Source organism: Faecalibacterium tardum (assembly GCF_040096515.1).
Taxonomy (GTDB): domain Bacteria; phylum Bacillota; class Clostridia; order Oscillospirales; family Ruminococcaceae; genus Faecalibacterium; species Faecalibacterium tardum.
Window position 1 is genome coordinate 55,701 of record NZ_JBBMEO010000001.1, and the last position, 115,343, is coordinate 171,043.

Here is a 115,343-nt window from a genome sequence, read left to right on the forward strand (position 1 = left end):
GTGAGCAATCTGCGCACATGGAGCAAAAATAATGCGTCCCCGCGCCTTACCGTCCCGGCCACTGTGGTGGCCAAGCGGATGAACGTTTCCCGCCATCACACCGCCAATGCAGGGGACATGACCGGCGCCCACGGCTACACCAGTACGAGCGCTACCACCTATTATGTGACCTTTCAGGTGGAAAGCGGCGACCGCATGGAGCTGCGGCTGAGCGGCACGGAATACGGCCAGCTGGCAGAAGGCGACACCGGAAGGCTGAGCTTTCAGGGCACGCGTTATCTGGGGTTTGAACGGAAAGACGGGTGACTGATATGCAGCAAAAGCATTCAAGCGTGCCGGAGATCGTGGGCAGAAGCCTGTTTTATACATTGACGAACTATCTGCTTATCAGCATGGAGCTGTCCTTCCGTGCGCAGTGGCTCTCGGTCTTGTTCTCGGCGGCGCTTGTATGGTGCAACGTGGAGTATTGGAACGCCATTTACAGGCTGACCGGCAAAAAGCTTGCCGCATGGGTCTTGTGGGGCGTCTGCATTGCTGTAAGCACAGGCATTGCGTATTTTGCGGGGTATATCCAAGGAATGCTTGTTCCGCTTGCAATATAATAAACACGTTGCTGCGCTGCATTTTTGAAGAAATTGCAGAAGCTGTGACAAAAGTATTATTCTTTTATGAATTTTAGCACTCTACGCTTGACATTGCTAATGACTGGTGCTATAACAGAGGCGTGCTCAGGAGGAAGGGCAAAAGGAGAGCCGCAAGGCTCCCCGGAAAGCCTTTCCGAATGGACGCTTCAAAGTTTTTGCCCCGACCCGAACGCCGGGATTGGAGGTATGTTTTATGTTTATGCCGACTGTTTTTCATGAGAACCTGTTCGATGATCTCTTTGATCCGTTCTGGAACGAGGGTGCACTGGAGCGTGCGATGAACCGCGAAGCCCGCGACACCTTTGGTAAGCGCGGTGCAAACATGATGAAGACCGATGTCAAGCAGACGGACAACGGCTACGAAGTGGACGTTGATCTGCCGGGCTGCAAGAAGGAAGACGTTCAGATGGATCTGAACGACGGCTACCTGACCATTCAGGCAGTGCGCAGCCACAGCAATGACGAAAAGGACAACAAGGGCCGCTATGTGCGGCGCGAGACCTTCTCCGGCAGCTGCGCCCGCAGCTTCTATGTGGGCGATGTGAAGAAGGAGGACATCCACGCAAAGTTTGAGGATGGCGTCCTGCACATCGAGCTGCCCGCTCCTCAGCAGACGAAGGCTCTGCCTGAGAACCCGAATCTGATCGAGATCGAGTAAATGCCGACCGTGTGCGCCAAGGCATAACGTATATAGGATGCCCCCGGAGAGCTGCAACAAGCCCTCCGGGGGCATTTTTTGTGTACAGGCTTTCGATGACGGAGAGGGGAGAAAGTACCTGTTTTTGCCAGAAAACTTTATTTTTCCACCGTTTCGTGGTATCCTTATAAGGCGCACGCAATACAGGCCTGCGGCTGCACTGGCAGCGGCTGCGGACTGCGTGCGGAAAAAAAGAACGTATAGAAGAGAAAAGGGGGATAAAAGTCATGGGCGAATTTGCCTTTCAGACTTTACGGGAAAGTATCACCTCTGCCATCAGGAGCAAGATCCTTACCGGGGAGCTGCAGCCGGGCGTAAAGCTGGCCGAGCAGAAACTGGCCGAGGAGTTCGGCTCCAGCCGAGCACCCATCCGAGAGGCGCTGCGGCAGCTGGAACAGGAGGGTATGGTCGAGTATTCGCGCAATGTGGGCTGCTCGGTGCGCCGGGTAAAGCCGGAGGACGCCTACGAGATCTACCTGCTGCGGGCAAATCTGGAAATGACGGCGCTGCGCTATTTTGACTGCAAATTCCCGGAGGAGGATCTGCGCACCCTGCGCGGCATCTTAGAGGAGATGCGCAGCGTCCGGCCGGGGGATCTTTCGCAGATCGTGGAGAATGACAACCGCTTCCACGCGGTCATCGTGCAGCGGGCAGGGCTGCCCAGACTGCTGAAATTCTGGGACGACCTGAACTACGGCAACCTGCTTGTTGGGGCGAACAGCGGCTCTAACCACGAGACGCTGGCGCAGCGGCAGAACGGCATCCACACCAAGCTGTACGAGGCGCTGGCAAGCGGCGACACCGAGACTGCCTGCCGCGCTGTCTACGCCCACTACATGGAGCCTATGGAGCGGATGCGCAGCGCGAACAGCGCTGGACAGGCAGCAGACGAAGCAGCAAAATAAGGGGAATTTGGCTGAACGTCTAAATTTTGACCAATCATTTTATGGAAATTGCAGATTGTCTACAATCTGCAATTATGCTATACTATCAAAGCGATTGGTCGAGTACTGCTGTATTTTTGGTAAAAATTGCGAAATGTATGCGGAACATCGGCCTTCTTACAGGAACTTCCGCCCTGTGTGGAAAAGAAAGAGAGGAATTGTCCGCATGTCTAACAAAGAAAAAGCCACAAAGATCTCGTGGCTTACCCTTGCCTTCATGGCCTTTTCTACGGTCTGGGGCTTCGGCAACATTACCAACGGCTTTGTGTACTTTAACGGTCCGCAGGTCATCTTCAGCTGGATCTTCATGTTTGTCCTGTACTTCATCCCCTATGCGCTGATGGTGGGTGAGCTGGGCTCTGCGTTTAAGAACGAGGGCGGCGGCGTCAGCTCCTGGCTGCACCAGACCACCAACGCCAAACTGGCCTACTACGCCGGTTGGACCTACTGGGCCTGCCACATCACCTACATTGCCAGCAAGGGCAGCGGCTTTTTGAAAGCGCTGAGCTGGGCAGTTTTCCGCAACGCGGAGACCTACGATTCCTTCCCCACCCGCTACATCCAGCTGGCTACCTTCTGCATCCTGCTGCTGGGCTGCTACATTGCAAGTCTGGGTCTGAACCCCCTGAAAAAGCTGCTGACTGCCGCAGGCACCTGCACCTTCGTCATGTCCCTGCTGTACATCGTGATGATGTTTGCTGCCCCGGCCATCAACCCCACGGCAGAGTACGTCCACGCAAACCTGAGCTTCAGCAGCCTCATCCCCAACTTCAACGTCACCTACTTTACTTCTCTGTCCATTCTGGTGTTCGCTGTGGGCGGCTGCGAGAAGATCTCCCCCTACGTCAATAAGGTCGAGAACCCCAGCAAGGGCTTCCCCCGCGGCATGATCACGCTGGCCGTCATGGTGGTCACCTGCGCCATTCTGGGCACGCTGGCCATGAGCCGTATGTTCGACCCCGCCGTCATCAACGCCAGCGCAGAGAGCTTCAACGCCTATGTCGCCAACAGTTCCTACTGGGCTTTTCAGAAGCTGGGTCAGTACTACCATGTGGGCGATCTGTTCATGATCATCTACGCGCTGTGCAACGTCATCAGCCAGCTCGCCGTGCTGATCTTGAGCATCGACGCACCGCTGCGTATGCTGCTGGACAACGAGCACACCAAGCAGTTCATCCCGCAGGCTCTGCACAAGGTCAACGCCCATGGTGTGCACAGCAACGGCATCAAAATGGTGGCTGTGCTCTCCGGCTCCATCATTCTGGCACAGTCCTTCGTGCCCGGTGCTGCTGCCGTTCTGCGCCAGCTGACCAAGCTGAACTCTGTGTGCATGCCCATGCGCTATCTGTGGGTGTTTGCCGCCTACATCGCCCTGCGCAACGCCTACGATACCATCCCTGCCGAGTACCGCTTTGTCAAAAATCAGGCCGTGGCCAAGTTCTTCGGTGGCTGGTGCTTTGCCGTTACCGCCGTGTGCTGCGTGCTGGGTATGTACGATAAGGACCCCTTCACCTTTGCACTGAACGTTATCACCCCCGTGGTGCTGACCGTGCTGGGATTCATTCTGCCCGCCCTTGCAAAGCGCGAGCAGACCGCTGCCAAAAAGTAACCTGAATATGCTTAAAAGGGGCCGGTCAGCACTGACCGGCTCTTTTCAGATATACCCAAGGAGGTTTATTTTTATGATCGCATCCGAAGTCCGTGAAATGCTGTCCTTCATCGACGGCAACCCCACCGCATACCACACCACCGCCGCTGTGCGGGATATCCTGTTGAAAGCAGGCTTTGCCGAGCTGCTGGAAAGCCGCAAGTGGGCGCTGGAACCCGGCAAGGACTACTTTGTCTGCCGCAACGGTTCCAGCATCATCGCCTTCCGCATGGGCGACCAGCTGGAAAATTACAGCTTCAACGTTGCCGCCGCCCATACGGATTCTCCCTGCTTCCGCATCAAGGAGAACGCCGAGATCCACATGGGGCAGAACTACACCAAGCTGAACACCGAGGGCTACGGCGGCATGATCTGCGCCACATGGATGGATCGTCCGCTGTCTGTGGCGGGCCGTGTGCTGGTGCAGGAGAACGGCGCTATCGTATCCCGTCTGGTGGCACTGGACCGCGACCTGCTGATGATCCCCAGCGTAGCCATCCACATGAACCGCGAGGTCAACGATAAGGCTTCCTTCAACAAGCAGGTGGATATGCTGCCCGTGCTGGGCGGTGCCTGCGAGGAGGGCGCGCTGAAAAAGCTGATCGCAGAGGAGCTGCAGGTGTCTGAGGAGCAGATCCTTGGCAGCGACCTGTTCCTCTATGTGCGGGAAAAGGCCACCGTCTGGGGCTGCAACGAGGAGTTCATCTCCTGCGGCCGCCTAGACGATCAGCAGTGCGTCTACGGCATCCTGAAAGGTCTGCTGACCGCAAAGAACGCCCGCTCCATCGGCGTGGCAGCCTTCTTTGATAACGAGGAAGTGGGCTCCGGCACCAAGCAGGGCGCAGCTTCCACCTTCCTGTACGATGTGCTGCACCGCATTGCCCAGAGTCTTGGCGGCAGCGACGAGGACTTCCACCGTGCGGTGGCCTCCAGCTTTATGGTCAGCGCCGACAACGCCCACGCCGTGCACCCCAACCACCCGGAGCACACCGATGTGAACAACTGCACCTACATGAACAAGGGCGTGGTCATCAAGACCCACGCAGGTCAGAAGTACACCAGCGATGGCATGAGCGTTGCCGCCGCCCGGGAGCTGGCTGCCCGCGCCGGTGTGCCGCTGCAATACTTTGCAAACCGCTCCGATAAGGTGGGCGGCAGCACGCTGGGCAATCTGGCGATGGCACAGGTGTCCATGAACTGTGTGGACATCGGCCTGCCGCAGCTGGCGATGCACTCCTGCTACGAGACCGCCGGCGCAGAGGATACCCTCTCGCTCATCAAACTGATGCAGGAGCTGTACAGCAGCCACTTTGAAGAGACTGCATTCGGCACCCTTTCCATCAGCAAGTAAACGGATAAAAGCCTAAAAAGGACTGCTGTGCGCTGCTATGCACGGCAGCCCTTTTTGCGTAAAAGCTGATTTTCCGTGGCCGGTTAAGCCCGGATATAGAAATCCGACAGTAGCTGTGGTAAAATAAGGCATCCGGGAGCGCCGGGCGCTCCACTGCAATATCAAAAATGGAGGTTTTCTATGAAAAAGACCTATCGCTCGCTCTTTTGCCTGCTTGCGGTGCTGCTGCTCAGCGTCAGCGCACTGCCCTCTGCTTCGGCGCTGTTTTCCAAGAAGCTCTACTATTATGGCACGGTAGAGGGCGTCAGCCGCACAGTAGAGGGCAAGGTGGAGTCCATTGTGGTTTCTGCGGAAGAGCAGGAGAGCTATGAGATGATCATCACCGACAGCACCGTCTGGCAGGACCATGACGAAAAAACCACCTCCGACCCCGCTACCCTTGCGGTAGGCGAGCAGATCTGCGTGGTGCACGACCCGGCTGTGATGATGTCGCTGCCGCCGCAGTCGGTGGCGTATACCGTCATCCGCAACTTCCCTGCAGGCACGGATCTGGAACAGGAAGCCCGGGATGCCGCCTGCCCGGTGAAAAAGTTCTTCGCCGACACCCGCAAGGCCATTTCGGACTGGTTCTACCAGACCATGCCCATCTGAGCGTAACATTCCCTCTATAACGCAAAAAACTGCTGCCCCGTACCGGATGCCAAAGCGTCCGGGCAAAGGGACAGCAGTTTTTTATGCAAGGTTATGCGTTGCTTTGCGGCAAAAGCGCTGTATACCGCTATTTATTTTCGGGGGGGGTAACGCGGAAGCGCTTCACCACCTGCTCCAGTGCGCTGATGTCCACAGGCTTGGACAGGTGTTCGTCCATGCCGGCCTCCTTGCTCTTTTGCATATCCTCAAGGAAGGCGTTGGCGGTCATGGCAAGGATGGGGATGGTGCGTCCCAGCGGGTTTTCGCCGCTGCGGATGCGGCGGGTGGCTTCCAAGCCGTCCATCACCGGCATCTGTATATCCATCAGGATCATGTCATAATCGCCGGGCTTTACGCTGGCAAAGGCATCCACGATCTCCTGACCGTTGGGGCAGATGGTGCAGCTTGCGCCTTTTGTTTCCAGCAGCATTTGCAGAATCTCGGCGTTGATGGCGTTATCCTCGGCACAGAGAAACTTCATGCCGGACAGGGGAGAAGTGGCCTCTTCTTCCTCCGGGAGCGCCTGCGCCTTTTGCACCGTGTCCGCTTCGGTGTCAATGGGAAATTCCAGCACCACCTCAAAGCGAGTGCCCTTGCCGGTGGCGCTCTCTACGCTGATGGAGCCGCCCATCAGGTCTATGACGCTTTTGGTAATCGCCATACCCAGACCCGTGCCCTGCACCTTGTTGGTGCCGGAGCGCTCCTCACGGGTAAAGGGGTCGAAAAGGGTCTTTTGGTAGTCCGCGCTCATGCCGATGCCGTCATCCTGCACCACAAAGCGGTACCGGGCGTAGTGCTCGTTCCGGGGCAGCTCTTCCACCTCCAAACGGATGTGTCCGCCGGTGGGCGTATACTTGACCGCGTTGGAGAGGATGTTCATCAGCACCTGATTCAAACGGTTGGGGTCGGCCAGCACGTTTTCGTGCTGCAGATTGGTGCTTACCGTAAAGCTCTGGCGGCGCTGACCTGCCTGCTGCCGGATGATGCTGTCCAACTGACTGATCTGCTGGGGCAGATTCATCTTTTCCACATTCAGGGTGGTCTTGCCGCTCTCGATGCGGCTCATATCCAGAATATTGTTGATGATGCCCAGCAGCAGCTGACCGGAGCTTTCCAGCTTGCCCAGATGCTCGGCAAGCTTTTCCGGCTCGTGCAGCTCGTTTTTCATCAGGGTGGTAATGCCGATAATGGCGTTCATGGGGGTGCGGATATCGTGGCTCATGTTGGAAAGGAAGTCCGTTTTGGCTTTGCTGGCACGCTCGGCGGACTGTAACGCCTCGGCGGCAGCATCCTGCGCCCGCCGCATCTCGTCGTTGGCCTGCGTCAGCTGGATGTTATACTGCTCCAGACGGAGGTTCGTCTTTTTTTCAGCCTGCAGTTCCCGCTGCTGCTTTTCCCGCAAAAGGAACCAGCCAGCAATGACTGCCATGATCGAAAACACCGTTGCAAAGCCTACAATAACGACCATGACGATATTGACCAGTTTCTGCGTATTCACGGCCACATATTCTGCCGGAACAAGGAACGCCAGCGTCCACTGGGCGTTTTCCATCTGCTTCAGGGCGTAGTAATACTCAGTCCCGTCCAGTACGGCGTTGGAATAACAGGAGCCTGTGCGGGCAAGCCGCTCCTTTGCTGCTGCAAAGGAAGAACCGTGCAGATAGGACATCTGGGAGAGCACGGTGTATACGTTATGCCCCTTCAGCAGCTCGGTATCATTGGCGTTGAACAGCTTGAAACCGTTGTTGTCCAGCACATAGACGCTGTTGTTATTTTCGTAGGCGTCGCAGTGGAAATAATCGTTCAGCTGGGTCATGCACTGGGAGATGCCAAAATAGCGCAGGGTGATCTCGCCGGTCTCGCTTTGCAGTGTGATGGGGGTGGGGAGCTGTTTCAGGAACACCATCCGGGAGTCGTCCTCGGTCAGCGCGTTGGAAACATAGCTGACCCGCTGCGGCGCGCTTTCCAGATAGTTCATTTCCCGCAGCAGACCCGTGCGGCCATACGCGGTATAATAATGTCCGGCAGCATCCACGGCGATCAGTTCGATCTGTCTTTCATGGTAATTGGAAAGCTCCGACAGCTTTTTCAGATAGCGGTAGAGATCGGTATCGGTCTCCAGCGGAGTGTAGTACAAATAATTGCATTGTACATTCACCTCGTCCCAGTGGGTGTCGATCACATCCTCCAGACTGTGGAACATCTGGTGGGTGACCTCTTCCATCTGGCTCAGCCGCTCATGGTAGACAAGGTTCTGGATGTAGGTCTGGCTCATGACAAAAAGGGTCAGGATCAACACGATGATGACAAAGCCGAAGCCTACAAACAGCTTTTTATAGATTTTGTTGTTCACATCCAGTATCTCCTGTCCGTTTTATTCAACTCCATGCGGTGTCTGCCCGGCTGATGGTGGTGTAAGCACCAAAGAAGGTTTTTGCGGCATCCATGCCCACCACGCCGCTGTCTGTCACCGTTGCTTCGGCAGCCAGCTGGTCGCTCACACCGCAGATGGCAACCTGATAGGTCTTGCCCGCCTCCGGCTGCACCGGGCTTACCAGCACATAGGGATAGCCCTTGCCGTTGCCGTAGGCATCGTAACCAGAAGCCAGCAGGTCATTGATCTGCTGGCCGGTCAGGGCAACAGTCTGGATGGTGCGGTTCCAGCCGGTGGGCAGGATCACCGAAAGGTCGTAATCCGTAATGCCCTTGGCGTACAGCTTGGCGGCTACGCCGTAGTGGTTCTGCTCACTGGGGTTGCCGGGGATCCATGTGCTCAGCGAGACCAGCGCAAGGTCGCTGCCGGTAGCCTGTGCAAAGCAGCGCCCCACCAGCATGGCGCAGTCCTCCTGCGAAAGCTCCTCGGTGACGGTGGTGATGGTATCCGGGGTGTTGTTCACCACGCTATCCTGATCCTCGTCCAGCTGACGGATCACATCTTCCATGGTAGCATTGCCCTTGATAAAGTCCAGCATTTTAAGGCCGGTGGTCACGATGGTGTTTTCCCAGCCGGAATAGATAAAGGGCGCGGTGTTGCCCGCGTTCAGGGCGTTGGCAATATCGGCGTAGTAGGTGTCATCTGCCTTTGCGTCCTTGAAGGGCAGCAGGCTGTTTTTCCGCGAGCTTTCGGCAAGCAGGGCACTGGTGCCCGCAACGGTGGAAAGCACGCGCATCACCTTGAGCGCATCCTCCAGCTTCTGGGGGTTCTGCTCCAGCTTTTTGTTCAGACCGTAGAAGCGGTTCACCTTCAGCACAAAAACATTCTGGGTGCCGTCCTGCGAGAGATAGGGCATCAGGCCGAATTTATCGGCGTTGTCGTCTGCTTCCACGATGCCATTGGTGCCGCCCATCAAAAACAGGGTGTTGCCCTCGGCCATCCTCTGCCGGGTCACGTTGTCGTCAAGAGGATCGCCGGAGTCGTTCAGCATCCCGATGTCCTTCCACTTTTTGACATACGCCATTGCCTGCATCATGCCGGGAGTGTTGCTGACGTTTGCCTTGCCGGAAAGATAATCCTTCTGCCACAGTCTGCCATCCAGCGTGCCGAGGAAATCGGCGTCTGCAATGTTGCACAGGTACTGGAAGCCGTAGCCCGGATACTGGATCTGCGGCAGGCAGAGATCGACCCCGGCTTCCTTGGCCTTTGCAGCCAGTTCTTCCAGCTCAGCGAAAGAATTGGGCAGCTCCCAGCCGTATTTTTTCAGCAAGGTCTTGTTGTAGGTGATGCCGTAGCAGTTGTAAACCGAGGGCAGCAGATAGATGGCACCGTTGTCGAACACGTCCTGCAAGCGGGATTCTACATAGTTGTCGGTAAAATCATAGCCGGAAAGGTCCAGCAGCTTGTTGGACACAAGGTCGGTCATGGGATTATAGACCGAAAGAGTGCAAATATCCGGCAGGTCGCCCGCCGCAAACATATTCTGCAAGCAGGTGGTGGTGTTATCGCCGCTGTACGGCACGATCTCAACATTTACTTCCGGGTAGACCTTATGTACCTGCTCAATAAAGGCTTCTACCTCCATATAGGGTGCCATAAAGGTGACGGCTTCGTGCGCATCGTCTTTTTTATCTGTTTCAGCCTTACCGCTGCCGCAGGCGGTCAGCGCTGCCGTGGCAGCTGCAACGCCGCAAGCCTGCAAAAAGGAGCGGCGGGAAATTTTCTTCATCATACAAATACCTTCCTCACATTTCGGAGGGCAGTGCTGCACAGAACCAATGGGGTGCAGTGCTGCCGTAGCTATTTTTACACACCCCACAGGATCCCCCACGCTCGCGGCCTGTCCGCACTGGGCATACGCCGATTTTCCCATAAAATGACAGTCTTATTGTACCATCGTAACAAAAGCGTTTCAAGTTGTTTTTTGAAGGATTTTGCATGGAAAAGGGCGAACAACCGCGTGCTTTGCAGCCGCACGGCATAAAAATACCCCTGATACTGGGGAAAGGGTATCAGGGGAAAGTGGTATTTCCGGGCACGCTGCTTTATTGCAACGGCTCTTTTGCGCGCAGACGCCGACAGGCGTCCTCTTTTACAAGCTCGATGACCACCGCCGTCAGGGGGATGAAGAAAATAATGCCGATGATGCCGAAAAGCTTCCCGCCGATCATGGCGGCAACAAGGGTGTACAGCGGCGAAAGCCCCACGGATTTGCCCACCACACGGGGATAGATGAACTGGTTTTCAACAAACTGCACGGCAAGGTACACGATCAGGCAGCGCACCGCCAGCACAGGGTCTACCAACAGCACAAGGAACACGCTGACCACGCAGGAGATCAGCGCACCCACATAGGGGATGATGGCGCAGATGGCGGTAAGCACCCCGACCAGACTGCCGTAGGGGATCTTGAAAACGGAAAACGCAAGAGCCATCAAAACGCCAAGGATCACCGCCTCGCTGCATTGTCCCGTTAAAAAGTTTGCGAAGGACTGCCGGAACAAGCGGCAGAATTTCAGCACCCCGGCGGCATGGGAGGGCTTCAGGTAGGCGCACACCAGCGTGCGGGCGTGGTGGCTGAGGCTCTCCGTCCCAAGGGACATATAGACGGAGATGATCAGTGCAAACGAGGCGGTGACTACGATGTTCACCGTGGCAGAGACTGCCCCTACCGCATTGACCAGCACTGTATCGATGCTTGCAGTGACCTTGTGCAGCAGCTGCTCCCAGTTGATACCCTCCAGCCAGCTCATCAGCCAGCTCATGTCGGCATCCTGTGCGTTGAGATAGGCGGTCCAGCGGGGGATATTGGCCTCGATCTGCACATACAGGCTGTGGAAGGATTGCACCAGCTCCGGAATCAGCAAAGTCAGCGCCAGCACCAGCACCAGCACAACGCCCAGCAGGGTGATGAAAAAGCTGAGAAGATGGATTACTTTCGCCGAGGGCTGCTTTTTGGCCTTGCCGAACAGGCGGTTCAGCCGCTTTTCCAGCCCGGTCATGGGTACGTTGATAAAAAGCGCCAGAATGCCGCCCGCCAGAATGGGCAGTACCAGATCTATCAGCTTTGCGGCAAAGACCAGAACGTCAGAAAGCCGCAGCAGTGCTACAAAAAGCGTTACCCCTACCACGGTAACGAGCAGAGATTGTTTTGTTTTTGGTTCCATAAAAAATCCTTTCCCGGAAGGTTGTGGCAGCAGGCAGCAAAAAAACCGTCTGCGGGCTCTTTTTGGTATTGTAATCGGAAGAAAAGGGCTTGTCAAGACGAGGGGAAAGGGAAACGGAACTTTATAAAAGCAGTTTGCGAGAATGTAGGCGGAAGCTTTTCAGCAAGGAAAAAGCGTGGTATACTTGGCCAGAGCAAATTTAAAGAAATTGAGAGAAACACAGCTTGAAAGGAAATAGATCATGTCGAAAGATGAATATCTGATCACAGATGCGCCGCTGAAAGCGCTGACGGTTTTTGCAATGCCAATGATCCTGGGCAGCTTTTTTCAGCAGGTCTATAACATGGCGGATTCCATCATAGTCGGTCAGTTTGTCGGCTCCTCGGCACTGGCGGCTGTCGGTGCCTGTGCTGCGCTGACCAATGTTTTTATCTGTGTGGCGCTGGGGGCCGGTGTGGGTGCCGGTGTGCTGGTAAGCCGCTATTTTGGCGCTAAAAACTATGGCAAAATGAAAACCATTGTGTCAACGTCCCTGCTCAGCTTTCTGGTTTTGAGCGTTGTCCTTGGCGTTTTTGGCTTTAGCTTTTCCCGTGCTATGATGAGCGGCTTACAGACCCCCGCCGACATTCTGGAGGACGCGGTGCTGTATCTGCGGGTCTATTTTGTGGGCTTCCCGTTTTTGTTCATGTACAACATTCTTTCCACCATGTTTACCTCCATTGGGGAGTCCAGGATCCCGCTGGGTCTGCTGATCTTTTCCTCCATCCTGAATATTTTTATGGATCTCTGGATGGTTGCGGGGCTTGGCTTGGGCGTATTTGGCGCAGCCCTTGCTACGTTGATCGCACAGGGCATTTCTGCGGTGTTTTCGTTTTTGATCTTCCTGCACCGGATGCGGCAGTATAAAAGCCCCTTTAAAAGGTTCGACCGGCAGGAGCTGGCTTCCATGCTCCGCATTGCGGTGCCGTCGGTCTTGCAGCAGTCCACCGTGTCCATCGGCATGATGATCGTGCAGGCGGTGGTAAACCCCTTCGGCACACAGGCGCTTGCCGGATATGCAGCAACGATGCGGGTAGAAAATGTTTTCTCGCTGATTTTTGTCTCCATCGGCAATGCGGTCTCGCCCTATATCTCCCAGAATCTTGGTGCAAAGAAGATCGACCGCCTCAAAAAAGGCTACCACGCTGCGCTGGTGCTGGACCTGTGCTTTGCAGTCATTGCCTTTGCGGTCATTGAAACCCTGCACACCCAGATCTCCTCGCTGTTTCTGGGCAAGGACGGAACGGCGCTGGCCTATCAGGTGTCCGGTGATTATATGCGGTGGCTGGGTTACTTCTTCATCTTCATGGGCATCAAGATGGCGACTGATGGCGTCCTGCGCGGGCTTGGCATCATGCGCCCGTTCCTCATTGCAAATATGGTAAACCTTGCCATTCGCCTGTCCGTTGCCCTGCTCTGTGCACCGCGCTTCGGCATTGCCTTTGTCTGGCTTGCCGTCCCGGCAGGGTGGCTTGCAAACTTTCTGGTCTCCTATGCGGCGCTCAGAAGATCGTGGCCGACGGAGAATGCAGCGGCACCTCAATGATTTTGTGCAGCGCGGCAGCCTTTTTTCTGCGCCCGCCCCGGCTTGTTACAGCGGTTTACTTTTGGCAGCGGAAATGCTATGATATCCATAGAAAAAGGCAAGGAGGAGCTACAATGGGCATTGCAGGGAACGAATGGGGTTTTCAGGTGGGCACGCTGCCCAAAGGTGCACGAGATAAGATCAGCGATGTGCCGGGGGTGACGGTAGGGCACTGCACCTTGGCAGACGGCGTGGTGCAGACGGGCGTAACGGCGCTGCTGCCGCACCAAGGGGACGTGTTCCACGAAAAGGTGCTTGCGGCCAGCTATGTCATCAACGGCTTTGGCAAGACCACCGGCCTTGTGCAGATCGACGAGCTGGGCACGCTGGAAACGCCCATCCTGTTTACCAACACCCTCAGCGTGGGCACGGCACAGACCGCGCTGGTAAAGTATATGCTGGAGAAAAACCCCGACATCTGCGAGACCACCGGCAGCGTGAACCCGGTGGTCTGCGAGTGCAACGACTGCGGCCTGAACGATATCCGGGGGCTTCATGTGACCGAGCAGCACGTTTTTGCCGCGCTGGCAGACTGCAAGGCAGATTTTGCCGAGGGTGCCGTAGGTGCCGGGCGGGGAATGCGCTGCCACGGGCTGAAAGGCGGCATCGGTTCCGCCTCCCGGGTGGTGGAACTGGACGGAAAACCCTACACCATGGGCGCACTGGTACTCTCCAACCATGCGCTGTTCGATGACCTCATCGTGGCGGGCACGCCTATCCACACCCTGCTGAATAACAGCATCCCGCCCCACGAGGATAAAGGCTCCATCATCACGGTGCTGGCTACGGATATCCCCCTGAGCGAGCGGCAGCTGCGGCGGCTGTGCCGCCGGGCGCTGGTGGGGCTTTCCCGTACCGGCTCTTACTGCGGCAACGGCAGCGGCGAGATCGTCATCGCCTTCACCACCGCCAACCGGGTGCCGCACTATTCAGAGAAAGCCCTGCTGCCCATGACCCTGCTCCACGATGATGCCATCAACCCTTTGTTCCGGGCGGTGGCAGAGTGCGTGGAGGAAAGTGTTCTCAGCAGCCTGCTCCATGCCGAGACGGTTACCGGCAACCACGGCCAAACCTTCCGCAGCCTGACGGAACTTTTAAAAAATCGCGCCTGAAGCGCTGCAATATAGAAAAAAGCCCCGCATCGGACAGGCGCTTTGTGTCTTTGACCAGAACGGTCAGAGCACGGCGGTGTCCGGTGCGGGGCTTTTTCTTGCTCAATAGCGGCGGTGGATCTTTTTGGTGGGCTTGTGGCGGTTCCAGTTGGCGCACAGCAGCCACAGCCCGTAGATCAGGGCGGCGATCAGGCTGAGCACCAGAACCACCTTCAGGTACAGGCTGGTGAAAAACTCCTTTACCTTATCCACTCCGAACAGCAGCGGGTTGCGGGCTACGTCCTGCCCGGCGATCAGATCCACCACGCCGATGGTCTCACCCGCCAGCTTCAGCTCCACCGTGCCTACCACGTCGCCCTGCTGGATGGGGGCGCAGACGTAGTCCGGCAGATGGAAGTATTTCTGGGTGACGGTGCCGTCGCTGGTGGAGGGCAGCAGGGTCATCATGCTGTCGTTGGGGTACAGCTGCAAGGTGTCGGTGTCGGAGGAATACTTGACCGGGATCTCCGCAATGGTCAGGTCGGTGTCCAGCGCAGCCTGAATGGAAAAGCTGTCAAACACCCAGTCCATCAGTTTGACCGTCTCGAACAGGGCGGGGCGGCGGTTGGCATAGCCAAGGGTATCGCAGCTGTCAGGGCTGTCCATCACACAGAAGATATAGGTGGCACCGTCCTTGTTGCCCCACGAAACATAACTCTGGGTGCCGGTATCGTCTTTAAAGGCGGTCACGCTACACATGCCGCCCTGCATGGCGCTGCGGTAATAGCCGCCGCCGCTGGCTTTGCTCAGCGCGGCGTTCTGGCTGACCAGCACCGAGGAGGAACGGTGCTTCTCCTTGGCGGGCATGGTAAAGCTGGGGGCACCGGACACCTCCACAAAGGCGTCAAAGCTCATCAGGTAGCGCAGAATCAGGTACATATCCACCGCGCAGGTGGTGTTGCCGCTGTCGATGCCGCAGGCGTCCGTCCAGCTGCTGGCGGTGGTGCCGATGCGCTGGGACAGGGTGTTCATCTGCGCCACCCAGCCGTCCAGATCGCCGCCGGCAAGGGTGTACGCCACACCCATGGCTGCCTCGTTGGCGTTGCGGGTAAGCATGGCGTACATGGCTTCCCGGTAGGTGAAAGTCTCGTTGGAGCGCATATCTGCGTTATTGGTGTTATAAACATAGTCCGAGATGGCAAAGGGCATCTGGAAGGTGCTGTCCAGCTGGTCGGCGTAGTTGGTCAGCAGTACGGCAAGGGTCATATATTTGGTCAGACCGCCGGCAGACACCTGCTTTGTGCTGTCCTTATCATAGACGATGATGTTGGTATCCGTGTTCACGATATAGGCGCTTGCAGCCTGCACCTGATACACCGGGCTGGGGTCGAACATGGCCCCGGCGGGCAGCACAAGGCAGCTGAGCAGAAATACAAATGAAAGAACCAGTGCAAAAATACGTTTCATGTGGACAATTCCTTTAAAAAGCGATAAAATATACGAGATACGGCTGCGCGGTACAGCGCGCCGGAAGATCAAATTTGCAGCAAGTGTGCTGTGTTCTATAATAATAACAGGTTTGCCGGGGCGTTACAAGAGCCTTGCGGTGTTTTACACCGTTCTTTCGCCCCGGCAGGGAGGGCAGGAATGGTATATCTTACAGGGGATACCCACGGCGATATCCAGCGCTTCAAGCAGGGCAAACTGCGCTGGCTGGGCAAAAAGGACACTGTGGTGGTGCTGGGAGATTTCGGCTTTGTGTGGGACGGAAGCGCCGCAGAGCGCAAGCGGCTGGACTGGCTGCGCAAGCGCCCCTACACGATTCTGTTTCTGGACGGCAGTCACGAAAATTACGACCTGCTGGCGCAGTACCCGGAGACGGAGCTGTTCGGCGGCAGGGTGCAGAGCCTTGGCGGCAATGTGTACCATGTGTGCCGGGGCAGTGTGCTGGAGCTGGAGGGCAAGACCTATCTCTGCTTCGGCGGCGCGGAAAGTCAGGATAAGGACGACCGGGAGCCGGGCGTGAACTGGTGGAAGCAGGAGATGCCCAGTGACGAGGAGTACGACACCTGCCGCCGCAACTTAGAGAAAGTAGACTACAAGGTAGATTATGTGCTGACCCACGATGCACCAAGCAGATTTTTGGATTTTACCGCCCTTGCTCTTGGCGAGAGCAACCGTCTGCACCTGTTTCTGGACGAGATCTTGCTCAAGTTGACCTACGAAAAATGGTTTTTCGGCTGCTATCACAAGGATGTGCAGCTTTCCACCAAGAGCCGGTGTGTGTTCTGCGATGTCATCCCTATGGGTGAGCGGCGCACCGGGCTGTTCCGCTGACGGGAGGGAATATGGAAGTTACAGTAAAACTTGCCACCCGGGAGGGTGCGGCGCACATCAGCGGCATTCTGGCAGGCTTTATCCTGCTGGCAAGGCGCGGGGAACTGACTTTGCGGGTACAGGACGAACGGCAGGGCAGTCCCATTGCCCGGGAGGCGCTGCTGGAAACGGAAATTGACGGCCGCACGGTGGTGTTTGACCTGATGGACGGCTACTTTTACAACGACCCGGCGGCGGTGCTGGCACTGTTCCGCCGGGCGGATGTGGTGTTCAAGCGCAGCTTTTCGGCGGAGAAGAACCGGCAGTTCCCGGGCGATATTTCTGCAAAGCTGCGGCCATTGGGGCTGAACTATTACGTTACCTGTCCGGGTTCGCCGCTGGAAGCGGAGCGCAGCGCAAAGAGCCGCCTGAAGCAGTGGGCGCTTTCCACCCGCTGCTACCCGCAGGACTTTGAAGCCCGGCTGACCCGGGTGCGCAAAAAGCCACGCATCCTCTTCCTGACCCGTCTGTGGGACCCGGAGGAACCGGCGGTGCAGCAATACCCGGAGTTACAGGCAGAGTGGCGGCAGGTGAATGCAGACCGCATCGAGCTGCTGCACCGGCTGCAAAGTGCCTTCCCGGCGCAGTTCACCGGCGGCGTGTCCGACAACGCCTGTGCCCGGCGGCTGTGCCCGGAACTGATCCTGCCGGACAAGCTGACCGGCAAGCGCGCCTACCTGCACCGGATGCAGCACACGGAAATTTGTGTAGCTTCTACCGGACTGCACGGCTCTACCGGCTGGAAGCTGGGTGAGTATGTGGCGGCGGGGCGCGCGATCGTTACCGAGCCGCTGCGGTATACCCTGCCGGGCGGCTTTGAAGAAGGCAAAAACTATAAAACGTATACCTCCCCGGCAGAATGTGAGGAGCAGCTGCGGCAGCTGCTGGCAGACCCGGCGGCGATACTGGCTATGGCACAGCACAATGCGGCGTATTATCAAACGTGGCTGCGGCCGGAGCAGCAGGTGCGGCAGGCTTTGCGGCAGCTGGAAACAGGGGAAATGTAAGGGGGAAAATGGGGTATGGAAGAGCAGAAACGGCATAGCGGCTTTGAGACGATGCGCATTCTCAGTATGGTGATGATCGTGCTGATGCACAGCATCGGGCACGGCGGGCTGGGCAGTGCGGCACCGCAGGGGTCGGTGGCATTCTGGATCTACTGGCTGTTGTTTATTCTGGCGCGTGTGTCCACCAACTGTTTTGTAATGCTTTCCGGCTATTATCTGTCGGAGCGCAAGGGGTCTGTCCGCGCCGGGCGGCTGTTCCGCATTGGGGCACAGGTGTGGTTTTACTCCATGCTCACCTTCTGCGTTGCGGTCAGGGCGGGGGCAGTCCCGCTTTCGGCGGTCAAGCTGCTTCGGGCGCTGCTGCCCCTTACCTCCAACGGCTACTGGTTCGCCTCGGCTTATTTTCTGATGTACCTCTCGGTGCCGGTGCTGAACGCGGTGGTGCAAAGCCTTGACCGGCGGCAGTACAAAACGCTGCTGCTGGTGGCGCTGCTGCTGCAAAGCGTGTGGGGCACGCTGTTCTACTGGGCAACGGATGTGACCTTTGTAAATAACGGGTACAGCTTTATCTGGTTCTATATCCTGTATTTTATGGCAGCCTATTTCCGCAAATACCGGGTGACCGTGCCAAGCGGGCTGTGTTTGCTGGCATATCTGGCAGCTTCGGCGGCGGGGTTGTTCAACCGGATGCTGGCGCTGCGGGTGGAAAGCACTTTGCACCTGAACGGTTTTGTGAATACCATTAATGGCTATCAGGCACTGGATACGGTCATCGCCTCGGCAGCAATGTTTTTGCTGTTCCAGAATATCCGCATCCGCTCGGACTACTGGCGGCGCTGGGTCTTTCGGCTGGCACCGCTGTCCTTCGGGGTGTATCTGCTGCACGACAGCGATTTTACCCGGGCGCTGCTGTGGCAGCTGGTAGACCTGCCACGGTTCGGCGGGGCGCTGCTGCCCTCGCTGGCTTACCTGACCGGTGCGGTGCTGCTGGTTGCCGCTGCGGGCTACGCGGTGGATGCCGTGTATCAGCGGCTCTACCGCCTGCTGCACCTGCCCGCACTGGAAACAAAGCTGGACGCCATGACAGCCCGCATCCTGCAAAATATTGTTGGGAGCAAAGAAGTGTAAAGAAAAGCGCTATCGCACGATTTTTTGTGCGACAGCGCTTTTTTAGTTCATCGGCCCGGCCTTGTCGAACATCTGCTGCACCTGCGCGGCCAGCAAAGCGTGGGCAGGGCTTTCCAGCAGCGGGTCGGCGGCAAGCAATGCGGCGGCCTCGCTCTGGGCGGCGTGCAGGGTACGGGTGTCATTCATCAGGTCGGCAATCTGCAAGGTGGGCAGACCGTGCTGACGGCTGCCGAAAAAGTCGCCGGGGCCGCGGGTCTCCAGATCGTACTGCGCCACGGCAAAGCCGTCGGTGGTGGAGCACAGGAATTTCAGCCGCTTCTGCACGGCCTCGCTGGTGTTGTCGCTGACAAGGAAGCACCAGCTCTCGGCAGCGCCGCGCCCTACCCGGCCGCGCAGCTGGTGCAGGGCGCTCAGACCGTAGCGCTCGGCGTTTTCAATCACCATCACGCTGGCGTTGGGCACGTCCACACCCACCTCGATGACGGTGGTGGACACCAGTGCGTCCAACCGCCCGGCCTTGAAATCCTCCATGACGGCGGCCTTTTCCTTGGGTTTCAGCTTGCCGTGCATCAGCCCCACCCGGCGGTCGGGCAGCAGCGTCTTGGCAATGTCCTCGTAGTAGGTCTTGACGGCGTTCAGCCCGCCGTCCGGCACATCCTCGATGGCGGGGCAGACCAGATACACCTGCCGCCCCTTGTCGATCTCGCTGTCCAGAAAGCGATACAGGTCTCGCCGCCGCTTGCCGGTGATGCACCGGGTCTTGACCGGGGTGCGCCCGGGGGGCAGCTCGTCCAGAATGGAGATGTCCAAGTCGCCGTAGATCAGCAGCCCCAGCGTGCGGGGGATAGGGGTGGCACTCATGACCAGCAGGTGCGGGTTCACGGCTTTTTCTGCCAGTGCGCCGCGCTGGCGCACCCCAAAGCGGTGCTGCTCGTCAATGACCGCCAGACCCAGCCGGGCAAACTCCACCCCTTCGCTCATCAGGGCGTGGGTGCCCACCACAAGGTCGGCTTCATCCTTGCGGATGGCAGCCAGCGTGGTGCGGCGGGCGGCGGCCTTCATGCCGCCGGTCAGCAGGGCCACCCGCATCCCGAAGGGGGCAAGCAGCCGGTTGAGCCCCTCGGCGTGCTGCGCGGCCAGAATTTCGGTAGGGGCCAGCAGCGCGGCCTGATACCCCGCCCGGATGCACGCCCAGATGGCGGCAGCAGCTACCAGCGTTTTGCCACTGCCTACATCGCCCTGCAACAGGCGGTTCATGGCGGTATCGCCCGCCATATCGTTTAAAATCTCCTCCACCGCGCGGCGCTGCGCCCCGGTGGGGGCAAAGGGCAGGCTCTGCCAGAAAGGGGCTGGGTCGGCGCGGCGCATGGGAGCGCCGGTGGCTGCAGCGCCCCGGCTGCGCATCCGCCCGAGGCCCAATTGCAGCACCAGCAATTCTTCGTAGATGAGCCGCCGCCGCGCCGCTGCGGCCTGCTCCTCGGTGGCAGGGCAGTGGATGGCACGCACCGCTTCGGCCTTGGGCAGCAGACGGTATTTTTGCAGCATTTCCGGCGGCAGCGGGTCGGGCAGCAGCTCCGCATGGGGCAAAAGCTGTCGGATGCAGCGGGAGATGACGCTGCTGGACAGTCCCTCGGTCTGGGGGTAAACGGCCTCAAAGGGCGAGGCTTGTATCTGTTCGGCGGTGCGCACCTGTGGGTTGACCATCTGGCGGCGCAGCATCCCGCCGGTCACGATGCCCTGAAAATAGTATTCCTGTCCCAGCTGCAATTTTTGGGTGGCGTAGGGGTTATTGAACCATGTGATCTCCAGACTGGCTACATCGTCCCCGGCGGTGATGCGCTCCATCCGCCGCCCACCCGGCAAAATGCGCCCGCCGGGCTTTGCGAATACCTCGGCCTTTACCACACATTCGGTGTCGGCGGGAGCTTCCGCAATGGAGTAGGGCTTGGAAAAGTCGATGTACCGCCGGGGGTAATGGCACAGCAGGTCTGCCAGCGTCACGATGCCCAGTTTTTCGAACCGCTCTGCGGTCTTGGGCCCCACCCCTTTCAGGTAGCGCACCGGGGTGTCCGGCGTTAAGGTAGTGCGGTTTTCGGTGGGCATGGCGTTTCAACTCCCTTCCAAGCGTAGTATAGCCATTGTAACACGGACGGGGAACAGATGCAAATATTTTGCCCTTGCGCGGCAGCTGTGGTATACTGACATTACAAAAAGGAAGGAGAGATACTGTGGAGATACGCAACGCGACTATGGACGATTTACAGGCCATTGCCGCCGTGGAGGCGGCCTGTTTTCCGGCAGCGGAGGCTGCCACAGCAGAAGAATTTGCCGGGCGGCTGGCACACTATGCCGATCATTTCTGGCTGCTGTTTGAGCAGGGGGAGCTGGTGGCCTTTGTGGACGGCTTTTGCACCGATATGCCCGACCTGACCGATGAGATGTACGCAGATGCCGCCCTGCATGATGAAAATGGCGCATGGCAGATGATCTTTGGGGTGAACACCCTCCCGCGCTGCCGCCGCCGGGGCTATGCCGGGCTGCTGCTGCAAAGAGCCATCGCAGATGCCCACACACAGGGACGCAAGGGGCTGGTGTTGACCTGCAAGGAGAAACTTTTGCACTATTACGCAAAGTTCGGCTTTGTGAACGAGGGCGTTTCCGCTTCCACCCACGGCGGGGTGGTGTGGTACCAGATGCGGCTGGACAGCTTTTGCGGGAACACCCTGCCATCAGCTTCCGAAAATTGACAAACAATTCTTGACGCCTCGGAGAAGGCGTCCTGCATCATCGGCGTTGTGCTGAGTGTGGACGGCTTGGCAAGGGGCTAACTATCTACTGACATAGAATAACAAAAAAGTCTGAACTGAGGCATCCGCCACCGGTTCAGACTTTTTTATACCATAAAACCACAGGCTGCTGCGGACAGCAGCGTGCAGTTTAAGGCAATACCGCATAATTCTAGGTGCCGCAGCCGCCGGAGTGGTGCTTAAGCCGTAAGGCGGGAATTGTGCGGTGTTGCCTTGAGTTACTGTCAGCACTCGTCGTACTGCTTTTGCAGATAGTGCAGGCATTGGACGGCGTTTTCCGGGGTGGTGTTCTCCAAGGTGGCGAACACATAGGGCTTCTGCTCCTTGGCAAACCGCAGAATGGTTCGGTAGTCGCCCATGCCGCCCTGTCCGGCACCGGTGGCAGCCAGCTGCCCGCCGGCGTCCTGCCGCAAAAAGTCCTTGAAGTGGATCATGGCAACATCCTTGCCCAGCAGCTCGATGGCCTCGGCGAACACTTCCTCCCGGCGGTCCACGTTTTCCATGTTCAAAAGGTTCACTGGGTCCAGCAAAATCTGCAGATTGGGGCTGCCGATCTCGTCCAGCACGGTGCGGGCGCGGCGGGCGTCATACACGATATGCTTGACCACCGGCTCAATGGCAATGGTCACACCGTATTGCTCGGCGCAGCGCACCACCGGCTTGAAGTTTTTGATAAAGGTGGCAAGGGCGGCATCGCTGCGGCACTCCGGGCAGAACTTGTACTCTGCGTTGGGTGCACCGGTCTCGGTGCCCACCATGCCGCAGCCCAGCAGGCTGGCAAAGCGGATATGCGCGTAGTACTTTTCCTGAATGGCGTGCAGAGCATCCGCATCCGGGTGCGCCAGATTCAGATAGTTGCCCAGCACCGCAATGTCCAGCTCATTTTTGGCAAACAGGCGGCGCAGATAGGCCGCGTAGCCGGGGGTGAGGGCAGAGGGGGTGTTGGGCACCTCCTTCAGGGATTTGCTCAGTGCCAGATGTACGCAGGAAAAGCCCTTCTGACGCACCAGCGGCAGCACCTGCTCAATGGGTAGCTTTTCCGCGTCGTGCAGACGCAGACCGAATTGGATCATGCTTGGTTCCTCCTTTGGTTTGGGTGCGTTTTTACCATTATACACCAAAACTGTCTGTGGGGGAACACTTTAAACTTTTTTAGAAGCTGCTTTAAAGCGCGAAATACTGTCCAAAGTGATGTCCGTATAGCAAAAGCCGCCTAGATTTCTACGAATCTAAGCGGCTTTTCTTGGAGCTGGTGACAGGAGTTGAACCTGCAACCCACTGATTACAAAATAGTCTTATTACGAGTTCGACCGTTTTTGAATGTTCTGTTTTATATAGAATCAACGTGCTTTTTGTGCTTGCTCGTTCACCTTCGTATCAGTGCTTTTTCGGTCAATAAGGCACAAATAAGGCACTTTCTGGCGATTGTGCCTTACGGTGTCCACTGTGGACACGATAGCGGCTCAGATCCGCAGACAGAAAAGAAAGCAGCCCACAGGCTTAGCAGGGTTTCCCTTGCTTCCTGTGGGCTGTATTGCGTCTTTTGACGTGTTATGCGTGGCTCTTTTCCCGGATACGGTCAAACACACCGGTCAGCGCATCTGCTGCCGCTGCATCTGCCGAACGGATGAAACCAGCGTAAATGTCCGTGGTGGTGCTGGTCTTTGCATGACCCAGACGGCCTGAAACTGTAGTAACAGGCACATGGGCGGCTATCAACAAGCTAGCGTTGGTGTGACGCAGACTGTGGAAGTGTACCGCCGGGAGGTCATGAGCGGCCAGAAACCGCCCGAACCATGTTGTCACATCGTCTGGATCCATCGGTGCGCCGTTCCACTTGGTAAAAAGCAGGTCATTTTCTACGCGCTTTCCCTCAATCTCCACCCGGCGCACCCACTCAGAGCCGATTTTGAACCGTTCTGCCTTTTGGTGCTGGCGGTATTCCTGCAGGAGCTGCATACAGTCCGGCCCGACTTTCACACACCGCCGAGAGCGCTTTGTTTTGGGCGGATTGAACACCGTACCTTTGCCCGGAATGTGCTGCAAGGTGCGTTCAATTGAAATCGTTCCCGCATCCATGTCGATATCAGACCACCGCAGGGCGCATATCTCGCCCCGGCGGGTACCTGTGAGCAAAGCAAGCTGTGTGATAACGCTGTACTGTGTGGGTGCGTCTTGCAGGGCTTCCAGCAGGCGCACAACGTCTTTTTCTTCCAGCGCCTGCACGTCCACTTCCTGTGCTTTTGGGGCTTCTGCACGCTTGCACGGATTCTCTGCCACAAGTCCCCACTGCACGGCCTTGGTGAACACGCTGGACAGCATCCGGTGATAGTGCTGCACCGTGTTTCCGTTGAGCCTGCCGCCTGCCTTGCTATGCTCTGTAAACGCCTTGGAAAGGGGCAGCCCGGCGGCGCTGGCTACCTTTTCAGCGGTTGACCGGCTGACGTTCCCGCCCCTGTACAGTGTCGCCATTGTCCGCTCTGAAACGCCCGCTGCCGCCGCGATCTGGCCGCGTTTGCCCTTTGGCAGCTGATCCAGCAAGGCAGGAACAGCGGTATAGGTGCTATCTTCCCGCACACCCTGCTCTTCGAGGTTGGAATAAAAGGCCATCAGGTGCGAGGGCTTGACCTGGCACACCTTAAGTTGCCCCAGCCCGGCAGAGATACGCGGCACAAGCCGCCGATAGTCGTACACGGTCTTGGGCTTGAGTTTCTTTTCGGCGTACTCGGTGAACCAGCGCTCTATCAGGTCGTCCACCTTCATGGACGCATCCAGCGAAATGCCGCTGCGCACTTCTTGTTCAAAGGCATCCGCCTGCCGCTGCAATTCCTTTTCCAGCTTCTTCCCGGTCAAGCCCGGCGGGGGTGTATAGGTGCGGTTGACCAACACTTGACGGCCTAGTCGGTCGTAACCATTGGAGACCCGGATGCAGAAGGAGCAAGTGCCGTCCTTCTTTGTGCGCTTTGTTATTTTTGCCATTTGTCACCCCTCCTTGTGGGCATGGTCTTTGCGCGTGTGTCCATGGCAGCCATTTTTATTTTTGGGTCAGGTCTTTCTTGTACTCCGGTAAAAATGTCAATTCGTGCACCCGCTTTGCAGCTTCTTCGCGTCCCTTTTCGTTCAATGCAGCAAAGTCTTTCAGTATTTGTTCGCTGTGTATCTGGCTTTGCATAGTGTTCAGGGAATCTGCCGCCTGTTCCTCAATAAGTCCACGTTCTGCGGCTTCATCGGGACTGATTTTTTCAAAACCACCCGGGTGTTCCTTTATAAAATCGTTGTAAGTGCTGATATAAGCCTCAGCTGCTTTTTCGTTGTTCGGATACAGCATTGTCCATGGAACTTCAAGTGCGGCTGCGATTCTGTTTAGTGTTTCAAATTTCGGCGTGATCCGTCCAGATTCATACTTTCTTATTGCCGAATCTGCCATACCAGCTTTTTCGGCTAACTGCTTTTGTGTCATCTTTCTTTCAAGACGGCAAAAATATATGCGCTCCCCAATTGTCATTGAAAACACCTCCAGCCTTACTATAACAAGAATTTGGCCAATTGTCCAGACCAAAAAATATCTATTGACAGACCAAATAATATCTGCTACACTTCAACAAGTAGACCAATACTGGTCTGAATCGAGGTGATTAGCGTGAAAATATCAAAGGCAAAGCTGAATGTCGCACTTGCTCGTAAGCAGTGGAATCAGCGCGATTTGCGGGACAATGCGGTTGTATCCGCGCAGACCATCCTAAATCTGAACAAAGGCAAGACTGTCATGCCTGCTACGGTAGGAAAGATTGCCGCTGCTCTGGGAGTAGATGTGACTGAAATTATTGAGGACGAACGCTGAAAAAGTGATGAATCGGATTCGTTACTAGAATGAATCGATTTCATCTGTAATTTTGACGCGCAAATTCAGCAGCAAAAATCCATAAATCAGGTGAGTATCCCTTCCAAAATCCCTGAAATGCACGACACTGGAGGACACCAGATTCCACTGGATGACCTTAGGTGCACTCAACTGGATTTTGACGCAAGGGATTCTATTCCAACATTGTTTCATCACATCGAATTTTCTTGAAATTTTGGCGGTATTGCAATATTTTTTTTGATTTGTGCTTTACTGCTGATACACCACAAAAACAACATTTGAGTTCACCAAGGAGGTGCATAGAATGGGAGATTCAGTCCGATACCCGGTCATGAAAAGCGTAAAGGATGCAGCCGCCATCTACAACTTGTCACCGGCCTACATTCGCCGCCTTTGCCGAACCGGTAAAGTGCGTTTTGTCAATGCAGGACACCGCTGGCTGGTCAACATGGATAGCCTTTGCAAATACTTCGAGGCGGGAGACCCCGGCTCTGTGGGGCAAGATGAAGTCGTGGGCGGCATCCGCCGGGTTGCGAGGTGACAGACGTGAAGGGAAAAAGCCCTGAAACTATTGTTCTTCGCTTCGTATGGCTTGAAAGCCTGACACAGGACTACACCAACGCGGAAATCGGGCAGATTATCCGGGACTTGTATCATTATGCCAGCCAAGGCACGGAGCCCCAGCAATATGCTGACCGTGGAATGCGTGGTCTGTGGCGTTCAATGAAAGATGGGGTGGATAAAGACTTTTCAAAATACCGTGAGAAGTCCCAAAAGAACTCTGAAGCAGCTAAAGCGCGCTGGGAAAAACAAACGCAAAAAGATGATGTATCTGACGTGCAGACCGATGCAAACGCATTGCATGAAATGCGGACGCATGCAGCTGCATCTGAATGTATGCATTCGCACCCTACAGATACAAATACAAGTTCATATACAGCTACAGTTACACCGGAAGCCCCAGCCGCAGCCGCCGATTCTCGTACAGATTCCGGCCTTGCCGAAATCGTGCAGCACTTTGAGCGGGTGATAGGCATCTTCCCGCGTTCAGCGCTGGACAAGCTACAACGCTACTGCGATTCTATTCCCGCCGAGGTAATCTGCAAAGCCTTTGACGAGGCTGCCGAAAGTGGTCACCGGTCATGGAAGTACGCCAACGGCATCTTGAAAAGCTGGCAGGCTGACGGGGTTTGCACTCTGGGAGATGTAGAAGTCCGCCGGGAAGCCCGGAAGAAGCCGGAACAGCAGCCGGAACGGTTGGAGGTGTTGACTTGAACATCCACAAAGTACTGCTCGGCGCGCTGCTGATCAAGCCCGATCTTGCCGCCTACGCGCTGCCCGATCTGGAGATAGAACACTTCCCGGCAGACCTTCAGCCGGTGTTTGCGGCTCTGTCCGGTCTTTGGAACACAAAAGGTGAACTGGATGCGGTGGCAGCTTGTGCCCGATACCCGGAGCAAAAAGCCGCTATTTTGGAATGCGTGCAGGAGTGCGAGAGTGAGTGTGTCCGTTTGACCCGCGACCGCGTGGAAGAATGGACGCGGCTTGTTCTGGAACAGTCCGCCCTGACACGATTTCAGGAACTGTCCATTCAGGCAGCAAGCAGCCTAACCACCTTTGCAGACCTACCCGGCCTGTACAGCAAAATGGGCGAAGCCCTGACCCTTGACCGGGAAGAAGATGATTTTAAGCCAATCGGGGAGCTTGTAAACAATTATGTCTGCAAGTTGAGTGAAAAGCCGAAGTACATCCCCAGCGGCATCCCGGTGCTGGACAAGCATCTGCATCTTTCCCCGGGTAACCTGTTCATCATCGGCGGCCGACCGTCCGCCGGCAAAACCGCCCTGTCCCTGCAAATGGCCTGTGAGCAAGCCCGGCGGGGCTTCCGGGTGTGCTATTTCAGCCTTGAAACCGACCCGGATACCTTGACCGCCCGCATCATTGCGAACCGTTTGGCCGTTCCGCTGGCAGATGTAAAAAATAAGAGCGTTCCGCAGTCTGACCTTGACGGCCTCGCAGAACTGCACAAGCTGCCGCTGTTCATCCGCTCTGCATCTGGCCGGGGTGTTGGATGGGTAAAGGCACAGGCTCAGAGGATGAAAGCGCAGGTTATTTTTATCGACTATCTGCAACTGCTGGCAGACGGTAAGGCAAAAGACCGCTATCAAGCTATCACGGGAATCTCCATCGCCCTGCATGAGCTGGCACAGACCACCGGCATCCTTGTGGTTGCGCTGGCGCAGCTGAACCGCAACGCGGCGCACGCATCCCCCAGCACCGCCGACCTGAAGGAATCCGGCCAGCTGGAACAGGATGGAGACGCTATTCTGCTCTTGTCTGCTGACAAGGAACAGTATCAAGCCATCCTCGCAAAAAACAAAGAGGGCCGTGTGGGTGAAATCCCCTTGACCTTCGACAAGACCCGCCAACGCTTTCTCACTGTCACCAGCGAACTGGAAAGGAGATGAACACATGAAGCACAACCCAAACCGCCCGCGCCGCCGGGAGCCGTACCACTACGATGCAACCGGCGCAGTGTACACCGCCTGTATTGAGGCGGCCTTACAGCGTGGGCAGAGCATTCCGGTACACGTCCTTAGGATGATCTATCACATGCTGCTGCCGTATATGCACAGTTGAATCACCGACCATACCCCGGCGGTGTTGAAACAAATTTGACCGCATCCGTAGGGTGCAGAAAGGACAATTGTGAAAACCAAAACCAATCTTGTGGCCACCGAAATTGGCGCAGAGCTGACCGGCTAAGTTTGAGGGGTAACTGCATGAGAAAATTCAAGTCAAAACCCCGCGCCCCGGCTTATGTGCAGGAGGTCTACCAGCGTATCGAGACCGAAATGTGCACAGCCCGCAACGCCGTTGTGGCTCTGGATCTGCGTATTGCGCCTATTGTTGCAAAGCTGCCGCCGGAAGATCAGACAGAGATAGAAGCGGCGCTTATGGCGTACAATCAGACGGTCTGCACCGCGATCAGCAAGGCGGGTGGACTGCTGGCGGCGCTGGATCCGCGTGATGTGGAAACGCTGCCAAAGGTCTGGGAACCCCTTGACGACCCGCAAACCCCCAAAAGCACCATCGCAGCACGCACTAAATTCTGACAAAATGCCCCCTCTCGACACGCCGCCGGGAGAGGGCGTTTTTTATGGGGTCATCGTCAAAACTTTTCGGCAGAATGCGTTTTTCTCGTGGAAAAAAGAGCGGAAATATGGTATAATAGAACCGTAAAGTTGTCATATTTTTATAAACTTACAATATAAAATTTTAGAACAGAAAGGAGGCTTTGCCTTGAATCTTTTTGCACTTTCGGTTGAACTTGGAATGGACACATCCTCGTTTGAGCAGGGTGTTGACCGTGCAAGAGCCAAAACATCAGCTTTGGCCGGTGAACTCAACCCGCGATTTTCCGGTATTGGCAAAACCCTGACAGGCGCATTCACCAAGTCGCAGCTGCTGGCAACGTCCATCATAGGACTTGCAAAAAAATTTTCTTCCCTCGGTGAAGGCATCGTGAATCAGGGTGTTGCTTTCAACCAGCAGATGGAAAAGTACACCACTGGCTTCACTAACATGCTTGGCAGCGCAGAAAAGGCACAGGCCGTTTTGAACCAGATCAAACAGGATGCAGCACGCACCCCGCTGAACGTGGATTCGTTGGTTCAGGCAAACCAGCTGCTTATCAGCGCAGGCGTGAGCGCTGGCGAGGCTCGCAGCACGATTCTGGCGTTAGGCGATGCAGTTTCTGCTACTGGCGGCGGCAGTGAGGTACTGTCCCGCATGGCTGCAAACCTGCAGCAGATCAAAAACGTGGGCAAGGCGGCTTCGATAGATATCAAGCAGTTTGCAATGGCAGGCATTGATATTTACGGCGTTCTGGCCGATTACACAGGCAAGAGCACCGCAGAAGTCCAAGGCATGACCATTACATACGACCTCTTGACAGCCGCTTTGAAAAAAGCGTCTGAAGAGGGCGGGCGCTATTACAACGCCATGGAAACCCAGAGCCAAACCCTGAGCGGACGAATTGAAACGCTGAAGGATAATTGGTCGCAGCTGCTCGGAACGCTCACAAAGGGACTGACGGAGACAGAGGGCAATCTTGTAACCGCAGCCGCCGGGTGGGTGCAGCGGCTTCAGGAAGGCTTTGAAACGGCAGGCGCGAACGGTCTGATGCAGGCCGGAGGCCATATTGTGGACGAGGTTGCTTCTGGGATTTCTGCCGGTATTCCTACTCTTGCTGCACGGGCAGAGGATGCTGTGCAGAATTTTGCACTGTATCTGCAAGACAACACAGGCCAGATCGCGGACACCGGGGGGAAACTACTGGTCAGTCTGGCGAGCGGGATCCTTGATATGGCACCCGCCATCGTAAACTCTGCGGAGCAAATATTTTCGGCATTCGTGGTGGAACTCTGGAACCACGCGGACGAAATATTTACAACCGGCGCTGATCTGGTGGGCAAGCTGGTCAAAGGATTTTTAAGCCTGACAGGCAACGTGATCGAAGCCGCCGGGAATATTACCGCGGCAATCGTTACAAAAATCTTCACCACAGACTGGGTGCAAGTCGGCAAAGACGTTGTTTCGTCCGTTGGGCAAGGCATTCTCGATGGTATTTCGGCCTTGTCCACCCCACTTGACCGGCTGTCCTACAAGCTGAACCATGCCCTAGGAAAAACCGGCTATGCAGAGTACAGCACATTCGAGGCGTGGGCGGCAGCCAATGGCAAAACGGGCGAAACAAGATACCAGCAAGGCAGCCAGAAGGACGCTGATTATTGGAAGCGGTACGGAGACAAGCTTGCCCAGCAATATGGGCTGAACGAGACAGGTACTGATACCGGGAGCGGAGAAACGGACGCAACGCCCGGCGGGTCCTCCCGCAAGAGCACCGGCACAAAATCCAAGACCGAAACCGTCATAGCGTCCGTAACGCACACCGCAACCACCACCGCACAGAACGCGCTGGGCTCTGTGACAACGAGCGTTGAGACCCTGAACGAGAAGGTCAAGGACGCAGCGGGCAAAATCAAAGACCGCGTGACCGAGACCACCACAGAGACTGGTAAAGAGATGGTCAACGGCGTTGCTACCACCTATACGCTTGTGACCAAGAAAGTTACGGACGCGAACGGCAAGATAAGCACCACGACCAAAAAGGTCTACGCCGATATGTCCAAGACCCTGCTTGGCAACTTGACCACCATTGCAGAAAAGACCTTCAACGGCATCACCACCACAACGCAGCAGGCTGTGGAGACCTACGCGGACGGAAGCCAGCACATCAAGACAACCGCCACCGAGACCGGCGAACGGATTGTGGACGGCGTGCGGCAGACCTACACAAAGGTCATCAGCTATATTGACGGCGTACAGGATAAGGTAACAGAAACCGCACAGAACATCGATAAGAGCATCAAGGCAACCCAAAAGCGCATTGATGCAAACCTGAGCAAGGCACAGCAGCAGCTTAACAGCGGCATTTTTAAGATCGGCAAAAACCTGTATACCGACCTGAAAAATCAGGATCGGGCAGCGCTTGGGCTGGATATCGTCAATGTGATGTGGGGCGAGGTATCACAGGAGCAGCGCGAGGTACTGTCCGACTGGGCAAACAAGGCGCTGGAAGCCATCAACGAAGCTTATTCCGGCGGCGGTTTGAGCGAGGCGTTTAACGCTTTTAAGCAGATCATGTCCAACGGAATCAAAGCAGATGCAGACGGCGTTACAACGGACGTTAAGGGCTTGAGCAATGTATTTCAAGAGCTTGGCATCAATGTTTCCGACGTTGGCAGCAATATCATGGGCGTGCTGAACACCATTGGCTCCGGCATGGGCAGCTTTGCCCTCAACGCGGGCACGGATATTGCAAACCTTGCCGGGAGCATGGGCAGTCTGGGCACGATCGCAGAGGGCGCAGGCGGGCTGATTGCAAAGGTTGGCAGTCTGATCATCTCGAACCCGGAAGTTGCCGCGATCATCGCCATTGTGGCGGGCGTGGTGGCGCTGGGCGCTGCGCTCTTCTCCAAATTTGGCAAGAGCAGCAGCGGCGGGCAGGCTGTGAGCCACTACGAAAGCCCCTTTGCCGGGCATGACGTGTACGACAGCCTGACCGAGTTCTCCACCCGGGCAGCCATGCAGCACCGCTACATGGAAAAGACCACCGGCACGGATGCACAGCTTGGCATTTTGCAGCAGATCCGTGATATGCTGGACGAGCATCTGCCGGATATCGGCACCGGGCAGCTTGTCATGGACGGCGAGAAGGTGGCCGATATGCTCACACCGCGCCTTGCGACCAACATGGATGCCAGCATGGGCGTGTACACCCTGCGGGCAGAAAGGGGTGTCTGATACAGCCCCAAGCGGCGGTGAAGCCGTGAAAAAATGGGCGTTTTCGCAGTCTGGGTTTTGCTCAAAATTGAGTAAAAGGTGGGTGGTGAATCGTCACCCATCTGCCCGTGAATGTGCGGATTTGTGCGGCATAAAAAAGAGAGCGTCAATGTGCGCGTTTGGCGCACTAAAAAAGACGGGGTGCATAGTTCGTTCACACGGTCACGCGCGCCCGCGTATCGTGTCCATAAATTCGTATTTTGAACAAAAATGCACACGAAAAAAGGAAGGATACAGCAATGGAACAGAAACAGGCCAAGAATGACCAGCAGGCTACAGACGCGGCCCTTGCAGCTCTGGCAGCCGCCGGGAATGCTTTTGCTCTGGGCCAGCTGTGGGAAGTCAACAAGGGTTTTATTCGACGGCAGCTGTGGCAGTGGTACGAGAAGAACAAGCCTGTTGCTGACAATGCGGGCCTGTCCTTTGAGGATTTGGTACAGGAAGGGTATTTTGCGGTTGACTATGCTGCCAAGCACTACAGCGCAGAACAGGGCAATTTCACAACGTATCTGAGCTACGCACTGTTGAAGCAGATTCGCACCGCCACCTGTGGAGAGCACACACGGGGTGTCACCACCGATGACGGCAGGCGTGTGGCTGTATCTGCAAACCCGCTGAACGAGTGCAGCAGCCTTGACGTTCGCCTTGATGAAGCGGACGAAGGCAGCAGCACCAAAGGGGAAACCATCGAAGACCCGGCGGCTACACAGGCGTTTCAGCAGGCAGAGGATGGTGTTTACACCGAGGAGTTACACACAGCCCTTGAAACAGCCATGACCCAGCACCTGACCGAGCGGGAAGCAGCTGTTTTGCGCCGCCGGTATTATGACGGCCAGTCATTGCGGGCCATCGGGGAAGAACTTGGAGTGCAGCAGGAGCGGATCCGTCAAATAGAGCGGAGGGCTTGCCGCAAGCTGTCTGGACTGCCCTCTATCCAGCGTTGGCATGATGAGACCATAAGCACACAGGCATGGAGAGGAACCGGCTTTGGTGCATGGAAGTCTGGCGGCAGCGTTCAAGAACGCACCGTGGAATACTGGGACGAACAGGTGAAGAAGTACGAGGAACATGTGCGCGAACTGGTCGAAAAGTACGGAATTTCTGCCATCATCTGAACCATATACCCCTCCGGGCGAGGTGTAACACACTAGACTTTGTTTCAAAGTCCGTGTGCCCTTCGGGAATTTGTAGACACGACACACGCCCGCGCATACCGTGTGAAAAGCGGATTTCTGGAATTTTCGGAAGCTATAAAAAGAAATTCGGATAATCGCCGCCGCAAGCAGTGTCTTTGTATGTACAAAGCCCCTTGCCTTGCAAGGACTTGTTGGGCAGCATCCCAAACCCTTTGAACGTGCAGCACCCGCCGGGCGCTGCACTTCAGCCACACGATTCTGTTGACCTCAACAAAATCGCTGCATGACAAAGCCCCCAGACCGCGACAGCGCGTGCCTGAGGGCTTTTCTTGTTGCTTGTTGGTAAAATCCTTGCGGCGGCTCTATCCGCGCTCTGGCAGCCCCGGCGGGCTTATGCCGCGCAGTCAGGGAAGTTCACAACGGTGATCTCTGCCACGGCCTTTTCGACCGTCTGCAAGATGTGCTCTATCTTCTCCACCGTGTCAGCTGACAGAACGACCTCGCCGCACTGTTCGCACTTCAGGCAGGGCACATTCTTGATGACCACAACACAGTTCTTCAGCTGAACCGTGTGAATAGTCGTGCTGGGCTTCATTTCGCCTTTGCAGAAAAAGCAAGTCATAATCATTCCCCTTTCTTCTTTCGTTCAGTATACGTTGCATTCCAGTGGTCGAGATCAGGCCAATAGGCCGTCAGGATCCACAGAGCGCCCTCATGAATGCCGCAGACAACGTGCAGCCAACGGCCTGCCAGATTGACGCCTAACACCAGACAGGACGGACAGCGGTAATCATCCGGGCGGTATTCGATGATCTTCCCGCTCTGGATAGCCTGCCGGATGTCGGCCAGCAAAATGCCGCGTTCATAAAGCCGCGCCTGCGAGTGAGCCGTCAGAAAGATTTGCCCGCCGCTGGCTAGTGTGCGCAGGTTCTCTATTGTCAATTCCATCATGCGTCTTCCTCTTCATCCGGTTCACTGAGAATCTTTTTGAAAAGCTCCTCTGCGGAGCCTGTAAAATGCTCACCGCCGCCGTTGTCCAACTCACGGATAGCCGCAAGCGTTTCAGCGTTCGGCACTTCATCCGGCACATACTCCACCAGATCACCCGGCTGGCAGTCCAGCAGCTCACACACTTTGTTCATCGCCGCCCACGAAACCAGTTCATTGTGCCGGAGCTGCTGGACGTATGACTGACCAAGCAGCTTTTCCGCCCGGATTCGCGTTGACGGGTAGCCAGCCGCCTTGAGTAGCGCCAGTACATCGCTTTTGTAGCGTATTGCCATAGTTTCACCCCCATTTATTTCAGCTTTATTATACATCAGAAATACACTAGAATCAAGTTCAAAAACGCACAGTAAAAGCACTTGATATTCGTGCACTATGTCAATGGACTGCACGATATATTAGTGCTATAATAAAGACACAGCAAGGGAAGCACGACCGGAAGGCAAGGGGCGAAGGATGTACCGGGAGCGCAAGAGCAGAACGCCAGCTAAGACAGTAACCCACTTCCTGATAAGCTGTATAAAAGAAAATGGTGCGGTGCCAGCTACCAACTACACACCACGCCAAACCCACAACAGGGTCAAGCCCATTATAACAAGGCAGACCCGCAAAGTAAAGCGGAGGTCTTAAAATGAAGTACAATCTTTCCGAGATCATGCACAAGGCATGGAAGCTGTACCGCAAGGGCGTGAGCAGCTTTGCCGAAGCCCTGCACCGGGCATGGAACAGCGCAAAGGCTGCTCCGGTCAACGCCCAGCGCATCGAGGAAGCCCAGCAGACCGCCGGGATCACCGAGCCGGTGAACACTTGGGCAGGCTGGAAGGCCGCCGGGTACATGGTAGAGCACGGCGCAAAGGCCTTGTTTCAGGCGGTGCTTATCCACAGCAGCAAGGGAGACGGCCAGACCTACCGGGCATCGTTCTTTGGTGCATCGCAGGTGCAGCCGCTGGAAGTCCAGTAACACAGTCAGAGGATCCCCGGCGGGAAGATGGAAGCCCGCCGGGTAGAGCGGGGCACGATCCAGCCCCAGATAGGAGAGTTGAGGTATGAACGATATTCGTGCTATGATTCGGGAACGCGGCATGACGCTGGAGAGTGTGGCGTGGGCACTGCAGATCTCCACCAACTCACTGCGCGCAAAGCTAAACGGAGAGGTTGAATTCCGGCTGTGCGAAGCCAAAACGCTGGCGACCATGCTTGACACCAGCGTGGACGCCCTGTTCTTTGGCAATCTGGGCGACCAGAAGGCGAACACGGTTGACGCTATCAACGAACGTCTGAAGAAGGCAGCACCGGACAAGGTGCAGCTGGTTTGGATATTCGCAAGCGGCATTATCAAAGACTGAAGGGGGGCAAGACAATGATCCTGACTGCAAAGCAAGTGGAAGCGCTGGACGTGGGAACCACGATGGGGCATTTAGCCGACCTGAAGAACCTTCTCTTTATCATGGACAGCTGGATGTGCACCCGCGGGAAGGTGGATGAACTCAAGCGGGAAGCCGATTGCGGCGAGTACGATTTGGAAGCACTCTGGCGTGAGTTGCCCATGTACCACACGCTTCTGTGGAGCATCATCGAAGCTATTGACAAGTCACAAGCTGAACTGCTTGACACCGCAAAGACGCTGGATGCACTGAACATCTTGAAAGGGTACTGAACCCCATATCGCACAAGAGCCCGCCCGGATACACACCGGACAGGCTTTTTTGCTATCAAACAGGCGATAAACAGGCACAAAACCGCCCCGCCGGGCATCCGGTACAAGGCACTCTGTAAGGAACACGACAAGGCATTTTTTGAGCCGTAAGGCACAAACAAGGCACATTCTGATAGATCTGTAACGCATATAAAAGCAAAAATCCCACGATATACGCCGCCGTCTTGACGGTATATCGCAGGATTTTTCTTGGAGCTGGTGACAGGAGTTGAACCTGCAACCCACTGATTACAAATCAGTTGCGCTGCCATTGCGCCACACCAGCAAAGGTTACCTGAATAGTATAGCACAGGCACGGCCATTTGGCAAGGATTGTTTTTTGCATGGGATAATAATGCCGGAAAAAACGGACAAAAATGATAGAAAATAATACACAAGTATAAAAATATACTACAATTTCAAACAATTTTACATTGCAAATTTTTTGACGATGTGATATGCTGAAACGCAGAGGAACGCCGCCGGAAAGGCGGCTGCAAACAGATTTGGAGGATTTGTATTATGGCTGACCGCATTGTTCTGAATACCATCTCCTACCACGGCCACGGTGCTATCGAGAACATCGTTCCCGAGCTGACCGCCCGTGGCTACAAGAAGGCTTTCGTCTGCTCCGACCCTGACCTGATCAAGTTCGGCGTTACCAAAAAGGTCACCGACCTGCTGGATGCCGCAAACTTTGCCTACGCTGTTTACAGCGAGATCAAGCCCAACCCCACCATCGCCAACGTACAGGACGGCGTGGCTGCCTTCAAGGCTGCCGAGGCTGACTGCATCGTGACCATCGGCGGCGGCTCCTCCATGGATACCGCAAAGGCCATCGGCATCATCATCAATAACCCCGAGTTTGCGGACGTGCGCTCTCTGGAAGGTGTTGCCCCCACCAAGAAGCACGCGGTGTTCACCATCGCAGTGCCCACCACTGCCGGTACTGCGGCTGAGGTCACCATCAACTACGTCATCACCGATGTGGAGAAGAAGCGCAAGTTCGTCTGCGTGGATACCAACGATATCCCCGAGATCGCTGTGGTCGACCCCGATATGATGTCCTCCATGCCCAAGGGTCTGACTGCCGCCACCGGTATGGATGCGCTGACCCACGCCATCGAGGGCTACATCACCAAGGGTCACTGCGTCATTTCCGATATGTTCCATCTGGAAGCCATCAAGCTGATCAGCCAGAGCCTGCGCGGCGCTGTGCAGAACACCCCGGAGGGCCGCGAGGGCATGGCTCTGGGTCAGTACATTGCCGGTATGGGCTTCTCCAACGTGGGTCTGGGCATCGTGCACTCCATGGCACACGGCCTATCTGCCCTGTATGACACTCCCCATGGTGTGGCCTGCGCCATCCTGCTGCCGGTGGGTCTGGAGTACAACAAGAGCGTTGCCGGCGAACGTTACCGTGCCGTGGGCAAGGCCATGGGCGTTATGGGCATCGACGAGATGAACGACGTGGAAGCCGCTGATGCTACCATCGCCGCCGTCAAGCAGCTGAGTGCAGATGTGGGCATCCCCGCAAACCTGCACGGCATCCTGAAGGAAGAGGACATCCAGTTCCTCGCTGAGTCTGCTTTCGCAGATGCCTGCCGTCCCGGCAACCCCCGCGACACCAGTGTGGAGGAGATCGTGGAGCTGTACAAGAGCCAGCTGTAAGCTGTAAAAAATGACCCTGAGAGCCGCTGCACCGTGCTTGTGCAGCGGCTTTTTTTGGTGAGGAAATCCCGTACCAATTGTAACATTTTCAACCGTCCTCTTGTATAAACCGGCGCAAGCGAGTACAATCAGAGCATAAAAACAGAAGGCGAGGAAAGCGCGATGACACTGAACTTCTACACGCTGGGCGTGCTGTATCTGGTCTATTCCTTCCTTGGGTGGGTAGGGGAGACCGTGGTGGCTACCTTCCGGGGCAAGCGGTTTGCAAACCGCGGCATGGCGGCGGGGCCGTTTTGCTTTGTGTATGGTACCACGGCCATCCTGATGGCAGTGGGCTTTGCAGATATGCGCACAAAGCCGGTGGTGCTGTTCGTGGCCTGTATGCTTACGGCTACCGTGGTGGAGTGGCTCACGGCAAAGCTGCTGGAGCGGCTGCACAACCGCAAATGGTGGGACTACTCGGATAAAAAATTCAACCTGAACGGCTACGTCTGCCTGCAGTACTCGGTGCTGTGGGGTGCGCTGGGCATGGTGACCGTGCTTTGGGGCAATGGGCTGCTGCGTCTGTGCGCCCTTGTGCCGGACTGGCTGCTGCATCCGCTGGTATGGGTCGCGCTGAGCATCGCGGCGCTGGACCAGCTGGGCTCGGCGGTTCTGGTGGGGCGGTACGCGGCGCAGCACCCGGTGCTGGAGCAGCTGAACCAGAAACTGGAAGAGCGCTCCGATACCTTGCGCCGCCGCATTGCCATGTATGTGGAAAAGCGCATCCAGCGCGCCTACCCGGAAGCCGCCCGGCAGCAGCCCACGGCAGTGCAGAAGGAAAAAGCCGACTTCCTCAGCGCGGCAGACCTGCTGTGGCTGTTTGTCATCGGGGCGTTTCTGGGCGACATGGTGGAGACCGTGTTCTGCCGCCTGACCGCCGGGGTGTGGATGAGCCGTTCCAGTCTGGTGTGGGGGCCTTTCAGCGTGGTGTGGGGGCTGGCGCTGGTGCTGCTGCGGCAGAATCAGGATAAAAGCGACCGCTATCTCTTTGCTTTCGGCACGGTGCTGGGCGGCGTATATGAATATGTGTGCAGCGCCGTCACAGAGCTATTGTTCGGTACCGTGTTCTGGGATTACAGCAAGTTCAAGTTCAATCTGGGCGGGCGCATCAACCTGCTGTACTGCTTTTTCTGGGGCATTGCGGCGGTGATGTGGATGCGCTACGGCTACCCGCTGGTGCTGAAGCTGATGAAAAAGGTGCGCAGCCATATCCGTCCGTGGATGACAGCAGTGCTGGCGGTGTTCATGGCGGTGAATATGCTCACCAGCGCGCTGGCACTGGCGCGGTACGATGCCCGCACCAGCGGCGAAGCACCCAACGGCCAGCTGGAAGTGTTCCTTGACGAGCATTTCGACAACGCCCGCATGGAGCATATTTACCCCAACGCCAAAAAAGTGACCAAGGCAGAATAAATCCTATATTTCCCCTTGCGTTTTTGCCGGAAAACAGGTATAATATTCTCTGGATAAAAGGGAGTAAGGGGCGTACCTTAGTTGAAAAACGGGTGCGCTGTGCTGTAGCGACACCCCCGGCAGAAATGCCCGATGCAGTACCGGATGCTTGAGACTTTTATCACATTTTCCCGTTTTGGGCAGGATGTGATAAGGGTCTTTTTTTGTGCCTCTGCCGCTATTATTAAAAAGGAGAGATATTATGCTGATCCCTGTTCTGTTATTTATCGTGGGTCTGCTGTGCCTGATCAAGGGCGGCGACTGGTTTGTGGACGGTGCCACCGGCATCGCCCGCCGCTTCCATGTGCCGGAGCTGCTCATCGGTGCCACGGTGGTGTCCATCGGTACCACCCTGCCGGAGGTCATGGTGTCCACCACCTCTGCCCTCACCGGTCACGGCGAGATCGCCTACGGCAACGCCATCGGCTCGGTCATCTGCAATTCTGCATTGATCGCCGCCATCACCATTGCGGTGCGCCCGGGCAAGGTTGATCCCAAGAGCCTGCGCACCCCGGTAGCTTTCTTCTTTGTGGCTGCCGCTTTCTATGCCGGTGTGGCCTACACCACCGGTTCCTTCACCCGCCCGGTGGGCCTGATCCTGCTGGCCATGTTCGTGGCTTACATCGTGTGCAACGTGCTGGCTATGAAAAACGCCCCCGCCCCGGAAGAGGAGGAGCAGGCTGAGGAAGGCCCCTTTGCCAAGGAGCTGGGTCTGCTGGTCATCGGTGCAGTGCTCATTGCTGTGGGCGCTGACCTGCTGGTGGACAACGGCACCCTCATCGCTCAGGCACTGGGCGTGCCGGAGTCGGTCATTGCGCTGACCTTTGTGGCACTGGGCACCTCGCTGCCGGAGCTGGTCACCGCCATCACCTCGCTGGCAAAGGGCCACGGTGCGCTGTCGCTGGGCAACGTCATCGGTGCAAACGTGTTCAATCTGGTGCTGGTCAGCGGCGTGTCCGTCACGCTGGCACCCTTCAGCATCCCGCAGAATTCCACCATCGCAGGCATGAACGCCTCGCTGGTGATGGACATCCCGGTCATGTTTGCCGTGATGCTGCTGCTCACCCTGCCCGCTCTGATCAAGGGCAAGCTGAGCCGCCCGCAGGGCATTGCACTGCTGTGCATCTATGCCGCCTTCTGCGCCGTGCAGTTCAGCATCTGATCTGTTGTAAACGTAAAATATTTAAGGCTGCTGCACAAAGCACTGTGCAGCAGCCTTTTTATGTAGGACGATTCTGAATGCGCTTCGCGTTCGCTTTGCGCATATTCAGCGGAAAAGATATTTTGGGTTTTGGAGTTCTGAAAAACCTGCGGGCTTTTCAGAACTCCTTTTTCACAGGAGGGATATAGAGGTAAAGGACAGCCGCGCGGCGGGGGCGCTGCGGAACGAAAGTCAACTTTTGAAGATCGACCCGGAGCAAGAGCCTTCACCTCTTCCGGGGAAGGGAATGCCTCTTGTGGAAAAGGAGTTTCCCTGTTGACGGGGGATATTGCAAAAGACCGCAAAACCCGGAACTTTTCTACGGCACTATGGCTCAAAAAGTTCCGGGTTTTATACAACATATATCAGAGTATCGTTTGGCGACGGTTCTGCATTTATTTATGCGAACTGCACACAGCTTACTTCCACAGGAAGTTCTCAGCGGCGTTTGCAAAGACCAGCTGCCAGCACTCCCAGTCGTGGGCTGCGGGTACCTGCAGGTAGCTGTAATCCAGACCCAGCTCGCTCAGGTTCTCACCGAAGGTCTTGACGGGTGCCAGACCAAAGTCCCAGTTACCTGCGGCCAGCATGATCTTAGGCTTCACGGTCAGAGAGGACAGATGGTCGCGCACGCTCTGGCTGGTGATGCCCTCGACACCGCCGAAAGAGCCATCCACATTTGCATAACTCCAGATGCCGTAATAGCCAAACAGCTCGGTGTGGTGCATCAGCATATTGCTGGTGGTAGAGCCGCCCATGGACAGACCCGCATATGCACGGCCCTCGGCGGTGGTGCTGACGTTGTAGTGGCTCTCAACGTAGGGCATGATGTAATCGATCTGGTCGGTCTCGATCTCGGAATATTTCCAGTTGGCGCCGGAGTGACCTGCGCCCTGACCGTACTGCTGATTGTTCATGGTAACAACAATAAACGGCTCGGTCTTGCCTTCTGCGATCAGGTTATCCAGAATGTTGGCCACAGCGCCCTCATTCATCCAGCGCAGCTCATCGCCGTAGATATCGCCGGAAGTACCATGGGACAGGTACAGCACCTTATAAGGCTCGGCGCGGTTTGCATCGTAGCCAGCCGGCAGGTACACTGCCAGACCATGCTCGGTGGCGTCTGCACCCGTGTAAGATACGGTCTGCACGGTACCACGCTTGTTTGCATCGGCCTGCGGCAGTTCCACAGAGCGGTCTGCCCAAGTGCTGGTGCCCTGCTTGTCGGCATCATACGGGACATAGACCATGCTGGACAGGCTGCGGATGCCGGTAGCTTCGTTGATCATCGTCGGATTGCTGGGGTCGTCCAGACGGGCAATCTGGTCGCCGTTTTCAGCGGTCACGCGGAAGTTATAAACGAATGCACCACTGGACAGCGGCATCTGCACACCCCAACGGCCATCGGCAAACTTTTCCAGCTCCACATAGTAGGTGGTGTCGCCGTTGCCGCCTGCGGGAGCCAGACCTGCCGTGTAGTTGTACGGCGTAGCAGCCAGCGCGGCATCAATGCTGCCTGCATTGCCGCCGTCCGGGTCAAACAGCATAAAGCAGTCACTGTACAGTTCCACCTTGGTCAGCGGGTTCTCTGCCGTATTGATGGTCAGACCAGCTTTTGAGGTGTAACTCTTCTGCTCCTTGTAAACAAAAGTAACAGTGTAGCCTGTGGGCGAGTTTTCGTCCTTCTCGACCGTAACACCCGGGGCGTACTTGGCATAGACGCTCTTGTTGAACAGCTTGATTTTGACGTTCTCTGCCCAGTCTGCAACAGCAGAAGCCGAGATGCAGTTTTCTTCCGCTGCCGGAGTTGCAGCCACAGCGGCGGTTGCTCCGCTCAGTGCCATGGACAGCACCAGTGCGGAGGCAATGGTAGTTTTGAGGATACGTTTCATGGTTTTTCTCCTTTTTATTCAGGTTTATTCCCTGTTTTTTGCTTACGTCATTACTTCCACAGCAGATTCTGCACCGCATAAGCATACATAGCCTGCCAGGTGCGCCAGTCGTGGGAGCCTGGAACCGTGAAGTAGGTATTGTCAATATCGTGCGCTTTCAGAGAATCCGAGAATTTGGTGCAGAAGGACAGCAGATAGTCCCAATCGCCTGCGCCAACCGACACTTTGGTTCCCTGTGCTGCCAGTTTCGCCCAGCCATCTGCATCCAGTGCATCCAACAGCTCATTGGCTGCATAGGACCAGATACCAACATAACCAAACTGATCCGCATGATTGACGTACATATAGCTTGCTGTTCTGCCGCCCATTGAGAATCCACAATATGCACGATTCTTTTGTTCCTTGCCGACATTGTAATTGGACTCTACAAAGGACATGATGTTCTGCTGTTCGGTCCAGATCTTATCCTGATTCCACTTCAAATCGACATTGTTCATCGTAACAACGACGAAATCACCGTTCAGGTTGTCTGTGATGTTCTGGACAGCACACTCGTTCAGCCAGCGCATTTCGCTGCCCAGCTGCTCACTCTGTGCACCGTGTGACATATAAAGCACATTGTACGGTTCGGTGCGGTTTGCATCGTAACCATACGGCAGATATACGCCCAAATAGCGTGTTTCACCGTCTGCGTTGACATAGGATGCAAAGGTCATCTCACCAGTCTTGCCATCTTCACGTGGATTTTCAACGGTGCGATCCGAATAGGTACCAGTACCCATCTTTTCGCTGTACGGCACATAGACCATGCTCGACCGACTGTAAACACCGGAGGCCGTATTCTGCATCGGGGCGTTAGCCGGATCATAAAGATAGGTTCCATCTGCCACGCCATTGACATCCACCAAGCGGATATTATAGTCGGTCGCACCAGAGGTCAGTGGAATTTTTACACCCCAGCGGCCCTCTGCAAACTTGGTCATGTCTGCATAGTAATTGACTTTGGTCGTGCCTGCGGCATTCGTCCAAGCCTTGCTGGTATCACCGCCTGCAGGATACAGACCCTCTGTGTACTGATCCGGCGTATAAGCAGCATTGGCCGGATCCAGTGGAACACCTGCCGCCTGCGTATCGTATGAGAACAGCAGCGCCGTATTTGAATAGATTTGCACCTGTGCCAGATTATTCAAATCCAGCTTTTCATTCAAATCGACCCCGTATTGTTCCTTGATGTAGCTCTTGTACGAATCTGTCAGGCTGTCTTCATCAAAAACAAACACCGCATAGTATCCTGTAGGAGAGTTTTCATCTTTTTCCACAGTCACGCCCGGATTATACTTGGCATATTCACTCTTATTAAATAATTTTATCTTAACATTTTTAGCCCAATTGCTAACGGTCTGTGTGGCGATGCAATTAGACTGTTGCAAGCCTTCCGCTGCCGGAGTTGCAGCCACAGCGGCGGTTGCTCCGCTCAGTGCCATGGACAGCACCAGTGCGGAGGCAATGGTGGTTTTGAGGATACGTTTCATGTTTTTTCTCCTTTCCAGATTTAACGATGTTCTTTTAAGCATCTGATATGGTTTGCGGCATTCTCCTCTCTGTCTGAAATGATATCGGTTCAAGATCTTGAATGTTCCGAAATTTTTCTGTTTTTTACCTGCACCCGTTCAAGAGCACAAAAGCACAATGCACAATTCTACTCGTCATTATGAATGTATTTTGTTCATTTTTTTGCCTTGTCGTGGAACTAATATATCACATTTTATCCGCCGTTTACGTTGCCTTTTGTGATTTGATTCTTGCAAATTGTGACATGCTGTCCTTGCCGTAACCAAAAACAAAACAATATCTGCTTGTTGCCATTGTAGGAGCAACACTGGCTCCCCGAGGGGTAAAAAAAGTGGGTCAGAAGCGCCCACAGGCGTTTCTGACCCACAAATAGAACGATATTTTTTGTTTTACAGCTGGCAGGCGGTATCGTAACCGGTGCGGATGGCGTTGGAAATATCCGCAGCCTTACCGGCGGCATCGCCGATGGAATACACCGGGATGCCGGCAGCTTCCAGCGCAGCAGCGTCAAATGCGTTGGAGCGTGCGCCCATGGCCAGCACGATGTAATCACAGGGGATGGTCACCTCTGCGCCGTCCTTGTTCTCGCAGACGACGGCGTCCATGCGGAACTCCTTGACCTTGTGGCTGGGGTACTGCTCCACGCCGTAGGTCTTGTAGTTTTCCAGCAGGGTGGGCAGAATGGTGGTACTCTCGCCTGCGGCGATCTTGTCCATCATCTCGATGACCGACACCTTGCAGCCGCGGGCAGCCAGATACTCTGCGGTCTCGCAGCCCACCATACCGCCGCCGATGACGGCAACCGTGCCATATACCTGCTGCTCGCCCGCCAGCACCTTCCACGCGTCGGCAACGTTCACGCTGTCGATGCCGGGAATGCGGGGTGCGGCGCTGTGTGCGCCCACAGCGTTGATGACAGCCTCAAAGCCGGCATCCTTCAGCTGCTCTGCGGTGCGGGTCTGACCCATGCACAGGTGCACACCGGCGTTGCAGACCGCGTGGATCAGATCCTGTGTGGCGCGGCGCATCTCCTCCTTGCGGGGAGGTACGCAGGCAATGTTCAGCTGGCCGCCCAGAGAGGTGGTCTTTTCAAACAGGGTCACATCATGGCCACGCAGCGCTGCCACACGGGCGGCTTCCAGACCGGCAGGGCCGCCGCCGAGGACGGCGATCTTCTTTTTCTGTGCTGCGGGCTGGATACTGCGGGTGTTCTCGTAGCCATTCTCCGCGTTCAGCACGCAGGAGAGGAACTGACGGTTCTGGATGGCATCGGTGCAGCCCTTGTTGCAGCTGATGCAGCGGCGGATATCGCAGGCCTTCCCGGCAGCGATCTTGGTGCCCCAGTCGGGGTCTGCCAGCAGCGGGCGACCCATGGCAACAATGTCGGCCATGCCGCTCTCGATGACACGCGCAGCCATGTCGGCATCCACGATACGACCCACGGCGCTGACCGGCACATTGACGGCCTTTTTGATGTCCCCGGCGATCTTGACAAAGAAGCCGTAGGGCTGTACGCCCATGGGAGGAATGGTGTCGGCCATGTTGCCAGTGTGGTTGGCCTGGGCAACGTGGAACATATCCACGCCGTCCTCCACCAGCCACTGGGCAAACTGCACGGCGTCGGCTTCGTCAATGCCGCCCTTGCCGCGCTGCGGGGTGACGATGGACAGCTTGTAGTCGATGACCATATCCGGCACAGCCTTGCGGATGGCGCGGGTCAGCATACGGGCAAAGCGGACGCGGTTCTCCAGACTGCCGCCGAACTTATCGGTGCGGTGGTTCATGCGGGTGGAGCACAGGCAGCCGTTCAGGCGGTCGCCGTGGATCTGGATCACGTCCACACCGGCCTTCTGGGCACGCACTGCGCAGGCGCACATCTTATCGATGATGGCCATCAGCATCTCCTCGCTGACCTCATCGGTAAAGAACATCATGTCGTGATGCAGGCGCTGACGCATCTCGTCAAACTTTTTCTGCATGAACAGGCTGTTGATGGCGTCCACATCGTACTCCGGGTGGAAGATCTGGATGCCCAGCTTGGTGCCGTAGGCGTGTACGCTGTCGGCCAGTGCCTTGAAGGCAGGGATCTGGCTGTCGTCAAACAGCTTGGGGGTGGGAGAAAAGCTGTTGATGGGCGCAACATCGCCCATAACGATGTAGCCCACGCCGCCCTTTGCCAGACGGGTGTAGAAGCCCATGTCCTGCTCGCTGATCATGCCGTTTTTCTCGTAGCCGGTGGTCAGCGGGGGGAACATGATGCGGTTTTTAAAGGTCTGTCCGCCCACCTCGATGGGCTGCAGAATTACGTTTTCCATACAAAAGCCTCCTTGCAGATATGCTTTGCTTTACAGATTTGCTTTGATGAATGCTGCGGTCTTTTCCTCCACGGCGGCACGGGCTGCCAGCGTGGCAAAGTTGTGGCCGCCGCCTGCAATGGTATCCACCTCGGGTGCGGTGTACACCTGTGCGTAACGGCTGCAGGTGCCCTCGTCCACCAGACGGTCATCGTCGGCGCGCAGCAGCAGCACCGGGCCGTTGTAGCCCTTGGCCTCGGTAAAGGGGTCGGGGTGCTTGGCCATCTCGTAGTTAAAGGCCATCTTGTAGCACAGACCCTCCATGTCGGTGTAGTCCTTGCCGGTCTGCACAACGCCGTCGGCGCGCTGTGCGCAGCCAAACCACATCCCGGCGCCCGGGCACAGCAAAATCAGGCCGTGGGGCTGGATGACCGGTGCGCAGGAGGCGGCGATGTAGCCGCCCATGCTCTGGCCGGAGAGGAACAGCTTTTCGCTGTCCACATAGGGCTGCTCGGCTGCCCATGCAAAGATATCCTGTGCATCGGTGTGCAGGCCGTCAAAGCTCATATCCTCGAACTCGCCGTCGCTCTCGCCGTTGCCGTAGAAATCGAACCGGGCGCTGCCGATGCCCTGCGCTGCCAGAGCGCGGGACAGGTGGGTGTACATGGACTTGTAGCCGCTGCAGCTGCCGGCAAAGCCGTGCAGATGCACCACAAAGGGTACCTTGCCCTCGGTGTCGGGCAGGGTCACGATGCCGCGCAGGGTGTGGCCATTGCGGTTTTTAAAATGAACCTGTAAGATCTTCATGGTTTACTTGCTCTCCTTTGCGGCGCGGCGAGTCTTCAGCTCGGTCAGCATCTCGGCAGTCTTCTGCTTGGTCAGGGGGTAGACGAAGAACAGGATGGCAACTGCAATGCCGTAGCCCAGGAAGTAGACGCCGGTGTAGCTCTTCCAGATAGCGTTTACAACGCCTGCGGTCTGCACAGCGCCAGCGGTAACGTTGTAGCCGATGGCACCCAGCACAAAGCTGGACAGGCTGCCGGAAATGGCGCTTGCAAGCTTGCGGAAGAAGGAGTAGGTGGAGTAAACGATGCCCTCGTTGCGCTCGCCGGTCTGCAGCTCGTGGTAGTCGATGGCGTCGTTGACCATGGCCCAGATCAGCACCTGCATGCCGGAAGCGCCCAGATAGCAGATACCGTTGATGACGATAAAGACCACGGGATTATGGACGGGGAAGAAGAACAGGATGCCGAACACGATGGCGGCAAAGCCAGCGCCCATGCAGCACCACTCCTTCTTGCCGAACTTGTTGGCAAGAGGCTGGGTGATGGCAAAGGACAGCACAGCGTACAGCACGCTCAGCATACCGGAGACAGCCTGGATCTTGACGTTGCCGAAGAAGTCCTTGTACAGGTAGGTGTTCAGACCGTTGACCACGGAAGCACCGATCATGCCGGTCAGGCTGAAGAACATAACGCCCAGCAGAGCCTTATTGTGAGAGATCTCCTTGAGCACGTGCAGGTAGTTCAGCTTTTCGCCCTGCGGACGCTCAGGCACTTCCACGCGCTCCTTGCACCACACGCAGGTGATCTGCAGGCACAGCAGGCCCAGCATAGCGCAGATGCAGGCCAGCATCAGGAAGCGGCCAGCCACGGGCTTGTTGTCCACATACAGGAACAGGGGGCCGATCATGACCATGACGGTCATGAAGATGGTGCCGCCAAGGCTGCGGTAGCGGGACAGTGCGGTGCGCTGGCTGACATCATCGGTCATCACGCTGGACAGAGTACCGAAGGGCACGTTGACGCAGGTGTACAGTGCCTCGTACAGAACGTAGGTGACGAACATGTAGGCCAGACGCAGGCCGTAATTGATGTTGCCCACATTGACAAAGCCAAGGATGCACAGCACTGCCATGGGGAAGGAGAAGGCGCGGATCCAAGGGATGAACTTGCCGCCCTTGGTGGCCTTGCGGGAGTCCACGATCGCGCCGATGATGGGGTCGTTCACGGCGTCCCAGATCTTGGTGACCAGCAGCAGGATACCCACATGGAAGGGGTTGACCTGCAGGATCAGGGTGTAGAAGATCGACAGATACATGGCGCGGTACTGCTCGGTGAAGCAGCAGCCCAGATCGCCCAGAGTATAGCCGATCTTGTCCTTCATGGAGAAGGGTCGGACGGTCTTTTTCTGGTCCATTGTGTTTTATCCTCCTTAAAAACAGTGAAACCACGAGACTTTTCGTACAAGTCTCTTTTCTACGCTTGCATTATACGTTAAATTTCCATCAATGCATATCCAAAAAATGATTGAAAACTGTTGTAAATTGATGTATTATGCAATTATAACAGTTGTACTTTTCTGTTGTGTACAACAAACTGTTACACATGACAGTTTCACGGAGGCTTTTTTGGTGAACTATACAGTCAAGCGTTATTTTTTTGAGCAGAGCGCCGTCCGGGAATTTTATTCCGGCACGTATTATGATTTGTTCCTGGTCATGCGGGGCAGCGGTGTGTTCCGGTGCAGCGAGGTGGTGCTGCCTGCACAGCAGCAGAACCTCATCATCTTCAAGCCCGGTCAGGGCGGCAGACTGGAATACGCCGGTGCTTACGGCCCGCTGGAACTTATTCGGGTGCAGCTGTCTCCCCAGACGCTGGCGCAGCTTTCGGACGCGGACACCGACCTTGAAAAAAGCTTCAACGTGGTGCCCTTCCGGCAGGTAGCTGTGCGCCCGGACAGCCAGATCTATATGCTGCTGAAAAACCTTGCCCGGAAGCTGCTGATGCTCCCGCAGGAGAGCACCCAGTTCGGTGCAGAGGTATTCGAGCATGGCATTTTGCAGATGTTCGTGGTGCTGGCGCTGCGTGCCTGCATCCATGCGGAGTTCCACACCGCATCGGTCAGCCGCCACCACCTGATGCTGGACGAGGTGTTTTTGTTTATTCAGGCACACCTTACCGAGGAGCTGACGCTGGAGCGGCTGGAAAAGGAGTTTTTCGTCTCCCGGGAACATATTGCCCGGGAATTTAAACGCCAGACCGGGCAGACGGTGCACCGCTATATCGTAAAGGCGCGGTTAGACCGCTGCTGCACCCTCATCGAGCAGGGGCTGCCCATCACCGAGGTGTACAAGACCAGCGGCTTTGGCGGTTACAACCACTTTTTCCGCGCCTTTAAAAAGGAGTACGGCATGACCCCCAAGGAGTACTTCCACACCACCCGGCAGGACGCCCGGGGATGAATCCGGCAAAAGCAGCGCCGTCTGCGCCTGTGAAAAAAGCCGCCCGGGAAGATCCGCAGATCCTCCCGGGCGGCTTGCTTATCCGATTTTTGCCCTTACTTGCGGCGGGTGAGGCAGTTTAGCGCCATCACAACCAGCACGAGAAAGCCGATGACCAGCAGGATACCGGCCATGCCGATGAGCATCATGGGCAGGGTGGTCATCCAGGAAGAAAGATGAAGCATAAAGGCACCTCCGTTAAACCATCAGGGAAAGGATCAGTCCGCCGGCAAGGACGGATGCGATCTGCCCGGAAACGTTGACGCTGATGGAATACATCAGCAGGAAATTCTGGTTGTCCTCGGCCAGACCCATCTTGTTGACCACGCGTCCGCTCATGGGGAAGGCCGAAATGCCTGCCGCACCGATCATGGGGTTCAGCTTTTTGCCCTCGGGCAGGAAGAGGTTCAACAGCTTGGCGAACAGCACGCCGCCAGCGGTATCAAAGATAAAGGCCACAAGACCCAGCGCCATGATGAGCAAAGTGTCCGGCCGGACGAACTTGTCGGCGGTCATCTGCCCGGCTACGGTCAGACCCAGCAGCAGGGTGATGAGGTTTGCCAGTACGTTCTGGGCTGTCTCGCTCAGGGAGTTCAGCACCCCGCACTCCCGCAGCAGGTTGCCGAACATCAAAAAGCCCACCAGCGCCACGCTGGCCGGGGCTACCAGACCGGCGACCACCGTGACCACAACGGGGAACAGGATCTTGGTCAGCTGGGTGACATTGCCTTTTTCGTAGGGCATACGGATGCGGCGCTCCTTCTGGGTGGTCAGCAGACGGATGACCGGCGGCTGCACGATGGGCACCAGTGCCATGTAGCTGTAAGCTGCCACCATAATAGCGCCCAGATACTGGGATTTCAGGGTGTTTGCCACAAAAATGGCGGTGGGGCCGTCTGCTGCGCCGATGACCGCAATGGACGCGGCGTCCTTCAGATCAAAGAAGAACCCGGCCAGAAACAGGGTGAAAAAGATGCCAAACTGTGCCGCTGCGCCAAACAGCATGAGCCACGGCTTTTCCAGCAGCGGGCCAAAATCGATCATGGCTCCGATGCCGATGAACAGCAGCAGCGGGAACAGCTCGTTGGACATCCCCGCCTCAAACAGGGCAGAGATGGGGCCAACGGTGTCTCCCTGCGTGATGGCACCGGATGCGGGAAGATTGACCAGAATGGCACCGAACCCCATGGGCAGCAGCAGACTGGGCTCCATCTTTTTGACGATGGCAAGGTAAATGAGCAGGGCACCGATGCCCCACATGACCACCATCTGCCATGTCAGCGCCCCGAAGTTTGAAAAGAGCGCGGCGAATGTGTTCCAGAAATTCATATTGTTTTTCTGCCTCCTTTTGTTCTGATGCTGCGGCAAGAAAAAAGAGACCCTTGCCACAGCGTAAGATCTGTGACAAAAGTCTCAAGCGAACACATGACATCGGGCATTGCTGCCGTGATGACGCTGCCATGCAGCGGCCTGCCGAAAAAAGCCTTGACCGGCGGGCTGCCCTTTACTCCCCTTTATCATTTTTATTGATACCAGAAACTGCCGCTTCTGTCAAGGGGGAAAATGCGGTTTTGCGCAAAAATCCAATAGACGGATGCCGTTTCCCTCTACGCCCCTCCCGTGAAAAGGCGAGCCAAAAAATCCGCAATTTTAGTTATAGATGCAGCTTTCCTTTGCGGCTCCTCTTGTGAAAAGGCCAACCGGGAAAATCCGCAGATTTTCCCGGTTGGCAAAATATAAATAATTTTTCCTCTGAAAATGGTCAGAGCGCAGCGGAGACCATTCCAAACCGTTAATCCACCACCGGTACATCCAGCCCGAACTCCTGCGGGCGGAAGCGGGGACAGACGTTCTCGGTGATGCAGATGACCGAAGCGGCAAGACGGCTGCCGATCTCGCAGGATTCTGCCAGCGTTTTGCCGTAGGTCAGGCCGATGACCGTGCCGGCAAAGAAGGCGTCCCCCGCGCCGGTGGTGTCCATGACGTCCACCTTTTTGGCGGGTACGATGCCGCAGTCACCGTCCGCACAGGCGTATACCGCGCCCTGCCCGCCCATGGTCACCACCATGCTGGGAATGTTGGCGCTGCGTACGTTGCCCGTGAGCACCCGGCACATCTCGTCCGGGGAGAGGTGGTCGTAGTCGTCCGAGAACAGCAGCCCGGCCTCCTGCTGGTTGCATACAAAACAATCGATCTGCTGCAAAAAATCCCGCCGCTCCATGGCGATGCTCATGTTGGAGACTGCGGCAAACACCTTTTTGCCGTACTTTTTAGCGTAGCGCAGGGTCTGCTTCACCGTCTCCTTTTCAAGGTCCAGCTCCAGTGCAATGGAATCGCAGTCTGCAAAAATGGCGTCGCCCTGTTCTTGCAGAAGGCCGGTCAGCGGGGTGGTGTCCGGCCGCTTGGAGATGGCGGCGTGCACATCGCCATCGTTGTCAAAAATGGCCAGCCATGTGCCCATGCCGTCCGGCTTTTTCTGGATAAAGCGGGTGTTGACCTTGTGCCTTGCCAGCTTGTCGATGACGTCCTGTCCCATGCCGGTGTCGTCCACCAGACCCACAAAGGTGGGGCGCAGCTCTACGTTGGCGATATCCTCCACCACGTTGCGGCTCACGCCGCCGTGTACTTGCTCAATCCGTCCGGCGTTGCGCCCGCCGGGGATATAGGTGGAAAGGGGATAGCCCTTGATATCCACAAAAACAGCTCCGATGACTACGATGCCCATAAACGATAAACCTTTCTGACTTCAGTTGATTTTACCTGTATTATACAGGAAGCAGACAAAAGATGCTATCCTTTTGCGGAAAAATATCTCTCTGTTACAACCCCTTTCCGTGAAAAAGGGCTTCCGAAAAGTCCGCAGACTTTTCGGAAGCCTAAATAAAAAAATTCTTCCTCTTACATCGCCGTGCGGGCGGTGCGCACCAGATACTCCATGGCCTGCACCGGGTACTGCCCGGCGGCAGTCTCGCCGGTGAGCATCAGGCTGGATGCGCCGTCCAGTACGGCGTTGTAGATGTCGCTCACCTCGGCGCGGGTGGGTACAGCCCGGGTGTGCATGCTGTCCAGCATCTGGGTCACCACCATAAAGGGTACTCCGGCTGCCCGGCAGGCGGCAGAGAGCTGCTTCTGGCAGCGGGGCAGTTCCCACAGGGGCATGGCGTTGCCAAGGTCGCCCCGGGCAATGACCACCTCGTCCACCAGCGGCAAAAACTCCGGCAGTGCCTGCACGCCCGCAAGGTTTTCAATTTTGGCAAGGATCTTCAGCTCGGGTGCACCGGCTTCTGCCAGCGCCTGCCGCAGGCTGCGGATATCTTCAGCGCCGCGCACAAAGGGCAGCATGACCCCGGTAACGCCGCAATCGGCGGCGATGGCAAGGTTCTCCTTGTCCTCGGTGGTCAGGGTGGGCATCTGGATATCCGCCCCCGGCGCTGCCAGACTTTTGCGGCTTTGCAGCACCCCGCCCCGCACTACGGTGCACACGAGTGCATCCGGTTCCGCGGTGTCCACCCGTGCCAGCAGCTTGCCGTCATCCAGCAGCAGCTCCTGCCCGGGCTGCACGCTGTGCACCAGCGCGGCAGGGCAGGGGATGCCCTGCGCACCCAGACGCACGGTCTGTCCGGCGGTCAGGGACAGCGGCTGCGGCAGACGACCGATGCGCAGTTCCGGCCCCTGCAAATCAATGAGCAGCTTTTTGACCCCGGCTTTGCGCAGCAGCGCCAGCCAGTCCTTGTGCGCTGCCAGCGGGCCGTGAGAAAGGTTCATGCGGATGCCGGTCATACCGGCTTCCACCATCTGCTGCAAAAGCTTTACATCGGCACAGGCAGGGCCGATGGTTCCGTAAAAATCCATAATTCCTCCTGCAATTCGCGTTTTCTTTCTATTGTAGCATGATCGCGCTGCAAAAGATAGCCCGGCTGCGCACAAAAAAACACCGGAAGCCGATGCAAAGCCTCCGGTGCCTTTTTATGATGCCTTATGGGGTTTACTGCGATACTTTGCACCGCCTGCGTTCAGTACAAAGCTTACAGCTCCCTCTATTTTTAAAGGTTGTACTTAGTTTACAGCATTTCGGGCATTTCGTCAAGGGCTTTTGCAGGCAAAAAAAGGAATATCACAACATTATCACAACTGTAGCTGGTGGTAGCACGCGCCCTCCATGGTCTTCCAACAGGCGGTGCTTCCCTCCAAGGTCATGTAGCTGTGGGCGGTATTTTCCTTGGGCAGGCTTACAGAGCCGGGGTTCAGGTAAAGGCTCCCCTGCCCGAAGTTTGTCCATGCGGGCACATGGGTGTGACCGTGGAGCAAAATATCCCCCGGGGCAAGGGGCGGCAGATGGTTCAGGTTGAACACATGGCCGTGGGTGACGTAGACCAGTCGCTGCCCAACCGGCAGCACGGCGTAATCCGCCAGCACCGGGAAGGTGAGTACCATCTGGTCTACCTCGGCGTCGCAGTTGCCGCGCACACACAGCAGCTTGGGCGCAAGGCTGTTCAGCAGCGGAATCACCTTTTTGGGGGCGTAATCCCGGGGTAGGTCGTTGCGGGGGCCGTGGTAGAGCAGGTCTCCCAGAAACAGCAGGCGGTCGGCCTGCTCCCGTTCAAAGGCCTGCTGCAGCTGCTGCGCATAATAATAGGAACCGTGCAGGTCTGATGCGATCATCCATTTCATATACAATGCCCTCCCTCAGAGCCGGTTTGCCTTATTGTAGCGCCTGCTGTAAAAATGGTCAAGTGATTACAAAAGTCATACTTTTGTGTCAAAACCCCTTGACACGCAGCTGAGGATGTGGTATTCTGCTAGGGTTGCAGTGCGCAAGTGCGCAGGCTGCATATCGCGGACAGCTGCCGCGATCATAAAAACCGTGTGGATTTTTACAGCAACATTGCTACTTTTCGCCACACAATGACCTTCCAAGGGTCATTGTGTGGCTTTTTTGTGCGCCGGAAACCGGCTGCAAGCCGGTGCTGCGCCCGCCATATTTTTACTTTTTTACAGATAGCAGGTGAATTTTTTCAATGAACGAAACTTTTATGAAGGAGAAGCCGGTGCTGCCGCTGCTGCTCTCGATGGCGCTGCCCAACGTGATCTCCATGCTGGTGAATAGTCTCTACAACATTGTGGACAGCCTGTTTGTGGCGCGCATCAGCGAGGACGCCATGACTGCTTTAAGTCTGGTGTTCCCCATCCAGAACTTTTCCAACGCCATTGCCATCGGCTTTGGCATCGGTATCAACGCCATGATCGCGCTGTATCTGGGCGCGGGCGACCGCGAAAAGGCCGAGATAGCCGCCACCCACGGCTTTGTGCTCAGCCTTGTGCACGGCGTGGTGATGATGGCGGTCAGCATTGCCATCATGCCCGGCTTTCTGCGCCGCTTTACGCAGGACGAGACGCTGATCGCCGCCGGCATCACCTATTCCACCATCGTGTTCCTGTTTTTGGTCGTGAACATGGCCTCGCTGGCCTTTGAAAAGACCTTTCAGGCGGTGGGCCGCATGAAGGTGTCCATGGTCGCGCTGATCACCGGCTGCGTGTGCAATATTCTGCTGGACCCGGTGCTCATCTTCGGGCTTGGGCCGGTGCCCGCCATGGGTATTGCGGGCGCGGCACTGGCTACCGGTATCGGTCAGATGCTCAGCGTGGTGGTCTATCTTGTGGTCTATCTGCGCACCGAACTGCCGGTGCGGCTGCGCCGCAGCTGCCTGCGCCCGGACGCGGCGCTGGACGGCAGACTGTACGCCATCGGCATTCCGGCCATCCTGAATCTGGCGCTGCCTTCACTGCTGGTCACCTTCCTTAACGGATTGCTGGCGGCTTTTTCTCAGAGCTATGTGGTGGTGCTGGGCATCTATTATAAATTGCAGACCTTTTTGTATCTGCCTGCCAACGGCTTTGTGCAGGGCATGCGTCCCCTTATCGGCTATAACTACGGTGCGCGGGAGCACGCCCGGGTGAAAAAGCTGTTCCAGTTGACCCTGCTCATGAGCGCTGCCATCATGGCGGCGGGCACGGTGATCTGTCAGGCTGCTTCCGGGCAGCTGATGGGACTGTTCACTCAGAACCCCGAAACCATCGCCGCCGGGCGGACTGCCTTGCGCATTATCAGCATCGGCTTTGTCATCTCGGCGGTCTCCACCACCGCTTCCGGTGCGCTGGAGGGTCTGGGCAAGGGCGCAGAATCGCTGGTCATCGCCCTGTGCCGGTACGTCGTTTTCATCATGCCGCTGGCTGCACTGCTGTGTAACTGGCTGGGCGCAGATGGCGCATGGCACGCCTTCTGGCTTACCGAGGTGCTGGCAGCGGTGGTCTCCGGCATCGTTTACCGCAGGGCGGTCACACATAAAAAATAAGAATTTCTGATAGGGGCGTTTCATAACGTCCCTATTTTTCATTGACACTACGGGAAAAGTACGGTAAAATAATTTTCGTGTTTTGACAAAAACTGTCAGTGCGCAAGATATTACAGAGGATGTGGAAGTATATGATCGAGACCATTGCCGCCGTCAATCAGGCGGTGAACAGCTTTATCTGGGGCATCCCCGCCATGGTGTGCATCATTGGCGTGGGGCTGCTGCTCAGTGTCCGCACGGGCTTTTTGCAGATTCGTAAATTCCCCTACGCCATCCGCACCACCGTGGGCCGGATGTTCCGCAAGCGGGACGCCTCGGACGGTGCCATGACCCCTTTTCAGGCGGTGTGCACCGCGCTGGCGGGCACGGTGGGCACCGGCAACATTGCCGGTGTGGCGGGTGCTATTGCCATCGGCGGCCCGGGTGCCGTGTTCTGGATGTGGTGCTCTGCGTTGCTGGGGATGTGCACCAAGTTTGCCGAGGTGACGCTGGCGGTGCATTTCCGGGAGCGCAGCGATACCGGCGAGTGGGTGGGCGGCCCGATGTACTATATTAAAAACGGCCTTGGCCGCCGCTGGCAGTTTCTGGCCGTGCTGTACGCGCTGTTCGGCGTGCTGACCGTGTTCGGCACCGGCAACGCAACGCAGGTGAATACCATCGTGGCAGCGGTGGATACCGCCCTGCTGGAATACGGGCTGGTGGGCGGCAGCTTTCTGCCCACCCTTAACCTCATCGTGGGCATCCTTGTGGCGGTGCTGGTGGCGCTGGTGTTGCTGGGCGGCATCAAGCGCATTGGCAGCGTAAGCGAGAAGCTGGTGCCCTTTATGGCGCTGTTCTACATTGTGCTGTCGGTAGGCGTGGTGGTGCTCAACTTCTCCCGCCTGCCCTATGTGCTGGAATCCATCGTGGCGGGCGCGTTCAACCCTGCTGCCTTTACCGGCGGCACCATTGGCAGCCTGTTCGTCAGTATGCAAAAGGGCGTTTCCCGCGGCATCTTTTCCAACGAGGCCGGTCTTGGCACCGGTTCTATCGCCCATGCCTGCGCCGACACCAAAAAGCCGGTCAAGCAGGGCATGTTCGGTATTTTTGAGGTGTTTGCCGATACCATCGTCATCTGCACCCTGACCGCGCTGGTCATCCTGTGCAGCGGCACCCAGGTCAGCTACGGCGCAGCGGCGGGTGCTGAGCTGACCATCTCCGGCTTTACCACCACCTACGGCGGCTGGGCGTCTATCTTTACTGCCGTGGCGCTGTGCTGCTTTGCCTTTTCCACCATCATCGGCTGGGGTCTGTACGGCTCCCGCTTTCTGGTGTTCCTGTGCAAGAGCAACAAGGTGGCGCGCCCCTTCTTTGTGGTGTATGCTCTGGTAGCCATTCTGGGCGCTACCATGGACCTTGGTCTGCTGTGGAGCATCGCCGACACCTTCAACGGCCTGATGAGCATTCCCAACCTCATTGCATTGCTGCTGCTTTCCGGCACGGTGGTACAGATGACCCGCGCCTTTTTTGAATCGGAAGGGTGAGCGGCAGCTCTGCCCATAGTGGACAGAAACGCCGGAACGCGGTATACTGAGAAAAAACAACGGTGGCTATGCACCACAGGAGGTTCTAACGTGGAAAACTTTAACGAACTGCTGCAAAAGTATGCAGATTTTATCGTCCGGGTGGGTGTGAACCCGCAGCCGGGGCAGACCCTTATCATCAACTGCCCGCTGGAAGGTGCTCCGCTGGCACGGCTGTGCGTGCGCAGCGCCTACGAGGCCGGTGCGCGGGACGTGCAGGTGAACTGGCAGGATGACGCCGTTACCCGCATCCGCATGGAGCTGGGCGGCGAGGACGCCCTGACCGACCACAAGGGCTGGCAGCTGCGCCGCTATCTGGACTACGCCGAGAGCGAGGGCGGTGTGTGCGTGCTGCACCTCATCGCGGACGACCCGGAACTGTTCGCCGGGCTGGACGGTGCCAAGATCAGCCGGGTGAACAGCGCGAACCGCAGCTTTATGCAGCCGTGGCGGGAGTACACCATGAACGACCGGGTGCAGTGGTCCATCGCCGCTCTGCCCGCAGAGCCGTGGGCAAAGAAGATGTTCCCGGAGCTGGACACTGCCGCCGCCATTGAGGCACAGTGGAAGCTGATCTTCGACACCTGCCGCGTGACCGGCGGCGACCCGGTAGGGGAGTGGCAGAAGCATCTGGACCGCCTGAACGAGCTGGGCGCAAAGATGAACGCCCTGGATCTGGAAAGCGTGCATTTTGAAAGCGCCAACGGTACCGACCTGACCGTGGGTCTGGCGGAACAGGCGGTGTGGGAGAGCGCCGGCAGCAAAAACGAGAAGGGCGTGCCCTTCCTGCCCAACATTCCCACTGAGGAAGTGTTCACCGCACCCCATAAGGATAAGGTGGACGGCATCGTTTACGGCACAAAGCCCTACGTCTTTAACGGTCAGCTCATCAAGAATTTCCACGTTACCTTCAAGGACGGCAAGGTGGTGGAGCACGGCGCCGACGAGGGCGCAGATCTGCTGGGTCAGCTGTTGGACACCGACGAGGGCGCACGCCACATCGGTGAGGTGGCACTGGTGCCCGCCTCCAGCCCCATCAACCGCAGCGGCAAGCTGTTCTACAACACCCTGTTTGACGAGAACGCTGCCTGCCACATCGCCTTTGGCGACAGCTACCCCGGCACCACCGTGGGTGGCACCGGCCTTTCCAAGGAGGAGCTGGCAGCCCGCGGCATGAACCACTCCTCCCTGCACGAGGACGTGATGATCGGTGCAGAGGACAGCCGCATCACCGGCAAATGCCGCGACGGCCGCACTGTGCCGCTGTTTGAAAACGGCGTCTGGGTGCTGTAAAAAGCCCCAAAGGGCGCGCAACTGCAAAAAAATTGCGAAAATGCTTGCATAAATCGCAAGAGTATGCTATATTCTAGTAGTACGATATAGTTTAACCTGAAACGTGGGCCGCAAGGTCCGCGTTTCTTGTTTGTTTGGAGGTTTTTTATGGCGAAGCAGTCTGGCGGCAACACCGCGCAGAGAGTGGAAGCGCTTGTCCGTCCCACGGTGGAAGGCATGGGTCTGCGCCTGTGGGATGTGGTTTTTGAGAAGGAAGGGCCGGACTGGTATCTTCGTATCCTCATCGACCGGGACGGCACCATGGATACCGACACCTGTGCAGAGGTGTCCCACGCACTGGACCCCATTCTGGATGAGGCAGACCCCATCGACCAGAGCTATTATCTGGAAGTGGGCAGCCCCGGCCTTGGCCGCAAGCTGACCCGCCCGGAGCACTACGAGGCACTGAAGGGTCAGAAGGTGCGAGCAAAGCTCATCCGTCCCAACGCCGACGGCGTGCGGGAGCTGTCCGGCATCCTGACCGGCCGCGAGGGCAGCACCGTGACACTGGAGACCGAGAACGGCCCCGTGACCTTTGAGGTGAACGCAGTCTCCGGCGTGCAGCTGTGCGACGACGAGGATCTGTTCAACTGAGAAGTACCGTCTCTGATGGAGAAAAGAGAACAAAATATATAGGAGGAACCCGAAAAATGACAGCAGCGAATAAGGACTTTTTTGAAGCGCTCTCCATGCTGGAGCATGAGCGCGGCATCACCGCAGAATACCTGATCGAAAAGATCAAGGCGGCTATCATCATTGCCGTCAAGAAGAACTATGAGGTCGAGGAGGACCACATCCGGGTGGAGATCGACCCCGACACCGGCCGCTTTGATGTGGCACTGATCCAGGACATCGTGGCAGACGAGGACTGGTACGACGAGCACGCCGAGATCGGTGTGACCGAAGCACGCAAGATCCGCAGCAGCTATGAGGTGGGCGACCGCATCATCACTCCGCTCAAGACCCGCGATTTTGGCCGTATTGCCGCCCAGACCGCAAAGCACGTCATCCGTCAGGGCATCCGCGAGGCCGAGCGCAACCAGCAGCTCAGCGAGATCCAGTCCCGCGCACATGATATCGTGCAGGCCACCGTTACCCGCGTGGATACCGAGAAGGGCATCGTTGCGCTGGATCTGGGCAAGGGCGGCGAGGCTGTTCTGCCCCGCAACGAGCAGGTGCCCGGCGAGGTGTACACCGAGGGTGAGACCCTGCAGGTCTACATCGTGGATGTGGTCAGCACCGAGCGCGGCCCCCGCGTGATGATCAGCCGCACCCATCCCGGCCTTGTCAAGCGCCTGTTTGAGCTGGAAGTGCCCGAGATCTTTGACGGCACTGTGGAGGTAAAGGCCATCAGCCGCGAAGCCGGTGCCCGCACCAAGATGGCTGTCTGGTCCAAGGACCCCAACGTCAACCCTGTTTCCGCCTGCATCGGCGAGCACGGCGCCCGCGTGGCCGCTGTTGTGGAAAAGCTGGGCGGCGAGAAGATCGATATCGTCAAGTGGAGCGAGGATATCTCGGAGTTCATCTCCGCAGCCCTGAGCCCCGCCAAGGTGGTCAAGGTGGAGCTGCTGCCCGGCGAGACCCGCTCCTGCCGCGTCACCGTGCCCGACCAGCAGCTGAGCCTTGCCATTGGCAACAAGGGTCAGAACGCCCGCCTGTGCGCACGCCTGACCGGCTACAACATTGATATCCGTCCCGAGAGCGGCTACTACGGCGAGGACGAGGAGCCCAAGAAGGACGCAGCAGACGCTGAATAAGCCCGGCACCATCTGCCGAAGGAGGGAAACCGGATGGCACAAAAAAAGATCCCTGCCCGCCAGTGCATCGGCTGCATGACCAGCCGCCCCAAAAAGGAGCTGGTGCGCGTGGTGCGCGCACCCAGCGGGGAGATCAGCATCGATCTGGTAGGCAAAAAGCCGGGGCGCGGCGCATATCTCTGCCCGGACCCGGACTGCCTGACCAAGGCAAAAAAGAAAAAGGCGCTGGAGCGCTGCTTTGAGCAGCCGGTTCCCGCCGAGGTATACGACGCGCTGGCTGTACAGCTGGCCGCAGCCGCAAAGGAGGCCGCAGCCGATGGCAAAAAAGAATAATGCCCCTACAAAACCCAAGCTGCCCCCGGAGGAAGCGCTGTATCAGGCCGTGAGCCTGTGCCGCAAGGCCGGTGCGCTGACCATGGGCTTTGATGCCGTAGAGGAAGCCTGCGTCAAAAGCAAGGCATGGCTGGTGATGACCGCATCGGACATCAGCCCTAAGACTTTGCAGCGTTTGAACTACGCCGTAGGGGACTTGGTGGACGTGTTCACCATGCCGCTGACGCAGGATAAGCTGGCCGATATCAGCCACAAGCCCGTGGCTGTTTACGCGGTGACCGACCGCAACCTCGCAAAGCTCTGCTTCGACCGCCTGTCGGACTGTGGAGCAATCAAAAATGAGGAGGATATGAGCGAATGATCGTAAAATATAAAGTGAGTGACTTTGCAAAGGATCTGAACCTTTCTGCAAAGAAGGTGTTGGACGAGCTGACCGCTATGGGCAGCACCGGCAAGAAGAACAGCTCCAATCTGGAGGAGAACGAGCTGAACTACCTGCTGGAAAAGTTCAGCAAGGATAACAGCGTGGCAAATCTGGACGAGTTTTTGAACAGTGCCAAGGCTCCTAAGGAGGAGCCCAAGGCCGAGAAGAAGGCTGAGCAGAAGGCCGAAAAGAAGGCTGAGAAGAAGCCCGAGGCTCCCAAGGCTGACAAAAAGCCCCAGCAGCCCGCCGCAAAGGCCGAGCAGCCCAAGGCAAACAATAATAACAATAACGGCAAGCACGGCGACAAGAAGCCCGAGCAGCACAAGAAGCGCGAGGAAAAGACCGTTTCCTTCAGCGAGCTGGCACGCGAGACCGGCGCAAAGGCCACCGCTGCCCCCGCACAGGCAGTTTCTGTCCGCCGTGAGGACAATCAGGTCACCGTGGATACCCGCACTGTGGATATGAATGTGGATCGCTTCGACGCCCGTTACGATGATCTGGCTTCCACCAAGAATACCGAGAACCGCCGCAAGCCCACCCCGCAGGGCAACAAGCAGAAGTTCACCCAGCGCGGCCAGCGCCAGCGCCAGCAGTTCCAGAAGGGCAAGCGCGAGACTGAGTTCGAGCGTCTGCAGCGCATCCAGCTGGAGAAGGCCCGCAACGCCCAGCTGAAGGTACTGATCCCCGACGAGATCACCGTGGGCGAGCTGGCTACCCGCCTGAAGCAGCAGGCCGGTAAGGTCATTGCCAAGTTCATGCAGATGGGTGAGATGCACGCCATCAACGACGTGATCGATTTCGATACCGCAGCTCTGCTGGCAGAGGAGTTCCACGCAAAGGTCGAGCACGAGGTGCATGTGACCATCGAGGAGCGCCTGTTCACGCAGGAAGAGGATGCACAGGAGGATCTGGTGGAGCGTCCCCCGGTGGTCTGTGTCATGGGTCACGTTGACCACGGCAAGACCAGTATTCTGGATGCCATCCGTAAGACCAACGTCACCGCAGGCGAGGCCGGCGGCATCACGCAGGCCATCGGTGCATATCAGGTCAAGATCAACGACAGCCTCATCACCTTCCTGGATACCCCGGGCCACGAGGCGTTCACCTCCATGCGTGCCCGCGGTGCCAACATGACCGATATTGCAGTTCTGGTGGTTGCTGCCGACGACGGCATCATGCCCCAGACCATCGAGTCCATCAACCACGCCAAGGCTGCAAATGTCAAGATTATCGTGGCAATGAACAAGATGGATAAGCCCACTGCAAACCCCGAGCGCGTGATGGAAGGCCTGACCAAGTACGGCATCATCACCGAGGACTGGGGCGGCGATGTGGCCTGCATCCCGGTGTCTGCCCTGACCGGCATGGGCATCAACGACCTGCTGGAGCGCATTGCGCTGGAAGCTGAGGTCATGGAGCTGAAGGCAAACCCCAACCGCCGCGCCAAGGGTGCGGTCGTCGAGGCCCGTCTGGACAAGGGCCAGGGCCCCATTGCCACCATTCTGGTGCAGAACGGCACCCTGCACTCCGGTGATGTCATCATCGCCGGTACCGCCGTGGGCCGTGTGCGTACCATGCGCAACGACAAGGGTCAGCTGCTGACCGATGCCGGTCCCTCCACCCCTGTGGAGATCACCGGCCTGACCGCCGTGCCCGAGGCCGGCGACCTGTTCGAGGCTGTTGAGGACGAGCGTCTGGCCCGTGAACTGGCTGAGCAGCGCGTTGCTGCCGCCAAGGAAAAGCAGTTCTCCTCCTTCCAGAAGGTCACGCTGGATAACCTGTTCAGCCAGATGGCACAGAACGACATGAAGGAGCTGGCCATCGTGGTCAAGGCCGACGTGCAGGGCTCTGCCGAGGCTGTGAAGCAGAGTCTGGAGAAGATCTCCAACGATGAGGTGCGCGTGCGCGTCATCCACGCCGGTGTCGGCGCCATCAGCAAGTCTGACGTCGATCTGGCCGATGCCTCCAACGCCATCATCATCGGCTTCAACGTCCGCCCGGACAACGTGGCCAAGGAAGAAGCCGCTGCCACCAAGGTGGAAATGCGTATGTACCGCGTCATCTACGACGCCATCAACGATGTCACCGACGCTATGAAGGGTATGCTGGCACCCAAGTTCCGCGAGGTCGCTCTGGGTGAGCTGCAGGTGCGTCAGGTGTACAAGATCTCCAACGTGGGCACCGTTGCAGGCTGCCGCGTGACCAGCGGCAAGATCACCCGCGACAGCAAGGTGCGCGTGGTGCGTGACGGCATCGTCATTGCCGAGGACGAGATCGCATCCCTGAAGCGCTTCAAGGATGATGCCAAGGAAGTGGCCGAGGGCTACGAGTGCGGTGTGACCCTGGAGAAGTTTGCGGACGTCAAGGAAGGCGACGTGTACGAAGCCTTCAAGATGGAAGAGTACCGCGACTAAGAAAAAACCGAATATATAACAGCTTCCCGGCAGAAAAGGCTTCCCCCGGACGGGGGAAGCTGTCGAACGAAGTGAGACTGATGAGGGCGTATCTTTCGCAGGTGTGGAGCGTGCGCCCTCATCCGTCGTTTTGGCAGACAAATGCCGCCTTGCCCCGGCCGGGGCAAGGCTTTGGGAGGCTGCCGGACAGAATTTGGAGAAAACTATGTCTCAGAAAAATATGGGCCGTCTTGCGCAGGATATGAAGCGTGAGGTCATTGCCATCATCGGCCGGCTGAAGGACCCGCGGCTGGAGGGCGGTCTGCTGACCGTCACCCGTCTGGACGTGACGCCGGATCTGGATGTGGCAAAAGTGTATGTAAGCGTGATGGGCCGCGCAGACGGCCCCAAGCCCGCTATTGAAGCGCTGAACCGTGCCGCAGGCCATGTGCGCACCGAGGTCAGCAAAAAAATGCACATCCGCAAGGCACCCCGCTTTATCTTTGTGGAGGATGACGGTGCCGCCTACGCCGCCCACATCAACGAGCTGCTGCGCAGCCTGAATGTGAACGGCGAGGAAGAAGCACAGCCTGCCGATACCGAACAGACCGAGGACTGACTGCCTTTGCGGAAAGGATGGATCATTGGATGACAGAACAACTGGATGTGCAGCAGATGGCGCAGCGCCTGCTGGCTGCGGACAACATTTTGATTCTGTGCCACAAAAACCCGGACGGTGACACCATCGGCTGCGGCAGCGCCCTGTACTATGCGCTCAAAGCGCTGGAAAAAACAACAGCGGTGCTCTGCTCCGATGCCATTCCGTCCCGCTATGCCTTTACAAACCCACGGCTGTTCAAGGGCGAGTTCGAGCCCCGCACCGTGATCGCAGTGGATGTGGCCGGCCTGCAGTTGTTTGGCGAAAATAACGGTGTGCCGCAGTTTGCACGCCATGTGGACCTGTGCATCGACCACCACGCGGGCAACAACGGCTATGCTGATTTTACCCTTCTGGATGCCAGTGCCGCTGCGGCAGCAGAGCTGCTGTATCAGGTCATCGTGGAGATGGGGGTGACTATCACCCCCCACATTGCCGACTGCCTGTACACCGGCATTGCCACCGACACCGGCTGCTTCAAGTTCTCCTCCACCACAGCCAACACCCACACGGTTGCTGCAAAGCTTATTGAAGCCGGTTGTCATGTGGAGGAGCTGAACACCCTGCTCTTTGACACCAAGCCCCGTGCCCGCATGGAGGCCGAGCGCATCGCCCGCAACCATCTGGAGTACTATCTGGACGATCGCTGCGCCCTGATCTACCTGACAAGGGACGAGATCCGGCAGAGCGGGGTAGACCCTGCGGATCTGGAAGAGCTGACCGGCCTGCCCATCAGCATCGAGGGAGTCAAGGTGGGTCTGACCCTGCGCCAGCAGCCCGGCGGCAGCTACCGCATCAGCGTGCGCACCGCAAAGGGCGTGGACGCCTGCGCCATCGCCCGGCGTCTGGGCGGCGGCGGCCACACCCGCGCAGCGGGCTGTGAGCTGCTGGGCGACCTTGAAAACGCCAAAAACGCGATCCTTGCAGAGGTGGAAGCCGAGCTGGACGCACCGCAGGAGGAAGCATGATGCAGGGCATCCTGATCGTAGACAAGCCCATGGACTGGACCAGCTTTGACGTGGTGGCAAAGCTGCGCGGCGTGCTGGGCACCCGCAAGCTGGGACACAGCGGTACACTGGACCCCATGGCCACCGGTGTGCTGCCGGTGTTCTGCGGCGGTGCCAGCAAGGCGGTGGATCTGCAGCTGAACCACGACAAGACCTACCGCGCCACCCTGCGCCTGGGCGCACGCACCGATACCGGCGATAGCACCGGCACGGTGCTGGAAACCGCGCCCGTCACCGCCGGAGAAAAGGAACTGCTGGCAGTGCTGCCGCAGTTTATCGGCCCGCAGATGCAGGTGCCGCCCATGTATTCCGCGGTCAAGATCAATGGCCAGCCGCTGTATAAGCTGGCGCGCGAGGGCGTGACCGTGGAGCGCAAGGCGCGCCCCATTGAGATCTACGGCATCGAGTACGGCGGCAGTCCGGCAGAAAACGAGTATGTACTGACGGTGCGCTGCTCCAAGGGCACCTATATCCGCGCGCTGCTGGAGGAGATCGCCGCCGCCATGGGGCAGAAGGGCACCATGAGCGCTCTGCGCCGCACTGCTGCCGGTCTGTACACCGAAGCAGATGCCCACACGCTGGAAGAAATTCTTGCCGCAAAGGAGCAGGGGAACGCTGCACTGGAAGCACTGATGCTGCCGGTGGAAAGCGTGTTCACCCCGCTGCCACTGCTGGTGGTGGAGCCATGGGTGGAGCAGCACCTGTACAACGGCTGTCCCACCAGCCGCTACCCCGCAGCAGACGGACGCTACCGGGTGCGCAATGCCGCCGGGCAGTTCCTTGGCCTTGCCAACATCACCGGCGGGGTGCTCCGGGTGGAAAAACTGTTCGTGGAACGTAATTGAGCAATAAAGGAAACAAGACCCATGCAGATCATTTCTCAGTTTGCCCCGCTGCCGCTGGCACAGCCTGAAAAAGGCACCGCCGTGGCCATGGGCTACTTTGACGGCATCCATATCGGCCACCGGGCGGTGATCGAAGGGACGGTACAGTGGGCAAAGGCCCATGATGCAGCTCCGGCGGTGTTCACCTTCCGCCTGCCGGTGGAAAATAAAATGAAGGGCAAGCGCCTGCTCTCCACCGAGGATAAGCACGCTTTGATCCACAGCCTTGGGGTGGAGTATTACCTTACCCCTGATTTTGAGGCGATCAAGGCACTGAGCCCGGAGGAGTTTGTGCGCGGCATTGTGGAAAACTGCCACGCCCGGGCGCTGTTCTGTGGCGAAAACTTCACCTTTGGTGCAAAGGCGGCCGGTACGCCGGAGCTGCTGCGCACCCTCTGCGCCCCTCTTGGGGTAGAAGTAGTGGTGGTGCCCATGGCTCAGTTTGAGGAAAAGCCGGTGTCCTCTACCCGCATCCGCACCGCGCTGGAGGGCGGGGATATCCCCGCCGCCAACGCTATGCTGGGCATGCCCTATGCCATCCGCTTTGCGGTGCAGCACGGGGCAGGGCTGGGGCACACCCTCGGGGTGCCCACCATCAACCAGCTGTACCCGCAGGGCTTCCAGATGCCACGCAGCGGCATTTATATCACCCGCACCTGTATCAACGGGGTGTGGTATCCCTCGGCCACCGGTCTGGGCAGCCGCCCGACCGTGAACGATGACGCCACCAAGGTGACCTGTGAGACCTTTATCCCGGGCTTTTCCGGCAACCTGTACGGCACCGACCCGGTGGTGGAGTTCTACGCTTACCTGAGCCCCAGCAAAAAGTTTGATACGCTGGACCAGCTGCGGGATTGCATCAACGATGCCGCCCGCCGCGCACAGGAGTATTTTGCATAACGCCTGAACAGCGGAAAAATTATTTTTATTTGGGGTCGAGAAACGCCTGTGGACGTTTTTCGGCCCTTTTTGTCGTGAAGGAAAACAGTATTTCCGGCGTCTGCGGGCAGAAAAAACCGCGCTTCGGGCAAAATAGACACATTTCCGTGCAACAATGGCAAATGTTTGTTAAACAATTATCTATCTCATATCCTTGCAATGCACGCAGTTTTTGTTTATAATAGTAGCTGTACGGGGCAAAGCCCCGATTGTGAGCGAGACTCTGGTTCAGAATTATAATTTGAGAGGAGTTTTTACCATGGGTTTAGGTAAGAAGACGATCGACGATCAGAACTACTGCGGCAAGAAGGTGCTTGTCCGCTGCGATTTCAACGTCCCGATGAAGGACGGTGTCATCACCAACGAGAACCGTATCAACGCAGCACTGCCCACCATCCAGAAGCTGGTCAACGATGGCGCAAAGGTCATCCTGTGCAGCCACCTGGGCAAGCCCAAGAACGGCCCCGAGGCTAAGTTCAGCCTGGCTCCCGTTGCTGTGGCTCTGAGCGCAAAGCTGGGCAAGACCGTTGTGTTTGCTGACGACGACAACGTTGTGGGCGAGAACGCAAAGGCTGCTGTGGCTGCCATGAACAACGGCGACGTCGTTCTGCTGCAGAACACCCGTTTCCGCAAGGAAGAGACCAAGAACATGCCCGAGTTCAGCGAGGAGCTGGCTTCTCTGGCGGATGCTTATGTGGACGATGCCTTCGGCAGCTGCCACCGTGCACACTGCTCCACCGCAGGTGTCACCGACTACATCAAGGATACCGCTGTCGGCTACCTGATGGAGAAGGAGATCAAGTATCTGGGCAACGCCGTCAACGACCCCGTCCGTCCCTTCACCGCTATTCTGGGCGGCGCTAAGGTTGCTGATAAGCTGAACGTCATCTCCAACCTGCTGGAGAAGGTCGATACCCTGATCATCGGCGGCGGCATGGCTTACACCTTCGTCAAGGCTCAGGGCTACGAAGTGGGCAAGAGCCTGTGCGACGACACCAAGCTGGACTACTGCAAGGAAATGATGGCTAAGGCCAAGGAGAAGGGCGTCAAGCTGCTGCTGCCTGTGGATGCTGTCTGCATCAAGGACTTCCCCGATCCCATCGACGCTCCTGTGGACGTCACCGTGGTGCCTGTCACCGCGATCCCTGCTGACATGGAGGGCTGCGACATCGGCCCCGAGACCATGAAGCTGTTTGCTGACGCTGTGAAGGCTTCCAAGACCGTTGTCTGGAACGGCCCCATGGGCGTGTTCGAGAACCCCACTCTGGCAGCTGGTACTCTGGCTGTTGCCAAGGCTATGGCTGAGAGCGATGCTACCACCGTCATCGGCGGCGGCGACAGCGCAGCAGCTGTGCAGCAGATGGGTCTGGGCGACAAGATGACCCACATCTCCACCGGCGGCGGCGCTTCTCTGGAGTATCTGGAGGGCAAGGAGCTGCCCGGCATCGCAGTTATCCAGAACGCATAATTTTTCCGGCATCACAATGGGTGCGGCGGCATTTACGCCGCCGCATCTTTTCTTTTTGTGCAGGTAATTTGTAAATATTTACGAAGGTAAGGAGAAAATAACAATGGATAAGGCAAAGCGCAAGGCTATTATCGCTGGCAACTGGAAGATGAACAAGACCGCCTCCGAGGCTGCTGTTCTGGTGGACGAGCTGATCCCCGCTGTGAAGGACGCTACCTGCGAGGTGGTCATCTGCACCCCGTTTACCGATCTGGTCACCGCTGTGGCTAAGACCAAGGGCACCAACATCCATGTGGGCGCCGAGAACGTCCACTTTGAGAATTCCGGTGCTTTCACCGGCGAGATCAGCGCCGATATGCTGGTGGATCTGGGCGTGGAGTATGTCATCGTTGGCCACTCTGAGCGCCGCCAGTACTTTGCAGAGACCGACCAGACCGTCAACAAGCGCGCGCTGGCTGCCCTGAACGCCGGTCTGAAGGTCATCCTGTGCGTGGGCGAGAGCCTGCAGCAGCGCGAGGAGGGCGTTACCGAGGAGCTGGTCCGTATGCAGACCAAGATCGCCCTGCGTGACGTGACCGCCGAGCAGATGGCAAATGTTGTCATCGCCTACGAGCCTGTCTGGGCCATCGGCACCGGCAAGACCGCTACCGCTGATCAGGCAGAGGAGGTCTGCGCACAGATCCGCAAGGTGGTGGGCGAGCTGTACGGCGAGGCCGTGGCCGAAGCTACCACCGTGCAGTACGGCGGCAGCATGAACGCCAAGAACTGCGAGGAGCTGCTGAGCAAGAAGGACGTGGACGGCGGCCTGATCGGCGGCGCATCCCTGAAGGCTCCCGACTTTGCTGTCATCGTCAATGCAGCCACCAAGGGCTGAGCAACTGCCTTTTCTTAACTAAGCTGTTTCAGCGCCCGGCTGCGCCGTTTTTTCAGCGCTGAGCCGGGCGCTGATCTGTTTTTACAGCAGCCGCTCGGGTGTTATGCACCCGCAGGCTGCACCTGCAGGCGGGGCACTTAGCCTTGCCCGTAATGCGTGATAAATTCAAAGGAGATTCAATTTTATGGCAAAGAAACCTGTTCTTCTGTGCATCATGGATGGCTTCGGCTGGGTGCCGAACGAGACCTTTGGCAACGCCGTTGTGGCTGCCAAGACCCCCCATCTGGATGCTCTGATGGCAAAGTACCCCATGACCACCATCGATGCTTCCGGCATGGCTGTCGGTCTGCCCAACGGCCAGATGGGCAACTCCGAGGTCGGCCACACCAACATGGGCGCAGGCCGCATCGTGTACCAGCAGCTGACCCTCATCACCAAGTCCATCCATGACGGTGAGATGCTCAAAAACCCTGTGCTGGTCAAGAACATGAAGGCCGCCATCGAGGCCGGCAAGGCCATCCACCTGATGGGTCTGGTGGGCACCGGCGGCGTGCACAGCCATGCCGACCACTGGTTTGGCGTGCTGGAAATGGCAAAGCATCTGGGCGCAAAGGAAGTTTACCTGCACTGCATCACCGACGGCCGCGACACCGACCCCCACTCCGGCAAGGGCTTCCTTGCTGACCTGCAGGCCAAGCTGGATGAGCTGGGCGTGGGCAAGATCGCCAGCGTTTCCGGCCGTTACTACGCCATGGACCGTGATAACAACTGGGACCGCGAGGAGAAGGCCTACGCTGCTTTCGTCTACGGCGAGGGTGAGCACGCTGCCAACGCTGCCGAGGCCATCGAGGCTTCCTACGCCGCAGACAAGACCGATGAGTTCGTGCTGCCCTGCGTCACCTGCGAGGGTGGCCGCGTGCAGGATGGCGACACCGTCATCTTCATGAACTTCCGCCCCGACCGTGCCCGCCAGATGACCCGCATCTTCTGCGACGATGCCTTTACCGGCTTCGAGCGCCGCGGCGGCCGCAAGCAGGTGAACTACGTCTGCATGGCCGAGTACGATGCCACCATGCCCAACTGCGAGGTTGCTTATCCCCCGGTGGAGCTGAAGAACGTTCTGGGCGAGTATCTGTCTGCCCACGGTAAGACCCAGCTGCGTATTGCCGAGACCGAGAAGTACGCCCACGTCACCTTCTTCTTCAACGGCGGCGTGGAGGCTCCCTACGAGGGCGAGGACCGCTGCGTCATCCCCAGCCCCAAGGTTGCCACCTACGACCTGAAGCCCGAGATGAGCGCCCCCGAAGTCGCTGCCGAGTGCGTCAAGCGCATCGAGAGCGGCAAGTACGATGTGGTCATCCTGAACTTCGCAAACTGCGATATGGTCGGCCACACCGGCGTGTTCGAGGCTGCTGTCAAGGCCGTTGAGGCTGTGGATACCTGCGTGGATCAGGTGGTCACTGCTGTGCTGAACGCCGGCGGCTGCGCCTTCATCACCGCTGACCACGGCAACGCCGAAAAGATGATGAACCCGGACGGCACCCCCTTCACCGCCCACACCACCAACGTTGTGCCCTTTATGGCAGTTGGCTGCGGCGATGTGAAGCTGCGCGAGGGCGGTTGCCTTGCCGATATCGCACCCACCATGCTGCCCTATATCGGCCTGCCCGTTCCTGCCGAGATGACCGGCAAGAGCATCATCGTGGAGTGATGTCTGTGCGGCTGAGTGCATGAATAACTAGCATAGAAAAACGAGCCATCGTGCGGTTTTCCGCGCGGTGGCTCGTTTTCTGCATACAGTGTTTACTTTTTCAGGTGGCTGTCCCAGCCGCTGGAGGTGGTGGCCTGCTTATCGGGCGTGCACCACATGGCTTCTACGCCGTCCAGCGATTCCACCAGCTTCTGCCCCTCTTCCAGCGGCATACAGAACAGGGCAGTGGTCAGGCAGTCTGCCATGCCGGAGTCCGGGCACAGCACGGTGACGCCGTTGTAGTAGGCAGCGGGCCACAGGGTGTCCGGGTCGATGATGTGGTGGTAGCGCTTGCCGTCCACCACAAAGTAGCGCTGGTAGTCACCGCTGGTCACCAGCGCAAGGTCGCTCATGTTGATGGGCGAGCCGAAGATGGAGTTGGTGTTGGTATACACCTCCGAAGCGTTCCACGGGTTCTCCACACCGCCCGTCCACTGGCTGCCGTCCGGCTTTGTGCCGATGGCGCGCAGGTTGCCGCCTACGCTCACCAGTGCGCTGGTCAGGCCCCGGGCTTCGGCGGCGCGGCAGACCATCTCCACGGCGTACCCTTTGCCCACGCTGCCCACGTCCAGCGACATCTCCGGGTCGGACAGGTAGACCGTTTTGGCCTCCTCGTCGATGACAAGGTCGTTGATGTCGCAGTGCTGAGCAGCGGCTTCCAGCTCCTCCTGTGTGGGCAGGGTGTTGTCAGTCTCGGAGGCGTTCTGTTCGGCAGCTTCGCGGTAGTCGTGCCAGATGCCCAGCACGCTGCCCATGGCAATGTTGATCTTGCCGCCGGTCAGTTCGTACATCTGCTGTGCCAGCTCCAGCATGGAGAGGATGCGGTCGTCTACCTGTACCGGGGCTTTGCCGGCGTTTTCGTTGATGGTCTTGACGTTCACAACGCCGTCGTAGTCGTTGTAGATATCGTAGAGCTGGTTGTAGGCGATCAGATCCTGATGCAGCGCCTGCATCTGGGTGTTGAACTCTTCCTCGCTCTCGCAGTAGGCGATGACCTGCGTCACCGTGTCGAACACATCATAAAAGATGGTGGTGTACCGGGTCAGCTCCTTTTTGGGCTTGCAGCCGACCAGCAGGCCAAGGCTCAGCACTGCCGCCAGCAGTGCAGCTGTCATGCGGGTGATGCGGCTCTTCATACGGTCTGGCTCTCCTTTGCGGCGGTAAAGGCGGCGTGCTCCTCCTGCAGATGCGCCAGCAGGTCTGCAAACATCCAGTTGCGGTTTGCGGGGGTGACCACCGCCTTGAGCGGGATGGTCACCTGTGCCTGCCGCATCAGGTCCAGCAGGGTGTCCACGTCCTTATCACGGAAGTTTGCCAGCACCAGCGCCGGGGGATAGGCGCCCGGCTCCAGCACCAGCGTTCTGGGGGCTTTTACCTCCACCTCGCCCAGCAGCTGGGCGACGGTCTTGCCGGCATCGGCGGGGGCAACGAGCAGCAGCTTCATGCCAAAGGCGGGTGCCATGCCCTCCAGCTTGCCCCGGTCGGCGGGGGAAAGGTTCCAGCCCAGCGCCAGCGGCACCCCGGCGTTCTGGTTGCGTGCAATGTGTGCTTTCATCTTTAAAACCTCTTTCGGCAGTGTTTTTTCAAAATACACTATAGTATACCATAAAACCCGTGAAAAGAAAATGAAAACCCGCCGGGGTACACAAAAAAACTCCCCCTTACGGGGGAGTAGACAGAGAAGACTCAGTTCATTTTTTTGCCGAAGAACTCTACCTCTTTGCCGATGAACTGCATCAGTTCATCGAACTGGTCCGGGGTCAGGCTCTGTGCGCCGTCGCACTTGGCCTTGGCGGGGTTGTTGTGCACCTCGATCATCAGGCCGTCGGCACCGGCGGCGACCGCGGCTTTCGCCAGCTCCGGCACCATCCATGCGTGGCCGCAGGCGTGGCTGGGGTCCACCACCACCGGCAGGTGGGTCATCTTGTGCAGCATGACCACACCGGCAAGGTCCAGCGTGTTGCGCATACTGGTCTCAAAGGTGCGGATGCCGCGCTCGCACAGGATGACGTTCTCGTTGCCCTCTGCCATGATGTACTCGGCGCTCATCACGAACTCTTCCAGCGTGTTGGCAAGGCCGCGCTTGAGCAGCACCGGCTTTTTCTGGCGGCCAACAGCCTTGAGCAGCTCAAAGTTCTGCATATTGCGGGCACCTACCTGAATCAGGTCTACGTTTTCAAACAGGGGCAGGTGCTCGGTGTTCATGATCTCGGTCACAATGGGCGAACCGGTGGCGCGGCGCGCCAGCTTGAGCAGGTCCAGACCCTCGCTGCGCATACCCTGAAAGGAGTAGGGGGAGGTGCGGGGCTTGAAGGCACCGCCGCGCAGCAGGGAAGCACCCGCCGCCTTTACCCGCTGCGCGCAGTAGGTGATCTGCTCCTCGCTCTCAATGCTGCACGGTCCGGCGATGACCGCAAAGTTACCGCCGCCGATCTTGACACCCTCTACGTCGATAACGCTGTCGTCCGGGTGGAATTTGCGGTTGGCCTTTTTGTAGGGCTCGGACACGCGGCGGCAGGTCTCTACCACCGGGTTTGCCAGCACCCAGCTCTCTGCAATGGCCTTAGTGTCGCCGATCAGACCCAGAATATGGGTGTCGCTGCCCTTGGAATCGTTGATCTGCAGACCCATATCCTCCAGCTCGTGGCAGAACTCGCGCACCTGTACGTCGGGGGCATCCTGTTTGAGTACGATGATCATAGTATTTTGTCTCCTTTGCCTTTTTCTATCCTGTGAAACGGCGAGGGAGACCGGCTCCTTTGCCGCAGCTTGCAGTGTCAAACTTCAGTACTCTGAAGTGCGTGACGCTATGATATCACTTCATGAAACTGAAGTCAAGAGAAATTTTGAATTTTTTCCGAAAAAGTGGTAGAATAGAAACAGAGCAAATGTAAAAGAGGGAATAACAATGGGAAAAGAAGCTAAAACCAACGCAATGCGCATTCTGGAACGGGAAAAGGTGGCCTATACCGCCCACGAGTACCCCCACGAGGAGGGGGTGGCGGTGGACGGCGTGACCGTAGCTGCCAGCATAGGCGAAGACCCTGCCTGCGTGTATAAGACGCTGGTAACACAGGGCAACAGCAAAAACTATTTTGTGTTCGTCATTCCGGTGGCGGCAGAGCTGGACTTAAAGGCCGCTGCCCGCAGCGTGGGCGAAAAGAGCGTGGCGATGATCCATGTGGCAGATATCAATAAGGTGACCGGCTATGTGCGGGGCGGCTGCAGCCCGGTGGGCATGAAAAAGCAGTACCGCACCGTCTTTGACGAAAGCGTGCTGACCCAGCAGAAGGTCTACGTTTCCGGCGGGCGCATCGGCACACAGGTGTGCTGCGCCCCGGCGGATCTGATCCGCGCTGCACGCGCCGCCACCGCAAAGATCATTTTTTAAAAATCCGGCGCGATATCTGGGATACATCAACACGGCCTTTACATAAAATATACTTGCTGCATAAGTCATACTTAAAAAGAAAAAGGATGGCGAAACTGCACAAAACTTTCGAAAGTTTTTTGACGGCATGGGAACACAAGGGAGAATTTGCCCAAACGCTCTTTGCAAAGCAGTTTTTTTGCCGTAAACTGTATCTAGTACAGGGACGATGCCCCAAAAAACGGGCTTGCATCGCCGCCTGAAAAAACGCTTGCACAGGAAACTGCGGAGGGAAACTTCAATGATGCTGCTGGTGCCGGGTCGCATGGAATGGGGTCACATTCACTGCAATCAGGGGCATGGTGCAACCTTGTGCAAAATGCGCGGACAGAAAAACTGGAAATAAAGGCCGTGGTACAGGTGTACCGCAGCCTTTTTTGTTTGTCGGTCTTGTTGGACAGTTGAGAAAGAGAGGCTTTGGAAAATGGTTCGTAAAGTGGCAGTGATCATGGGTTCGGACAGCGATTGGCCGGTGGTCAAGGGGGCCTGTGCCCAGCTGAAGGCACTGGATATCCCCTTTGAGGCACATATCCTTTCGGCACACCGCACCCCCGCCGAGGCAGCAGCCTTTGCAAAAAGCGCAAAGGCCAACGGCTTTGGCGTTATCCTGTGCGCGGCAGGCATGGCAGCACATCTGGCAGGTGCTTTTGCCGCCAACACCACCCTGCCGGTCATCGGCATCCCCATGAAGGGCGGCGCGATGGATGGCTTGGACGCTCTGCTGGCTACCGTGCAGATGCCCAGCGGCATCCCGGTGGCAACCGTGGCACTGAACGGTGCCAAGAATGCCGCATGGCTGGCTGCTGAAATTCTGGCCCTGAGCGATGACGCACTGGCTGAAAAGCTGGAGGCTGAGCGCGTATCCATGGCACAGCAGATCGCAGCAAAGGAAGAAAAACTGCAGAACGAACTGAACGAGCTGTAAAGGAGAACCAATGTCTGATTTTGCATATCCGCTGCATGAGGAGTGCGGCGTTTTCGGCATCTACGACCGTGCCGGTACCGAGGATGTGGCCGCAGCGGCTTATTCAGCCCTGTATGCGCTGCAGCACCGCGGGCAGGAAAGCTGCGGCATCGCCGTCAACGATGACGGCGTGATCACCGGCCACCGGGATCTGGGCCTTGTGAACGAGGTGTTCACCCCGGAGGTGCTGGCAAGCCTGTCCGCTACCACGGCACACATGGCCACCGGCCATGTGCGCTATGCCACTGCCGGCACCCGCGTCCGCGCCAATGCTCAGCCCATGATCGTCCGTCATGGCCGCGGCACCATGGCGCTGTGCCACAACGGCAACCTGACCAACGCCGTGGAGCTGCGCCGCCAGCTGGAAAACGAGGGCGCCATCTTCCACGGCTCCTCGGATACCGAGGTCATCTGCTACCTCATTACCCGCAACCGTCTGCGCATGGGCAGCATCGAAACTGCCATCAGCAAGACCATGGACGTGCTGGAGGGCGCATATAGCCTTGTGATCATGTCTGCCACCAAGCTCATCGCGGTGCGCGACCCCCGGGGCTACCGTCCCCTGTGTATCGGCACCCTGCCCGGCGGCGGCTACGTCTTTGCCAGCGAGAGCTGCGCACTGGATGCCACCGGTGCCGCCCTGCTGCGGGATGTGGAACCCGGCGAGATCGTAGTGATGGATACCAAGACCGGCGAGCTGCGCAGCATCAAGGATCACTGCGGCCGCCCGGACACCCAGATGTGCGTGTTCGAGTTCATCTACTTCGCCCGCCCGGACAGCGTCATCGAGGGCAGCTCGGTGCACGAAGCCCGCAAGCAGGCAGGCCGCTTCCTTGCACAGGAGCACCCCGTGGAGGCCGATGTGGTCATCGGCGTGCCGGATTCCGGCTTGGATGCAGCACTGGGCTACTCGCAGGAGAGCGGCATCCCCTACGGCATCGGCTTTATCAAAAACAAATACATCGGCCGCACCTTCATTCAGGGCAGCCAGAAGCAGCGCGAGAACAGCGTGCGCATCAAGCTGAACGTGGTGTCCAGCACCGTCAAGGGCAAGCGCGTGGTGCTGGTGGATGACTCCATTGTGCGCGGCACTACCTCCGCCCGCATCATCAAGCTGCTGCGGGATGCTGGCGCTGCCGAGGTGCACTTTATGGTCTCTGCACCTCCCTTCAAGTATCCGTGCTACTTCGGTACCGATATCCCGGACCAGAAGCTGCTGGTGGCCACCGGCCGCACGCTGGAGCAGATCAACGAGGTCATCGGCGCCGATACGCTGGGCTATTTGTCCAACGAGCACGTTGTCCAGCTTGCCAAAAACGCAAAATGCGGTTTCTGCACCGCCTGCTTTACCGGCGAGTATGCCGTAGAGCCGGAAAGTGTGCTTTCTACTGATATTCACGACCGTCACCTGAACGACCGTCCCAAGGACGCCAAAAAGTTAGGAGAGTAAGAACATGGAAAAGAGCTATTCTGAAAGCTACGCCGCAGCAGGCGTGGACATTACCGCCGGTTACCGCTCTGTGGAGCTGATGAAGCAGTATGTGGCCCGTACCATGAACGAGCACTGCATCGGCGGCTTGGGCGGCTTTGGCGGCCTGTTTGAGCTGGACTGCACCGGCTACAAGCATCCGGTGCTGATCTCCGGCACCGACGGTGTGGGCACCAAGCTGAAGGTGGCCATGATCATGGATAAGCACGATACCATCGGCATCGACTGCGTGGCCATGTGCGTCAACGACGTCATCTGCGCCGGTGCAAAGCCGCTGGTGTTCCTGGATTACATCGCCTGCGGCCGCAACGTGCCGGAAAAGATTGCCAACATCGTCAAGGGCGTGGCCGAGGGCTGCGTGCAGGCCGATTGTGCACTGGTGGGCGGCGAAACTGCCGAGCACCCGGGCATGATGCCGGAGGACGAGTACGATCTGGCCGGCTTTACCGTGGGCGTTGTGGACAAGGAAAAGATCCTGAGCAACGAGACCATGGCAGCCGGTGACGTGATCCTCGCCCTGCCCTCCACCGGTGTGCACTCCAACGGCTTCTCTCTGGTGCGCAAGGTGTTCAACATCGACGCCGACCCCGATGTGCTGTTCTCCACCCCCGCCGAGCTGGGCGGCAAGACCCTTGGCGAGACGCTGCTGGCTCCCACCAAGATCTACGTCAAGCCCGTGCTGAAGGTGCTGGAAGAGGTGCAGGTCAAGGGCATCTCCCACATCACCGGCGGCGGCTTCTACGAGAATATCCCCCGCAGCCTGAAGAAGGGCTGCTGCGCCCGCATCAACAAGGCAGATGTGCGCACCCCCGCCCTGTTCCACCTGATGCAGAAGGTGGGCGGCATCTCCGAGCACGATATGTTCAACACCTTCAACATGGGCGTGGGCATGGTGCTCACCGTGCCCGCCGAGCAGGCCGATAAGGCACTGGAGATCCTGCACGCCAACGGCGAGCCGGAGGCCTACCGTTTGGGCGTCATTGCAGAAGGTGAGGGCGTGGAACTGTGCTGAACATTGCTGTGTTAGTGTCCGGCGGCGGCACCAACCTGCAGGCGCTGCTGGACAGCGAGGCCCGGGGCGAAAACCCCAATGGTAAAATTACGCTGGTAGTGGCCTCCAAGCCCGGCGTCTTTGCGCTGGAACGCGCCGCAAAGGCGGGTGTGGAAGGCTGCGTGGTGCGCCGCAAGGACTACGCCACCAGCGAGGAATTTGACGCTGCGCTGCTGGAAACGCTGCGGGCGCACAACATTGATCTGGTGGTGCTGGCGGGCTTTCTGTCCGTGCTGGGCCCCAGCGTCATTGCGGCCTATCCGCGCCGCATCCTGAACGTGCACCCGGCGCTGATCCCTTCCTTCTGCGGGCCGGGAATGTACGGCCTGCGTCCCCATGAGGCTGCACTGGCTCGTGGCTGCAAGGTGACCGGCGCCACCGTCCACTTTGTGAACGAGGAGTGCGACGGCGGGCCCATCCTGCTGCAAAAGGCCGTGGACATCCTGCCCGGCGACACCCCCGAGGTGCTGCAAAAACGGGTGATGGAGCAGGCTGAATGGAAGCTGCTGCCCAAGGCTGTGGCTATGATCTGTAACGGTGAAGTGGAGTAAAAACTCCTTCTGTCACGCCTGACGGCGTGCCACCTCCCTCAAGGAGGGAGGCTTAAGGCCCCCTCCCCGAGGGGGCTGTCGCCGCAGGCGACTGGGGGAGTTCCGTAAATAGGAGAACAACAATGGAAAAGATCAACCTGAACGAGTATCTGGCCTCCAACGAGTACCCCGGCCGCGGCATTGCTGTGGCAATGGCTCCGGACGGACGGCAGATGTTTATCGGCTACTTTATCATGGGACGCAGCGAGAACAGCCGCAACCGCGTGTTTGACCCCGTGCCCGAGCGCGGCGGCATCTGCACCGTGGCGGCAGACCCCGCAAAGCTGGAGGACCCCAGCCTGATTATTTATAACCCGGTGCTGACCCTTGGCAAGACCCATATCGTGACCAACGGCGACCAGACCGACACCATTTTTGACCTGATGAGCCAGGGCAAGAGCTTTGCCGATGCCCTGCGCACCCGCACCTTTGAGCCGGACTGCCCCAACTACACCCCCCGCATCTCCGCGGTGGTGTATGCCGACGGCAGCTACCAGATGAGCATCCTCAAGTCTGCCGACGGTAACGGCGACAGCGTGCAGCGCTATTTCTTTGATTACCCCCAGCCCGTTGCAGGCGAGGGCCACTTTATCAGCACCTATAAACACAACGGCAACCCCATCCCCAGCTTTGAGGGCGAGCCCCTGCGCTTTGCCTGCCCCCGCACCATCGGCGATTTTGCCCACGATATGTGGAGCAGCCTGAATCTGGACAACAAGGTGAGCCTGTTTGCCCGGGTCATCGATCTGGACACCGGCGAGAGCGGTGATATGATCTTTAATAAATATGATCCGGTGTGCAGCGACCTTGACGACCCCGAAGAGCCGGAGCTGCTGCCCGAGGAGCTGGAACTGCTCAAAAAGCTTGACGCCGAGGAAGAATAAGAGTAAACCTTAGGATATAAGGAGGATGCACCAATGAATGAACTCGCACTGAAGTACGGCTGCAACCCCAACCAGAAGCCCAGCCGCATTTATATGGAAGATGGCTCCGACCTGCCCGTTACCGTGCTGAACGGCAAGCCCGGCTACATCAATTTTCTGGATGCCCTCAACTCCATCCAGCTGGTCAAGGAACTGAAAACCGCCTGCGGTCTGCCCGCAGCGGCCTCCTTCAAGCACGTTTCCCCGGCGGGCGCAGCACTGGGTCTGCCCCTGACCGAGGTGGAGCGCCGGATGTACCACATTGCCCCGGAGACCGAGCTTTCTCCGCTGGCCTGTGCTTACGCCCGTGCCCGCGGCGCAGACCGGATGTCCTCCTTCGGCGACTGGATCGCCCTGTCCGACATCTGCGATGTGCCCACCGCAAAGCTGATCCAGCACGAAGTCTCTGACGGTATCATCGCCCCGGGCTACGAGCCGGAGGCACTGGCCATCCTGTCCGGCAAAAAGAAGGACAACTACAATGTGGTCGCCATCGACCCCGCCTATAAGCCCGCTCCCATCGAGCACAAGCAGGTGTACGGTATTACCTTCGAGCAGGGTCGCAACGAGCTGGTCATCAACGCCGACACCATGCTGAACAACTGGGTCACCGAGAATAAGAATGTGACCGAGGAGCAGAAGCGCGACCTCGTCATTGCTCTCATCACCCTGAAGTACACCCAGTCCAACAGCGTGTGCTACACCTATAATGGTCAGACCATCGGCGTGGGTGCCGGCCAGCAGAGCCGCATCCACTGCACCCGTCTGGCCGGTCAGAAGGCAGACAACTGGCAGCTGCGCCACATGGACAAGGTGCTGGACCTGCCCTTCCGTGACGATGTGGCAAAGCCCAACCGCGACAACGCCATTGATGTTTACATCGGCGATACCCCGGAGGACGTCATCGGTGATGATGTCTGGGCAGAGACCTTCACCCGCCAGCCCGAGCCGCTGACCGCCGAGGAAAAGAAGGCTTACCTCAGCAAGGTGACCGGTGTCTGCCTTGGCTCGGACGCCTTCTTCCCCTTCGGCGACAACATCGAGCGCGCCCGCCGCTCCGGCGTGACCGCCATTGTGCAGCCCGGCGGCTCCATCCGTGACCAGCAGGTCATCGACACCTGCAACAAGTATGGCATCGCAATGGCCTTCTGCGGCCTGCGGCTGTTCCATCACTGATAGTACGGCACAGCGGAAGCTTCCTCCTCGGACACGAATCGGGCCATTCCATCGCCCGCCCTGCCGCCTGCGGCGGCAGGGTCCCACCCCAGCGGACGGTCCTCGGAGAAACTTCCGCCGTGCCGATGCATAGAGAAGGTGCAATTATGAAGAAAAAAATTCTGGTTGTCGGCGGCGGCGGCCGCGAGCACGCCATCATCAAGGCACTGAAAAAGAGCCCCGACTGCGGCGAGATCTGGTGCGCACCGGGCAACGGCGGCATCAGCTATGACGCTAAGTGCAAAAACATCAAGGCCACCGATGTGGATACCATGGTGGGCTTTGCAGTGGAAGAAAAGTTCGATTACGTTGTGGTGGCGCAGGACGACCCCCTTGCATTGGGTATGGTGGACGCGCTGGCAAAGGTTGGCATCCCCGCCTTTGGCCCGGACAAGGCCGCTGCCCGCATCGAGGCCTCCAAGGTGTTCTCCAAGGACCTGATGAAGAAATACGGCATCCCCACCGCAAAGTACGAGACCTTCGATGACCCCGCAAAGGTCATGGACTACATCCGCGCCGAGGGCAAGTACCCGGTGGTCATCAAGGCAGACGGTCTTGCACTGGGCAAGGGCGTGCTCATCTGCGAAAATGAGCAGCAGGCAGCTGATGGTGTCAAGGAGATCATGCTGGACAAAAAGTTCGGCGCATCCGGCAACCATGTGGTGGTGGAAGAGTTCCTCACCGGGCCGGAGGTCAGCGTGCTGAGCTTTACGGACGGCAAGGTGGTCAAGCCCATGGTCTCCAGCATGGACCATAAGCGCGCCAATGACCACGACACCGGCCTGAACACCGGCGGCATGGGCACCATTGCCCCCAACCCCTACTACACCCCGGAGGTGGCTGCGGAGTGCATGGAAAAGATCTTTCTGCCCACCATCCGCGCTATGAACGCCGAGGGCTGCCCCTTCAAGGGCTGCCTGTACTTCGGCCTCATGCTCACCCCGGACGGCCCCAAGGTCATCGAGTACAACTGCCGCTTCGGCGACCCCGAAACGCAGGTGGTGCTGCCGTTGCTGGAAGGCGACCTGCTGCACATCATGCAGGCCTGCACCGACGGCACGCTGGCACAGCAGGAGGTCAAGTTCTCCGATGGTGCTGCGGCCTGCGTGATTCTGGCCTCCGGCGGCTACCCTGTGGCCTATGAGAAGGGCAAGCCCATTTCCGGCCTTGTGGATGGTCAGCTGCCCGGCGAGGAGAACGTGACGGTGTACCACTCCGGTACTGCCATTACCGAGGACGGTCAGCTGGTGACCAACGGCGGTCGTGTGCTGGGCGTTACCGCCACCGGCCCGCGCCTGACCAACGCCCTGAGCCACGCCTATGAAGCAGCCGAAAAGATCAGCTTTGAAAAGCTGCATAAGCGCAGCGATATCGGCCTGCGTGCCCTGAAAGCGCTGGCAGAGAAGCAGTAAGAAAGAAAACCCTCTCAGTCGCCTGACGGCGACAGCTCCCCCGAGGGGGGAGCTTTATGCGAGAAAATGGATGAGCCTATGCTTTCCATCGAACGCAGTCCTTTCCGTCAGCAGAAAAAGCTCCCCCTTTCGGGGGAGCTGGCACGGCGCAAGCCGTGACTGAGAGGGTCGGTTCAAAGAATACAAAGGGGGAACCTACCCAATGGTCTATCGTATTTATGTGGAAAAAAAGCCCGGCTTTGATGTCGAGGCAAACGGTCTGAAAAACGAACTCACCAGCCTGCTGGGCATCAAGGATCTGACCGGCCTGCGCCTGCTGAACCGCTACGATGTGGAAGGCATCGACGAGGCACTGTTCAACCAGTGCGTCAGCACCGTGTTCAGCGAGCCGCCGGTGGATAACACCTACGCAGAGCTGCCCGCCAGCGAGGGCGTGTCTTTCGCGGTGGAGTATCTGCCCGGTCAGTTCGACCAGCGTGCAGCCTCTGCTGCCGAGTGCATCCAGCTCATCAGTCAGGGCGAGCGCCCGCTGGTGCGCTCTGCCCGCGTCTACCTGCTGGAGGGTGCTCTGACCCCCGAGCAGGTGGCCGAGATCAAAAAGTATGTCATCAACCCTGTGGAAGCACGCGAGGCTTCTCTGGAGCCCAAAGAGACCCTGAAGATGGATTACCCCGTGCCCGCTGCCGTGGCAGTGCTGGAGGGCTTCAACCAGCTGGATGAGGAAGGTCTTGCCAAGTTCATCGAGGAAAAGGGTCTGGCCATGGATCTGGGGGATATCAAGTTCTGTCAGGAGTACTTCCGCACCGAGCAGCGCGACCCCACCATCACCGAGATCAAGATGATCGACACCTACTGGTCCGATCACTGCCGCCACACCACCTTCGGCACCATCCTGGACGATGTGCAGATCGACGATGCCGTGGTGCAGGCCGCCTTTGACCGCTACATGGCTATGCGCACCGAGCTGGGCCGCGAGAACAAGCCCCGCTGCATGATGGACCTTGCCACCATTGGTGCCAAGGAGCTGAAGAAGCAGGGCATCCTGAAGAATCTGGACGAGTCTGAGGAAATCAACGCCTGCACCGTCAAGATCAAGTGCGACGTCAACGGCAAGGATGAGGACTGGCTGTTCCTGTTCAAGAACGAGACCCACAACCACCCCACCGAGATCGAGCCCTTCGGCGGCGCTGCCACCTGCATCGGCGGTGCTATCCGGGACCCGCTGTCCGGCCGCAGCTACGTCTATCAGGCAATGCGCGTCACCGGCGCAGGCGACCCGCTCAAGCCGGTCAGCGAGACCATGCCCGGCAAGCTGCCCCAGCGCAAGCTGGTCACCACCGCAGCCGCCGGCTACTCCTCCTACGGCAACCAGATCGGTCTGGCTACCGGTCAGGTGGACGAGATCTACCACCCCGGCTATGTGGCAAAGCGCATGGAGATCGGCGCTGTTGTGGGCGCTACCCCTGCCTCCCACGTCCGCCGCGAGTGCCCCGCTCCCGGCGATGTGATCGTGCTGCTGGGTGGCCGCACCGGCCGTGACGGCATCGGCGGTGCTACCGGTTCCTCCAAGGCGCACAAGCTGGACAGTCTGGAGCACTGTGGTGCCGAGGTGCAGAAGGGCAATGCGCCCATCGAGCGCAAGCTGCAGCGCCTGTTCCGCCGCGAGGATGCCTGCAAGATGATCAAACGCTGCAATGACTTTGGTGCCGGCGGCGTTTCCGTTGCCATCGGTGAGCTGGCCGACGGCCTGTACATCGACCTGAACAAGGTCACCAAGAAGTACGAGGGTCTGGACGGCACCGAGCTGGCCATCAGCGAGAGCCAGGAGCGCATGGCTGTGGCCCTTGCCCCGGAGGATGTGGACAAGTTCATCGCCATTGCCACCGAGGAGAACCTCGAGGCTACCCCTGTGGCCAAGGTCACCGAGGAAAAGCGCCTGAACATGGTGTGGAACGGCGTTTCCATCGTGAACATCAGCCGCGAGTTTTTGAACTCCAACGGTGCAGAAAAGCACCAGAACGTCCATGTGGAAAAGGGCAGCGTCTGGCAGCCCCAGTGGTCCGGCCTGACCTTCAGCCAGAAGATGAAGTCCATGGTAGGCGACCTGAACGTCTGCAGCAAGAAGGGCCTTTCCGAGCGGTTTGACTCGACCATCGGCGCTGCCACCGTGCTCATGCCCTTTGGCGGTGCATACCAGCTGACCCCCCAGAACGCCATGGTAGCCAAGCTGCCGGTGGACGGCGAGACTACCACCTGCTCCGGCATGGCATGGGGCTATAACCCCTATCTGATGAGCGCCAACCAGTATGTGGGTGCACGGATGGCTGTTATTGAGAGCGTGACCAAGCTGGTTGCCACCGGCTTCCGCTACGAGGACGCTTACCTGACCTTCCAGGAGTACTTCGAGCGTCTGGGCAACAAGCCCGAGCGCTGGGGCAAGCCGCTGGCTGCCCTGCTGGGCGCACTGGATGCGCAGATCGGTCTGGGCATTGCTTCCATCGGCGGCAAGGACAGTATGTCCGGCTCCTTTGAGCAGCTGGATGTGCCTCCCACGCTGGTGTCCTTTGCCACTGCCATCGGCAAGGCAAGCCGCGTAATCTCTACTGAGTTCAAGAAGCCTGAGAGCACTGTGGTGCTTGTGCGGCCCATCATCGACCCGGAGACCGGCTGCCCCAACTTCTTCTCCCTGAAAGCCAACTACAAGATCGTGGAGAACATGATCGAGGAGGGCATGGTCGCCTCTGCCTGCTCCGTGGGCTACGGCGGCATTGCCGAGGCACTGTTCAAGATGGGTCTGGGCAACCGCATCGGCTTCAAGATGCGTGCGGACATGACCACCCACCAGATGTTCGAGCCCATGTACGGCTCCATCATTCTGGAAATGGTGTCCGATTCTCCCGCCGGTATGCTGCTGGGCGAGACCACCAAGGAGTACACCTTTGAATCCTGCGGCGAAAAGCTGGATATGGCCGAGCTGCAGGAGATCTGGGAGAGCAAGCTGGAGCCTGTGTATCCCTACCGCAAGGCCGGCCCCACCGTGGAGAAGATCAACGGCAGCCTGACCGCTCCCGCTGCACCCAAGATCGGTGTGGCAAAGCCCAAGGTCATCATCCCGGTGTTCCCCGGCACCAACTGCGAGTACGACACCGCCAAGGCCTTTGCCCGCGCCGGTGCCGACCCCGAAATTCTGGTGGTGCGCAACCTGACCCCCGCCGATGTTGCTGAGAGCTGCAAGGCACTGGTCAAGGCCATTGACGCAAGCCAGATCGTCATGCTGCCCGGCGGCTTCTCCGGCGGCGACGAGCCGGACGGCAGCGCCAAGTTCATCGCCTCCTTCTTCCGCAACCCTGCGGTCACCGAGGCTGTGCGCCGTCTGCTGCAGCAGCGCGACGGCCTGATGCTGGGCATCTGCAACGGCTTCCAGGCACTGATCAAGCTGGGTCTTGTGCCCTACGGCGATATCCGCCCCATCACCGCCTGCGACCCCACTTTGACCTTCAACACCATCGGCCGTCACCAGAGCATGCTGGTGCACACCCGCGTGGCTTCCACCGGCAGCCCGTGGCTCAGCAAGTGCGAGGCGGGCGAGATGCACACCATCGCCATCAGCCACGGCGAGGGCCGCTTTGTGGCGCCGCAGGAGGTGCTGGACACCATGCTGCGCAACGGTCAGGTGGCCACCCAGTATGTGGATCTGACCGGCGTGCCCACCATGGATCAGCGCTTCAACCCCAACGGCTCTGTGCTGGCTATCGAGGGCATCACCAGCCCGGACGGCCGCGTGTTCGGCAAGATGGGTCACTCGGAGCGCAGCGGCGAATACCTGTACAAGAACGTCACCGGCGATAAATACCAGCCGATCTTTGAGGGCGGCGTGGACTATTTCAAGGTTTGATGGTAGAATAGAGAAAAAACTCCTTCCGTCATCGCTGGCGCGATGCCACCTCCCTCGGAGAAGGAGGCTGAAAGGCCCCCTCTTCGAGGGGGCTGTCGCCGGAAGGCGACTGGGGGAGTTACTTTCAGGAGGAAAACAACCAATGTCACAGCATGATCGCTATATCAGCCCTTTTTCCACCCGCTACGCTTCCGATGAGATGCAGTACATTTTCTCGGACGACAACAAGTTCCGCACTTGGCGGCGGCTGTGGGTGGCACTGGCTCGTGCCGAAATGAATCAGGGCCTGACCAACATCACCCCGGACATGGTAGCCGAGCTGGAAGCTCATGTGGACGATATCAACTACGAAGTGGCCATCGAGCGGGAAAAGCTGGTGCGCCACGACGTCATGAGCCACGTCTACGCTTACGGCCAGCAGTGCCCCAAGGCAGCAGGCATCATCCATCTGGGTGCCACCAGCTGCTATGTGGGCGATAACACCGATATCATCGTGATGCGGCAGGGCCTTGAGCTGGTGCGCAAAAAGCTGGTGGGTGTGCTGGCAAAGCTGGCACACTTTGCCAAGGAGTACAAGGATATGCCCTGCATGGCCTACACCCACTGCCAGCCCGCACAGCCCACCACCGTGGGCAAGCGCGCTACCCTGTGGGCAAACGAGCTGGTGATGGATCTGGCTGAGATCGACCATCGTCTGGCTACCCTGCAGCTGCGCGGTGTCAAGGGCACCACCGGTACGCAGGCTTCCTTTATGGAACTGTTCAAGGGCGATGCCGACAAGATCCGCGCTGTGGATGCTTCCATTGCAAAGGAGATGGGCTTTGACCCCAAGGCCGTTGTGCCGGTGTCTGGTCAGACTTACAGCCGCAAGGTGGATGCTTTTATCCTGAACGCACTGGCCGGTATTGGACAGAGCTGCATGAAGTTTGCCACCGACCTGCGCCTGCTGGCAAACTTCAAGGAGATGGAGGAGCCCTTTGAGAAGAACCAGATCGGTTCCTCTGCGATGCCCTATAAGCGCAACCCCATGCGCTGCGAGCGCATCTGCGCCCTTGCCCGTTACCTGATGGTGGATGTGCTGAACCCCAGCTTTACCACCGGCACCCAGTGGTTTGAGCGCACGCTGGACGACAGCGCCAACAAGCGCGTGGCTATGGCCGAGGGCTTCCTTGCCACTGACGCCATCCTGAACATTATGCTCAACGTTACCGATGGTCTGGTGGTGTACCCCAAGGTGGTGCGTAGCCGCCTGATGGCGGAGCTGCCCTTCATGGCAAGCGAGAACATCATGATGCAGGCTGTGGAAAAGGGCGGCAACCGTCAGGAGTTGCACGAGCGCCTGCGCCAGCACGCCATCGCCGCCGGCAAGCAGGTCAAGGAAGAGGGTCTGCCCAACGATATGGTGGACCGCATTGCCGCAGACCCGGCCTTTGGCCTGACCCGCGAGGAGATCGTGGCAGGGCTTGTGCCGGAGAACTTTGTGGGCCGTGCACCCCAGCAGGTGGAGGAGTTCATCGCCAACGTCCTGCAGCCCATCTTCGATGCTGACCCCGAGGATGTGGAACAGCACGCCTCCCTGAGCGTCTGATAACAAGATCAATTGCAAAAAAGGAGAAGCCCACGGGCTTCTCCTTTTTTGCGTTTGTGCCTTGCACGATTTTGTTTGTCATGTTACACTGAGGGCATCATCAACAAAGGAGAACCGCTTATGCGTTTGGATAAATATCTGGCCGAGACTGCCCAGTGCACCCGCAGCGAGGCCAAAACCATGCTGGCAAAGGGGCGCGTGCAGGTAAACGGCGCGGTGTGCAAAAAAGGGGACACCCAGCTGAAATGTACCGACACCGTGGCTGTGGACGGTGCGCCGCTGCGCTATCAGAAGTTCGTTTACCTTATGCTCAATAAGCCCGAGGGGGTGGTGAGCGCCTCTACCGATAAGCGGGACACCACCGTGGTGGATCTGGTAGGGGATGCCTACCCCCGGCGGGAGCTATTCCCGGCCGGGCGGCTGGATAAGACCAGCACCGGCTTTGTGCTGCTGACCGATGACGGCGGCTTTGCCCACGATATCCTGTCCCCCCGGCACCATGTTTCCAAGACCTACACTGTGACCATCGACACCCCGCTCACGCAGGAGATGTGCACCGGCTTTGCGGCGGGGGTCACGCTGGCGGACGGCACCGCTCTTTCGCCCGCCGAGGTGACCGCCCTTTCCCCGGACGGATGCACCGTGCGGGTAGTGCTGCGGCAGGGGGTGTACCATCAGATCAAACGGATGTTCGGCGTGTACGGTGCAGGGGTGAATGCTTTGCACCGGGAGGCCATTGGCGGCCTTGCACTGGATGCACAGCTTGCGCCGGGGCAGTGGCGGGAGCTTTCCGACGAAGAAGTGGCAAAAATTGCCAGATAAAATGCTGTGCTTTTCACGCGGTTTTCAAAAATGTATCACATTTTTTCGGTAAAATAACGGTAAGAACCACGCAAAAAGGCACTTTTTTGGCAAAAAATGGCCCCGGAAGATAATTTCAACAAGAAAGAATTATTTTTTTTGTTGAAATCTGTTGCAAAAGTAAATTCTTTTGTGTAAAATATAGATTGTAATGCGGCTAAATTGTTTAAAATCACAACCCATGCCGCCGCGGCTTGCACAAACGAGGAAAAGGGGTATCCATTTATGGCCAATAGAGTATTTCAAAGCGTGATCTACCAGATGAAGGACGCGATCAATCGGGTGGTCGGCGTTGTGGATGAGACCGGCGCTGTCATTTCCTGCTCGGAGCTGAACCTGATCGGCGAGGTGCGCGAGGGCTATATGGCCGAGCGCCTGAACGCAGGCGACCGCTTTGTGCGCGACGGCTATACTTACCAGCAGTTCTCCAATGCCAAGCATAACGATTATGCCGTGTTCGTGGAGGGTGCCGACGAGACTGCAGGGCAGTTTGCCGGTGTGCTGGCCATCAGCCTGCAGAGTATCAAGCAGTACCACGATGAAAAGTTCGATAAGTCCAACTTTATCAAGAACGTGGTGCTGGACAACATCCTGCCCGGCGATATCTACGCCAAGGCACGGGAGTTGCACTTTGCCACCGATGTCTCCCGCGTGGTGTTCATTGTGCGGGTGATCAGCGGCGGCGATATCTCTGCCTACGATGTGGTCAGCAGCCTGTTCCCCGATAAGCAGAAGGACTTTGTGTTCAATATCAGCGAGACCGACACTGTGCTGGTCAAGGAGATCCGCAAGGGCATCGACCGCACCGATATGGAAAAGCTGGCTGCCAGCATCGTGGATACCCTCTCCGGCGAGCACTACATCAAGGCCGTGGTTGGCATTGGTACCCCCATTGCTAACGTGAAGGATCTGGCTACCTCCTTTAAGGAAGCCCAGATCGCCATGGAAGTGAGCAAGGTGTTCGATACCGAAAAGCAGATCATCCGCTACGATAATCTGGGCATTGCTCGTCTGATCTACCAGCTGCCCACTACCGTGTGTGAGATGTTCCTGCGCGAGGTGTTCAAGCAGGGCAGCATTGAAAGCCTGGATCAGGAGACCCTGTTCACCATCCAGCGCTTCTTCGAGAACAACCTGAATGTGTCCGAGACCAGCCGCGGCCTGTTTGTGCACCGCAATACGCTGGTGTATCGTCTGGAAAAGATCAAAAAGCTGACCGGTCTGGATTTGCGTGAGTTCGACGACGCTATCGTCTTTAAGGTAGCGCTGATGGTAAAGAAGTACCTGTCCAACAACCCGGCCAAATACTGATATTCCGCTGTGCGGGTTTTGCCCCGCCGGCGCCGAACCGGCCGCTCGAAACCGATGCTGGCCGGTTCTTTTTGCAGTGTTAGCTGCGGACGGACTGTCTTGACCGTCAAAAATCTTGATGTCAGGAGCTAATACGATTCCATGATCGATTTTGAACACGTTTCCAAAGAATATAAAAAGGGTGGCCGCCTTGCACTGGAGGATATCAACTTCCATGTGGACGAAGGCGAGTTCGTCTTTCTGCTGGGTCACTCCGGCGCGGGCAAATCCACCCTGCTCAAGCTGATCCTGCGGGAGACTCTGCCTACCTCCGGTAAGGTGACCGTGCTGGGCAAGGACGTAGCCAAGCTGCGCCGCCACAAGATCCCTTATCTGCGCCGTCAGATGGGCATCATCTTTCAGGATTTCCGGCTGATCCCCAGCATGACCGTGTACGAGAACGTGGCCTTTGCCATGCACGTCCTCAATGTGCCCCGCAAGGAGATCCGTCCCCGCGTGGAGTACATTCTGGAGCTGGTGCATCTGGAGGATAAGGCCAAGTGCTACCCGGATACCCTTTCCGGCGGCGAGCAGCAGCGTGTGGCTGTGGCGCGTGCGCTGGTGCATAACCCCAAGCTGGTCATCGCGGACGAGCCCACCGGCAACATCGACCCGGAACTGAGCTTGGAAATGATGCAGCTGCTGGAGCGGGTGAGTAAAATGGGCATTACGGTGCTGGTGGTCACCCACGAGCACGAGCTGGTGCACCGTTTCCATCAGCGTGTGGTCACCCTGAGCCATGGGCGCATCGTCTCGGATGTGCCCGCAGACCCTGTGGCTGCCGCCGAGGACGATCTTTCGCTGGATGTTGCCGCCTTTGATGCGGACGATGCGTCCGCTGCCAAAAAGGAGGTGGCTGCCGTATGATGCGACCCTCTACTTTCTTTTTCCTTACCCGGCGCGGTGTGCGCAACTTGGGCAAGCACTGGGCTATGACCATTGCCTGCATCGCTTCTTTGAGTGTTTGTATGACCCTGAACATCTTTGCCAGTCTGGCCGAGGTGAATGTGGGCAGCATGGTGGCCTATCTGGGCAGCCAGAACGAGACGGTGGTTTATCTGGACCCCGAATGTGATGATGCCACCGCTGCGCAGGTAGGCGAGACCCTTTCGGCTATGCCGGGGGTCAGCGGGGTGCAGTACGTTTCCAAGCAGGACGTGCTCGACACCTACCGCGGTTATATGCAGGATTATTCCTCCCTGTGGGATGAATTTGAGACCGACAACCCCTTTAAGGCCAACTACCGGGTCACCCTGAGCGACCTGACCCAGATGGAGCGCATGAGCGTGAAGATGCAGGCCATCCCGGGCGTTGTCAGCGTTACTGCCCCGGTGGAGATGACCAATATCTTTGTGGAGATCCAGAAAGCCGTCACCAAGGGCGGCCGCATGATCGTGCTGGTGCTGATGGTGGTCAGCATCATCACGGTGGGCAGCACCATCCGTCTGAGCGTTTTTGCCCGCCGCCGCGAGATCGAGATCATGAAGTATGTGGGTGCCACCAACCGCATGGTCACCCTGCCTTTCTTTGTGGAGGGCCTGACCATGGGGCTGATCTCCGGTATCCTGACCGCAGCGGTCAGCCTTGGCTGTTACACCTATGTGGTCAACGCTGCCGGTGGTCTGGGCGGCATCTGGCAGATGCTTATGGGCCGCGCACTGGTGCCGGTGGCAAACGTGCTGCCGACCATCGTGGTAACAAGCCTGCTCAGCGGCGCCATCGTAGGCGGCGTGGGCAGTATGTTCTCTATCCGCAAACATCTGAATGTGTGACCGAAAGGAGCCGCGTTTTATGAGTAAAGCAATGCACGCAAAGCCCTTCCGGCTCACAGGCCCTTATACCGCCCGGCACGCCCGGCCGGAAAGCCCCCGCAGCAAGCTGATCCGTGTGGTCAGCCTTGGGCTGGCCTGTGTCTGCCTGCTGCTGACAGCCACAGTGTACCCGGCCTCGGCAGCTACCAATAGCACCAGCATGGCCAGCTTGCAGACCAAGCTGGACAAGCTTTCCCAGTCTATCAATCAGCACAAAAAAGAGCTGTCGGACGCAAAAAAGAAGGAATCTGCCGCAAAGGCGCTGGAAAGTGAGCTGAAAGAGCGGGTCACCGTCCTACAGGATCAGATCAGTGTGCTCGGCGGCCAGATCGCTGCGGTGCAGAACAGCATTGGCGAGAAGGAACAGCAGATCGGTGTGATGCAGACCCAGATCACGGACAAGCAGACCCAGATCGAGCAAAAGCAAAACGAGATCGACGGTCAGTGGGATGATTTCAAAAAGCACATGGCTGCCATGCAGGAGCTGCGGGACGGCGGCAGTGTGGCCATGCTCAGCGCGGTGAACGACCTGTACGAGCTGCTTACCTTCAACGAGGTGATGCAGGATATCTCCATCAAGGACACCGAGATCATGAACAACATGAAGTCCGCCAAGCAGGAGCTGGAGGACGATAAGGCCGCACTGGAAGAGCAGAAGGCTGGCCTGGAAGCCGAAAAGGCAGAGCTGCAAAGCCAGAAGAGTGAGCTGGACAGCCAGAACGCCCAGATGAAGGGCAAGCAGAGCGAGCTGAACAACAGCATCTCTGCGGCAAAACTTTCCGCTGCCGAGGCACAGGCGGCGCAGCAGAAGGCACAGGCAGCCATTGAATCCGACGAGTTAAACTACGAGGCCGTGAAAAAGGAGATCCAGAAGATGATCGCCGCAGCCTCTGCCAGCAAGCCGCAGCTGAGCTTTAACGGTTTTGCCTGCCCGCTGAAGAGTTACAGCCGCATCTCCAGCGAGTACGGCTGGCGCAAGAACCCTGTCTCTGGCGTGAACAAGCTCCATGCCGGTACCGACTTTGCGGCGGCCGGCGGCACGCCTATCTACGCAGCCGCCAGCGGCTATGTGCAGGTAGCAGGCTGGTCTACCGGCGGCTATGGCAACTACGTTATCATCTACCACGGCAAAATGTCCGATGGCAATACCTATACCACCCTGTACGCGCACATGCGCTCGGTGGCTACCAGTGCAGGCAAGTATGTGAAGCAGGGCGAACTGATCGGTTATGTAGGCACCACCGGCAATTCCACTGGCAACCACCTGCATCTGGAGGTGTGGAAGGGCGGCTCCAAGGCCAACGCCGTGAACCCCCGCAGCTGCATCCCCATCCCCCACAACTAACAAGCAAGGCAAGGAGTCTGGTTGATCTATGAACGAACAAAAACGCAAGCGCGTGCTGCGCATCGGCTGTCTGGTTCTGGCAGGGGTGTTTGTACTCTCGCTGCTGGGCAGCATCCTTATGATGCTGCTGCTCTGACCGGAGGAAACAAACCATGAACCGTAAAATTTCTTTGGGTATGGCGGTCACTATCGTGATCCTTGCCATGACCGTGACCTTTTCCATCACGATGCTCATCGCCATGCGTCTGTTCGACAGCACGGTCAACAGCGTAAAAGAAAAGGAAAGTATGTACAACAAGATCGCTGAGGTGGACCGCTACGTCCGCAGCAACGATTACTACACCATTGACGAAGCCACCCTGTACGACCGTCTGACTGCCGGTTATCTGCTGGGCACGGGCGACAAGTACGCCCGCTACTACACCGCCAACGCCTACACCGAGCTGATGAACATCCAGAGCGGCAAGATTTTGGGTATCGGCGTGGAGCTTGGCATCGACCAGACCGGTTACGCCAAGGTGACCCGTGTTTACGATGGCTCTCCCGCACAGGAAGCAGGCATCGCCGTGGGCGACTACATTACCACCGTAGGCGATACCGATGTCAAGAGCCTGTCCAGCGCAGATGCCGTGTACAAAGCCTTGCAGGGCGAGGCCGGTACCACCGTTACCGTGACATGGCTGGACAGCACTGCCGCCAGTAAAACGGCTGAGCTGACCCATTCCGGCTACACCAGCACCACCGTGGACTACCAGCTGCTGGACAATGTGGGCTACATCCGCATCCGCCAGTTCGACGGCACCACCCCCAGCGAGTTGGACTTTGCCCTGCGCACCCTGACCGCAAACGGCGCGGCCAGTCTGGTGTTTGACCTGCGGGACAATGGCGGCGGCATTCTGGAAGATGCCATCAACTGCATCGACCTGATCGCTCCGGAGGGCACGGTGGCCTACGCCGAGGATAAAAACGGCAACCGCACCGTCATCGGCAGCAGCGATGCCGAAAGTGCCGTCAGCCTGCCGATGGTCTGTCTGGTCAACGGCAACACCGCCAGCGCAGCCGAGCTGTTCGCAGCCACCCTGCGTACCATGAACGGTGCCCGTCTGGTGGGTACCACCACCATGGGCAAAGGCACTATTCAAAGCAGCCCGCAGCGCCTGTCGGACGGCAGTGCCGTGGTCATCACGGTGGCAAAGCTGGTCTGCGGCGATGGTAGCTGCTTTGACGGCACCGGCCTGACGGTGGACGTAGAGCGCGCTTTGAGCACAGAGGAAGCGACGAACTTCTACGACTACACCCCCCAGACCGACCCGCAGGTACAGCGCGCTGTCAGCGCTGCCCAGCAACTGAGCGGCACCACTACGCTGGCGGGCGCAAGCTCTGCCGCTGCAGCGGACAGTGCTGCTTCCTCTGCCGCAGCAGACGATACCGCCCCCGCAGAAGCTGCGGAGGGAGAGCCTGCCGAGGGTGAGACTGCTGCGTCTGAGCCGGAAACAGCTGCAAACGCAGCGGAGTGAACCCCGCAATCCTGAACCATAAACACCAAAAAGGCTGCTGCGTTCTGCAACAGCCTTTTTCTGAGAAAGGAATTGACCCTATGCCGGAACTGACCGACCTTTCTGTGATCCGTGCCCTGTGCGAAAAATACGATTTTGCACTTTCTAAGGGCTTTGGGCAGAACTTTATCATCAACCCGGGCATCCCCACCAAGATTGTGGATGCCAGCGGGGTAGACAAGCGCTACGGTGTCATCGAGATCGGCCCCGGCATCGGTGTGCTGACCAAGGAACTGGCTAAGCGCGCCGCTAAAGTGGTGTCCATCGAGGTGGACGAGCGTCTGCCGCCCCTGCTGGCCGAGACCATGGCTGGTGTGGACAACTTTAAGCTGGTGCTGCAGGATGTGCTGAAGGTGGATCTGAAAGCCCTCATCGCCGAGGAGTTCCCGGGGATGCCGGTGGCAGTGTGCGCAAACCTGCCCTACTACATCACCAGCCCCATCGTGATGAAGCTGCTGGGCGACCGCCTGCCCATCGAGAGCCTGACCGTCATGGTGCAGAAGGAAGCCGCCGACCGTCTGGCCGCCGTGCCCGGCACCCGCGCTTCCAGCGCCATCAGCTGCGCGGTGAACTACTACGCCACCTCCAAGCTGATGTTCACCGCCGCGCCGGGCAGCTTTTACCCCGCCCCCAAGGTGACCAGCGCCGTGGTGCGCATGGACATCCGTCCCACCCCCGCCGTGCAGGTGGAGGACGAGGCAGGCTACTTTGCACTGGTGCGCGCCGCCTTCGGGCAGCGCCGCAAGACTGCTGCCAATGCCATTGCAGGCGGGCTGAACCTGCCCAAGGAGAAGGTCATTGCTGCCATCGAGTCCGCAGGCTTTGATGCCCGCATCCGCCCGGAAGCTCTGACGCTGGAGGACTTTGCAAAGATCCAGCAGGCACTGAGCTGAACAAAAAGCAGTATAGTCGGTGGGCAGTGGCTCACTGAAAAAAGATTGCAAAAACCCGGAACCTTTTCGTGGCCGCAAAGGCTCAAATGGTTCCGGGTTTCTGCGTTTAATGGTTATGCAGCAGCTTTTGCCTTACTCAGAAGGGGAAGATTGCAAATTGATATCTGTTCAACTAAACGTTGAGACTCCCTTCAACGTTTAGTATGTTCCAAATAAATGCGGGTCATCTTCGCCGGGGCGATACCGTTCAATGATTTCATGCCGGACAGTATCGACAAGGGCGTTGAGGTTTTGAATCCTCCATGGCGCGGTCAGCGTTGTTCATGGAGGTGCAGTTTTTAATGGTGTTGTAGCTGGGCCACAGTGCCTTGTTGTCCGTGGACAGGCCGGAGAGCTGCAGGCCGGTGTTGCCGTTGTTGTAGAAGTTCATCTTCCGTCTACGCCGCCGGACACGAGGTTGTCCATGCAGGCGTGCACAATGTTGTATTCAAGTTAACGTGGATTTCACGGTTTTACAAGAAAGACTTGGCAAAATAAAACAACTTTTGCGTTTGATATAAACTTTTTAAGGCGTTATTGGGCAGAATTCCGGTAAACAAAGACAAAATAGGGGGAATGACCGTTCTAAACTTATATACTAGAATATGAATTTGGAGAAATTGGAGTCCTTCACTGCCCAAACTGCGGCAGACAACGACGGACTGACTGCGGCATTGCCAAGAAGGGCATTATTTTGTGAAATGCCGGGACGGATGTGCAGGCGTACCGGACTTTTTTGCCCTCGCGCGCCGGGCAAAAAAGAAATTTCTTTTCATAGTTCTGCGGTGGGTAGGACGAAACTTTGTCAAATGTGTGAAATATCGCAGAAAAAATTGTGAAAAACAACCAACGGATATCCCCTAAACGTGTTGATATTGAGAAAAAAGACGAAGGATTGTTTACAAAAGAATTACAGGCTGGTATACTTTGTAACGGTAGATCCCTATGAGATCCGCAAAGAAACAAGAAAGGAAATACCGAACCGTGAATACCACCGCACCGCACGCCTTGAAAAAACGATTGCTGACCCTGATACTGAGCTTTGCTTTCCTGCTTACCTGTCTGCCCGCTGCATTGGCAGTGGACCTGAACGTGGACGCAGGCTTCTACTTCAAGCAGAGCCGGGGCGGCACCTGTACGCTGGCTTCCGCAGCCATGATGCTGCGCCGCCGTGCTTACTTTGACGGGCTGAGCGACTGGACGAACGTGACCGAGAACAGTGTGCGTTCCACAGCATGGGCCAACGGCCTTGCACACAGCTTTACATATAAGGAAATGCAGGTGGGCTACGCCACCCTGCCCTCCAGTCTGCAAAGCAAAACGGCGGTGTTGATCTCCCTGCTGGAGCAGCACCCGGAGGGCATCGTCCTCTACGACCGCACCCAGCCCCATGCGGTGCTGCTGACCGACTACACCAACGGTATTTTCTATTGCTCCGACCCGGCGGGGAACATCGGCTACGGCCGCATCCCCATTACCAGCTCCAGTGTGTCCATTGCAAGAGCATCCTGCTACTGGTACGTCACCGCAGATCACAACAGTGTGGCTGCACAGGCTGATGGGCTGCGGTTGGAGGGCGTGCGCTACCCGGTGAATATCCGCACCGGCAGCGGCATGGCGTTGACCGGTACGGCCAACAGCGCCAGCGGCACCACTCTGACCAGCGTGCAGGTGGCTGTTCTGGACGCGGCAGACCAGACCGTGCAGAGCGCTGAGGCGCAGGTGAACACCGCTGCCTTCTCGCTGAACACGCTGGACAGCCAGATCCGCTTTGGCGAACTGCCGGAGGGCAGCTACACCTACATGGTGCTGATGACCGACTCTACGGGTGAGAGCCTGTGCTTTGCCTCAGACTTCACGGTGTCCGGCAGCGCAAGCAGCACCCAGACCTACTGGTCGGTCAAGGATGCTGGGGGCACTAAGTTGCAGCAGACGGTCCAGCAGATGGAGACCACGGTAGAGACCGCCGCCGAGACCACCGTAAGCTGGTTTGCACAGCTGTTCGGCTGATAAAAGAATATAAATTTGGAGCCGCTGCACAAGGCAATGTGCAGCGGCTCCATTTGCGTAATTGCGTAATTTAGGACTTTATTTAAAATGAATTTTCCGCTTTGTTCTGCCGCTATTACCCCCGCAGCTCTGTGCCGGGGTAGTAGTGCGCCAGAATGGCGCGGTAGTCTGCGCCCTGCTCTGCCAGTGCCTTTGCACCCCACTGGCTCATGCCTACGCCGTGGCCGTAGCCCCTTGTGGTAAAGGAAAAGGTTCCGCTCTGGCAGACCACCGTAAAGCAGGCGCTGCGCAGCCCCAGTGCCTTGCGCAGGGCGGTACCCTGCACCGTCTGCCCGCAGACCGGCAGGCTGTCCACATAGCCGGAGGAGGTGAGCACCGGCGTACCGAACCACTGCGCCTGTTGCGAAAGATCGGCGGCGATGCCCAGCCGCTCGGCCAGCAGCTGCTGTAATTGGGCAGCGGAAAGGTTCAGGGTGTATTCGTAGTTTTCTACGGCGGTGTCAGTGCTGCTGTCCACCGGTACCAGATAGGGCAGGGCGGTGCCCCAGACGTTCTCGCTGGCCTCGGTGCGGCCATTGGACATGGCAAAGTAGCTTGTTCCGGCGGGGGCATCCCCGTAATACAGCACCTGCGCCTGTACGGCATCCACCAGCGCGGAAAGCCGGGCGTAGTTGGCGGCGTAGGCGGTGCCCCAGTAGCTGTGCAGCACCGCATCGGTCAGGCAGCCCTGCCGCCGGGCGGGGTCTGCGGTGAACCATGCGCCATTTTCCCCGGTGCTGTGGTCCCGGCGGTAAAGGGCGTAACTGTGCGCGGCCACTGCCTGTGCTTTCAGCGCCTCGTCCGGCCAGCTGACTGGCATCTCGGCGGCAACGGCTCCAATCAGGTACTCTCGCAGCGGCAGTGTTACCGTCTGCCCGGTACTCTGATCCATAAAGCAGACGGTAGCGGTCATGTCAGCAGGGGAGGGAGCTTCTTGCTCGCTGCTTTCCTCCGAGGCGGCAGAGGCCGCTTCGGCTGCGGACGGAGCGGTACTCTGCGCAAGAGCCATGCAGGCAAGACGGTAGGCAGCACACGGCAGGGCGCAGCCCAGCACCAGCAGAACGGCGCACAGCAGCAAAAAGGAACGTTTCATACTAGACCTCCTCCCGGGACGCAAGCTTCAGAAGCATCATACGCCAGGCGGAGTGCAAACCGGCGGGAAATGCGCAGAGAAAAACCTGCATTTTTGCGCTTTACGGTGAGAAGTACGCACTTAGCGCTTGAATTTACTGCACAAAAGCGATATTATAAAAGTATGTCCATCAGAGCGTAGGATGGACGGGATCGGAAAGTATAAGAAATAAGAGACGGAAAGGAGCACTCCTATGAACTTTGCACACGCAGAAGTGGCAACGCTGGACCCGACGACCATGCGTACCCTGTGCGAGGAGTACATCGCAAACAACTACATCGACCCGGAGACCAGCGAGCGGCTGGGGGTCAAGCGCGGCCTGCGCAACCCGGATGGAACCGGTGTGCTGGCCGGCCTGACCAACGTCTGTGACGTTGTAGGCTACAAAAAAGATCAGGAGGGTCATGTGATCCCCACCCCCGGCAAGCTGATCTACCGGGGCGTCAACATCAACGAGATCGTGGACGAGGCTTACCGCAACGACCGCTTCGTGTTTGAGGAAGTGATCTGGCTGCTGTTGTTCGGCAGCCTGCCCACCCGGGAGCAGCTGGACGATTTCTGCGAGATCCTGGCAGAGTCCCGCGCCCTGCCGGACGGCTTCATGGACACCATGAACGCCCCCTCGCCCAATATCATGAACAAGTTGCAGCGCTGTGTGCTGGGCCTGTACTCCTACGACGACCGCGCCGAGGATCTGAGCCTTGAGAACATCCTGAACCAGAGCATCAACCTGATCGCCAGTATGCCCACCATGATGGTGAACGCTTACCAGATGAAGCGCCGCTACTACGATAAACAGAGTATGTTCTTCCACCTGCCCAAGCCCGGTCAGAGCACGGCAGAGCACATCCTCAGCACCTACCGCCCGGATCAGAAGTTCACCCACGAGGAGGCAAAGCTGCTGGATATGTGCCTGCTGGTGCACGCAGATCACGGCGGCGGCAACTGTTCTACCTTTACCACTCGTGTGCTGTCCTCCTCCGGTACGGACACCTACTCGGCCATCTCTGCGGCCATCGGTGCCCTGAAGGGCCCCAAGCACGGCGGTGCGAACCTGATGGTCAACCGCCAGCTGCAGGATATCCTCAAGCACGTCGAGAACCCGGAGGATGACGATGAGGTGCGCGAGTATCTGCGCCGCATCCTGCGCAAGCAGGCGGGCGACGGCTCCGGCCTGATCTACGGCATGGGTCATGCGGTGTACACCATCAGCGACCCCCGTGAGGTCATCCTAAAGCAGCGCGCAAAGCATCTGGCCTACGAAAAGGGATTTGAGGAAGAGTACAATATGCTGTGCAGCATCGAGCGGCTGGCACCCGGCATCTTTGCCGAGGAAAAGGGCAGCTCCAAGCCGGTGTGCGCCAATGTGGATCTGTTCAGCGGCCTGATCTACAATATGCTGGGCATCTCGGAGGATCTGTACACCCCGCTGTTCGCCATCGCTCGTGTGCCGGGCTGGTGTGCACACCGGGTAGAAGAGGTGATCTTTGCCAACCGGATTATCCGCCCGGCCTACAAGTATCTGGGCGTGCGCCAGAAATATAAGCCCATCGAGGAGCGTTAATGGAACCGTTAGAGTTAGTTATTGTCCTGCTCTGCGTACTGCTTGGCCTTGGCCGCGGCGCAGACCTTGCCTTTGCTACGGACGCTGCCACCGGTCTGTGTACCGCAGGTGCGGTGTGGTGGCGGTATCTTGCCTTGGGCGCTGTGGTACTGACCGCAGTGCTGGTCGGACGCAGCCGTCCGCTGCCTGAGGAGCCGCTGCGCAGCCGCCGCCCGGCGGCAGGCGTGCTGGCGTTTGCGGGGGCAGTGTGTATGCTGGCTGCTGGTGCAGCACAGTTTGTGTTCGCTGCCGGTACAGTAAGCACCTTTGTACGCATTCTGCTGGAGGTGGTCTGTGCCGTGTGGCTGAGCAACCTCGGGCGCAGCTGGCTGCGCCGGGACGGCTGGAAAACGCCCGCCGGAGGTCTGCCGGTGGCCATAGCGGGCAGTGCACTGTTCTACTGGAATGTGCTGATGCGCTTTATGGAGAACAGCTCCAGCTGGCACAGGGTACAGCCTACGGCAGCGGTCTGGCAGGAAATGGCGGCGCTGCTGCTTCTGGCGGCGCTGGCGCGCACGCTGTACCTGCCCCGGCCGGAAAACGGCCGCACCCTGCACGCAGCGGCGCTTGCAGCCTTCTGCCTGTGCCTGTGCTGGGAACTGCCCCGGGTGCTTCTGCTGTTGGCAGCGGGCTTTGGCGGCGGCATGGCGGCGGTGTTGCCGGAGCTGCTTTCCGGTCTCGCGCTGTGCTGCATCGGCGGCATGGGACTTGCCTGTACTGGACAGGGAAAAACTGGAAACGACTGACAAAAATGGCTGTGCGCCCTTGGTGTAATTGAACAAAAGCTTTGTGGCAGGGTGCATAAAATCATACAAAAGCAAAAAAAGATAAAATTGTGTTGTTAATTTTTTAGCAGACACTTGAAAGTTTGCCGGTTTTGGTCTACAATAAAGATACCGTGATTTATCCGATTATGGGTAAAATAATTAGGAGGTACTATTACAATGGCTGTTAGAGTTGCTATCAATGGTTTCGGTCGTATTGGCCGTCTGGCTTTCCGTCAGATGTTTGATGCTGAGGGTTACGAGGTCGTCGCAATCAACGACCTGACCAGCCCCAAGATGCTGGCTCACCTGCTGAAGTACGATACTGCTCAGGGCTCTTTCTGCGGCAAGATCGGCGAGGGTAAGCACACTGTCGAGTCCACCGAGGATTCCATCATCGTCGATGGCAAGGAGATCAAGATCTACGCTGTTAAGGACGCAAAGGATGCTCCTTGGGGCGAGCTGAACGTTGATGTCGTTCTGGAGTGCACCGGCTTCTACACCAGCAAGGAAAAGAGCATGGCTCACATTCAGGCTGGCGCAAAGAAGGTCGTTATCTCTGCTCCCGCAGGCAACGATCTGAAGACCATCGTCTACTCCGTCAACGAGAAGACCCTGACCGCTGAGGATCAGGTCATCTCCGCTGCTTCCTGCACCACCAACTGCCTGGCTCCCATGGCCAACACCCTGAACAAGACCTTCCCCATCGTTTCCGGTATCATGACCACCGTTCATGCTTACACCGGCGACCAGATGATTCTGGATGGTCCTCAGCGCAAGGGCGACCTGCGCCGTGCTCGTGCTGGCGCACAGAACATCGTCCCCAACACCACCGGTGCTGCTAAGGCTATCGGCCTGGTTATCCCTGAGCTGAACGGCAAGCTGATCGGCTCTGCTCAGCGTGTGCCTGTTCCCACCGGCTCCACCACCATTCTGGTTGCTGTCGTCAAGGGCAAGGACGTCACCAAGGAAGCTATCAACGCTGCTATGAAGGCTGCTGCTTCTGAGTCCTTCGGCTACAACGAGGATCAGATCGTTTCTTCCGATGTTATCGGCATGCGTTACGGCTCTCTGTTCGACGCTACCCAGACCATGGTCGCTAAGATCGATGACGACACCTATCAGGTTCAGGTCGTGTCTTGGTACGACAACGAGAACTCCTACACCTCTCAGATGGTCCGTACCATTAAGTACTTCGCTGAGAACTGCTAATGACGTTCTAACGCTCAAGAGCGATTGAGGCGCCATGCTGAGTAACGGCTGATACCAGCCTTTCTGGTACGAATATGCTGTGATCGGCGCGACAACAAGATATTAAGTTCAACACCCTTCCTTTTGCGGGATTCCGTGAGAGGAAGGGCGTTTTTTATCTGCTTGCAGGGAGAAAATCCAAAGAAAGGATGATTTGCTCTGAGAATTGTGCTATACTGAACTTACAGCGTCCCGGAGCCGATGTACCATGCAGACGATATTGCTTCTCTTTGCAGGGAGCATCAGGCAACAGGGAAAAGCATATACACTATAAAAAGTTCACTTTTGGGAACGAGGTAAGCAAGAATGGGAAAGTATTTTGGAACCGATGGCTTCCGTGGGGAAGCGGGCATTGATTTGACCGCTGACCATGCCTACAAGGTTGGCCGTTTTCTGGGCTGGTATTATAACGCTCTGCGCGAGCGCAACGGCAACAATGAGCCCGCCCGTATCGTTATCGGCAAGGACACCCGCCGCAGCTCCTATATGTTCGAGTACAGTCTGGTCGCAGGCCTGACTGCTTCCGGCGCAGACGCCTACCTGCTGCACGTCACTACCACGCCGTCTGTGGCCTACATCGCCCGTGTGGATGACTTTGATTGCGGCATTATGATCTCTGCCAGCCACAATCCGTTCTATGATAACGGCATCAAGCTCATCGACTGCTACGGTGAGAAGATGCCCGAGGAGACCCTGCTGTTGGTCGAGGACTACCTTGACGGCAAACTCCATGTGTTTGACAAGGACTGGCCGGAGCTGCCCTTTGCACACCGAGAGCACATCGGCTGCACCGTGGACTATGTGGCAGGCCGCAACCGCTACATGGGTTATCTGATCTCTCTGGGCATCTATTCCTTCAAGGGCATTAAGGTCGGTCTGGACTGCGCCAATGGCTCTAGCTGGAATATCGCTAAGTCTGTGTTTGATGCTCTCGGCGCAGATACCTACGTCATCAACAACAAGCCGAATGGCCTGAACATTAACAACAACGCTGGCTCTACTCATATCGAGGGCCTGCAGAAGTTCGTAGTGGAGAACGGTCTGGACGTTGGCTTTGCCTTTGATGGCGATGCTGACCGCTGCCTGTGCGTGGACGAGAAGGGCAACGTCATTACCGGCGACCACATCTTGTACATCTACGGCTGCTACATGAAGGAGCACGGCGAGCTGATGAACAACACCGTGGTCACCACGGTCATGTCCAACTTTGGCCTGTACAAGGCCTTTGACGAGCAGGGCATCGGCTACGCAAAGACCGCCGTGGGCGACAAGTACGTCTACGAATACATGGCTAAGAACAGCTGCCGGATTGGCGGCGAGCAGAGCGGCCACATCATCTTCAGCAAGTACGCCAGCACTGGTGACGGCATCCTGACCAGTCTGAAGATGATGGAAGTTATGCTGGCGAAGAAGATGCCCATGAGCAAGCTGGCCGAGCCGCTGAAGATCTACCCGCAGGTTCTGGAGAACGTCCGCGTCACCGATAAAAAGGCCGCGCAGAACGACCCGGCGGTGCAGGAGGCAGTCAAGGCTGTGGCTGAAGCGCTGGGCGATACCGGCCGCATTCTGGTGCGCGAGTCTGGCACGGAACCGGTCGTTCGTGTTATGGTGGAAGCTCCCGACCACGATACCTGCCAGAAGTACGTTTCTCAGGTCGTGGAGGTCATCAAGGGCAAGGGCTACGCCGTCTGAGACGGAGCACTGCGGCAGATGTTGCCCGTGCACCAAAATGCGGGCGGCAGATACGCTGTGTGGCGTGATTCTGCATCTTTTTGTTGACAAACCCGCACTTTTTGCGTATGATAAAGGTAACACTGAAAATTGTGTCAAATTGGCTGTGAAGAGAAGAGTACGCACCGTCTGCGCCTGACAGAAAGCCCGAAGGATGGAACCGGGCAGGCCGCGCGGTGCCGAAGATGGTCTTGGAGCCGCGCAGGTGAACAATGAGCCTGCGACGGGGTGCGCCCGTTACCGCGCAAAGGCCGGTTTTTGCCGGCTAAAGGCTGCGTCTGCAAGGGCGCGGCGAAGCAAGGTGGTACCACGAAGGTTCAGCGCTCTCGTCCTTGTCCGGTTATACCCGGCAGGGCGGGAGCGCTTTTTGCTTGCAGAACCAAAAGAAAGGAAGATAGAACCCCATGAGCGAACACAAGACATTTTATATCACCACCCCCATCTACTACCCCAGCGATAAGCTGCACATCGGCCACAGCTACACCACCGTGGCCTGCGATGCGCTGGCCCGCTTTAAGCGGATGCAGGGCTACGACGTCATGTTCCTGACCGGTACCGATGAGCACGGCCAGAAGATCCAGGATAAGGCCGCCGATGCAGGCGTCACCCCCAAGGAGTATGTGGACAAGATCGTGGCCACTGTCAAGGATCTGTGGAAGCTGCTGGACGTCAGCTACGACCGCTTTATCCGCACCACCGACGACTACCACATGGAAAGCTGCCAGAAGATTTTCACCAAGCTGTACGAGCAGGGCGATATCTACAAGGGCGAGTACATCGGCCACTACTGCAAGCCCTGCGAGAGCTTCTGGACCGACAGCCAGCTGGTGGACGGCAAGTGCCCGGACTGCGGCCGCGAAGTCTACGATGCCCACGAGGAGGCCTACTTCTTCAAGACCAGCAAGTACGCCGACCGCCTGCTGAAGCTCTACGAGGAGAATCCCCAGTTCATCCAGCCTGAGAGCCGCAAGAACGAGATGATCGCCTTCATCAAGCAGGGCCTGCAGGACACCTGCGTATCCCGTACCTCGGTCAAGTGGGGAATCCCCGTGCCCTTCGACCCCAAGCACACCATGTACGTCTGGGTCGATGCTCTGAGCAACTATATCTCCGCACTGGGCTACGGCAACGAGACTTATCACGATTACGATAAGTTCTGGCCGGCAGACCTGCACATGGTAGGCAAGGAGATCCTGCGCTTCCACACCATCCTGTGGCCTGCTATGCTGATGGCACTGGATCTGCCGCTGCCCAAGCGGGTGTTCGGCCACGGCTGGCTGCTGATGAACGGCGGCAAGATGTCCAAGTCTGTGGGCAACGTGGTGGACCCCGTTATCCTGTGCGACCGCTACGGCGTGGACGCCATCCGCTACTTCCTGCTGCGCGAGATCCCCTTTGGCAACGATGGTATGTTCACCAACGAAGCGCTGATCAACCGCATCAACAGCGATCTGGCGAACGATCTGGGCAACCTGCTCAGCCGCACCGTGGCCATGTGCGAAAAGTACTTCGGCGGCACTGTGCATAACGTGGCCGGTACCGAGGCCATCGACACCGAGCTGGAGACCATGGTCAACGAGCTGACCGCCAAGGTCACTGCCGATATGGATGACCTGACCATCCCGCAGGCACTGATGGAGATCTTTGCGGTCATCCAGCGCGCCAACAAGTATATCGACGAGACCGCACCCTGGGCACTGGCAAAGGACGAAGCCAATAAGCAGCGTCTGGAGAGCGTGCTGTACCACCTGTGCGAGGCACTGCGCGTGTGCGGCATCCTGCTGAACGCTTACCTGCCCACCACCGCTCCCAAGATGATGGAGCAGCTGGGTCTGGACGCTTCCGCACTGGATCTAACCAAGACCACCTACGGCGCACAGCAGACCTATACCGTGCATAAGGGCGAGGCACTGTTCCCCCGCATTGACGTGGCTAAGGAGATCGCCCACCTGAAAGAAGAGGACGAGAAGCGCAAGGCCGCTGCCGCTGCTGCCAACAAGGCCAAGGAGGAAGCCGAGAAGAAGGCTGCCGCCCCCGCAGAGGAGAGCACCGTGGACTTCACCCATGAGGAAGAGATCGACTTTGACACCTTCTGCAAGGTGGAGCTGCGCGTGGCCGAGGTGCGCGCCTGCGAGAACCTGAAGGAGAGCAAGAAGCTGCTGCACCTCACCGTCTTTGACGGAGAGCGGGAGCGCTGCATCCTGTCCGGCATTGCCAAGTGGTTCAAGCCGGAGGATCTCATTGGCAAAAAGCTGGGCATCGTGTGCAATCTGGCACCCCGTCCCATGCTCAAGGGCAAGTACGTCAGCGAGGGCATGATCTTCGCTGCCGACACCGCCGACGGCGGCTGCTCCATTGCTTTCTACGGTGACGATACCCCCGTGGGCAGCCGTATCCACTAAGTGAGGAGCATCATGTCTGATAATACAGCCGTCCGTGCGGCAAAGCTGGATAAGATCTTTGGCACACCGGTGTGCGCCGTGCTGCTGGCCATTTTCTGTAATGTCCTGTGGGGTTCGGCCTTTCCGTTCATCAAGCTGGGCTACCGCCTGTTCTCCATCGACTCCGGCAACACCGCCTCTATCTTCTGTTTTGCAGGGGTGCGGTTCATGCTGGGCAGCGTGCTGGTGCTGCTGGGCAGCATTCTGCTGCAGGGAAAGGCACCCCGCCTGCCCCGGGGCAGGGTGGCAGCCGAGTGCTGCGCACTGGGTCTGTGGCAGACCACGGCACAGTATGCGTTCTACTATATCGCCGTGGCCATGCTCACCGGCGCGTTTGGCGGCATCCTGAACAGCACCCAGAGCTTTCTGGGCGTCATCTTTGCCCACTTTATCTACGGCAATGCGGACCGCATGACCCCGGCAAAAACGCTGGGCTGTGCGGTGGGCTTTGCGGGCGTACTCATCGGTACCCTTGGCAACCACGGCGGCGGCAGCGGCTGGGGCGTGTTCTGCATGATGGCGGCGACCGTCATCTTCACGCTGTCCGGCCCGTGGAACAAGTCGGTCACCAAAAAGGCCGACAGCTTTGCTGTCTGCTTCCTGAACCTGTTTGTGGGCGGGCTGGCACTGTTTGTGCTGGGCACTGTCATGGGCGGCCGTCTCCATGTGCAAAGCGCACTGGCTGCGGTGGTCATGCTGTATCTGGCCTTCATCTGCGGCGCAGGCTATATCTTGTGGGCGCTGCTGATGAAGAACAACCCGGTCAGCCGCATCGCCATCTTTGGCTTCGTCAACCCGGTGGTCAATGTGCTGCTGAGCGCCGTGCTCAACGGCGAGCCGCTGTTCCGCTGGCAGTATCTGGCGGCGCTGGTGTTCGTGTGCGTGGGCATCTGGCTGGTGAACAAAGCCCCCGCCAAAAAGGAGAAGGTATGACCGAACCTATTTTTGACACCCACGCCCATTACAGTGCCCGCGCTTTTGACGCCGACCGCTTTGCTCTGCTGGACAGCCTGCCCGGCAAGGGTGTGGTAGGCGTGTGCGAGCAGGCCACCCACTCCGGGGATGCGCCCCGGGTGCTGGAGCTGGCGCACCGCTACCCATGGGTGGTGGCAGCTATTGGCATCCACCCGGAAAGCCTGCTGCCCGCCGCCGACTGCGGCGAGGACGGCCCCGCACCCACGGTGTCGGTGTACGGCGGCGACTGGGCCGCCGAGATGCAGGCGCTGATGCCCTACTACGACGACCCCAAGGTGGTGGCGGTAGGGGAGTGCGGGCTGGACTACCACTGGCCGGTGCCCAAGGATGCCCAGCTGGCACTGTTTGAAGCCGAGATCCGGCTGGCGCTGGAACTGGACAAGCCCATCATCGTGCATGACCGGCAGGCGCACGCAGATGTCTACGCCCTGCTCAAAAAGTATCGCCCCAAGGGCATCGTGCACTGCTATTCCGGCAGCGCCGAGGATGCCGTGCAGCTGGCGGCACAGGGGTTGTACATTGGCTTTGGCGGTGCCTGTACCTTCAACGGTGCCAAGCGCGCAGCCAAGGCCATCGAAGCCCTGCCGCTGGACGCTATCGTGCTGGAGACCGACTGCCCCTACATGGCACCGGAGCCGGTGCGCGGCACCCGCTGCGACAGCTCCCTCATCCGCTATGTGGGTGCATACATCGCCCAGCGCAAGGCGCTTGCCCCGGAAGAAGTATTCCGCACCACCGCCGCAAACGCCCGCCGGGTGTTCGGGCTGTAACCGTTTTTTCGCAGGTCGCGGGGCAAAGTGCTCCGCTTCTGAATAAAAAGCTGATTTATTGAAAACGATAAGAATAAGGAGATCACTATTATGAAGGCACGTATTCCCAAACACCGCGAGTTCATCATCAACTTCCCCGACAGCATCGACCAGAACAAGGCCAACGAGGGCTGGGCAAAGCTGCAGCAGATCGTGGAGGACTACAAGAAGGCACACAACGGCGCTTCCGTTTACGCTCCCACCTTCATCGAGGACTGCGAGCCCGAGGTCAAGAAGCTGCAGGAAGAGTACGGCTTCGAGTACACCGTGGAGTTCGTTCAGTAAGTTCAGCATCGCCTGATAGTAAAAGGGTCATTGCACAAACCGTGCAATGACCCTTTTTGCGTAAGTTCATTCCATAAAATGGCATCCCGGAGTGTCCGCAGATGTGCCGTATTATACCTCGTAGTCCAGACAGACGCGGTTTTTGTAGTAGGGACGCACCTTGCTGTTTGCCACTGCCACATGCGCCGGGTGGGTGGAGTAGCCCTTGAGCGCCTCGGCGCTCTCAAAAGTGGTATCCAGCATCAGGTCGGCGTTGGAGGAGGGGAGAGCATCAATATTGACGTGGATGTCCACAAGCCCCGGAATCTTGCCGGAAAGGCTTTCCAGCCCCTCTTTGATGCCAGCCTTGACGGCGGATTTTTCCTCGGCGGACAGCTCGTCCTTCAGCTGCCAGAGAATAACATGCTTGACCATAACAAAAAACCTCCTGCGTTTTTTCTCATTGTAACAGGGCGAGAAAGAATCCGCAAGAGGGAAGCTGCAAAGTATATTATTTGGGCGCGAACAGCAGCACCACCAAAAGCACAGCACAGAGCACCGAAACTACGATGCCCTCCAACCGGGTCAGCCGGATGTACTCCTCCGTAGGTTCGGGCACCTGCGTATAACGCCTGCGGGAACGCAGGGCAATGGCATCCTCCGGCTGCAACGCCATAAAAATACCGAACCCGATGCCGAAAAGCGCGACCAAGATCGATAAGATGACTTCCATGGAAACCCCTCACTTTTTGTTTTTGTCGTCCCTGCTCAGGGTATAGCACAAATGTGAGATCAGCAGAGCAACACTGAACACAAGCGCCGCCACCATCAAAATGGAGTGCAGCGGCTCGACTCTGGGCAGAAAAATGTTGACCAGCCAGAATGCACCGCAAAGGATCAACAGAATGCCGTAAAATTTGTGGAAGTGCTTCTTTTCGTCCTCACTGCTCCAACCGGTGCCGGTGCCATTGTACAAGTCCCGAATGCCGCGGAATAAAAACAATACGCCCAGTGCTGCGTTCAGCCAGTCTGAAGTGGAAAGATTCAGGTTCATAGCTACCTCCCGGCGGCTCAATCCGCGCTGTGCTCCCAGATTTCATACAGGATCAGGTAGATCACATCAACGATGACTGTAATGGTGCGTACCCCGTTGCTCAGGGTGGGGAAGTTGCCCAGAAACTGCGAAGAAGCAAGAACCATTGCGTTGAAGATCTCCCACACGCCGTTTTTCTTCTGCCACATGGCGCGGTATTCCGGGTCGCGGTCATATTGATTAAAAAAGGTGTGGATCAGCGGGTCTTTGCCCTGCAGGTCGCGAATGCCCATCCACAGCGCCACAAGGCAGAACAAGAGTTCAATAATGTTGTACCAGCCAAACGCCAGCTGCATAAAATGCACCTCCCATCTTTTACCATATTATAACATAGGGGGGCAAAAACACAAGGACGGCATTCAACCTTCCTGCGTAAATTTTGCATAAATTGTGCATCAACTATTTGTTGAAACAACATAAAATAAAACCAGCCGGACGAGGCGGTTGCAAGCCCTCGTCCGGCTGGATACTTACTTCTTCGGAGTCATAAGCCTCTTCTCCTTGGTGACCTCATTTTCGGAATACGGGTTTCATAGGGTGACTCTCCTTAGAAACGTTTCTTCAGAATTTAGGTGTTTTGCAAGGGGATGAAAATCAACTGTACATTGGACTGACCCTTTTCTCAACTGTTGGACTGCGGCAAATGGTTCATGAGGATGAATTTCATATTACCACATTCTTTCGAGTTAGATTTGCAAGGGGAACGTCTTACTTAGTACATTGGTAGAACTCCTTTTCAGCTATTCAAATAAGGTTCTCCGGATCATTGATACTTTCATAAGAATCATCTCCAGCGGATCTATCTGAACGCTCTGGGGAAAAATTAAATCGACAGGTTGTCGTGTTATCGCATTTTTGATGCTCAAGACTGGCTCTGTTTTTGTGTTTTTATACGGGGGAAACATCCCGTTTGTGGTGAGCCTCTGTTTTGCTTCTCAGCGAACCCCGACAGCCTGTCCCTGCTGTGCGGGTTCCATATCAACCATCGGTTTTCGCTCCTTTCTTCTTAAAGTCAGCGGGAGTAACTCTCTTTTGAGCTTCTGCTGTACTTCTCTGGTTTCTGGCTTAATTATACAGGAAGAAGCACGATTTGTCTATTGGCAGACCGCACAAAGAATGAATTTTGTTTTTGTGCAATGTTAAAACCTGCGGCGGTGCGGGAAAATTGCCCAGAAGTTCCGGGTCGTTCGTGAAGGATTTTTCACAAAAGGGGAGAAAGTGCCTGCAAGGTATTATGCGCCGGTTCTATTTGTGCTACAATAGCGCCAATGAATGGTAGTCGCCGCCGCCCCGCGAGATGAAAGTTTCGCGGGGCGGCTTTTTTGCGGCGAAAATTTGCATAAAAAAGAAACGGAGAATCAATCAAAATGCCTAAAACTTTACCGGAACGCATCTTCTTTACCATTGTCATGGCCGCTATCATGGTCTATGGCATGATCGTCTACAATGTGGCGCTGAACACAAACGGCGTGACCAATGCTACTTTTGTTATGGCTCTGCACGAAATGCCGATCATGGTGCCGGTGGCCTTTGTGCTGGAATTTTTTGTGGTGGAAAAGCTGGCCACGAAGCTGGCATTCCTGTTTATGCGCCCCACAGACCGCCCGCAGTTCATCACCTACGCCATCTCGCTGATGATCGTGTGCATCATGTGCCCGGTGATGAGCCTGGTCGCAACGCTGCTGTTCAAAGAGCCGAGCTTTGGGATGTGGGTACATACTTGGGGCTGCAATATGCCCATGGCACTGTGCTGGCAGATGCTGTACTGCGGCCCGCTTGCCCGTGCCATCTTCCGGCTGGTGTTCCGCCGCGGGGAAAAGCAGGCCGCGTAAGGCGGTTTGCCTGCGATTCTATAATAAATATGTATAAGAAATATACATAAGATGCTGCCCAAACATACCGGGGAAGATACCTATACGTTTTTTATATGCCTGATATATAAAAGCTATACGGTACGGCTATTTTTGCGGAAATATTTCCCAAAACCGGCAGAATGCGCCTGCAAAGCACTGGAAAAATCCAAGAAAGTTGTACAGATTATATGCTTTTTTAACTTGCAATTGTGCACCCTGTACAACAGTTTTGTTTTGTCGGTGCAATGCTACCGGGTAAAATGTAGAATGTGCACAAATACCCTTGCCAATTTTGTGCAATCGTACTATTATACACAACGAAAAAAGACGAAACCGACAAAGAAAGGGGAGGGCGCAGACAGCATTCAGGCAGCGCCTTCCTTGCTTTTTTCACGGTATACAGTCTTTTCTTCGCGCGATAAGAAGGTGTGAAGGGGCGCGGAGCAAAGGCGTGCGGCAGATCCTCGGCCGGGGATGCGCCGCACATCCGGCTCCCGCCCGCAGACCCCTATCCCTGCAGGAAGGAGGAAAAGCAAATGAACAAATTGACGCAGGCTCTGATGGAAGAGCTTACCGTGGAGTATGTCAAGGTCGGCTCGCTGCAGATCCCGGAATCGGTGGTCATCAGCTGGGTGATCATGCTGCTGCTGGTGGTGGGCTCCATCCTGCTTACCCGCAACCTGAAGGTGGATCACATCAGCAAGCGTCAGGCAGCACTGGAAGCGCTGTATTCCCTTGGCAAAAACTTCTTTGAAGGACTGCTGGGCAAGGAGGGCAGCCGCTATGTGCCCTACCTGATGACCGTGGCGCTGTACATTGCCTGCTCCAACGTGATCGGCGTGTTCGGCGTAAAGCCCCCCACAAAGGATCTGGATGTGACCGCTGCACTGGCGCTGATGAGCATCGTGCTTATCGAGTATGCAGGCGTTCGCGCCCGGGGTGGCGCGGGCTTTCTTAAGAGCCTTGCAGCCCCTACCCCCATCATGACCCCTATGAACATCCTCGAGATCGCCATTCGCCCCACCAGTCTGTGTATGCGACTGTTCGGCAACGTGCTGGGCGCGTTCGTCATCATGGAACTGCTCAAGCTGGTGGTGCCGGTGTTCGTTCCGGCGGTGTTCAGCCTGTATTTTGACCTGTTCGATGGTCTGATCCAGACCTATGTTTTCGTGTTCCTGACCGCACTGTTTATGAAAGAGAGCATCGGCGGCGAGGAATAAACAACAAATTTAAAACTGTAACTACAAAGGAGATAGAACTATGAGTGGTTTGGTAGCTCTGGGCGCTGGCATTGCAGCGCTGACCGGCATTGGCGGCGGTATTGGCATTGGTATTGCAACGGGTAAGGCAACGGAGGCTATCTCCCGCCAGCCGGAGGCTTCCGGCAAGATCCAGACGAACCTGCTGCTGGGCGCTGCTCTGGCAGAAGGTACCGCAATTTTCGGCTTCGTCGTTGCACTGCTGATCATCCTGTTCCTGGGCCAGTAACGGAGGCGTGGACGAATGCTGAAGTTGGATTTGAACCTGCTGTGGACCGTGGTGGATGTCCTGATCCTGTATGTGCTGCTGCGCAAGTTTTTGTTCAAGCCCATCCAGAACGTGCTGGATCAGCGCCAGAAGACGATCGAGGCAGATATTGCAGCGGCACAGACCTCCAAGACCGAGGCCGCCGCAGCACTTACGACTGCGCAGGACAAGCTGCGTAATGTGGACAACGAAGCCGCAGCCCGCCGCGAAGCCTACGAAAAGCAGGCCGAGGTGGAAAAGCAGCAGCTGCTGGCCGACGCGCAGAAGCAGGCTGACGAGATCGTGGCTGCCGGTAAGGCCGCTGTGGAGATCGAGCGCCAGAACAAGCTGCGGGAAGCAGATGCACAGGCTACGGCACTGGCACGCTCCATGTGCGAAAAGCTCTTGAAACATAATTTGACCGCCCAGGATGATGATCAGCTGCTGGACGATCTGCTGCAGAAAGCAGGTGCAGGCAATGGCAACTGAATTCAGTCGTGAATTTTTTGCGGATAACCGCATCGTCAAGGCCAGCCTGCGCTGTGCCCATAAGCTCCGCGAAAAAGATCTGGACCGCATTAAGACGGAGATCAAAAAGCTGTATGACGCCACGGAAGTCATCCTGAATATCACCGTGGACGAGAGCCTGCTTTCCGGCTATGTCCTGCAGGTGGGCGACCGCGTGTTCGACAATTCCGGCCGTCATCAGCTGGACAAAATGATGGAGGGCAAGCCCTCGCTGGCTACCCTCAAGACCCGCATCGAGGACTACAAGCCCGCCGAGACCTCCGCAGAGGGCGGTGTGGTCATCTCCTCTGCCGATGGCATCGTGCACATTGACGGCATGAACCGCGCTGTGTACGGCGAGATCGTCACCTTTGAAAACGGTGCCAAGGGCATGGTGGAAAGCGTAGAGCCCGAGCAGCTGGGCGTTATGCTGTTCGATGGTGCCGAGACCGTTGGTGTGGGCACTATGGTCACCCGCAGCGGCAAGCGCGCCGGTATTCCGGTGGGCGATGCTTTTCTGGGCCGTGTCATCAGCCCGCTGGGCGAGCCCATCGACGGCAAAGGCCCCATTGAGGCTGAGGGCTATAACCCCATTGAGAAGCAGGCACCCAGTATTCTGGAGCGTCAGAGCGTGGACACCCCGCTGCACACCGGTATTCTGGCTATCGACTCCATGTTCCCCATCGGCCGCGGTCAGCGTGAGCTGATCATCGGCGACCGCCAGACCGGCAAGACTTCCATTGCCACCGATGCCATCCTGAACCAGAAGGACAAGGATGTGCTGTGCATCTATGTTGCCATCGGTCAGAAGGCTTCCTCCATCGCCCGCGTGGCCGAGGATCTGAAAAAGCACGGCGCTATGAGCTATACCACCATCGTGGCAGCTACCGCGTCGGATTCTGCCCCGCTGCAGTACATTGCCCCCTATGCGGGCACTGCACTGGCCGAGTACTTCATGGCCAAGGGCAAGAGCGTGCTCATCGTTTACGATGACCTGTCCAAGCACGCGGTGGCCTACCGTGCCATCTCGCTGCTGCTGCGCCGCTCCCCGGGCCGTGAAGCCTACCCCGGCGATGTGTTCTACCTGCACTCCCGTCTGCTGGAGCGCTCCTGCCGTATGCGGGATGATCTGGGTGGCGGTTCTATCACCGCACTGCCCATCGTAGAGACGCAGGCCGGCGATGTTTCGGCCTACATCCCCACCAACGTCATCTCCATCACCGACGGTCAGATCTTCTTGGAGAGCGCCCTGTTCAACGCCGGCAACCGTCCGGCTGTCAACGTGGGTCTGTCGGTTTCCCGTGTGGGCGGCGCTGCCCAGACCAAGGCCATGAAAAAGGCCAACGCAAACCTGCGTATCGAGCTGGCGCAGTATAAGGAGATGGAATCCTTTGCACAGTTCAGCTCCGATCTGGACGCCGAGACCCGCCGCCAGCTGGAGCACGGCAAGGCACTGATGGAAATGCTCAAGCAGCCGCTGTGCCAGCCTAAGTCTGATGCCGAGCAGGTGGTCATTCTGGTGCTGGCTTCCCACGGCCTGCTGGACACTCTGCCCACCGCAGAACAGCGGGAAAAGACCGCTGCCTTTGTGCGGCAGTTCCGCGCAGACGTCTCCGGCACCATGCAGAAGATCGATGCCGACGGAAAGCTGGAGCCCGACCGTGTGGACGCCATCCTGAACGCTTGGAAAGCTTATGCGGGAGGCAATGACCATGTCGTCCAGTAAGCTGCTGAAGGAGCGCATCGAGAGCATTCAGGATACCATGAAGATCACCAATGCCATGTACCTGATCTCTTCGTCCAAGCTGCGCAAGGCACGGCAGAACTACCAGAATGTGTCCCCTTACTTCAACCGTATGCGGGATACCATCTCCCGTGTTGTGCCGCATCTGCCGGAGGAGCCGGAACATCCCTTCTTCCACGAGCGGAATCTGGAAAACCCCCGGCGGGCGTATTTGGTGCTTACTGCCGATAAGGGCATGGCAGGTGCTTATAACCAGAACCTGCTCAAGTTTTTGCGGGAGCACGCAGACCCCAACGACCGCTTTTATGTCATCGGTCAGGTGGGCTACCGCGCCCTGCGCCACCGGGACCCCC

105 protein-coding genes, 1 tRNA gene and 1 pseudogene (2 of these 107 cut by a window edge) are annotated in these 115,343 nt (G+C 57.6%); 75 read left to right on the forward strand and 32 right to left on the reverse strand.

Annotation, left to right across the window (positions count from 1 at the left end; all coding sequences use genetic code 11):
* From WMO44_RS00305 to WMO44_RS00335, 7 genes are all read left to right on the forward strand, one after another.
* Window positions 1-306, forward strand: partial view of a DUF2500 domain-containing protein gene (locus WMO44_RS00305; RefSeq protein WP_349151375.1) — the 3' portion only. Its footprint begins 87 nt before the window's first position; 306 of the gene's 393 nt are visible here — the last part of the coding sequence; its start codon lies beyond the left edge, outside the window; its stop codon occupies window positions 304-306.
* Between the two features lie 5 nt (window positions 307-311).
* Window positions 312-602 (forward strand): hypothetical protein, encoded by a 291-nt coding sequence (locus WMO44_RS00310; RefSeq protein ID WP_097779881.1) that lies wholly within the window; start codon window positions 312-314, stop codon window positions 600-602.
* Between the two features lie 235 nt (window positions 603-837).
* Entirely contained in the window at window positions 838-1,302 is a 465-nt protein-coding gene (locus tag WMO44_RS00315) for an Hsp20/alpha crystallin family protein (protein WP_349151376.1), read from the forward strand.
* A gap of 266 nt (window positions 1,303-1,568) precedes the next feature.
* Window positions 1,569-2,246, forward strand: coding sequence for a GntR family transcriptional regulator (locus WMO44_RS00320; protein ID WP_349151377.1), 678 nt, complete (start codon window positions 1,569-1,571; stop codon window positions 2,244-2,246).
* Between the two features lie 205 nt (window positions 2,247-2,451).
* On the forward strand, window positions 2,452-3,894 hold the full coding sequence (locus tag WMO44_RS00325) for an APC family permease (protein WP_349151378.1): 1,443 nt from the start codon (window positions 2,452-2,454) through the stop codon (window positions 3,892-3,894).
* A 73-nt stretch (window positions 3,895-3,967) separates the two neighbouring features.
* The gene (locus WMO44_RS00330) at window positions 3,968-5,284 is read left to right on the forward strand and encodes a M18 family aminopeptidase (RefSeq protein WP_055185406.1); all 1,317 of its coding nucleotides are present in this window, start codon (window positions 3,968-3,970) and stop codon (window positions 5,282-5,284) included.
* Between the two features lie 180 nt (window positions 5,285-5,464).
* Window positions 5,465-5,935: a hypothetical protein gene (locus WMO44_RS00335; RefSeq protein WP_349151379.1), complete on the forward strand. Its 471-nt coding sequence runs from the start codon at window positions 5,465-5,467 to the stop codon at window positions 5,933-5,935.
* A gap of 127 nt (window positions 5,936-6,062) precedes the next feature.
* Here the strand turns inward: WMO44_RS00335 and WMO44_RS00340 are convergent, their stop codons facing one another.
* From WMO44_RS00340 to WMO44_RS00350, 3 genes are all read right to left on the reverse strand, one after another.
* On the reverse strand, window positions 6,063-8,327 hold the full coding sequence (locus WMO44_RS00340) for a hybrid sensor histidine kinase/response regulator (RefSeq protein ID WP_349151380.1): 2,265 nt from the start codon (window positions 8,325-8,327) through the stop codon (window positions 6,063-6,065).
* A 25-nt stretch (window positions 8,328-8,352) separates the two neighbouring features.
* Window positions 8,353-10,140: an extracellular solute-binding protein gene (locus tag WMO44_RS00345; protein WP_349151381.1), complete on the reverse strand. Its 1,788-nt coding sequence runs from the start codon at window positions 10,138-10,140 to the stop codon at window positions 8,353-8,355.
* A 313-nt stretch (window positions 10,141-10,453) separates the two neighbouring features.
* The gene (locus WMO44_RS00350; protein ID WP_055185402.1) at window positions 10,454-11,575 is read right to left on the reverse strand and encodes an AI-2E family transporter; all 1,122 of its coding nucleotides are present in this window, start codon (window positions 11,573-11,575) and stop codon (window positions 10,454-10,456) included.
* Window positions 11,576-11,816: 241 nt separating this feature from the next.
* Here WMO44_RS00350 and WMO44_RS00355 point away from each other — a divergent pair, with 241 nt between their 5' ends.
* Window positions 11,817-13,160 carry an MATE family efflux transporter gene (locus WMO44_RS00355; RefSeq protein WP_097779886.1) on the forward strand — a complete coding sequence of 448 codons (1,344 nt, stop codon included), beginning with the start codon at window positions 11,817-11,819 and terminating at the stop codon, window positions 13,158-13,160.
* 113 nt (window positions 13,161-13,273) lie between these two features.
* Window positions 13,274-14,311, forward strand: coding sequence for a P1 family peptidase (locus WMO44_RS00360; RefSeq protein ID WP_055185400.1), 1,038 nt, complete (start codon window positions 13,274-13,276; stop codon window positions 14,309-14,311).
* A gap of 102 nt (window positions 14,312-14,413) precedes the next feature.
* On the opposite strand, the gene WMO44_RS00365 is transcribed toward WMO44_RS00360, so the two are convergent.
* The gene (locus WMO44_RS00365; protein WP_349151382.1) at window positions 14,414-15,757 is read right to left on the reverse strand and encodes a D-alanyl-D-alanine carboxypeptidase family protein; all 1,344 of its coding nucleotides are present in this window, start codon (window positions 15,755-15,757) and stop codon (window positions 14,414-14,416) included.
* Between the two features lie 180 nt (window positions 15,758-15,937).
* Here WMO44_RS00365 and WMO44_RS00370 point away from each other — a divergent pair, with 180 nt between their 5' ends.
* From WMO44_RS00370 to WMO44_RS00380, 3 genes are read left to right on the forward strand one after another with little or no spacing between them, the layout of a single operon-like run.
* Complete coding sequence (locus WMO44_RS00370; RefSeq protein WP_118658357.1) at window positions 15,938-16,627, forward strand: metallophosphoesterase; 690 nt, start codon at window positions 15,938-15,940, stop codon at window positions 16,625-16,627.
* Window positions 16,628-16,638: 11 nt separating this feature from the next.
* Window positions 16,639-17,673, forward strand: coding sequence for a glycosyltransferase (locus WMO44_RS00375; RefSeq protein WP_349151383.1), 1,035 nt, complete (start codon window positions 16,639-16,641; stop codon window positions 17,671-17,673).
* 15 nt (window positions 17,674-17,688) lie between these two features.
* The gene (locus WMO44_RS00380; protein WP_349151384.1) at window positions 17,689-18,801 is read left to right on the forward strand and encodes an acyltransferase; all 1,113 of its coding nucleotides are present in this window, start codon (window positions 17,689-17,691) and stop codon (window positions 18,799-18,801) included.
* A gap of 42 nt (window positions 18,802-18,843) precedes the next feature.
* Here WMO44_RS00380 and recG read toward each other — a convergent pair whose 3' ends face one another.
* Window positions 18,844-20,904, reverse strand: coding sequence for an ATP-dependent DNA helicase RecG (recG, locus tag WMO44_RS00385; protein ID WP_349151385.1), 2,061 nt, complete (start codon window positions 20,902-20,904; stop codon window positions 18,844-18,846).
* 125 nt (window positions 20,905-21,029) lie between these two features.
* Here recG and WMO44_RS00390 point away from each other — a divergent pair, with 125 nt between their 5' ends.
* Window positions 21,030-21,548 carry a GNAT family N-acetyltransferase gene (locus WMO44_RS00390; RefSeq protein WP_349151386.1) on the forward strand — a complete coding sequence of 173 codons (519 nt, stop codon included), beginning with the start codon at window positions 21,030-21,032 and terminating at the stop codon, window positions 21,546-21,548.
* Window positions 21,549-21,832: 284 nt separating this feature from the next.
* Here WMO44_RS00390 and WMO44_RS00395 read toward each other — a convergent pair whose 3' ends face one another.
* From WMO44_RS00395 to WMO44_RS00405, 3 genes are all read right to left on the reverse strand, one after another.
* On the reverse strand, window positions 21,833-22,681 hold the full coding sequence (locus tag WMO44_RS00395) for a sugar phosphate isomerase/epimerase family protein (RefSeq protein ID WP_349151387.1): 849 nt from the start codon (window positions 22,679-22,681) through the stop codon (window positions 21,833-21,835).
* Between the two features lie 478 nt (window positions 22,682-23,159).
* A complete protein-coding gene (locus WMO44_RS00400) occupies window positions 23,160-24,587 on the reverse strand; it encodes a site-specific integrase (RefSeq protein WP_349151388.1) in 1,428 nt (475 codons plus the stop codon).
* A 55-nt stretch (window positions 24,588-24,642) separates the two neighbouring features.
* Window positions 24,643-25,113, reverse strand: coding sequence for a helix-turn-helix domain-containing protein (locus tag WMO44_RS00405; RefSeq protein WP_349151389.1), 471 nt, complete (start codon window positions 25,111-25,113; stop codon window positions 24,643-24,645).
* Between the two features lie 135 nt (window positions 25,114-25,248).
* Between WMO44_RS00405 and WMO44_RS00410 the strand changes: the two genes are divergently transcribed.
* The 8 genes from WMO44_RS00410 (at window position 25,249) to WMO44_RS00445 (ending at window position 32,993) form a co-directional block, all read left to right on the forward strand.
* A complete protein-coding gene (locus WMO44_RS00410) occupies window positions 25,249-25,449 on the forward strand; it encodes a helix-turn-helix domain-containing protein (protein ID WP_349151390.1) in 201 nt (66 codons plus the stop codon).
* 325 nt (window positions 25,450-25,774) lie between these two features.
* Window positions 25,775-26,011 (forward strand): helix-turn-helix domain-containing protein, encoded by a 237-nt coding sequence (locus tag WMO44_RS00415; RefSeq protein ID WP_349151391.1) that lies wholly within the window; start codon window positions 25,775-25,777, stop codon window positions 26,009-26,011.
* Window positions 26,012-26,016: 5 nt separating this feature from the next.
* Window positions 26,017-26,745 carry a DnaD domain protein gene (locus tag WMO44_RS00420; RefSeq protein ID WP_349151392.1) on the forward strand — a complete coding sequence of 243 codons (729 nt, stop codon included), beginning with the start codon at window positions 26,017-26,019 and terminating at the stop codon, window positions 26,743-26,745.
* Window positions 26,742-27,938 (forward strand): DnaB-like helicase C-terminal domain-containing protein, encoded by a 1,197-nt coding sequence (locus WMO44_RS00425; protein ID WP_349151393.1) that lies wholly within the window; start codon window positions 26,742-26,744, stop codon window positions 27,936-27,938. The genes WMO44_RS00420 and WMO44_RS00425 overlap by 4 nt, the downstream gene beginning before the upstream one ends.
* Window positions 27,939-27,942: 4 nt before the next feature.
* On the forward strand, window positions 27,943-28,110 hold the full coding sequence (locus WMO44_RS00430; RefSeq protein ID WP_349151394.1) for a hypothetical protein: 168 nt from the start codon (window positions 27,943-27,945) through the stop codon (window positions 28,108-28,110).
* A 143-nt stretch (window positions 28,111-28,253) separates the two neighbouring features.
* Window positions 28,254-28,586: a hypothetical protein gene (locus tag WMO44_RS00435; protein WP_349151395.1), complete on the forward strand. Its 333-nt coding sequence runs from the start codon at window positions 28,254-28,256 to the stop codon at window positions 28,584-28,586.
* 187 nt (window positions 28,587-28,773) lie between these two features.
* The gene (locus WMO44_RS00440) at window positions 28,774-31,839 is read left to right on the forward strand and encodes a tape measure protein (protein WP_349151396.1); all 3,066 of its coding nucleotides are present in this window, start codon (window positions 28,774-28,776) and stop codon (window positions 31,837-31,839) included.
* 278 nt (window positions 31,840-32,117) lie between these two features.
* On the forward strand, window positions 32,118-32,993 hold the full coding sequence (locus tag WMO44_RS00445; protein ID WP_349151397.1) for a sigma-70 family RNA polymerase sigma factor: 876 nt from the start codon (window positions 32,118-32,120) through the stop codon (window positions 32,991-32,993).
* 412 nt (window positions 32,994-33,405) lie between these two features.
* Here WMO44_RS00445 and WMO44_RS00450 read toward each other — a convergent pair whose 3' ends face one another.
* From WMO44_RS00450 to WMO44_RS00460, 3 genes are read right to left on the reverse strand one after another with little or no spacing between them, the layout of a single operon-like run.
* Window positions 33,406-33,642 carry a type II toxin-antitoxin system MqsA family antitoxin gene (locus tag WMO44_RS00450; RefSeq protein ID WP_349151398.1) on the reverse strand — a complete coding sequence of 79 codons (237 nt, stop codon included), beginning with the start codon at window positions 33,640-33,642 and terminating at the stop codon, window positions 33,406-33,408.
* Window positions 33,639-33,965 (reverse strand): DUF4258 domain-containing protein, encoded by a 327-nt coding sequence (locus WMO44_RS00455; protein WP_349151399.1) that lies wholly within the window; start codon window positions 33,963-33,965, stop codon window positions 33,639-33,641. Before WMO44_RS00455 ends, WMO44_RS00450 begins: the two co-directional genes overlap by 4 nt.
* Window positions 33,962-34,297 carry a helix-turn-helix domain-containing protein gene (locus WMO44_RS00460; RefSeq protein ID WP_349151400.1) on the reverse strand — a complete coding sequence of 112 codons (336 nt, stop codon included), beginning with the start codon at window positions 34,295-34,297 and terminating at the stop codon, window positions 33,962-33,964. Before WMO44_RS00460 ends, WMO44_RS00455 begins: the two co-directional genes overlap by 4 nt.
* 353 nt (window positions 34,298-34,650) lie before the next feature.
* Here WMO44_RS00460 and WMO44_RS00465 point away from each other — a divergent pair, with 353 nt between their 5' ends.
* From WMO44_RS00465 to WMO44_RS00475, 3 genes are all read left to right on the forward strand, one after another.
* Window positions 34,651-34,980, forward strand: a complete 330-nt coding sequence (locus WMO44_RS00465; RefSeq protein WP_349151401.1) for a hypothetical protein — start codon at window positions 34,651-34,653, stop codon at window positions 34,978-34,980.
* Window positions 34,981-35,065: 85 nt separating this feature from the next.
* A complete protein-coding gene (locus WMO44_RS00470) occupies window positions 35,066-35,365 on the forward strand; it encodes a helix-turn-helix domain-containing protein (protein ID WP_349151402.1) in 300 nt (99 codons plus the stop codon).
* 14 nt (window positions 35,366-35,379) lie between these two features.
* Complete coding sequence (locus tag WMO44_RS00475; protein WP_349151403.1) at window positions 35,380-35,676, forward strand: hypothetical protein; 297 nt, start codon at window positions 35,380-35,382, stop codon at window positions 35,674-35,676.
* Window positions 35,677-35,926: 250 nt separating this feature from the next.
* Here the strand turns inward: WMO44_RS00475 and WMO44_RS00480 are convergent.
* Window positions 35,927-36,001: transfer RNA gene (locus tag WMO44_RS00480), tRNA-Thr, on the reverse strand.
* A 236-nt stretch (window positions 36,002-36,237) separates the two neighbouring features.
* Here WMO44_RS00480 and fucO point away from each other — a divergent pair.
* From fucO to WMO44_RS00495, 3 genes are all read left to right on the forward strand, one after another.
* On the forward strand, window positions 36,238-37,386 hold the full coding sequence (fucO, locus tag WMO44_RS00485; RefSeq protein ID WP_005922374.1) for a lactaldehyde reductase: 1,149 nt from the start codon (window positions 36,238-36,240) through the stop codon (window positions 37,384-37,386).
* A gap of 162 nt (window positions 37,387-37,548) precedes the next feature.
* Complete coding sequence (locus WMO44_RS00490) at window positions 37,549-38,841, forward strand: putative ABC transporter permease (protein WP_349151404.1); 1,293 nt, start codon at window positions 37,549-37,551, stop codon at window positions 38,839-38,841.
* Window positions 38,842-39,082: 241 nt separating this feature from the next.
* Complete coding sequence (locus WMO44_RS00495; RefSeq protein ID WP_349151405.1) at window positions 39,083-40,042, forward strand: calcium/sodium antiporter; 960 nt, start codon at window positions 39,083-39,085, stop codon at window positions 40,040-40,042.
* Between the two features lie 458 nt (window positions 40,043-40,500).
* Here the strand turns inward: WMO44_RS00495 and WMO44_RS00500 are convergent, their stop codons facing one another.
* The 5 genes from WMO44_RS00500 to WMO44_RS00520 form a co-directional block, all read right to left on the reverse strand.
* Window positions 40,501-41,973, reverse strand: a complete 1,473-nt coding sequence (locus WMO44_RS00500) for an alpha/beta hydrolase (RefSeq protein ID WP_349151406.1) — start codon at window positions 41,971-41,973, stop codon at window positions 40,501-40,503.
* Between the two features lie 50 nt (window positions 41,974-42,023).
* Window positions 42,024-43,505 (reverse strand): alpha/beta hydrolase, encoded by a 1,482-nt coding sequence (locus WMO44_RS00505; protein ID WP_349151407.1) that lies wholly within the window; start codon window positions 43,503-43,505, stop codon window positions 42,024-42,026.
* A 429-nt stretch (window positions 43,506-43,934) separates the two neighbouring features.
* Window positions 43,935-45,860: a bilirubin reductase, long form gene (gene bilR / locus WMO44_RS00510; protein ID WP_349151408.1), complete on the reverse strand. Its 1,926-nt coding sequence runs from the start codon at window positions 45,858-45,860 to the stop codon at window positions 43,935-43,937.
* A 30-nt stretch (window positions 45,861-45,890) separates the two neighbouring features.
* The gene (locus WMO44_RS00515) at window positions 45,891-46,646 is read right to left on the reverse strand and encodes an alpha/beta hydrolase family protein (RefSeq protein WP_349151409.1); all 756 of its coding nucleotides are present in this window, start codon (window positions 46,644-46,646) and stop codon (window positions 45,891-45,893) included.
* A 3-nt stretch (window positions 46,647-46,649) separates the two neighbouring features.
* Window positions 46,650-48,038 carry an MFS transporter gene (locus WMO44_RS00520; RefSeq protein WP_349151410.1) on the reverse strand — a complete coding sequence of 463 codons (1,389 nt, stop codon included), beginning with the start codon at window positions 48,036-48,038 and terminating at the stop codon, window positions 46,650-46,652.
* Between the two features lie 214 nt (window positions 48,039-48,252).
* On the opposite strand from WMO44_RS00520, the gene WMO44_RS00525 reads away from it, so the two are divergent.
* Window positions 48,253-49,083 (forward strand): helix-turn-helix domain-containing protein, encoded by an 831-nt coding sequence (locus tag WMO44_RS00525; RefSeq protein ID WP_349151598.1) that lies wholly within the window; start codon window positions 48,253-48,255, stop codon window positions 49,081-49,083.
* 95 nt (window positions 49,084-49,178) lie between these two features.
* On the opposite strand, the gene WMO44_RS00530 is transcribed toward WMO44_RS00525, so the two are convergent.
* From WMO44_RS00530 to yfcE, 5 genes are all read right to left on the reverse strand, one after another.
* Entirely contained in the window at window positions 49,179-49,307 is a 129-nt protein-coding gene (locus WMO44_RS00530) for a hypothetical protein (protein WP_055185384.1), read from the reverse strand.
* Between the two features lie 13 nt (window positions 49,308-49,320).
* Window positions 49,321-50,451 (reverse strand): sodium ion-translocating decarboxylase subunit beta, encoded by a 1,131-nt coding sequence (locus WMO44_RS00535; RefSeq protein WP_349151411.1) that lies wholly within the window; start codon window positions 50,449-50,451, stop codon window positions 49,321-49,323.
* A gap of 463 nt (window positions 50,452-50,914) precedes the next feature.
* Entirely contained in the window at window positions 50,915-51,847 is a 933-nt protein-coding gene (locus WMO44_RS00540) for a carbohydrate kinase family protein (protein WP_349151412.1), read from the reverse strand.
* Window positions 51,848-52,020: 173 nt separating this feature from the next.
* Window positions 52,021-52,974 carry a pyruvate kinase gene (gene pyk, locus WMO44_RS00545; protein ID WP_349151413.1) on the reverse strand — a complete coding sequence of 318 codons (954 nt, stop codon included), beginning with the start codon at window positions 52,972-52,974 and terminating at the stop codon, window positions 52,021-52,023.
* Between the two features lie 273 nt (window positions 52,975-53,247).
* The gene (gene yfcE / locus WMO44_RS00550; protein WP_349151414.1) at window positions 53,248-53,793 is read right to left on the reverse strand and encodes a phosphodiesterase; all 546 of its coding nucleotides are present in this window, start codon (window positions 53,791-53,793) and stop codon (window positions 53,248-53,250) included.
* A 347-nt stretch (window positions 53,794-54,140) separates the two neighbouring features.
* On the opposite strand from yfcE, the gene WMO44_RS00555 reads away from it, so the two are divergent.
* From WMO44_RS00555 to gpmI, 15 genes are all read left to right on the forward strand, one after another.
* The gene (locus WMO44_RS00555) at window positions 54,141-55,475 is read left to right on the forward strand and encodes an MATE family efflux transporter (protein ID WP_349151415.1); all 1,335 of its coding nucleotides are present in this window, start codon (window positions 54,141-54,143) and stop codon (window positions 55,473-55,475) included.
* A 131-nt stretch (window positions 55,476-55,606) separates the two neighbouring features.
* A complete protein-coding gene (locus WMO44_RS00560; RefSeq protein ID WP_055185379.1) occupies window positions 55,607-56,998 on the forward strand; it encodes an alanine/glycine:cation symporter family protein in 1,392 nt (463 codons plus the stop codon).
* Window positions 56,999-57,088: 90 nt separating this feature from the next.
* Entirely contained in the window at window positions 57,089-58,330 is a 1,242-nt protein-coding gene (locus WMO44_RS00565) for an aminopeptidase (RefSeq protein ID WP_349151416.1), read from the forward strand.
* 147 nt (window positions 58,331-58,477) lie between these two features.
* The gene (gene rimP, locus WMO44_RS00570; RefSeq protein WP_349151417.1) at window positions 58,478-58,963 is read left to right on the forward strand and encodes a ribosome maturation factor RimP; all 486 of its coding nucleotides are present in this window, start codon (window positions 58,478-58,480) and stop codon (window positions 58,961-58,963) included.
* A 56-nt stretch (window positions 58,964-59,019) separates the two neighbouring features.
* On the forward strand, window positions 59,020-60,126 hold the full coding sequence (gene nusA, locus WMO44_RS00575) for a transcription termination factor NusA (RefSeq protein ID WP_055185377.1): 1,107 nt from the start codon (window positions 59,020-59,022) through the stop codon (window positions 60,124-60,126).
* A gap of 33 nt (window positions 60,127-60,159) precedes the next feature.
* The gene (rnpM, locus tag WMO44_RS00580) at window positions 60,160-60,459 is read left to right on the forward strand and encodes an RNase P modulator RnpM (protein WP_005922334.1); all 300 of its coding nucleotides are present in this window, start codon (window positions 60,160-60,162) and stop codon (window positions 60,457-60,459) included.
* Complete coding sequence (locus WMO44_RS00585) at window positions 60,443-60,820, forward strand: L7Ae/L30e/S12e/Gadd45 family ribosomal protein (protein WP_349151418.1); 378 nt, start codon at window positions 60,443-60,445, stop codon at window positions 60,818-60,820. Before rnpM ends, WMO44_RS00585 begins: the two co-directional genes overlap by 17 nt.
* Window positions 60,817-63,297, forward strand: coding sequence for a translation initiation factor IF-2 (gene infB / locus WMO44_RS00590; protein WP_349151419.1), 2,481 nt, complete (start codon window positions 60,817-60,819; stop codon window positions 63,295-63,297). Before WMO44_RS00585 ends, infB begins: the two co-directional genes overlap by 4 nt.
* 205 nt (window positions 63,298-63,502) lie before the next feature.
* Window positions 63,503-63,895, forward strand: coding sequence for a 30S ribosome-binding factor RbfA (gene rbfA / locus WMO44_RS00595; RefSeq protein ID WP_015538188.1), 393 nt, complete (start codon window positions 63,503-63,505; stop codon window positions 63,893-63,895).
* Between the two features lie 17 nt (window positions 63,896-63,912).
* Window positions 63,913-64,902, forward strand: a complete 990-nt coding sequence (locus WMO44_RS00600) for a DHH family phosphoesterase (RefSeq protein WP_349151420.1) — start codon at window positions 63,913-63,915, stop codon at window positions 64,900-64,902.
* Window positions 64,902-65,786: a tRNA pseudouridine(55) synthase TruB gene (truB, locus tag WMO44_RS00605; RefSeq protein ID WP_349151599.1), complete on the forward strand. Its 885-nt coding sequence runs from the start codon at window positions 64,902-64,904 to the stop codon at window positions 65,784-65,786. Before WMO44_RS00600 ends, truB begins: the two co-directional genes overlap by 1 nt.
* Window positions 65,787-65,807: 21 nt before the next feature.
* Window positions 65,808-66,725 (forward strand): bifunctional riboflavin kinase/FMN adenylyltransferase, encoded by a 918-nt coding sequence (gene ribF, locus WMO44_RS00610; protein WP_349151421.1) that lies wholly within the window; start codon window positions 65,808-65,810, stop codon window positions 66,723-66,725.
* Window positions 66,726-67,023: 298 nt separating this feature from the next.
* The gene (locus WMO44_RS00615; RefSeq protein ID WP_055185372.1) at window positions 67,024-68,232 is read left to right on the forward strand and encodes a phosphoglycerate kinase; all 1,209 of its coding nucleotides are present in this window, start codon (window positions 67,024-67,026) and stop codon (window positions 68,230-68,232) included.
* Between the two features lie 103 nt (window positions 68,233-68,335).
* Complete coding sequence (gene tpiA, locus WMO44_RS00620; protein WP_349151422.1) at window positions 68,336-69,106, forward strand: triose-phosphate isomerase; 771 nt, start codon at window positions 68,336-68,338, stop codon at window positions 69,104-69,106.
* Between the two features lie 184 nt (window positions 69,107-69,290).
* Window positions 69,291-70,817 carry a 2,3-bisphosphoglycerate-independent phosphoglycerate mutase gene (gene gpmI / locus WMO44_RS00625; protein ID WP_349151423.1) on the forward strand — a complete coding sequence of 509 codons (1,527 nt, stop codon included), beginning with the start codon at window positions 69,291-69,293 and terminating at the stop codon, window positions 70,815-70,817.
* A gap of 92 nt (window positions 70,818-70,909) precedes the next feature.
* On the opposite strand, the gene WMO44_RS00630 is transcribed toward gpmI, so the two are convergent.
* The 3 genes from WMO44_RS00630 to aroF all read right to left on the reverse strand — a co-directional run bounded on the left by WMO44_RS00630 (window position 70,910) and on the right by aroF (window position 73,556).
* Window positions 70,910-71,992 carry an FAD:protein FMN transferase gene (locus WMO44_RS00630; protein WP_349151424.1) on the reverse strand — a complete coding sequence of 361 codons (1,083 nt, stop codon included), beginning with the start codon at window positions 71,990-71,992 and terminating at the stop codon, window positions 70,910-70,912.
* Entirely contained in the window at window positions 71,989-72,411 is a 423-nt protein-coding gene (locus WMO44_RS00635) for a DUF3783 domain-containing protein (protein ID WP_349151425.1), read from the reverse strand. Before WMO44_RS00635 ends, WMO44_RS00630 begins: the two co-directional genes overlap by 4 nt.
* A 131-nt stretch (window positions 72,412-72,542) precedes the next feature.
* On the reverse strand, window positions 72,543-73,556 hold the full coding sequence (aroF, locus tag WMO44_RS00640) for a 3-deoxy-7-phosphoheptulonate synthase (protein ID WP_005922307.1): 1,014 nt from the start codon (window positions 73,554-73,556) through the stop codon (window positions 72,543-72,545).
* A gap of 208 nt (window positions 73,557-73,764) precedes the next feature.
* On the opposite strand from aroF, the gene ybaK reads away from it, so the two are divergent.
* From ybaK to WMO44_RS00695, 11 genes are all read left to right on the forward strand, one after another.
* Window positions 73,765-74,247: a Cys-tRNA(Pro) deacylase gene (gene ybaK / locus WMO44_RS00645; protein WP_097779921.1), complete on the forward strand. Its 483-nt coding sequence runs from the start codon at window positions 73,765-73,767 to the stop codon at window positions 74,245-74,247.
* 463 nt (window positions 74,248-74,710) lie between these two features.
* Complete coding sequence (gene purE, locus WMO44_RS00650; protein WP_055185360.1) at window positions 74,711-75,211, forward strand: 5-(carboxyamino)imidazole ribonucleotide mutase; 501 nt, start codon at window positions 74,711-74,713, stop codon at window positions 75,209-75,211.
* 10 nt (window positions 75,212-75,221) lie between these two features.
* Window positions 75,222-76,700, forward strand: a complete 1,479-nt coding sequence (gene purF, locus WMO44_RS00655) for an amidophosphoribosyltransferase (protein WP_349151426.1) — start codon at window positions 75,222-75,224, stop codon at window positions 76,698-76,700.
* A 4-nt stretch (window positions 76,701-76,704) separates the two neighbouring features.
* Window positions 76,705-77,751: a phosphoribosylformylglycinamidine cyclo-ligase gene (gene purM, locus WMO44_RS00660; protein WP_055185358.1), complete on the forward strand. Its 1,047-nt coding sequence runs from the start codon at window positions 76,705-76,707 to the stop codon at window positions 77,749-77,751.
* The gene (gene purN / locus WMO44_RS00665; RefSeq protein ID WP_249241785.1) at window positions 77,745-78,341 is read left to right on the forward strand and encodes a phosphoribosylglycinamide formyltransferase; all 597 of its coding nucleotides are present in this window, start codon (window positions 77,745-77,747) and stop codon (window positions 78,339-78,341) included. The genes purM and purN overlap by 7 nt, the downstream gene beginning before the upstream one ends.
* 122 nt (window positions 78,342-78,463) lie before the next feature.
* On the forward strand, window positions 78,464-79,264 hold the full coding sequence (locus tag WMO44_RS00670) for an IMP cyclohydrolase (RefSeq protein WP_117554064.1): 801 nt from the start codon (window positions 78,464-78,466) through the stop codon (window positions 79,262-79,264).
* Between the two features lie 33 nt (window positions 79,265-79,297).
* Complete coding sequence (locus WMO44_RS00675) at window positions 79,298-80,479, forward strand: phosphoribosylaminoimidazolecarboxamide formyltransferase (protein ID WP_349151427.1); 1,182 nt, start codon at window positions 79,298-79,300, stop codon at window positions 80,477-80,479.
* A 146-nt stretch (window positions 80,480-80,625) separates the two neighbouring features.
* Window positions 80,626-81,930, forward strand: coding sequence for a phosphoribosylamine--glycine ligase (gene purD, locus WMO44_RS00680; RefSeq protein WP_349151428.1), 1,305 nt, complete (start codon window positions 80,626-80,628; stop codon window positions 81,928-81,930).
* 202 nt (window positions 81,931-82,132) lie between these two features.
* Window positions 82,133-85,825: a phosphoribosylformylglycinamidine synthase gene (locus tag WMO44_RS00685; protein WP_349151429.1), complete on the forward strand. Its 3,693-nt coding sequence runs from the start codon at window positions 82,133-82,135 to the stop codon at window positions 85,823-85,825.
* 142 nt (window positions 85,826-85,967) lie between these two features.
* Window positions 85,968-87,413 (forward strand): adenylosuccinate lyase, encoded by a 1,446-nt coding sequence (gene purB / locus WMO44_RS00690; RefSeq protein ID WP_055185348.1) that lies wholly within the window; start codon window positions 85,968-85,970, stop codon window positions 87,411-87,413.
* Window positions 87,414-87,533: 120 nt separating this feature from the next.
* Window positions 87,534-88,235, forward strand: coding sequence for a pseudouridine synthase (locus tag WMO44_RS00695; RefSeq protein ID WP_349151430.1), 702 nt, complete (start codon window positions 87,534-87,536; stop codon window positions 88,233-88,235).
* Between the two features lie 35 nt (window positions 88,236-88,270).
* Here WMO44_RS00695 and WMO44_RS00700 read toward each other — a convergent pair whose 3' ends face one another.
* The gene (locus WMO44_RS00700) at window positions 88,271-88,450 is read right to left on the reverse strand and encodes a hypothetical protein (protein ID WP_349151431.1); all 180 of its coding nucleotides are present in this window, start codon (window positions 88,448-88,450) and stop codon (window positions 88,271-88,273) included.
* A 49-nt stretch (window positions 88,451-88,499) separates the two neighbouring features.
* Here WMO44_RS00700 and WMO44_RS00705 point away from each other — a divergent pair, with 49 nt between their 5' ends.
* The 6 genes from WMO44_RS00705 (at window position 88,500) to rsmA (ending at window position 95,229) form a co-directional block, all read left to right on the forward strand.
* On the forward strand, window positions 88,500-89,585 hold the full coding sequence (locus WMO44_RS00705; RefSeq protein WP_055185345.1) for a PucR family transcriptional regulator: 1,086 nt from the start codon (window positions 88,500-88,502) through the stop codon (window positions 89,583-89,585).
* Window positions 89,586-89,726: 141 nt separating this feature from the next.
* A complete protein-coding gene (gene ftsE / locus WMO44_RS00710; protein ID WP_055185343.1) occupies window positions 89,727-90,491 on the forward strand; it encodes a cell division ATP-binding protein FtsE in 765 nt (254 codons plus the stop codon).
* The gene (locus tag WMO44_RS00715) at window positions 90,488-91,396 is read left to right on the forward strand and encodes a cell division protein FtsX (protein WP_349151432.1); all 909 of its coding nucleotides are present in this window, start codon (window positions 90,488-90,490) and stop codon (window positions 91,394-91,396) included. The genes ftsE and WMO44_RS00715 overlap by 4 nt, the downstream gene beginning before the upstream one ends.
* Before the next feature lie 19 nt (window positions 91,397-91,415).
* Entirely contained in the window at window positions 91,416-92,780 is a 1,365-nt protein-coding gene (locus WMO44_RS00720) for a murein hydrolase activator EnvC family protein (protein ID WP_349151433.1), read from the forward strand.
* Window positions 92,781-92,932: 152 nt separating this feature from the next.
* Window positions 92,933-94,297 carry a S41 family peptidase gene (locus tag WMO44_RS00725; protein WP_349151434.1) on the forward strand — a complete coding sequence of 455 codons (1,365 nt, stop codon included), beginning with the start codon at window positions 92,933-92,935 and terminating at the stop codon, window positions 94,295-94,297.
* A gap of 80 nt (window positions 94,298-94,377) precedes the next feature.
* The gene (gene rsmA / locus WMO44_RS00730) at window positions 94,378-95,229 is read left to right on the forward strand and encodes a 16S rRNA (adenine(1518)-N(6)/adenine(1519)-N(6))-dimethyltransferase RsmA (protein ID WP_055185336.1); all 852 of its coding nucleotides are present in this window, start codon (window positions 94,378-94,380) and stop codon (window positions 95,227-95,229) included.
* Between the two features lie 213 nt (window positions 95,230-95,442).
* Here rsmA and WMO44_RS00735 read toward each other — a convergent pair.
* A pseudogene (locus WMO44_RS00735) lies at window positions 95,443-95,538 on the reverse strand (helix-turn-helix domain-containing protein); the annotation flags it as partial.
* 714 nt (window positions 95,539-96,252) lie between these two features.
* Here WMO44_RS00735 and WMO44_RS00740 point away from each other — a divergent pair.
* On the forward strand, window positions 96,253-97,278 hold the full coding sequence (locus WMO44_RS00740; RefSeq protein ID WP_349151435.1) for a cysteine peptidase family C39 domain-containing protein: 1,026 nt from the start codon (window positions 96,253-96,255) through the stop codon (window positions 97,276-97,278).
* Window positions 97,279-97,393: 115 nt separating this feature from the next.
* On the opposite strand, the gene spoIID is transcribed toward WMO44_RS00740, so the two are convergent.
* Window positions 97,394-98,410, reverse strand: a complete 1,017-nt coding sequence (gene spoIID / locus WMO44_RS00745; protein ID WP_349151436.1) for a stage II sporulation protein D — start codon at window positions 98,408-98,410, stop codon at window positions 97,394-97,396.
* Window positions 98,411-98,642: 232 nt separating this feature from the next.
* Here spoIID and WMO44_RS00750 point away from each other — a divergent pair, with 232 nt between their 5' ends.
* The 8 genes from WMO44_RS00750 (at window position 98,643) to WMO44_RS00785 (ending at window position 108,308) form a co-directional block, all read left to right on the forward strand.
* Complete coding sequence (locus WMO44_RS00750; protein WP_005922275.1) at window positions 98,643-100,013, forward strand: citrate synthase; 1,371 nt, start codon at window positions 98,643-98,645, stop codon at window positions 100,011-100,013.
* Window positions 100,013-100,798: a hypothetical protein gene (locus WMO44_RS00755; RefSeq protein ID WP_349151437.1), complete on the forward strand. Its 786-nt coding sequence runs from the start codon at window positions 100,013-100,015 to the stop codon at window positions 100,796-100,798. Before WMO44_RS00750 ends, WMO44_RS00755 begins: the two co-directional genes overlap by 1 nt.
* 198 nt (window positions 100,799-100,996) lie before the next feature.
* Window positions 100,997-102,028: a type I glyceraldehyde-3-phosphate dehydrogenase gene (gene gap, locus WMO44_RS00760; protein ID WP_117930128.1), complete on the forward strand. Its 1,032-nt coding sequence runs from the start codon at window positions 100,997-100,999 to the stop codon at window positions 102,026-102,028.
* A gap of 345 nt (window positions 102,029-102,373) precedes the next feature.
* Entirely contained in the window at window positions 102,374-103,759 is a 1,386-nt protein-coding gene (gene glmM / locus WMO44_RS00765; protein ID WP_349151438.1) for a phosphoglucosamine mutase, read from the forward strand.
* 443 nt (window positions 103,760-104,202) lie between these two features.
* Window positions 104,203-106,200, forward strand: coding sequence for a methionine--tRNA ligase (metG, locus tag WMO44_RS00770; RefSeq protein ID WP_015538213.1), 1,998 nt, complete (start codon window positions 104,203-104,205; stop codon window positions 106,198-106,200).
* Window positions 106,201-106,212: 12 nt separating this feature from the next.
* Complete coding sequence (locus WMO44_RS00775) at window positions 106,213-107,172, forward strand: DMT family transporter (protein WP_349151439.1); 960 nt, start codon at window positions 106,213-106,215, stop codon at window positions 107,170-107,172.
* Entirely contained in the window at window positions 107,169-107,984 is an 816-nt protein-coding gene (locus WMO44_RS00780) for a TatD family hydrolase (RefSeq protein ID WP_349151440.1), read from the forward strand. The genes WMO44_RS00775 and WMO44_RS00780 overlap by 4 nt, the downstream gene beginning before the upstream one ends.
* 90 nt (window positions 107,985-108,074) lie before the next feature.
* Window positions 108,075-108,308, forward strand: a complete 234-nt coding sequence (locus tag WMO44_RS00785; protein WP_005922262.1) for a hypothetical protein — start codon at window positions 108,075-108,077, stop codon at window positions 108,306-108,308.
* 111 nt (window positions 108,309-108,419) lie between these two features.
* Here WMO44_RS00785 and WMO44_RS00790 read toward each other — a convergent pair whose 3' ends face one another.
* From WMO44_RS00790 to WMO44_RS00805, 4 genes are all read right to left on the reverse strand, one after another.
* Window positions 108,420-108,722, reverse strand: coding sequence for a Dabb family protein (locus tag WMO44_RS00790; protein WP_117554078.1), 303 nt, complete (start codon window positions 108,720-108,722; stop codon window positions 108,420-108,422).
* 76 nt (window positions 108,723-108,798) lie between these two features.
* Window positions 108,799-109,020 (reverse strand): DUF6199 family natural product biosynthesis protein, encoded by a 222-nt coding sequence (locus tag WMO44_RS00795; protein ID WP_249249956.1) that lies wholly within the window; start codon window positions 109,018-109,020, stop codon window positions 108,799-108,801.
* A 9-nt stretch (window positions 109,021-109,029) separates the two neighbouring features.
* Window positions 109,030-109,341 (reverse strand): hypothetical protein, encoded by a 312-nt coding sequence (locus WMO44_RS00800; RefSeq protein ID WP_349151441.1) that lies wholly within the window; start codon window positions 109,339-109,341, stop codon window positions 109,030-109,032.
* A gap of 17 nt (window positions 109,342-109,358) precedes the next feature.
* A complete protein-coding gene (locus tag WMO44_RS00805; RefSeq protein ID WP_112090509.1) occupies window positions 109,359-109,676 on the reverse strand; it encodes a hypothetical protein in 318 nt (105 codons plus the stop codon).
* A gap of 1,071 nt (window positions 109,677-110,747) precedes the next feature.
* Between WMO44_RS00805 and WMO44_RS00810 the strand changes: the two genes are divergently transcribed.
* The 6 genes from WMO44_RS00810 to atpG form a co-directional block, all read left to right on the forward strand.
* The gene (locus WMO44_RS00810) at window positions 110,748-111,212 is read left to right on the forward strand and encodes a DUF2798 domain-containing protein (protein WP_097783753.1); all 465 of its coding nucleotides are present in this window, start codon (window positions 110,748-110,750) and stop codon (window positions 111,210-111,212) included.
* A gap of 557 nt (window positions 111,213-111,769) precedes the next feature.
* The gene (locus WMO44_RS00815; protein WP_015538221.1) at window positions 111,770-112,453 is read left to right on the forward strand and encodes a F0F1 ATP synthase subunit A; all 684 of its coding nucleotides are present in this window, start codon (window positions 111,770-111,772) and stop codon (window positions 112,451-112,453) included.
* 40 nt (window positions 112,454-112,493) lie between these two features.
* Complete coding sequence (gene atpE / locus WMO44_RS00820; protein ID WP_005922245.1) at window positions 112,494-112,721, forward strand: ATP synthase F0 subunit C; 228 nt, start codon at window positions 112,494-112,496, stop codon at window positions 112,719-112,721.
* Window positions 112,722-112,736: 15 nt separating this feature from the next.
* A complete protein-coding gene (locus WMO44_RS00825) occupies window positions 112,737-113,228 on the forward strand; it encodes a F0F1 ATP synthase subunit B (protein WP_005922244.1) in 492 nt (163 codons plus the stop codon).
* Window positions 113,218-114,972: a F0F1 ATP synthase subunit alpha gene (atpA, locus tag WMO44_RS00830; RefSeq protein WP_097779985.1), complete on the forward strand. Its 1,755-nt coding sequence runs from the start codon at window positions 113,218-113,220 to the stop codon at window positions 114,970-114,972. The genes WMO44_RS00825 and atpA overlap by 11 nt, the downstream gene beginning before the upstream one ends.
* Window positions 114,959-115,343, forward strand: partial view of an ATP synthase F1 subunit gamma gene (gene atpG, locus WMO44_RS00835; protein WP_015538222.1) — the beginning only. Its footprint extends 494 nt past the window's final position; 385 of the gene's 879 nt are visible here — the first part of the coding sequence; it begins with the start codon at window positions 114,959-114,961; its stop codon lies beyond the right edge, outside the window. Before atpA ends, atpG begins: the two co-directional genes overlap by 14 nt.

Bases quoted from the DNA above. Each gene is read 5' to 3' on its own strand.
- WMO44_RS00330 (WP_055185406.1), top strand. From the start codon at position 3,968: ATGATCGCATCCGAAGTCCGTGAAATGCTGTCCTTCATCGACGGCAAC.
- aroF (WP_005922307.1), bottom strand. From the start codon at position 73,556: ATGATCATCGTACTCAAACAGGATGCCCCCGACGTACAGGTGCGCGAG.
- WMO44_RS00585 (WP_349151418.1), top strand. From the start codon at position 60,443: ATGGCAAAAAAGAATAATGCCCCTACAAAACCCAAGCTGCCCCCGGAG.
- WMO44_RS00450 (WP_349151398.1), bottom strand. From the start codon at position 33,642: ATGATTATGACTTGCTTTTTCTGCAAAGGCGAAATGAAGCCCAGCACG.
- WMO44_RS00465 (WP_349151401.1), top strand. From the start codon at position 34,651: ATGAAGTACAATCTTTCCGAGATCATGCACAAGGCATGGAAGCTGTAC.
- WMO44_RS00460 (WP_349151400.1), bottom strand. From the start codon at position 34,297: ATGGCAATACGCTACAAAAGCGATGTACTGGCGCTACTCAAGGCGGCT.
- WMO44_RS00315 (WP_349151376.1), top strand. From the start codon at position 838: ATGTTTATGCCGACTGTTTTTCATGAGAACCTGTTCGATGATCTCTTT.
- WMO44_RS00790 (WP_117554078.1), bottom strand. From the start codon at position 108,722: ATGGTCAAGCATGTTATTCTCTGGCAGCTGAAGGACGAGCTGTCCGCC.
- WMO44_RS00400 (WP_349151388.1), bottom strand. From the start codon at position 24,587: ATGGCAAAAATAACAAAGCGCACAAAGAAGGACGGCACTTGCTCCTTC.
- rimP (WP_349151417.1), top strand. From the start codon at position 58,478: ATGGCGAAGCAGTCTGGCGGCAACACCGCGCAGAGAGTGGAAGCGCTT.
- rsmA (WP_055185336.1), top strand. From the start codon at position 94,378: ATGCCGGAACTGACCGACCTTTCTGTGATCCGTGCCCTGTGCGAAAAA.
- WMO44_RS00615 (WP_055185372.1), top strand. From the start codon at position 67,024: ATGGGTTTAGGTAAGAAGACGATCGACGATCAGAACTACTGCGGCAAG.
- rbfA (WP_015538188.1), top strand. From the start codon at position 63,503: ATGTCTCAGAAAAATATGGGCCGTCTTGCGCAGGATATGAAGCGTGAG.
- WMO44_RS00500 (WP_349151406.1), bottom strand. From the start codon at position 41,973: ATGAAACGTATCCTCAAAACTACCATTGCCTCCGCACTGGTGCTGTCC.
- WMO44_RS00345 (WP_349151381.1), bottom strand. From the start codon at position 10,140: ATGATGAAGAAAATTTCCCGCCGCTCCTTTTTGCAGGCTTGCGGCGTT.
- WMO44_RS00825 (WP_005922244.1), top strand. From the start codon at position 112,737: ATGCTGAAGTTGGATTTGAACCTGCTGTGGACCGTGGTGGATGTCCTG.
- WMO44_RS00495 (WP_349151405.1), top strand. From the start codon at position 39,083: ATGCTGATCCCTGTTCTGTTATTTATCGTGGGTCTGCTGTGCCTGATC.
- purB (WP_055185348.1), top strand. From the start codon at position 85,968: ATGTCACAGCATGATCGCTATATCAGCCCTTTTTCCACCCGCTACGCT.
- pyk (WP_349151413.1), bottom strand. From the start codon at position 52,974: ATGGATTTTTACGGAACCATCGGCCCTGCCTGTGCCGATGTAAAGCTT.
- WMO44_RS00470 (WP_349151402.1), top strand. From the start codon at position 35,066: ATGAACGATATTCGTGCTATGATTCGGGAACGCGGCATGACGCTGGAG.
- metG (WP_015538213.1), top strand. From the start codon at position 104,203: ATGAGCGAACACAAGACATTTTATATCACCACCCCCATCTACTACCCC.
- WMO44_RS00415 (WP_349151391.1), top strand. From the start codon at position 25,775: ATGGGAGATTCAGTCCGATACCCGGTCATGAAAAGCGTAAAGGATGCA.
- WMO44_RS00810 (WP_097783753.1), top strand. From the start codon at position 110,748: ATGCCTAAAACTTTACCGGAACGCATCTTCTTTACCATTGTCATGGCC.
- WMO44_RS00805 (WP_112090509.1), bottom strand. From the start codon at position 109,676: ATGCAGCTGGCGTTTGGCTGGTACAACATTATTGAACTCTTGTTCTGC.
- WMO44_RS00355 (WP_097779886.1), top strand. From the start codon at position 11,817: ATGTCGAAAGATGAATATCTGATCACAGATGCGCCGCTGAAAGCGCTG.
- WMO44_RS00405 (WP_349151389.1), bottom strand. From the start codon at position 25,113: ATGACAATTGGGGAGCGCATATATTTTTGCCGTCTTGAAAGAAAGATG.
- WMO44_RS00320 (WP_349151377.1), top strand. From the start codon at position 1,569: ATGGGCGAATTTGCCTTTCAGACTTTACGGGAAAGTATCACCTCTGCC.
- WMO44_RS00630 (WP_349151424.1), bottom strand. From the start codon at position 71,992: ATGAAGAGCCGCATCACCCGCATGACAGCTGCACTGCTGGCGGCAGTG.
- WMO44_RS00365 (WP_349151382.1), bottom strand. From the start codon at position 15,757: ATGAAACGTATTTTTGCACTGGTTCTTTCATTTGTATTTCTGCTCAGC.
- WMO44_RS00335 (WP_349151379.1), top strand. From the start codon at position 5,465: ATGAAAAAGACCTATCGCTCGCTCTTTTGCCTGCTTGCGGTGCTGCTG.
- WMO44_RS00720 (WP_349151433.1), top strand. From the start codon at position 91,416: ATGAGTAAAGCAATGCACGCAAAGCCCTTCCGGCTCACAGGCCCTTAT.
- glmM (WP_349151438.1), top strand. From the start codon at position 102,374: ATGGGAAAGTATTTTGGAACCGATGGCTTCCGTGGGGAAGCGGGCATT.
- WMO44_RS00515 (WP_349151409.1), bottom strand. From the start codon at position 46,646: ATGAAGATCTTACAGGTTCATTTTAAAAACCGCAATGGCCACACCCTG.
- WMO44_RS00555 (WP_349151415.1), top strand. From the start codon at position 54,141: ATGAACGAAACTTTTATGAAGGAGAAGCCGGTGCTGCCGCTGCTGCTC.
- WMO44_RS00435 (WP_349151395.1), top strand. From the start codon at position 28,254: ATGAGAAAATTCAAGTCAAAACCCCGCGCCCCGGCTTATGTGCAGGAG.
- WMO44_RS00635 (WP_349151425.1), bottom strand. From the start codon at position 72,411: ATGAAAGCACACATTGCACGCAACCAGAACGCCGGGGTGCCGCTGGCG.
- WMO44_RS00775 (WP_349151439.1), top strand. From the start codon at position 106,213: ATGTCTGATAATACAGCCGTCCGTGCGGCAAAGCTGGATAAGATCTTT.
- WMO44_RS00430 (WP_349151394.1), top strand. From the start codon at position 27,943: ATGAAGCACAACCCAAACCGCCCGCGCCGCCGGGAGCCGTACCACTAC.
- WMO44_RS00530 (WP_055185384.1), bottom strand. From the start codon at position 49,307: ATGCTTCATCTTTCTTCCTGGATGACCACCCTGCCCATGATGCTCATC.
- truB (WP_349151599.1), top strand. From the start codon at position 64,902: ATGCAGGGCATCCTGATCGTAGACAAGCCCATGGACTGGACCAGCTTT.
- WMO44_RS00695 (WP_349151430.1), top strand. From the start codon at position 87,534: ATGCGTTTGGATAAATATCTGGCCGAGACTGCCCAGTGCACCCGCAGC.
- WMO44_RS00560 (WP_055185379.1), top strand. From the start codon at position 55,607: ATGATCGAGACCATTGCCGCCGTCAATCAGGCGGTGAACAGCTTTATC.
- WMO44_RS00725 (WP_349151434.1), top strand. From the start codon at position 92,933: ATGAACCGTAAAATTTCTTTGGGTATGGCGGTCACTATCGTGATCCTT.
- fucO (WP_005922374.1), top strand. From the start codon at position 36,238: ATGGCTGACCGCATTGTTCTGAATACCATCTCCTACCACGGCCACGGT.
- WMO44_RS00520 (WP_349151410.1), bottom strand. From the start codon at position 48,038: ATGGACCAGAAAAAGACCGTCCGACCCTTCTCCATGAAGGACAAGATC.
- WMO44_RS00490 (WP_349151404.1), top strand. From the start codon at position 37,549: ATGACACTGAACTTCTACACGCTGGGCGTGCTGTATCTGGTCTATTCC.
- WMO44_RS00750 (WP_005922275.1), top strand. From the start codon at position 98,643: ATGAACTTTGCACACGCAGAAGTGGCAACGCTGGACCCGACGACCATG.
- recG (WP_349151385.1), bottom strand. From the start codon at position 20,904: ATGCCCACCGAAAACCGCACTACCTTAACGCCGGACACCCCGGTGCGC.
- tpiA (WP_349151422.1), top strand. From the start codon at position 68,336: ATGGATAAGGCAAAGCGCAAGGCTATTATCGCTGGCAACTGGAAGATG.
- WMO44_RS00475 (WP_349151403.1), top strand. From the start codon at position 35,380: ATGATCCTGACTGCAAAGCAAGTGGAAGCGCTGGACGTGGGAACCACG.
- purF (WP_349151426.1), top strand. From the start codon at position 75,222: ATGTCTGATTTTGCATATCCGCTGCATGAGGAGTGCGGCGTTTTCGGC.
- purD (WP_349151428.1), top strand. From the start codon at position 80,626: ATGAAGAAAAAAATTCTGGTTGTCGGCGGCGGCGGCCGCGAGCACGCC.
- atpE (WP_005922245.1), top strand. From the start codon at position 112,494: ATGAGTGGTTTGGTAGCTCTGGGCGCTGGCATTGCAGCGCTGACCGGC.
- ribF (WP_349151421.1), top strand. From the start codon at position 65,808: ATGCAGATCATTTCTCAGTTTGCCCCGCTGCCGCTGGCACAGCCTGAA.
- gap (WP_117930128.1), top strand. From the start codon at position 100,997: ATGGCTGTTAGAGTTGCTATCAATGGTTTCGGTCGTATTGGCCGTCTG.
- WMO44_RS00755 (WP_349151437.1), top strand. From the start codon at position 100,013: ATGGAACCGTTAGAGTTAGTTATTGTCCTGCTCTGCGTACTGCTTGGC.
- WMO44_RS00795 (WP_249249956.1), bottom strand. From the start codon at position 109,020: ATGGAAGTCATCTTATCGATCTTGGTCGCGCTTTTCGGCATCGGGTTC.
- purM (WP_055185358.1), top strand. From the start codon at position 76,705: ATGGAAAAGAGCTATTCTGAAAGCTACGCCGCAGCAGGCGTGGACATT.
- yfcE (WP_349151414.1), bottom strand. From the start codon at position 53,793: ATGAAATGGATGATCGCATCAGACCTGCACGGTTCCTATTATTATGCG.
- WMO44_RS00350 (WP_055185402.1), bottom strand. From the start codon at position 11,575: ATGGAACCAAAAACAAAACAATCTCTGCTCGTTACCGTGGTAGGGGTA.
- WMO44_RS00455 (WP_349151399.1), bottom strand. From the start codon at position 33,965: ATGATGGAATTGACAATAGAGAACCTGCGCACACTAGCCAGCGGCGGG.
- WMO44_RS00395 (WP_349151387.1), bottom strand. From the start codon at position 22,681: ATGATCCAATTCGGTCTGCGTCTGCACGACGCGGAAAAGCTACCCATT.
- WMO44_RS00785 (WP_005922262.1), top strand. From the start codon at position 108,075: ATGAAGGCACGTATTCCCAAACACCGCGAGTTCATCATCAACTTCCCC.
- WMO44_RS00600 (WP_349151420.1), top strand. From the start codon at position 63,913: ATGGATCATTGGATGACAGAACAACTGGATGTGCAGCAGATGGCGCAG.
- WMO44_RS00375 (WP_349151383.1), top strand. From the start codon at position 16,639: ATGGAAGTTACAGTAAAACTTGCCACCCGGGAGGGTGCGGCGCACATC.
- ftsE (WP_055185343.1), top strand. From the start codon at position 89,727: ATGATCGATTTTGAACACGTTTCCAAAGAATATAAAAAGGGTGGCCGC.
- WMO44_RS00370 (WP_118658357.1), top strand. From the start codon at position 15,938: ATGGTATATCTTACAGGGGATACCCACGGCGATATCCAGCGCTTCAAG.
- WMO44_RS00780 (WP_349151440.1), top strand. From the start codon at position 107,169: ATGACCGAACCTATTTTTGACACCCACGCCCATTACAGTGCCCGCGCT.
- WMO44_RS00675 (WP_349151427.1), top strand. From the start codon at position 79,298: ATGAATGAACTCGCACTGAAGTACGGCTGCAACCCCAACCAGAAGCCC.
- WMO44_RS00540 (WP_349151412.1), bottom strand. From the start codon at position 51,847: ATGGGCATCGTAGTCATCGGAGCTGTTTTTGTGGATATCAAGGGCTAT.
- WMO44_RS00715 (WP_349151432.1), top strand. From the start codon at position 90,488: ATGATGCGACCCTCTACTTTCTTTTTCCTTACCCGGCGCGGTGTGCGC.
- WMO44_RS00380 (WP_349151384.1), top strand. From the start codon at position 17,689: ATGGAAGAGCAGAAACGGCATAGCGGCTTTGAGACGATGCGCATTCTC.
- nusA (WP_055185377.1), top strand. From the start codon at position 59,020: ATGACAGCAGCGAATAAGGACTTTTTTGAAGCGCTCTCCATGCTGGAG.
- WMO44_RS00800 (WP_349151441.1), bottom strand. From the start codon at position 109,341: ATGAACCTGAATCTTTCCACTTCAGACTGGCTGAACGCAGCACTGGGC.
- gpmI (WP_349151423.1), top strand. From the start codon at position 69,291: ATGGCAAAGAAACCTGTTCTTCTGTGCATCATGGATGGCTTCGGCTGG.
- atpA (WP_097779985.1), top strand. From the start codon at position 113,218: ATGGCAACTGAATTCAGTCGTGAATTTTTTGCGGATAACCGCATCGTC.
- WMO44_RS00310 (WP_097779881.1), top strand. From the start codon at position 312: ATGCAGCAAAAGCATTCAAGCGTGCCGGAGATCGTGGGCAGAAGCCTG.
- WMO44_RS00670 (WP_117554064.1), top strand. From the start codon at position 78,464: ATGGAAAAGATCAACCTGAACGAGTATCTGGCCTCCAACGAGTACCCC.
- spoIID (WP_349151436.1), bottom strand. From the start codon at position 98,410: ATGAAACGTTCCTTTTTGCTGCTGTGCGCCGTTCTGCTGGTGCTGGGC.
- WMO44_RS00505 (WP_349151407.1), bottom strand. From the start codon at position 43,505: ATGAAACGTATCCTCAAAACCACCATTGCCTCCGCACTGGTGCTGTCC.
- WMO44_RS00815 (WP_015538221.1), top strand. From the start codon at position 111,770: ATGAACAAATTGACGCAGGCTCTGATGGAAGAGCTTACCGTGGAGTAT.
- purE (WP_055185360.1), top strand. From the start codon at position 74,711: ATGGTTCGTAAAGTGGCAGTGATCATGGGTTCGGACAGCGATTGGCCG.
- WMO44_RS00325 (WP_349151378.1), top strand. From the start codon at position 2,452: ATGTCTAACAAAGAAAAAGCCACAAAGATCTCGTGGCTTACCCTTGCC.
- bilR (WP_349151408.1), bottom strand. From the start codon at position 45,860: ATGGAAAACGTAATTCTGCAGCCCATCGAGGTGGGCGGACAGACCTTT.
- rnpM (WP_005922334.1), top strand. From the start codon at position 60,160: ATGGCACAAAAAAAGATCCCTGCCCGCCAGTGCATCGGCTGCATGACC.
- WMO44_RS00685 (WP_349151429.1), top strand. From the start codon at position 82,133: ATGGTCTATCGTATTTATGTGGAAAAAAAGCCCGGCTTTGATGTCGAG.
- ybaK (WP_097779921.1), top strand. From the start codon at position 73,765: ATGGGAAAAGAAGCTAAAACCAACGCAATGCGCATTCTGGAACGGGAA.
- WMO44_RS00535 (WP_349151411.1), bottom strand. From the start codon at position 50,451: ATGAATTTCTGGAACACATTCGCCGCGCTCTTTTCAAACTTCGGGGCG.
- infB (WP_349151419.1), top strand. From the start codon at position 60,817: ATGATCGTAAAATATAAAGTGAGTGACTTTGCAAAGGATCTGAACCTT.
- WMO44_RS00360 (WP_055185400.1), top strand. From the start codon at position 13,274: ATGGGCATTGCAGGGAACGAATGGGGTTTTCAGGTGGGCACGCTGCCC.
- WMO44_RS00445 (WP_349151397.1), top strand. From the start codon at position 32,118: ATGGAACAGAAACAGGCCAAGAATGACCAGCAGGCTACAGACGCGGCC.
- WMO44_RS00705 (WP_055185345.1), top strand. From the start codon at position 88,500: ATGGCCAATAGAGTATTTCAAAGCGTGATCTACCAGATGAAGGACGCG.